This window comes from Ruegeria sp. YTSC325 (assembly GCF_059609525.1).
Genome location: NZ_JBXWLY010000004.1, coordinates 224101 through 337532 on the forward strand (window position 1 = coordinate 224101; position 113432 = coordinate 337532).

The 113432-nt window shown below is 58.7% G+C and carries 107 protein-coding genes, 3 tRNA genes and 1 pseudogene (2 of these 111 only partly in view); 70 read left to right on the forward strand and 41 right to left on the reverse strand.

Features of this window, described 5'->3' with window-relative positions:
• A protein-coding gene (locus tag AC2FF7_RS08485) for a putative hemolysin (protein ID WP_170352464.1) crosses the window boundary here: on the reverse strand, window positions 1-150 show its 5' portion. 78 nt of this gene lie to the left of the window's left edge; 150 of the gene's 228 nt are visible here — the first part of the coding sequence; its start codon is at window positions 148-150; its stop codon lies beyond the left edge, outside the window.
• A gap of 89 nt (window positions 151-239) precedes the next feature.
• Here AC2FF7_RS08485 and AC2FF7_RS08490 point away from each other — a divergent pair, with 89 nt between their 5' ends.
• The 3 genes from AC2FF7_RS08490 to AC2FF7_RS08500 all read left to right on the forward strand — a co-directional run bounded on the left by AC2FF7_RS08490 (window position 240) and on the right by AC2FF7_RS08500 (window position 3741).
• Window positions 240-1055 (forward strand): TIGR00282 family metallophosphoesterase, encoded by an 816-nt coding sequence (locus tag AC2FF7_RS08490; protein WP_480867715.1) that lies wholly within the window; start codon window positions 240-242, stop codon window positions 1053-1055.
• A 64-nt stretch (window positions 1056-1119) separates the two neighbouring features.
• Window positions 1120-2898 carry an SLC13 family permease gene (locus AC2FF7_RS08495; protein ID WP_353393728.1) on the forward strand — a complete coding sequence of 593 codons (1779 nt, stop codon included), beginning with the start codon at window positions 1120-1122 and terminating at the stop codon, window positions 2896-2898.
• Window positions 2899-2994: 96 nt separating this feature from the next.
• Window positions 2995-3741 carry an META domain-containing protein gene (locus AC2FF7_RS08500; RefSeq protein WP_480867713.1) on the forward strand — a complete coding sequence of 249 codons (747 nt, stop codon included), beginning with the start codon at window positions 2995-2997 and terminating at the stop codon, window positions 3739-3741.
• Here the strand turns inward: AC2FF7_RS08500 and AC2FF7_RS08505 are convergent, their stop codons facing one another.
• From AC2FF7_RS08505 to AC2FF7_RS08520, 4 genes are all read right to left on the reverse strand, one after another.
• Complete coding sequence (locus AC2FF7_RS08505) at window positions 3742-5403, reverse strand: FAD-binding dehydrogenase (protein WP_496905494.1); 1662 nt, start codon at window positions 5401-5403, stop codon at window positions 3742-3744.
• Window positions 5400-6266 carry a bile acid:sodium symporter family protein gene (locus tag AC2FF7_RS08510; RefSeq protein WP_170753192.1) on the reverse strand — a complete coding sequence of 289 codons (867 nt, stop codon included), beginning with the start codon at window positions 6264-6266 and terminating at the stop codon, window positions 5400-5402. Before AC2FF7_RS08510 ends, AC2FF7_RS08505 begins: the two co-directional genes overlap by 4 nt.
• Window positions 6267-6338: 72 nt before the next feature.
• Complete coding sequence (locus AC2FF7_RS08515; protein WP_496905495.1) at window positions 6339-7073, reverse strand: glutamine amidotransferase; 735 nt, start codon at window positions 7071-7073, stop codon at window positions 6339-6341.
• A gap of 16 nt (window positions 7074-7089) precedes the next feature.
• Window positions 7090-8862 (reverse strand): SLC13 family permease, encoded by a 1773-nt coding sequence (locus tag AC2FF7_RS08520; RefSeq protein ID WP_480867708.1) that lies wholly within the window; start codon window positions 8860-8862, stop codon window positions 7090-7092.
• A 110-nt stretch (window positions 8863-8972) separates the two neighbouring features.
• Between AC2FF7_RS08520 and AC2FF7_RS08525 the strand changes: the two genes are divergently transcribed.
• Both AC2FF7_RS08525 and AC2FF7_RS08530 read left to right on the forward strand, forming a co-directional pair.
• Window positions 8973-9713: a YebC/PmpR family DNA-binding transcriptional regulator gene (locus tag AC2FF7_RS08525; RefSeq protein WP_170352472.1), complete on the forward strand. Its 741-nt coding sequence runs from the start codon at window positions 8973-8975 to the stop codon at window positions 9711-9713.
• Between the two features lie 120 nt (window positions 9714-9833).
• Complete coding sequence (locus tag AC2FF7_RS08530; RefSeq protein WP_480867705.1) at window positions 9834-11108, forward strand: MFS transporter; 1275 nt, start codon at window positions 9834-9836, stop codon at window positions 11106-11108.
• Between the two features lies 1 nt (window position 11109).
• Here AC2FF7_RS08530 and AC2FF7_RS08535 read toward each other — a convergent pair whose 3' ends face one another.
• On the reverse strand, window positions 11110-11994 hold the full coding sequence (locus AC2FF7_RS08535) for a LysR family transcriptional regulator ArgP (protein WP_480867703.1): 885 nt from the start codon (window positions 11992-11994) through the stop codon (window positions 11110-11112).
• Between the two features lie 88 nt (window positions 11995-12082).
• On the opposite strand from AC2FF7_RS08535, the gene AC2FF7_RS08540 reads away from it, so the two are divergent.
• The 6 genes from AC2FF7_RS08540 to AC2FF7_RS08565 all read left to right on the forward strand — a co-directional run bounded on the left by AC2FF7_RS08540 (window position 12083) and on the right by AC2FF7_RS08565 (window position 17862).
• A complete protein-coding gene (locus tag AC2FF7_RS08540) occupies window positions 12083-12682 on the forward strand; it encodes a LysE/ArgO family amino acid transporter (protein WP_496905496.1) in 600 nt (199 codons plus the stop codon).
• A gap of 40 nt (window positions 12683-12722) precedes the next feature.
• Window positions 12723-13631 carry a DMT family transporter gene (locus AC2FF7_RS08545; RefSeq protein ID WP_496851343.1) on the forward strand — a complete coding sequence of 303 codons (909 nt, stop codon included), beginning with the start codon at window positions 12723-12725 and terminating at the stop codon, window positions 13629-13631.
• An 88-nt stretch (window positions 13632-13719) separates the two neighbouring features.
• Window positions 13720-14292: a choline-binding transcriptional repressor BetI gene (betI, locus tag AC2FF7_RS08550; RefSeq protein ID WP_480867698.1), complete on the forward strand. Its 573-nt coding sequence runs from the start codon at window positions 13720-13722 to the stop codon at window positions 14290-14292.
• Window positions 14289-15797 (forward strand): choline-sulfatase, encoded by a 1509-nt coding sequence (betC, locus tag AC2FF7_RS08555; protein ID WP_496905497.1) that lies wholly within the window; start codon window positions 14289-14291, stop codon window positions 15795-15797. Before betI ends, betC begins: the two co-directional genes overlap by 4 nt.
• A gap of 88 nt (window positions 15798-15885) precedes the next feature.
• Window positions 15886-17544, forward strand: coding sequence for a choline dehydrogenase (gene betA, locus AC2FF7_RS08560; RefSeq protein WP_480867695.1), 1659 nt, complete (start codon window positions 15886-15888; stop codon window positions 17542-17544).
• 78 nt (window positions 17545-17622) lie between these two features.
• Entirely contained in the window at window positions 17623-17862 is a 240-nt protein-coding gene (locus AC2FF7_RS08565) for an HP1242/YdcH family protein (RefSeq protein WP_496905498.1), read from the forward strand.
• Between the two features lie 74 nt (window positions 17863-17936).
• On the opposite strand, the gene AC2FF7_RS08570 is transcribed toward AC2FF7_RS08565, so the two are convergent.
• Window positions 17937-19337 carry a helix-turn-helix domain-containing protein gene (locus AC2FF7_RS08570; protein ID WP_480496876.1) on the reverse strand — a complete coding sequence of 467 codons (1401 nt, stop codon included), beginning with the start codon at window positions 19335-19337 and terminating at the stop codon, window positions 17937-17939.
• Between the two features lie 65 nt (window positions 19338-19402).
• Window positions 19403-20608 (reverse strand): multidrug effflux MFS transporter, encoded by a 1206-nt coding sequence (locus AC2FF7_RS08575; protein ID WP_480867692.1) that lies wholly within the window; start codon window positions 20606-20608, stop codon window positions 19403-19405.
• Between the two features lie 184 nt (window positions 20609-20792).
• Here AC2FF7_RS08575 and AC2FF7_RS08580 point away from each other — a divergent pair, with 184 nt between their 5' ends.
• From AC2FF7_RS08580 to AC2FF7_RS08595, 4 genes are all read left to right on the forward strand, one after another.
• Complete coding sequence (locus tag AC2FF7_RS08580; RefSeq protein ID WP_209195042.1) at window positions 20793-22325, forward strand: acyl-CoA carboxylase subunit beta; 1533 nt, start codon at window positions 20793-20795, stop codon at window positions 22323-22325.
• Between the two features lie 262 nt (window positions 22326-22587).
• A complete protein-coding gene (locus AC2FF7_RS08585; protein ID WP_353393756.1) occupies window positions 22588-22917 on the forward strand; it encodes a DUF6497 family protein in 330 nt (109 codons plus the stop codon).
• A 2-nt stretch (window positions 22918-22919) separates the two neighbouring features.
• The gene (locus tag AC2FF7_RS08590; RefSeq protein WP_214648750.1) at window positions 22920-23060 is read left to right on the forward strand and encodes a hypothetical protein; all 141 of its coding nucleotides are present in this window, start codon (window positions 22920-22922) and stop codon (window positions 23058-23060) included.
• A complete protein-coding gene (locus tag AC2FF7_RS08595) occupies window positions 23054-23407 on the forward strand; it encodes a hypothetical protein (RefSeq protein ID WP_480496880.1) in 354 nt (117 codons plus the stop codon). The genes AC2FF7_RS08590 and AC2FF7_RS08595 overlap by 7 nt, the downstream gene beginning before the upstream one ends.
• An 86-nt stretch (window positions 23408-23493) precedes the next feature.
• Here the strand turns inward: AC2FF7_RS08595 and AC2FF7_RS08600 are convergent, their stop codons facing one another.
• Window positions 23494-24651: a DcaP family trimeric outer membrane transporter gene (locus AC2FF7_RS08600; protein ID WP_480867687.1), complete on the reverse strand. Its 1158-nt coding sequence runs from the start codon at window positions 24649-24651 to the stop codon at window positions 23494-23496.
• A 650-nt stretch (window positions 24652-25301) separates the two neighbouring features.
• Between AC2FF7_RS08600 and AC2FF7_RS08605 the strand changes: the two genes are divergently transcribed.
• Window positions 25302-25505, forward strand: a complete 204-nt coding sequence (locus AC2FF7_RS08605) for a hypothetical protein (RefSeq protein ID WP_480867685.1) — start codon at window positions 25302-25304, stop codon at window positions 25503-25505.
• Window positions 25506-25619: 114 nt separating this feature from the next.
• Window positions 25620-27665: an acetyl-CoA carboxylase biotin carboxylase subunit gene (locus tag AC2FF7_RS08610; RefSeq protein ID WP_496905499.1), complete on the forward strand. Its 2046-nt coding sequence runs from the start codon at window positions 25620-25622 to the stop codon at window positions 27663-27665.
• A 76-nt stretch (window positions 27666-27741) separates the two neighbouring features.
• On the opposite strand, the gene AC2FF7_RS08615 is transcribed toward AC2FF7_RS08610, so the two are convergent.
• Window positions 27742-28188 carry a DUF4174 domain-containing protein gene (locus AC2FF7_RS08615; protein ID WP_170352489.1) on the reverse strand — a complete coding sequence of 149 codons (447 nt, stop codon included), beginning with the start codon at window positions 28186-28188 and terminating at the stop codon, window positions 27742-27744.
• 169 nt (window positions 28189-28357) lie between these two features.
• On the opposite strand from AC2FF7_RS08615, the gene scpA reads away from it, so the two are divergent.
• From scpA to AC2FF7_RS08645, 6 genes are all read left to right on the forward strand, one after another.
• Complete coding sequence (gene scpA, locus AC2FF7_RS08620; RefSeq protein ID WP_480867682.1) at window positions 28358-30484, forward strand: methylmalonyl-CoA mutase; 2127 nt, start codon at window positions 28358-28360, stop codon at window positions 30482-30484.
• Window positions 30485-30584: 100 nt separating this feature from the next.
• Entirely contained in the window at window positions 30585-31187 is a 603-nt protein-coding gene (locus AC2FF7_RS08625; protein WP_170753154.1) for a VOC family protein, read from the forward strand.
• Complete coding sequence (locus AC2FF7_RS08630) at window positions 31184-31708, forward strand: GNAT family N-acetyltransferase (protein WP_496905500.1); 525 nt, start codon at window positions 31184-31186, stop codon at window positions 31706-31708. Before AC2FF7_RS08625 ends, AC2FF7_RS08630 begins: the two co-directional genes overlap by 4 nt.
• A gap of 9 nt (window positions 31709-31717) precedes the next feature.
• Window positions 31718-32398, forward strand: coding sequence for a molecular chaperone DjiA (locus AC2FF7_RS08635; RefSeq protein ID WP_170352493.1), 681 nt, complete (start codon window positions 31718-31720; stop codon window positions 32396-32398).
• Window positions 32399-32403: 5 nt separating this feature from the next.
• Window positions 32404-33402 (forward strand): endonuclease/exonuclease/phosphatase family protein, encoded by a 999-nt coding sequence (locus AC2FF7_RS08640; protein ID WP_496905501.1) that lies wholly within the window; start codon window positions 32404-32406, stop codon window positions 33400-33402.
• Between the two features lie 37 nt (window positions 33403-33439).
• Window positions 33440-33811, forward strand: coding sequence for a hypothetical protein (locus AC2FF7_RS08645; RefSeq protein WP_480867676.1), 372 nt, complete (start codon window positions 33440-33442; stop codon window positions 33809-33811).
• A gap of 3 nt (window positions 33812-33814) precedes the next feature.
• Here the strand turns inward: AC2FF7_RS08645 and AC2FF7_RS08650 are convergent, their stop codons facing one another.
• The 5 genes from AC2FF7_RS08650 to AC2FF7_RS08670 form a co-directional block, all read right to left on the reverse strand.
• Window positions 33815-35359, reverse strand: coding sequence for a Ppx/GppA family phosphatase (locus AC2FF7_RS08650; protein ID WP_170753146.1), 1545 nt, complete (start codon window positions 35357-35359; stop codon window positions 33815-33817).
• 49 nt (window positions 35360-35408) lie between these two features.
• A complete protein-coding gene (locus AC2FF7_RS08655; protein ID WP_480867674.1) occupies window positions 35409-36098 on the reverse strand; it encodes a P-loop NTPase family protein in 690 nt (229 codons plus the stop codon).
• Entirely contained in the window at window positions 36099-37172 is a 1074-nt protein-coding gene (locus AC2FF7_RS08660) for an AI-2E family transporter (RefSeq protein WP_170352498.1), read from the reverse strand.
• A gap of 91 nt (window positions 37173-37263) precedes the next feature.
• Window positions 37264-38238, reverse strand: a complete 975-nt coding sequence (locus tag AC2FF7_RS08665) for an isopenicillin N synthase family dioxygenase (protein WP_496905502.1) — start codon at window positions 38236-38238, stop codon at window positions 37264-37266.
• Window positions 38238-39602, reverse strand: coding sequence for an FAD-dependent oxidoreductase (locus tag AC2FF7_RS08670; RefSeq protein ID WP_170753141.1), 1365 nt, complete (start codon window positions 39600-39602; stop codon window positions 38238-38240). Before AC2FF7_RS08670 ends, AC2FF7_RS08665 begins: the two co-directional genes overlap by 1 nt.
• 167 nt (window positions 39603-39769) lie before the next feature.
• Between AC2FF7_RS08670 and proS the strand changes: the two genes are divergently transcribed.
• Together proS and AC2FF7_RS08680 are read left to right on the forward strand one after the other, a co-directional pair.
• On the forward strand, window positions 39770-41110 hold the full coding sequence (gene proS, locus AC2FF7_RS08675) for a proline--tRNA ligase (protein ID WP_170753139.1): 1341 nt from the start codon (window positions 39770-39772) through the stop codon (window positions 41108-41110).
• Entirely contained in the window at window positions 41094-41984 is an 891-nt protein-coding gene (locus AC2FF7_RS08680; protein ID WP_480867670.1) for a glycosyltransferase family 2 protein, read from the forward strand. The genes proS and AC2FF7_RS08680 overlap by 17 nt, the downstream gene beginning before the upstream one ends.
• Here AC2FF7_RS08680 and AC2FF7_RS08685 read toward each other — a convergent pair.
• The gene (locus AC2FF7_RS08685; protein WP_480867668.1) at window positions 41981-42337 is read right to left on the reverse strand and encodes a hypothetical protein; all 357 of its coding nucleotides are present in this window, start codon (window positions 42335-42337) and stop codon (window positions 41981-41983) included. The genes AC2FF7_RS08680 and AC2FF7_RS08685 overlap by 4 nt on opposite strands.
• A gap of 324 nt (window positions 42338-42661) precedes the next feature.
• On the opposite strand from AC2FF7_RS08685, the pseudogene AC2FF7_RS08690 reads away from it, so the two are divergent.
• From AC2FF7_RS08690 to AC2FF7_RS08700, 3 genes and pseudogenes are all read left to right on the forward strand, one after another.
• Window positions 42662-43651, forward strand: a pseudogene (locus AC2FF7_RS08690) (DUF6492 family protein); the annotation flags it as partial.
• A gap of 65 nt (window positions 43652-43716) precedes the next feature.
• The gene (locus AC2FF7_RS08695; RefSeq protein ID WP_496905503.1) at window positions 43717-45012 is read left to right on the forward strand and encodes a lipoprotein-releasing ABC transporter permease subunit; all 1296 of its coding nucleotides are present in this window, start codon (window positions 43717-43719) and stop codon (window positions 45010-45012) included.
• Window positions 45005-45691, forward strand: coding sequence for an ABC transporter ATP-binding protein (locus AC2FF7_RS08700; protein WP_170753129.1), 687 nt, complete (start codon window positions 45005-45007; stop codon window positions 45689-45691). The genes AC2FF7_RS08695 and AC2FF7_RS08700 overlap by 8 nt, the downstream gene beginning before the upstream one ends.
• Here AC2FF7_RS08700 and AC2FF7_RS08705 read toward each other — a convergent pair.
• A complete protein-coding gene (locus AC2FF7_RS08705; protein ID WP_170352507.1) occupies window positions 45675-46112 on the reverse strand; it encodes a DMT family transporter in 438 nt (145 codons plus the stop codon). The genes AC2FF7_RS08700 and AC2FF7_RS08705 overlap by 17 nt on opposite strands.
• 92 nt (window positions 46113-46204) lie before the next feature.
• On the opposite strand from AC2FF7_RS08705, the gene AC2FF7_RS08710 reads away from it, so the two are divergent.
• Window positions 46205-46606, forward strand: a complete 402-nt coding sequence (locus AC2FF7_RS08710) for a c-type cytochrome (protein ID WP_170753127.1) — start codon at window positions 46205-46207, stop codon at window positions 46604-46606.
• Window positions 46607-46608: 2 nt separating this feature from the next.
• On the opposite strand, the gene AC2FF7_RS08715 is transcribed toward AC2FF7_RS08710, so the two are convergent.
• Complete coding sequence (locus AC2FF7_RS08715; RefSeq protein ID WP_170352509.1) at window positions 46609-47295, reverse strand: hypothetical protein; 687 nt, start codon at window positions 47293-47295, stop codon at window positions 46609-46611.
• Between the two features lie 41 nt (window positions 47296-47336).
• Window positions 47337-47999: a DNA-3-methyladenine glycosylase I gene (locus tag AC2FF7_RS08720; RefSeq protein WP_480867663.1), complete on the reverse strand. Its 663-nt coding sequence runs from the start codon at window positions 47997-47999 to the stop codon at window positions 47337-47339.
• 391 nt (window positions 48000-48390) lie between these two features.
• Between AC2FF7_RS08720 and AC2FF7_RS08725 the strand changes: the two genes are divergently transcribed.
• The 5 genes from AC2FF7_RS08725 (at window position 48391) to AC2FF7_RS08745 (ending at window position 53819) form a co-directional block, all read left to right on the forward strand.
• Entirely contained in the window at window positions 48391-49341 is a 951-nt protein-coding gene (locus AC2FF7_RS08725; protein ID WP_480867661.1) for an ABC transporter substrate-binding protein, read from the forward strand.
• A gap of 10 nt (window positions 49342-49351) precedes the next feature.
• Window positions 49352-50401, forward strand: coding sequence for a quaternary amine ABC transporter ATP-binding protein (locus AC2FF7_RS08730; protein WP_480867659.1), 1050 nt, complete (start codon window positions 49352-49354; stop codon window positions 50399-50401).
• Window positions 50398-52458, forward strand: a complete 2061-nt coding sequence (locus tag AC2FF7_RS08735; RefSeq protein ID WP_480867657.1) for an ABC transporter permease — start codon at window positions 50398-50400, stop codon at window positions 52456-52458. The genes AC2FF7_RS08730 and AC2FF7_RS08735 overlap by 4 nt, the downstream gene beginning before the upstream one ends.
• 102 nt (window positions 52459-52560) lie before the next feature.
• Entirely contained in the window at window positions 52561-53226 is a 666-nt protein-coding gene (locus AC2FF7_RS08740; RefSeq protein WP_496905504.1) for an NnrU family protein, read from the forward strand.
• A 71-nt stretch (window positions 53227-53297) separates the two neighbouring features.
• Window positions 53298-53819: a DUF2478 domain-containing protein gene (locus AC2FF7_RS08745; RefSeq protein WP_480867654.1), complete on the forward strand. Its 522-nt coding sequence runs from the start codon at window positions 53298-53300 to the stop codon at window positions 53817-53819.
• 158 nt (window positions 53820-53977) lie between these two features.
• Here AC2FF7_RS08745 and AC2FF7_RS08750 read toward each other — a convergent pair.
• Window positions 53978-54061: transfer RNA gene (locus AC2FF7_RS08750), tRNA-Tyr, on the reverse strand.
• Between the two features lie 116 nt (window positions 54062-54177).
• Here AC2FF7_RS08750 and rlmB point away from each other — a divergent pair.
• From rlmB to AC2FF7_RS08770, 4 genes are all read left to right on the forward strand, one after another.
• Window positions 54178-54951 carry a 23S rRNA (guanosine(2251)-2'-O)-methyltransferase RlmB gene (gene rlmB / locus AC2FF7_RS08755; RefSeq protein ID WP_170753113.1) on the forward strand — a complete coding sequence of 258 codons (774 nt, stop codon included), beginning with the start codon at window positions 54178-54180 and terminating at the stop codon, window positions 54949-54951.
• Entirely contained in the window at window positions 54932-55234 is a 303-nt protein-coding gene (locus AC2FF7_RS08760; RefSeq protein WP_480496961.1) for a hypothetical protein, read from the forward strand. The genes rlmB and AC2FF7_RS08760 overlap by 20 nt, the downstream gene beginning before the upstream one ends.
• Before the next feature lie 100 nt (window positions 55235-55334).
• Window positions 55335-55790 carry a YHS domain-containing (seleno)protein gene (locus AC2FF7_RS08765; RefSeq protein WP_234899415.1) on the forward strand — a complete coding sequence of 152 codons (456 nt, stop codon included), beginning with the start codon at window positions 55335-55337 and terminating at the stop codon, window positions 55788-55790.
• A 199-nt stretch (window positions 55791-55989) separates the two neighbouring features.
• Window positions 55990-56460 carry a CoA-binding protein gene (locus AC2FF7_RS08770; RefSeq protein WP_480867651.1) on the forward strand — a complete coding sequence of 157 codons (471 nt, stop codon included), beginning with the start codon at window positions 55990-55992 and terminating at the stop codon, window positions 56458-56460.
• A gap of 1 nt (window position 56461) precedes the next feature.
• Here the strand turns inward: AC2FF7_RS08770 and AC2FF7_RS08775 are convergent, their stop codons facing one another.
• The 3 genes from AC2FF7_RS08775 to hisF all read right to left on the reverse strand — a co-directional run bounded on the left by AC2FF7_RS08775 (window position 56462) and on the right by hisF (window position 58165).
• Window positions 56462-57028 carry a hypothetical protein gene (locus tag AC2FF7_RS08775; RefSeq protein WP_496905505.1) on the reverse strand — a complete coding sequence of 189 codons (567 nt, stop codon included), beginning with the start codon at window positions 57026-57028 and terminating at the stop codon, window positions 56462-56464.
• A 61-nt stretch (window positions 57029-57089) separates the two neighbouring features.
• Entirely contained in the window at window positions 57090-57407 is a 318-nt protein-coding gene (locus AC2FF7_RS08780) for a phosphoribosyl-ATP diphosphatase (RefSeq protein ID WP_170352529.1), read from the reverse strand.
• Window positions 57404-58165, reverse strand: a complete 762-nt coding sequence (gene hisF, locus AC2FF7_RS08785) for an imidazole glycerol phosphate synthase subunit HisF (RefSeq protein WP_170756401.1) — start codon at window positions 58163-58165, stop codon at window positions 57404-57406. The genes AC2FF7_RS08780 and hisF overlap by 4 nt, the downstream gene beginning before the upstream one ends.
• A 174-nt stretch (window positions 58166-58339) precedes the next feature.
• Here hisF and AC2FF7_RS08790 point away from each other — a divergent pair, with 174 nt between their 5' ends.
• Window positions 58340-58732 carry a DUF302 domain-containing protein gene (locus tag AC2FF7_RS08790; RefSeq protein WP_170753524.1) on the forward strand — a complete coding sequence of 131 codons (393 nt, stop codon included), beginning with the start codon at window positions 58340-58342 and terminating at the stop codon, window positions 58730-58732.
• Window positions 58733-58838: 106 nt separating this feature from the next.
• Window positions 58839-59213, forward strand: coding sequence for a hypothetical protein (locus tag AC2FF7_RS08795; RefSeq protein ID WP_480867649.1), 375 nt, complete (start codon window positions 58839-58841; stop codon window positions 59211-59213).
• A 16-nt stretch (window positions 59214-59229) separates the two neighbouring features.
• Here the strand turns inward: AC2FF7_RS08795 and hisA are convergent, their stop codons facing one another.
• The gene (gene hisA / locus AC2FF7_RS08800; RefSeq protein WP_480867647.1) at window positions 59230-59952 is read right to left on the reverse strand and encodes a 1-(5-phosphoribosyl)-5-[(5-phosphoribosylamino)methylideneamino]imidazole-4-carboxamide isomerase; all 723 of its coding nucleotides are present in this window, start codon (window positions 59950-59952) and stop codon (window positions 59230-59232) included.
• 134 nt (window positions 59953-60086) lie between these two features.
• Here hisA and AC2FF7_RS08805 point away from each other — a divergent pair, with 134 nt between their 5' ends.
• Entirely contained in the window at window positions 60087-60488 is a 402-nt protein-coding gene (locus AC2FF7_RS08805) for a DUF2147 domain-containing protein (protein WP_496905506.1), read from the forward strand.
• Between the two features lie 4 nt (window positions 60489-60492).
• On the opposite strand, the gene hisH is transcribed toward AC2FF7_RS08805, so the two are convergent.
• Together hisH and hisB are read right to left on the reverse strand one after the other, a co-directional pair.
• Window positions 60493-61131: an imidazole glycerol phosphate synthase subunit HisH gene (gene hisH, locus AC2FF7_RS08810; RefSeq protein WP_480867645.1), complete on the reverse strand. Its 639-nt coding sequence runs from the start codon at window positions 61129-61131 to the stop codon at window positions 60493-60495.
• Complete coding sequence (hisB, locus tag AC2FF7_RS08815; protein ID WP_170352535.1) at window positions 61132-61719, reverse strand: imidazoleglycerol-phosphate dehydratase HisB; 588 nt, start codon at window positions 61717-61719, stop codon at window positions 61132-61134.
• 156 nt (window positions 61720-61875) lie between these two features.
• Between hisB and AC2FF7_RS08820 the strand changes: the two genes are divergently transcribed.
• Window positions 61876-62115, forward strand: coding sequence for an Lrp/AsnC family transcriptional regulator (locus AC2FF7_RS08820; RefSeq protein ID WP_170753098.1), 240 nt, complete (start codon window positions 61876-61878; stop codon window positions 62113-62115).
• On the opposite strand, the gene AC2FF7_RS08825 is transcribed toward AC2FF7_RS08820, so the two are convergent.
• The 7 genes from AC2FF7_RS08825 to AC2FF7_RS08855 form a co-directional block, all read right to left on the reverse strand.
• Complete coding sequence (locus AC2FF7_RS08825) at window positions 62112-62978, reverse strand: GNAT family N-acetyltransferase (protein ID WP_170753097.1); 867 nt, start codon at window positions 62976-62978, stop codon at window positions 62112-62114. The two genes, AC2FF7_RS08820 and AC2FF7_RS08825, sit on opposite strands and share 4 nt — an antisense overlap.
• Before the next feature lie 97 nt (window positions 62979-63075).
• Window positions 63076-63150 (reverse strand) — tRNA-Gly (locus AC2FF7_RS08830).
• Between the two features lie 33 nt (window positions 63151-63183).
• Window positions 63184-63258: transfer RNA gene (locus tag AC2FF7_RS08835), tRNA-Gly, on the reverse strand.
• 316 nt (window positions 63259-63574) lie between these two features.
• Entirely contained in the window at window positions 63575-63958 is a 384-nt protein-coding gene (locus AC2FF7_RS08840; protein WP_480867644.1) for an MAPEG family protein, read from the reverse strand.
• A 78-nt stretch (window positions 63959-64036) separates the two neighbouring features.
• Window positions 64037-67474, reverse strand: a complete 3438-nt coding sequence (locus AC2FF7_RS08845; protein WP_496905507.1) for a pyruvate carboxylase — start codon at window positions 67472-67474, stop codon at window positions 64037-64039.
• 124 nt (window positions 67475-67598) lie between these two features.
• Window positions 67599-68756, reverse strand: coding sequence for an alpha-hydroxy acid oxidase (locus AC2FF7_RS08850; protein WP_496905508.1), 1158 nt, complete (start codon window positions 68754-68756; stop codon window positions 67599-67601).
• A 39-nt stretch (window positions 68757-68795) separates the two neighbouring features.
• Window positions 68796-70586, reverse strand: coding sequence for a sensor domain-containing diguanylate cyclase (locus AC2FF7_RS08855; RefSeq protein ID WP_496905509.1), 1791 nt, complete (start codon window positions 70584-70586; stop codon window positions 68796-68798).
• A 180-nt stretch (window positions 70587-70766) separates the two neighbouring features.
• Here AC2FF7_RS08855 and AC2FF7_RS08860 point away from each other — a divergent pair, with 180 nt between their 5' ends.
• Window positions 70767-73373, forward strand: coding sequence for an ATP-dependent helicase (locus tag AC2FF7_RS08860; protein ID WP_480867636.1), 2607 nt, complete (start codon window positions 70767-70769; stop codon window positions 73371-73373).
• Between the two features lie 519 nt (window positions 73374-73892).
• On the opposite strand, the gene AC2FF7_RS08865 is transcribed toward AC2FF7_RS08860, so the two are convergent.
• Entirely contained in the window at window positions 73893-74117 is a 225-nt protein-coding gene (locus AC2FF7_RS08865; protein ID WP_170753086.1) for a DUF1127 domain-containing protein, read from the reverse strand.
• Window positions 74118-75020: 903 nt separating this feature from the next.
• On the opposite strand from AC2FF7_RS08865, the gene mraZ reads away from it, so the two are divergent.
• The 9 genes from mraZ (at window position 75021) to AC2FF7_RS08910 (ending at window position 84703) form a co-directional block, all read left to right on the forward strand.
• On the forward strand, window positions 75021-75524 hold the full coding sequence (gene mraZ / locus AC2FF7_RS08870; protein WP_170352544.1) for a division/cell wall cluster transcriptional repressor MraZ: 504 nt from the start codon (window positions 75021-75023) through the stop codon (window positions 75522-75524).
• Window positions 75525-75528: 4 nt separating this feature from the next.
• Entirely contained in the window at window positions 75529-76521 is a 993-nt protein-coding gene (gene rsmH, locus AC2FF7_RS08875; protein WP_480867634.1) for a 16S rRNA (cytosine(1402)-N(4))-methyltransferase RsmH, read from the forward strand.
• Window positions 76518-76886, forward strand: a complete 369-nt coding sequence (gene ftsL / locus AC2FF7_RS08880) for a cell division protein FtsL (protein ID WP_170352546.1) — start codon at window positions 76518-76520, stop codon at window positions 76884-76886. The genes rsmH and ftsL overlap by 4 nt, the downstream gene beginning before the upstream one ends.
• A complete protein-coding gene (locus AC2FF7_RS08885; RefSeq protein ID WP_496905510.1) occupies window positions 76883-78670 on the forward strand; it encodes a peptidoglycan D,D-transpeptidase FtsI family protein in 1788 nt (595 codons plus the stop codon). Before ftsL ends, AC2FF7_RS08885 begins: the two co-directional genes overlap by 4 nt.
• Before the next feature lie 22 nt (window positions 78671-78692).
• Entirely contained in the window at window positions 78693-80174 is a 1482-nt protein-coding gene (locus AC2FF7_RS08890) for a UDP-N-acetylmuramoyl-L-alanyl-D-glutamate--2,6-diaminopimelate ligase (RefSeq protein WP_480867630.1), read from the forward strand.
• Window positions 80171-81565 (forward strand): UDP-N-acetylmuramoyl-tripeptide--D-alanyl-D-alanine ligase, encoded by a 1395-nt coding sequence (locus tag AC2FF7_RS08895; protein ID WP_480867629.1) that lies wholly within the window; start codon window positions 80171-80173, stop codon window positions 81563-81565. The genes AC2FF7_RS08890 and AC2FF7_RS08895 overlap by 4 nt, the downstream gene beginning before the upstream one ends.
• 24 nt (window positions 81566-81589) lie before the next feature.
• Window positions 81590-82672: a phospho-N-acetylmuramoyl-pentapeptide-transferase gene (mraY, locus tag AC2FF7_RS08900; protein WP_170352550.1), complete on the forward strand. Its 1083-nt coding sequence runs from the start codon at window positions 81590-81592 to the stop codon at window positions 82670-82672.
• A 150-nt stretch (window positions 82673-82822) separates the two neighbouring features.
• Window positions 82823-84223 (forward strand): UDP-N-acetylmuramoyl-L-alanine--D-glutamate ligase, encoded by a 1401-nt coding sequence (gene murD / locus AC2FF7_RS08905; RefSeq protein ID WP_480867626.1) that lies wholly within the window; start codon window positions 82823-82825, stop codon window positions 84221-84223.
• Window positions 84224-84328: 105 nt separating this feature from the next.
• Window positions 84329-84703 carry a glycine zipper family protein gene (locus AC2FF7_RS08910; protein WP_170753070.1) on the forward strand — a complete coding sequence of 125 codons (375 nt, stop codon included), beginning with the start codon at window positions 84329-84331 and terminating at the stop codon, window positions 84701-84703.
• On the opposite strand, the gene AC2FF7_RS08915 is transcribed toward AC2FF7_RS08910, so the two are convergent.
• A complete protein-coding gene (locus AC2FF7_RS08915; RefSeq protein ID WP_496905527.1) occupies window positions 84700-85878 on the reverse strand; it encodes a BaiN/RdsA family NAD(P)/FAD-dependent oxidoreductase in 1179 nt (392 codons plus the stop codon). The two genes, AC2FF7_RS08910 and AC2FF7_RS08915, sit on opposite strands and share 4 nt — an antisense overlap.
• A 150-nt stretch (window positions 85879-86028) precedes the next feature.
• Between AC2FF7_RS08915 and AC2FF7_RS08920 the strand changes: the two genes are divergently transcribed.
• The 16 genes from AC2FF7_RS08920 (at window position 86029) to AC2FF7_RS08995 (ending at window position 102977) form a co-directional block, all read left to right on the forward strand.
• Window positions 86029-86364 carry a cupin domain-containing protein gene (locus AC2FF7_RS08920; protein WP_170352553.1) on the forward strand — a complete coding sequence of 112 codons (336 nt, stop codon included), beginning with the start codon at window positions 86029-86031 and terminating at the stop codon, window positions 86362-86364.
• Window positions 86365-86501: 137 nt separating this feature from the next.
• A complete protein-coding gene (gene ftsW, locus AC2FF7_RS08925; protein ID WP_480867625.1) occupies window positions 86502-87665 on the forward strand; it encodes a putative lipid II flippase FtsW in 1164 nt (387 codons plus the stop codon).
• Window positions 87665-88762: a UDP-N-acetylglucosamine--N-acetylmuramyl-(pentapeptide) pyrophosphoryl-undecaprenol N-acetylglucosamine transferase gene (locus AC2FF7_RS08930; protein WP_480867624.1), complete on the forward strand. Its 1098-nt coding sequence runs from the start codon at window positions 87665-87667 to the stop codon at window positions 88760-88762. The genes ftsW and AC2FF7_RS08930 overlap by 1 nt, the downstream gene beginning before the upstream one ends.
• On the forward strand, window positions 88759-90168 hold the full coding sequence (gene murC, locus AC2FF7_RS08935) for a UDP-N-acetylmuramate--L-alanine ligase (protein ID WP_353393839.1): 1410 nt from the start codon (window positions 88759-88761) through the stop codon (window positions 90166-90168). The genes AC2FF7_RS08930 and murC overlap by 4 nt, the downstream gene beginning before the upstream one ends.
• A gap of 72 nt (window positions 90169-90240) precedes the next feature.
• The gene (locus AC2FF7_RS08940) at window positions 90241-90489 is read left to right on the forward strand and encodes a DUF2484 family protein (protein WP_170352557.1); all 249 of its coding nucleotides are present in this window, start codon (window positions 90241-90243) and stop codon (window positions 90487-90489) included.
• Window positions 90486-90740: a DUF2484 family protein gene (locus AC2FF7_RS08945; protein WP_170352558.1), complete on the forward strand. Its 255-nt coding sequence runs from the start codon at window positions 90486-90488 to the stop codon at window positions 90738-90740. The genes AC2FF7_RS08940 and AC2FF7_RS08945 overlap by 4 nt, the downstream gene beginning before the upstream one ends.
• 45 nt (window positions 90741-90785) lie before the next feature.
• Window positions 90786-91712, forward strand: coding sequence for a UDP-N-acetylmuramate dehydrogenase (gene murB, locus AC2FF7_RS08950; protein WP_496905511.1), 927 nt, complete (start codon window positions 90786-90788; stop codon window positions 91710-91712).
• 102 nt (window positions 91713-91814) lie between these two features.
• A complete protein-coding gene (locus AC2FF7_RS08955) occupies window positions 91815-92738 on the forward strand; it encodes a D-alanine--D-alanine ligase (RefSeq protein WP_480867620.1) in 924 nt (307 codons plus the stop codon).
• The gene (locus AC2FF7_RS08960; RefSeq protein ID WP_496905512.1) at window positions 92726-93727 is read left to right on the forward strand and encodes a cell division protein FtsQ/DivIB; all 1002 of its coding nucleotides are present in this window, start codon (window positions 92726-92728) and stop codon (window positions 93725-93727) included. The genes AC2FF7_RS08955 and AC2FF7_RS08960 overlap by 13 nt, the downstream gene beginning before the upstream one ends.
• A gap of 8 nt (window positions 93728-93735) precedes the next feature.
• Window positions 93736-95070 carry a cell division protein FtsA gene (gene ftsA / locus AC2FF7_RS08965; RefSeq protein ID WP_496905528.1) on the forward strand — a complete coding sequence of 445 codons (1335 nt, stop codon included), beginning with the start codon at window positions 93736-93738 and terminating at the stop codon, window positions 95068-95070.
• Window positions 95057-95470 carry a hypothetical protein gene (locus AC2FF7_RS08970; protein ID WP_480867619.1) on the forward strand — a complete coding sequence of 138 codons (414 nt, stop codon included), beginning with the start codon at window positions 95057-95059 and terminating at the stop codon, window positions 95468-95470. The genes ftsA and AC2FF7_RS08970 overlap by 14 nt, the downstream gene beginning before the upstream one ends.
• A 350-nt stretch (window positions 95471-95820) precedes the next feature.
• Complete coding sequence (ftsZ, locus tag AC2FF7_RS08975) at window positions 95821-97422, forward strand: cell division protein FtsZ (RefSeq protein ID WP_480867617.1); 1602 nt, start codon at window positions 95821-95823, stop codon at window positions 97420-97422.
• A 213-nt stretch (window positions 97423-97635) separates the two neighbouring features.
• Entirely contained in the window at window positions 97636-98556 is a 921-nt protein-coding gene (lpxC, locus tag AC2FF7_RS08980; RefSeq protein WP_170352563.1) for a UDP-3-O-acyl-N-acetylglucosamine deacetylase, read from the forward strand.
• Window positions 98557-98683: 127 nt separating this feature from the next.
• The gene (locus tag AC2FF7_RS08985; RefSeq protein ID WP_209195103.1) at window positions 98684-99526 is read left to right on the forward strand and encodes an outer membrane protein assembly factor BamD; all 843 of its coding nucleotides are present in this window, start codon (window positions 98684-98686) and stop codon (window positions 99524-99526) included.
• Between the two features lie 35 nt (window positions 99527-99561).
• Window positions 99562-101211 (forward strand): DNA repair protein RecN, encoded by a 1650-nt coding sequence (gene recN, locus AC2FF7_RS08990; protein ID WP_496905513.1) that lies wholly within the window; start codon window positions 99562-99564, stop codon window positions 101209-101211.
• Between the two features lie 80 nt (window positions 101212-101291).
• Window positions 101292-102977 carry a chloride channel protein gene (locus AC2FF7_RS08995; protein ID WP_496905514.1) on the forward strand — a complete coding sequence of 562 codons (1686 nt, stop codon included), beginning with the start codon at window positions 101292-101294 and terminating at the stop codon, window positions 102975-102977.
• Here AC2FF7_RS08995 and AC2FF7_RS09000 read toward each other — a convergent pair.
• On the reverse strand, window positions 102974-104341 hold the full coding sequence (locus AC2FF7_RS09000; protein WP_496905515.1) for a DUF3179 domain-containing protein: 1368 nt from the start codon (window positions 104339-104341) through the stop codon (window positions 102974-102976). The two genes, AC2FF7_RS08995 and AC2FF7_RS09000, sit on opposite strands and share 4 nt — an antisense overlap.
• Before the next feature lie 222 nt (window positions 104342-104563).
• Here AC2FF7_RS09000 and AC2FF7_RS09005 point away from each other — a divergent pair, with 222 nt between their 5' ends.
• Together AC2FF7_RS09005 and AC2FF7_RS09010 are read left to right on the forward strand one after the other, a co-directional pair.
• Window positions 104564-106201: a PQQ-dependent sugar dehydrogenase gene (locus tag AC2FF7_RS09005; RefSeq protein ID WP_480867611.1), complete on the forward strand. Its 1638-nt coding sequence runs from the start codon at window positions 104564-104566 to the stop codon at window positions 106199-106201.
• Window positions 106202-106816: 615 nt separating this feature from the next.
• A complete protein-coding gene (locus tag AC2FF7_RS09010; RefSeq protein ID WP_480867610.1) occupies window positions 106817-108142 on the forward strand; it encodes a Rossmann-fold NAD(P)-binding domain-containing protein in 1326 nt (441 codons plus the stop codon).
• 7 nt (window positions 108143-108149) lie between these two features.
• Here AC2FF7_RS09010 and AC2FF7_RS09015 read toward each other — a convergent pair whose 3' ends face one another.
• The 5 genes from AC2FF7_RS09015 to cobS form a co-directional block, all read right to left on the reverse strand.
• The gene (locus AC2FF7_RS09015) at window positions 108150-108491 is read right to left on the reverse strand and encodes a DUF427 domain-containing protein (protein ID WP_480867608.1); all 342 of its coding nucleotides are present in this window, start codon (window positions 108489-108491) and stop codon (window positions 108150-108152) included.
• 65 nt (window positions 108492-108556) lie between these two features.
• Window positions 108557-110338, reverse strand: coding sequence for an aminopeptidase P family protein (locus tag AC2FF7_RS09020; RefSeq protein ID WP_480867606.1), 1782 nt, complete (start codon window positions 110336-110338; stop codon window positions 108557-108559).
• Window positions 110339-110402: 64 nt separating this feature from the next.
• Window positions 110403-112280, reverse strand: a complete 1878-nt coding sequence (gene cobT, locus AC2FF7_RS09025; protein WP_496905516.1) for a cobaltochelatase subunit CobT — start codon at window positions 112278-112280, stop codon at window positions 110403-110405.
• Window positions 112281-112372: 92 nt separating this feature from the next.
• Entirely contained in the window at window positions 112373-112777 is a 405-nt protein-coding gene (locus AC2FF7_RS09030; RefSeq protein ID WP_496905517.1) for a hypothetical protein, read from the reverse strand.
• Between the two features lie 384 nt (window positions 112778-113161).
• Window positions 113162-113432 carry the 3' end of a cobaltochelatase subunit CobS gene (gene cobS / locus AC2FF7_RS09035; protein ID WP_170352574.1) on the reverse strand. It continues 713 nt past the right edge of the window, so only the last 271 of its 984 coding nucleotides appear in the window; its start codon lies off the right edge, out of view; its stop codon occupies window positions 113162-113164.

Below are 113432 nucleotides of genomic sequence, written 5' to 3' on the forward strand. Positions count from 1 at the left end.
TCCCTCGGCGCCGTCCACGATATCATATGTGCCGCCTTTTTCGACGCAGAACGTAGCCGCAGGATTGGCCAGTCCGACCTCAGGCCCGGGGGTGGGGTCACAGGCAGCCAATGGGGTCAGTAAAGCGGCCGAGAGGATGTAGCGGGTCATGAATGTCTCCTGATGCAATATGTTTCCCTGCGTTATGGCGGCAGTTTAACCACTTGTGCTTGGCCGAGGCCACACTTAGGACGGTTCGTATGAGAATATTGTTTCTGGGTGACGTTATGGGCCGTGCAGGACGCGCGGCCATTCAACAACATTTGCCACGTCTGCGCGATGAATGGCGGCTGGATTTTGTTGTGGTCAATGGCGAGAACGCTTCGAACGGGATGGGGCTAACCGGCGATCACGCCAAGCTGCTGCTGGATGCGGGGGCCGATTGCCTGACGCTGGGCGATCATGCGTTCGACCAGAAAGACATGCTGCAATTCATCGAGAAAGAGCCACGCGTCGTGCGCCCCGTAAACTTCGCCAAGGGGGCGCCCGGGCGGGGGCATCGTTTGTTCAACGCGCCGGGGGGGCGCAAGGTGCTGGTGGTGCAGGTGCTGGGGCAAGTCTTTATGAAGCGGCCCTTTGACGATCCGTTCTCGGGTGTTGAGCCGATCCTGAAGTCCCACCCGCGCGGCGGGCAGGCGAATGCGATCATTGTCGATATGCATTGCGAGGCGACGTCGGAAAAGATGGCGATGGGCCATTATTGCGACAAGCGCGCCAGCCTTGTGGTCGGCACGCACACCCATGTGCCTACAAGTGACGCGCAGATTCTGCCCGGCGGGACGGCCTATCTGACCGATGCGGGGATGTGCGGCGACTACGACTCGGTCATAGGTATGGATAAGGTCGAGCCGATGCGCCGCTTTATCACCGGGATGCCCAAGGCGCGGTTCACCCCCGCCAATGGCGAGGCCACCTTAAGCGGCGTGTTTGTCGAGACTGATGATCGCGACGGGCAGGCAAAATCTGTGCATATGGTGCGTGTTGGCGGGCGATTGCAGCAGGCGGGGCCGCAGTAAGGCTTGCTCTGTCTCGCGCAATGCGTGAAACTGACCGCCGGGCCAGAGGTCGGACACACCAGGAATGCAATTCATCCAACTGACAGAGACGGGCAGCGCGATACTGGCGCTGATGGTTGTCGCGGGCATGTTCATCATGTTCCTGCGCGAGATCTACCCAACTGAAGTGGTGGCTATTGGCGGCGTGGCCGTCATGCTGCTGACCGGTATCTTGCCTTACCAAAGCGCGCTGGCCGTGCTGTCCAACCCCGCGCCGTGGACCATTGCAGCGATGTTCATCATCATGGGGGCGCTTGTGCGTACCGGCGCGCTGGATGCGTTTACCTCCACCGCGCAAAAGCAGGCGCAGGTGAACCCGCGCTTTGCTATCGGTCTTCTGATGGCTTTTGTCGTTTTGGCCTCGGCCGTGGTGTCGAATACGCCCGTGGTCGTGGTGATGATCCCGGTCTTTGTGCAGATTGCGCGGACGCTGAACGTGCCGGCCTCAAAGCTGCTGATCCCGCTTAGCTATGCGGCGATTCTGGGCGGGACGCTGACCTTGATCGGCACGTCGACCAACCTGTTGGTGGATGGTGTGGCCCGGTCGCAGGGCATGGCCCCGTTTACCATCTTCGAGGTCACGCCATTGGGCATCGCACTAGTGATCTACGGCATGGTCTATCTGCGGTTCATTGCGCCGCGCCTGCTACCGGATCGCGACAGCATGGCTTCACTTCTAAGCGACCGCTCGAAGATGAAGTTCTTTACCGAGGCAGTTATTCCCCCAGAAAGCAACCTGATCGGGCGCGAAGTGACAGGCGTGCAGCTGTTCAAACGTCCCGGCGTGCGTCTGATCGACGTGGTTAGGGGCGATGAATCGTTGCGTCGCAACCTCAAGGGCGTTGAGCTTAAGCTGGGTGACCGCGTGGTTTTGCGCACCGAGATGACCGAGTTGCTGAGCCTTCAGAGCAACAAGGAATTGAAGCGCGTCGATCAGGTTTCGGCGGTCGAAACCAAGACGGTCGAAGTTTTGATCACCCCCGGTTGCCGAATGGTGGGCAGAACTCTGGGCGCGATGCGTCTGCGTCGGCGCTATGGTGTGTATGTGCTGGCTGTGCATCGCCGGAACCAGAATATCGGACGGCAGTTGGATGATCTAGTTGTGCGCGTGGGGGATACGCTGCTGTTGGAAGGCTCGCCTGAGGATGTTCAGAAACTGGCCGCAGATATGGATATGGTAGACGTGTCGCAGCCTTCGGCTCGGGCTTTCCGTCGCAGTCACGCGCCTATTGCGATCGGGTCACTTGTTGGCATCGTCGTGCTGGCGGCGCTTGGCGTTGCTCCGATCCTGCTGTTGTCGATCATCGCGGTTGCGGCGGTGTTGCTGACGCGCTGCATCGACGCCGATGAGGCGTTTTCCTTTGTCGAAGGCCGTCTGCTGGCGCTGATTTTCTCGATGCTAGCGATTGGCGCAGCGCTGGATAAATCTGGTGCGGTGTCCCTGATTGTCGAAGCGGTTGCGCCCGGCTTAAGCTCTCTACCGCCCTTCCTGATCATTTGGGCCGTGTACCTGCTGACCTCGGTGTTGACCGAGCTTGTGTCAAATAACGCGGTGGCCGTGGTCGTGACGCCGATTGCTATCGGTCTGGCGCAGGCGGTGGGCATTGATGCGCGCCCGCTCGTGGTGGCGGTTATGGTCGCGGCCTCAGCCTCGTTTGCGACGCCAATCGGGTATCAGACCAACATGATGGTCTACGGCCCCGGCGGGTATCGGTTCACCGATTTTCTGAAGGTGGGTGTGCCGTTGAACCTGACCGTGGGGCTTCTGGCGTCGCTACTGATTCCGCTGATCTGGCCGCTGTAGCGACGGCACGTAATTGCCGAATAAAATGCCGGGGGCTTGTAAACGCTGATCAAGTCACGATCTTTTTATCAAATACGAATGTGAAAGGATTGGAACATGCCTTTTCCGAAGCTCGGCCAGGCCATCGTCGTTGGCGCAGTTGCGCTGACCATTCTGGGAAGTCAAAGCCATGCGGGCACCGTTACCGGGACCGCTACATATCGCGAGCGGATCGCAGTGCTTCCGGACGCCACTCTTTACGTCGAACTGCAGGATATTTCTCTGGCTGATGCGCCTGCAGTGACGCTTGCGTCTCAGCGCTATGCGTTGGCCAGTGTCCCTGCCGACTACCAGCTGACCTATGATGACGCGCTGATTCAAGATGGCCGGACATATGCCGTCCGAGGCTCAATCTACCATGGCAACAAACTGCTGTTCACAACAGATACGGTGAACCCAGTGCTGACGCGAGGAGCCGGGGATACGGCAGATCTTTTGTTGGTGAAGGTTCCTTCGCAACCAGCCGCAAGTCTGGATGGCACCAACTGGACAGCAATCGGCATTAACGGAGAAGTGGTGGACGCGAAACGCCCGCCTCAGATTACCTTTGCGCAGGGCGGCGCGTTCGGCGGTACCGGCGGGTGCAACAGGTTCTCGGGCCAGGCCGAAATCAGTGGTGACAGCCTGAATTTCCCCGACAACATGGCTGCGACCCTGATGGCATGCCCGCCCGAGCTTGAAGAGGTCGAAGATCAATTCCTTGCCGCGCTCCAGACTGTGACCCGCTATGCAATGGCCGGAGACAGCCTTGTGCTGTTGGACGCGGCAGGAGAGCCCGTTCTGAAATTCGTCCGCGCGCAGTAATCAGGCCACAGCGCGCGAGCGTCCCGCATTGCGGCCCGAGAAGATGCAACCGCCCAGAAACGTGCCCTCCAGCGCGTTGTATCCGTGGTATCCACCGCCGCCAAAGCCCGCGACTTCTCCGGCCGCGAACAGGCCGGGGACGACCTGACCATCCGTACCGATCATTTGGCTGTCGAGGTTGGTCTGCAGCCCGCCCAACGTCTTGCGCGTCAGAACGTGCAGTTTGACCGCGATCAGCGGACCGTTGTTCGGATCAAGGAACTTATGCGGCTTGGCGGTGCGGATCAGCCGGTCGCCACGATAGTTGCGCGCGGCCAGAATGGCAGCCATCTGGGCATCTTTGGTGAAGGGGTTATCAACCTGTGAATCCCGCGCTTCGATCTGGGCGCGCAGATGGTCCTCGTCGATTGGGGCCTCCCCCATCTGGTTCATGCCACGCACCAACTCGCTGAGCGTATTGGCGACAATGAAATCCTCGCCATGCTGTTTGAACGCCTCGACCGGGGCAGTGGCTTTTGATCCGGTCAGTATCCGCTGCAACAGCACTTCGCGCCAACCGCCTTCGGTCATGTCGGGGTTCTGTTCGGACCCTGACAGGGCGAATTCCTTCTTTATCACCTTCTGGGTCAGCACGAACCAGCTGTATTCATAGCCGGTTTTCAGGATTTCCTTTAGCGTACCTAGCGTGTCAAACCCCGGCAGGCAGGGCGGCTTCATCCGGTTGCCGGTCGCGTCAAACCACATGGAGCTTGGTCCGGGGAGGATGCGGATGCCATGCGATGGCCAGATCGGATCCCAGTTCCGCACGCCTTCGGTGTAGTGCCACATCCTATCGCCATTGATCACGTGACCGCCTGCTTTCTCGCTGATGGCAATCATACGGCCATCAACGTGAAAGGGGACACCTGCGACCATGTCCTTTGGCGGCTCTCCCAGCCGTTCACGGGGCCAGTTCTTACGTACCATCTCGAAATTGCCGCCAATCCCGCCGGAACTTACGATGATCGAGGGCGCGTAGACCTCGAACTCACCCACTTCGTCGCGGTTGGTCTTGGCCCCGTGCTGGGCGGTGTCATCGGCCAGAACCTCGCCCGAGACACCCTTGGCGCAGCCGTTCTGCATAATGATATGGCTGACCTGATGGCGGAACTTCATCTGGATCAGCCCGTTATCCACATGTTCGCGCACGCGGCGGATGAAATGTTCCAGCACACCCGGCCCGGTGCCCCATGTGATGTGGAACCGCGGGACCGAGTTGCCATGCCCATCCGCATAAGACCCGCCGCGCTCGGCCCAGCCGACCACGGGGAACCAGCGCAGGCCCATATCGTGCAGCCAAGGGCGCATCTCACCTGCGGCGAATTCCACATAAGCCTCGGCCCATTTGCGCGGCCACGCGTCCTCATCCCGGTGGAACTGCGCGCTGCCCATCCAATCGCGCAAGGCCAGGTCGTGGCTGTCGCGAATGCCCATGCGGCGCTGTTCCGGGGTGTCGATCATGAACAGCCCGCCAAGGCTCCAGAATGCTTGCCCGCCCAGAAAATGCTCCGGTTCCTGATCGACGATGATGACCTTTTTACCCCGGTCGCCCAGCTCGGCAGCGGCAGCCAGCCCCGCCAGACCGGCCCCAACGACGATGGCATCTGCTGTGTTATTGGTCATGCGACGTCCTTTCGGCGGAACCATAGGAGGAAGGGCACGGCCACGACATACATCGTGATCCCGTAAACGGCCGACGGAAGGGCCAGCGGGCTAAATCCGCTTTCGGTGCCAGTGATCAGCGCGGCCAGCGTGATGCCAAGGGTCGAGTTCTGAATGCCGGTTTCGATTGAGACGGTCTTAGCCTCATCCCATGACAAGTTCGCGGCTTTGGCAATCCCCAGACCGATCAGCAGTAGTGCAATGTTCAGGGTGATCAGGCTGCCGCCCATGATCCCGAGATTTTCGGTGAATGTCTGCCAATTGGCGGCCAATGCAGCCAGAACCACGAGCACGAACAAGACCGTTGCCAACTTGGACAAGCCGCTCTCGATCCGGTTTGCAAATCCAGTTGCGAAATGGCGGATGCCAATACCGATTGCGACGGGCAGGGTGGTGATCAGGAACATGGCGATTGCCAGTCCGGTGATCGAGACCTCGGGGGCGTCGGCCCCCATGAAATGCGCGATCGACCACGCAGCCAGAAACGGCACTGTCAGCATCGACAACAGGCTGATCACTGCCGTCAGGCTGACCGACAGGGCCACGTCCCCCTTGGCCAGTTTGGAAAGGATATTGCTAGTCACACCGCCGGGGCAGAAGCTGAGGATCATAAACCCCACCGCAATTTCGGGCGGCAGCGCGAACAGTTTGACTGTGGCAAAGGCCGCTATTGGCAGCAGCACGACCTGACACAGCGCGCCGATAGCAAAGGGGTAGCCGCGTGTCAGGACGCGGCGAAAATCTGCAATCTCAAGTCCTACGCCCAGCGATAGCATGATAATGGCCAGCGACAGGGGCAGGCCGACAGAAATGAGTAGATCCAAGAACAACTCCTCCCAAAGCCGTTCCGGTCAGCCTATGCGAGCGGTCGGCAATTGCGCAACCGCGCCGTTGGGTCAGCCATAGCGTTCCGCAAAACGGCGCAGGATCAGTGCCGGCTGGGTGACGTCGGCCGCGTGGCAGATGTCGATCAGGCGCTGGGCATCCTCTGGTGGAAAATAGCCGTGATGCTTGTAGATATTGATGCGTTCCTCAAAGTCCTTTGCCTCGGCCTCGGGATGGAACTGCGTCGCATAGACGTTCTGGCCGAAACGGATCATCTGAAACGGGCAGGGGTCAGAAGCTAGCAAGTGCACGCATCCTTCGGGCAGTGCCTGAACCGCCTCTTTGTGGCCGACAAACGCGTCGAAAGTTACGGGCAGCCCTACTGTTAGCTGGTCCTGCATACCGTCCTCGGTCACGTGGCAGGTCGAAGGCCCGACGGGTTCACCGTATTTTTCTTTACTGACCGCCCCGCCAAGGTGGGCGGCCAGAATGCCTAAGCCATAGCAACACCCCATGAAGGGATGGTCCTGCGCAGTAATCTGCGGCATCAATCCCATGATCGACGCCTCGACGCGGGCATCTACGTCAGATTTCGTTGCGGGATCATCGCTGACGCAGCCGGGGCCTCCGCCGACGATCACGCCTGCGTAATCGGTTACGTCGAGCCCCTCAGGCAGAGTTTCGCAATCCAGACGGATGCGATGCGTTCGCTCGGGCGTTAGCCCGGTTTTGTCCAGGATCGAGGCATACTCAGCGTCCGAGGCGTCTGTCTCAGTTCGCAATTGCAGGATCAGAAATCGTTTCATACGCAGCCTTTACCCGTCACAGCGGCCAGAACACAAGGATCGAGGGGACTGAAACGGCGATGATCAAAGCCTCCAACGGCAGTCCCATGCGCCAGTAATCGCCAAAGCGATAGCCGCCGGGGCCAAGCACCAGCGTATTGTTCTTGTGCCCTATGGGGGTCAGGAACGCCGCCGAAGCCGCCACGGCAACCGTCATCAGGAACGGATCGGGCGAGACCTCCAGCGTGCGGGCCATTTGGATGCCCACGGGTGCGGCGACAATGGCGGTGGCGGTATTGTTCAACACATCCGACAGTGTCATCGTGACCACCATCAGCACCGTCAGAATGGCCCATGCAGGCAGGCCGTTGGTCAGCTGGATCAGAGCATTCGCAATCAGTTCTGTCCCGCCCGAGGTCTCAAGCGCGCTGCCCAGCGGGATCATCGAGCCCAGCAGTACCACGACGGGCCATTCGATATGGTTGTAGATCTCGGCAATAGGCATGATCTTGGTCAGTACATAGGCCACCACGACCAGACCCAGCGCAATCGGCAGGTAGATCAGCCCGATACTGGCCGCCAGCACGGCCGCCCCGAACAGACCGATCGCCAGCCACGCCTTGTCATTGGCGGTCACGTTCAGGCCGCGCCCAGCCAACGGTAGGCAGCCCAGCCACTCGGTCACGTCCGCACTGCGGTCACGAGGGCAGAGCAGCAGCAGGATATCGCCCGCCTCCACCTCGGTCTTGCGGACTTGTTCGGTGATTTGACGACCCTGGCGCGAGATGCCCATCAGCACTGTGCTTTGTCGCCATGCCAGCCCCAACCCTTGGGCGGTGCGCCCGGTGATGCGGGCGTTCTCGGTGGCGACGACCTCGATCACTTCTAGTCCGTCACCCTCGGCAGTCAGCAATTCCTGCCGTCGCGTGTCCGAGAAATCCAGGTTCAGCGCCGCGCGGAATTCGTCCAGCGCCTCGGGTCTGGCCTCCAGCACCAGCGCATCGCCCGCGTGCAGGGTGGCATGGGCTGAGCGCCCGTAGCGACGCTTGCCGTCGCGGATCAGGCCGATGATGGCGACGTCGGATTTCTCGGCCACCTCGTACAACTCGCTGACGCGTTTGCCGATCTGAGGGGATTCCGGCGGGATGGTCAGCTCGGCGATGTATTCGGCCAGCGCCTCAGAGCTTTCGGTTTGCGGCCCGCGATCGGGGATGAACCGCCATCCGATCAGCGCGACAAAAGCCAGACCGGCAATGGCTGCGATCCCGCCCACGGGGGCGAAATCGAACATATGGAACGGCTCACCCAGAGTTTCGGCTCGGATCGAGGCGATGATGATGTTGGGTGGCGTACCGATCAGCGTGACCATGCCACCCAGAATGGTAGCGAAACTCAACGGCATGAGTGACAGGCCCACAGACCGTCCGGCCTTGCGTGCGGTCTGGATATCGACCGGCATCAAAAGCGCAAGCGCCGCCACGTTGTTCATGAAGGCCGACAGGACCGCTCCGATCCCGCCCATCAGCGCAATGTGCGCGCCCAGCCCGCGCGAGGCATCGACCAGCGAGCGCGTAATCAGGAATACCGCGCCCGAGCGCACCAGCCCGGCAGACACAACCAGAACCAGCGCCACGATGATGGTTGCGGGATGGCCGAACCCGGCGAATGCGTTGTCCACGGGCACAACGCCCAGCACAACACCAATCATCAACGCCGAAAAGGCAACAAGATCATATCGGAATCGCCCCCATAGCAGCATTCCAAAAACTGTGGCGAAAAGGGCAAAAAGAATAATTTGATCACTTGTCATGTCGCCACCATACCCGCGACGGGATATCGGGCAAGCCGCTCTCTTGATCCTGCCCCCCGCAAACGTCTATATGAGCGCCGAACACGCAAACATGATGACGAGGACGCACTATGGCAGGCCACTCCAAATGGGCCAACATCCAGCACCGCAAGGGACGTCAGGACGCCGCGCGGTCCAAACTGTTTTCCAAACTGTCGAAAGAGATAACCGTGGCCGCCAAAATGGGCGATCCCGATCCCGACAAGAACCCGCGCCTGCGTCTGGCGGTGAAAGAGGCCAAGTCGAATTCGGTCCCCAAGGACGTGATCGACCGCGCTATCAAGAAATCGGTGGCCGGTGAAGGCGACGAATACGAAGAAATCCGGTACGAGGGCTATGGCCCGAACGGTGTCGCCGTGATCGTCGAGACGATGACCGACAACCGCAACCGGACCGCCTCAACCGTGCGCTCGACCTTTTCGAAGAACGGCGGCAATCTGGGCGAGACCGGTTCGGTCGGGTTCATGTTCGACCGCAAGGGAGAGGTTGTCTATCAGGCGGACGCTGGCGATGCAGACACGATCTTCGAGGCCGCGATCGAGGCGGGTGCCGAAGATGTCGAAAGCTCGGAAGACGGTCACATCATCTGGTGCGCCGATACCGATCTGAACGACGTATCCAACGCGCTGGAAGAGGCCTTGGGCGAATCCGAATCCACCAAGCTGGTCTGGAAACCCACGACCACGACCGAGCTGGGTCTGGAAGATATGCAAAAGCTGATGAAGCTGGTCGATGCGCTGGAAGACGATGACGACGTACAGCGCGTAACGACCAATTTCGAAGCGACGGATGAGGTCATGGCTCAGCTGTGATCCTGTCGTTAATCGATCAGGAAAACCCGGCCTCTGGTCGGGTTTTTTTATGCGCCTTTTCAGTGTGCTTGGCGGAATGCGTTAAACTCGGTAAGCTGTTCGTAAAACAGCAATGAGAGCATGACGGACAGTCCCCCGATCCCTGCGAAACGAAACCTGCCTGTGTTGACCGGGCAAAGCATCCTGTCGCAAATCGCTTGGACGCTTGGCAGCCCCTCTATCGTGCTGCCGTTTCTTGCTGTCTCGCTGGAATTGCCGATGTTCATAGCGGGCGCGCTGGTCTCGGTTCGCATGGTGGGCAGCGTGATTGCGGATGTGTTCCTAGCGCGTTCGATTTCGGCTCACGACCGCAAGAAACGCGGCATTGCGCTGACCGAAGTCGCGGTTGGCCTCTGCCTGCTGATCGCACTGGGGGTAGCGACGACGGGTTATGTGCCACTGATCGCGGCGGCGTTTGTCCTTGTTTTCTTCATCATCGGGTTGGTCGATGAGACGCAGATGCTCATGTATACCGATCTTCTAGGCGATCACGTTCAATCCAAATCCCGCATGATCATGCGCTATCTGCAACTAGGGGTCGGAGGGCTTGGCGCCATCGGTCTGGCGCTTTTAGTGCATGAGATCGTTAAAGAAAACCCACCTTTCTCGCGCCATTCAGCAATCATCTTCGTGTCCGTGGGCTTTTTTGTCCTGTCGGGCCTGGCCATTCTGGCGATGTTCGAAGGCGCGAGCGGTGATGAAAGCACCCGCGATGCCGCGCCCGGGCCGAAACGCAAATTCATCACGTATTTCACCGACATCACCGCGATGTTCAATGAGCCGTGGTTCCGGCGTTACATGATCATGCGCTTGCCTCTGGTCGCGGCCACGCTTTCAGTGCCCTTTTTCGCCCTGATCGCGGCTGAGGCGCACCATGCCTCGGCCAAGGGTCTGACAGCAATGATCGTTTCCTCGGCGTCTGGATATCTGGTTTCCGCTCCGTTGTGGCAGGTGGTGAACATGAAGTCTCATAGGGCGGTCATGGTGACGGGGAACCTTATGGTCGTCATCACTGGGACGGTGCTTTTGACCTTTCATTTCTTGCACTTGGATCATGATGTTCATCTTCACGCCATCGCGCTGTTTATCGTGACGGTGGCCGTGACCGGCATCAGCAGCGCACGAAAACTGTACTACCTGGACGTGGCCCCAAAGGATCAGCGGGTCAAAGGTGCGGCAGCGATTAAGAGCGTCAGCCGCCTGGTCGCGGTTATTCTTTCCGCCGCGCTGGCCGCGGTGGCGCATATGCACGAGGTCGCCTGGGCCATTGCCTTTATCGTTGTGGTGGCCGTATTCGCGGCCTTTGCCTGCTATCGCCTGGTTTTGCCGGTGGCGGAAAGCTCGGCTTCGGCTTGACCTATGCCGGCTGCAAGGCACTGTTTGCGCTGCGTTTCACCGCTTGGGTCAACGGGTCCAGGGCCGGGGCCAGAATGCGCCCGACTTGCCATGTCAGGGGGACATCGTAAGGCGCATCCGGAAGCACCAGGGACAGGCTGCCATCGCGCAACGCTGGCTTCACAAGGCTTTCGGGGTTCATCCCCCATCCCAGCCCGGCGATCGCGGCTTCGACAAATCCATGCGAAGAAGCCAGATAGTGAGAGGGTGGCGAAAGGCGCCGCCCGGTTTGTTGAGTGATCCAGGCCCTTTGCAGGCCGTCTTTACGGTTAAATGTCAGGTTTGGCGCTTGGCCAAGACTGTCGATGTTTACCCCTTTTGGAAACCACCTTTGCATGAATGCCGGACTTGCTGTCGCCAAGTACCTTAACGACCCGAGCGCGATTGCATCACAGCCCGCGACAGGTTGACCTCCGATAGTGACGGCTGCGCTGACCTCTCCGCGCTTTAACCAGTCAGCGGAATAATCCTGATCGTCGATCACAAGATCAAACAGCATGTCGTCCACCTGCGCCATGGCGTCGATAAACCATGTTGCCAGCACGTCGGCAGGCACTGCGATCCGAACGCGCGTAGGGTTCGTGTTTTGGTCCAGCGTCAATTCACGTGCCAGTTGGGCCTCTAGCAATCCGATGTCCTCGGCGTGTTGGGCGATGCGCAGACCCGCCGGGGTGGCAGTGCAGGGTGTGCCGCGAAGGATCAAGGCGGCACCGACCCGGTCCTCTAACGCTTTAATTCGCTGGGAAATAGCGGAAGGTGTGACCGATAGCTCGGACGCGGCGGCCTCAAAGCTGCCATGACGCAGAATGGCAGACAAAGCGGACAGGTGATTGGGGTCGAGCAGCATTAGTAAAACTTAATCGGGATAAACATCATTAATTTGATAGGCGGCCTTGGGCATCGTAGTCAACTGGCCAACAGCTTAAGGAGTTCTCATGCCCACGTCTCTGATTGCCGGTTTTGCGCTCGGCTTTAGCCTGATCCTTGCTATTGGGGCGCAGAATGCTTTTGTTTTGAGACAGGGCATGCGGCGCGAGCATGTATTTACCCTGTGTCTAACCTGCGCGGTGTCGGATGCGATCCTGATCGCAGCGGGTGTGGCCGGTTTCGGATCGCTGGCGCAGATGGTTCCTTGGTTCGAAACCGCGATGCGGTACGGGGGCGCGATTTTTCTGACCTGGTACGGGTTGCGAAGCCTGAATTCCGCGTGGCGCGGGGGCGCAGTGATGGAGGTAGAGGGCGGTCAGCGATCTGGCTTGCGGTCTGTGCTGCTGACGGTGCTGGCTTTCACCTGGCTGAACCCGCACGTTTATCTGGATACGGTTGTGCTAATCGGGTCGATTTCAGCCCAATACGAGGACCGTTTGGCTTTTGCTGTTGGTGCGATGACCGCAAGCTTTGTCTTCTTTTTCTCGCTCGGCTACGGGGCAGGGTTTTTGTCTCCGATATTCGCCCGTGCTAGGTCGTGGCAGGTCTTGGATATGATTATCGGTGTGGTGATGTTGGCGATCGCGGCCAAACTTGTCGTGATCTGAGGGCTTGTCCCCAAGCGGTATTCAGTGTTGAACCGTTAACATGACAACTCTTACCGCCCCCGCTCGGCCTGTTGCTGGCATGTTCTGGATGTTCTCGGCCGGGTTGTCTTTTGTGGTCATGACAGCGTTGGTCAAGTCGTTGGGGTCCAGCATGGATCCGATACAGGCTGCTTTTCTGCGGTTCGTTTTTGGGTTGGTCTTCCTCTTGCCCGCACTGCGCCTGGTCGTCTCGACACGGTTGTCGCGCAGGCACTTAACCCTGTTCGGCATACGCGGGATCGTTCACGCGGTGTCGGTGATGTTGTGGTTCTATTCCATGACCCAGATACCCTTGGCCGAAGTCACAGCGATGAACTACATGACCCCGGTCTACGTGACACTTGGTGCGGCGCTGTTTCTGGGCGAGCCATTGGCGTTTCGCCGCATCGCTGCCATTGGAGTAGCCCTGATTGGGGTTGCCATCATCCTCAGGCCCGGCTTTCGAGAGGTTTCGCCGGGACATATCGCTATGCTGATGACCTCGCTGACGTTAGGGGCGTCATATTTGCTGGCCAAACGGCTAGTGCAGGACCTGCCGCCCTCAGTCGTAGTGGCGCATATGTCGATCTGGGTGACACTCGCGCTGATCCCCTTTGCGGCGGCCGTCTGGACGCCGCCTAGTCTGTATGACCTCGGCGTGTTGTTTCTGGTCGCCAGTTTTGCCACTCTGGGCCATTACTTCATGACGCTGGCACTGCAGGCGGCACCCGTGGCGGTGACGCAGCCGGTCACGTTTCTGCAGCTGATCTGGGCGACCCTCATGGGTGCGCTGGTGTTTCACGAAAGCGTCGACATCTGGGTCGTTGCCGGAGGCACTCTGATTCTGTCCGCCGTCAGCTTTATTGCCTGGCGCGAAGCCGTTCTGAACCGCAGCAGCCTGACGACACCCAGTATCGCTCCGAAACTGTAGCTGTTTCCGAAGGAATAAGGCGTTATTGATTGACGGGTCAATAAAAACCTCTTAGCGTTTTTTCATCTTGCGCAGTGGAGGGGTAACGATGCCAAAACTCGGAATGGAGCCGATCCGTCGGGATGCGATCGTCAAAGCCACGATTGCCGAACTGGGGGCGAAGAAATCCCTTGATGTCACTGTTAGCCAGATTGCCAAACGGGCCGGTATGTCCAGCGCGCTGGCGCATCACTATTTCGGGGGCAAGGACCAGATTTTTCTGGCCGCCATGCGCCGCATCCTTTCGGATTTCGGGGCCGAGGCCCGGCAGGAGTTGAAAGGCGCCGCACCCAATCAGCGTGCTCAGGCGATTATCCGGTCCTGTTTTGCCCCGTCCTGCTTTACGCCTGACGTGATCGCAGCTTGGATGACCTTTTACGTGCTGGCACAAACCAATGATGAGGCGCTGCGTCTGTGGCAAATCTATCAGGCGCGTATTCGGTCGAACTTGATTTATGCGTTGCGCCCTTTGCTGTCCGATCCGATTGAGGCGGCAGAGGATATGGTCGCTCTGATCGACGGCCTGTATATCCACGCCGCCCTTAACGCGCCTGAAAAGCCGGAACGTGCGGTCAACCACGCGATGCGTGTGCTCGATACTTTTCTTGAGGCTGAAACATGACACAACCTAACATTCTGATCCTGATGGTGGATCAGTTGAACGGGACCCTTTTTCCGGATGGTCCCGCAGACTGGCTGCATGCACCGAACCTCAAGAAACTGGCAGCGCGGTCCACGCGGTTTGCCAATGCCTACACAGCTTCACCTTTGTGCGCGCCGGGCCGGGCCAGTCTCATGTCCGGGCAGTTGCCTTCGCGCACCGGCGTCTATGACAACGCGGCCGAGTTCCGCAGCGACATCCCCACCTATGCGCACCACTTGCGCCGGGCTGGGTACTTTACCTGCTTGTCAGGCAAGATGCATTTCGTCGGTCCCGATCAATTGCACGGGTTCGAGGACCGCCTGACCACTGACATCTACCCCGCCGATTTCGGCTGGACGCCCGATTATCGCAAACCGGGCGAGCGGATCGACTGGTGGTATCACAACATGGGTTCGGTGACGGGTGCCGGCGTGGCCGAGATTTCCAACCAGATGGAATATGACGACGAGGTCGCATATAACGCCAAGGCCAAGCTCTATGATCTGGCGCGCGGCAAGGACGATCGCCCATGGTGCGTGACCGTCAGCTTTACCCATCCGCATGATCCTTATGTGGCTCGTCGGAAATATTGGGATCTGTACGAGGATTGCGAGCATCTGCTGCCCGAAGTTTCGGACCTTGGCTATGACAATCAGGACGCGCATTCCAAACGGATTTTCGACGCGAATGACTGGCGTAGCTTTGACATCTCTGAGGACGATATCCGCAAGTCCCGCCGGGCCTATTTCGCAAATATCTCGTATCTGGACGATAAGATCGGCGAAATCCTCGAAGTGTTGGAAACCACGCGGCAAGAGGCAACGATCCTGTTTGTCTCGGACCACGGCGACATGCTGGGAGAGCGGGGCCTGTGGTTCAAGATGACCTTCTTCGAGGGCTCGTCGCGGGTGCCGCTGATGATCTCTTCGCCCGATTTACCAGCAGGTCGGATTGAGGCACCGGTCTCGACCATCGACGTCACGCCGACTCTTGGCGCGCTTGCAGGTGTCGACATGGCCGAAATCGCACCATGGACCGATGGCGAAGACCTCGTGCCGCTGGCTAAAGGCGCCGAGCGTACTGCGCCCGTGGCGATGGAATATGCGGCCGAGGCGTCATACGCGCCGCTGGTTTCGCTGCGGTATGGCAAGTGGAAATACAACCGTTGCGCGTTGGACCCCGACCAGTTGTTCGACCTTGAGGCCGATCCGCATGAGTTGGAAAATCTCGCCGAAAAACCTGAACATGCAGGCACCTTGCAAACCCTGCGTGCCAAGTCCGAGGCGCGTTGGGATCTAAACCGGTTCGACGAAGATGTACGTGCCAGTCAAGCCCGCAGATGGGTGGTGTATGAGGCGCTGCGGCAGGGGGGGTACTACCCTTGGGATTATCAGCCCCTGCAAAAGGCATCCGAGCGTTACATGCGCAACCACATGGACTTGAATGTCGTCGAGGAAAGCCAACGCTTTCCCCGCGGAGAATAACAGACTGATTTAGTAATACCCCCTTCGGTTCGGCCAAGGTTTTTCGATGGAAAATCTTGGTGCACCGGTGGGAAACGGAGACTCGAAAATGGAAGCAGATTTCGTCATCGTCGGCGCAGGTTCCGCAGGCTGCGCGATGGCATACCGGCTAAGCGAGGCAGGGGCCTCGGTTCTGGTGATCGAGCATGGCGGAACGGATGCTGGACCGTTCATCCAGATGCCGGCTGCACTAAGCTATCCGATGAATATGTCGCGCTACGACTGGGGCTATCAGTCCGAGCCCGAGCCGCATCTGAACAACCGTCGTTTGGCCTGTCCACGCGGCAAGGTGATCGGAGGGTCTTCCTCGATCAACGGCATGGTCTATGTGCGCGGCCACGCGCGGGACTTTGATACCTGGGCCGAGATGGGGGCGGATGGGTGGTCCTATTCGGATGTGCTGCCCTATTACAAACGCATGGAGACCTGGCACGACGGTGGGCACGGGGGCGACACGGCGTGGCGCGGCACCGATGGTCCGCTGCATGTGTCGCGTGGGCCGCGCGAGAATCCGCTGTTCAAGGCGTTCGTCGATGCGGGCCAGCAAGCAGGGTACGAGGTCACGGGCGACTATAACGGCGAAAAGCAGGAAGGCTTTGGCCCAATGGAGCAAACCGTCTGGAAGGGGCGGCGCTGGTCGGCGGCGAACGCGTATCTGAAGCCTGCGCTCAAGCGTGACAATTGCGATATTGTGCGGGGTCTGGCGTCGAAGGTCGTAATCGAGAATGGCCGTGCGACCGGAGTTGAACTTGTGCGCGGTGGCAAGACTGAAGTCATCCGTGCCCGGCGCGAGGTGGTGCTGGCGGCGTCGTCCATCAACTCGCCCAAACTGTTGATGTTGTCAGGGATTGGCCCGTCCGCGCATCTGGCCGAGCATGGGATTGAGGTTGTTGCGGATCGCCCCGGTGTGGGCGCAAACCTGCAGGATCATCTGGAGCTTTATATCCAGCAGGCGTCGCTTCAGCCGATCACGCTGTATAAACACTGGAACCTGATCAGCAAGGGCTTGATCGGCGCGCAGTGGCTGTTTACCAAAACCGGGCTTGGCGCATCGAACCAGTTTGAAAGCGCGGCGTTCATTCGCTCGCAGCCGGGTGTCGAATATCCTGACATTCAGTACCACTTCCTGCCGATTGCCGTACGCTATGACGGGCAGGCGGCGGCCGAGGGGCATGGGTTCCAGGCGCATGTTGGTCCGATGCGGTCGCCGTCGCGAGGTGCTGTGACATTGCGATCCAAAAGGGCCGAGGATGCCCCTGTGATCCAGTTCAACTACATGAGTCATGAGACGGATTGGGAAGACTTCCGCACCTGTATCCGCCTGACCCGCGAGATTTTCGGGCAGGAGGCGTTCAAACCTTATGCCGGCAAGGAAATCCAGCCCGGTGCTGACGCTCAAACAGATGATGAATTGAACGCTTTCATCGCGGAACATGCCGAGAGCGCTTATCACCCATGCGGAACTTGTCGGATGGGGCGTGCGGATGATCCAAACGCGGTTGTCGATCCTGAAGGCCGCGTGATCGGTGTGGATGGGCTGCGGGTGGCCGATAGTTCGGTTTTCCCTCAGATTACCAATGGCAACCTCAATGCGCCTTCCATCATGGTCGGGGAGAAGGTCTCGGATCATGTGTTGGGGCGCAACCCGTTGCCCAAGGCCAATGACCGACCATGGATTCATCCTCAATGGGCGACATCACAGCGGTGATTTGATCCGCGTCAAAGCGGGGTAGCGCAGACATCTATAAACCTGAATCGCAACGACTAATCTAAGGAGCGAACAGAAATGTCCAACACCCCGCATGAACTGGCCGATGAGTTTCCGGACAAAGTTGAGGTGATGAGCCAGCTCAAGCAATCAGACGCTCACTTTGCGCGGCTGGCAGAGGAGTACCATGAGATCAACCGCGTGGTGCACCGAGCCGAAACCAATGTCGAGCCCATGGAGGATTTGGCCGAAGGTGAATTGCGCAAGAAGCGCGCGGTTCTAAAAGATGAGATCTGGGCGATTTTGTCCAAAGCATAAGCCAAAAGGGCGGGGGCTCTGCCCCTGTCGCGGCACGTCGCGCTTCCCCCGGGATATTTCAGGCCACGTAAAGTTCAGGTGACTTCGTACGGCAAGGTATTGCGGGTATGGGCGTCGATGGTCAGGCGACGTTCGAGTGGTGGAACCGAACGCTGATGGCAGTTCTGCCTTTCACAGATACGGCAGGATATTCCGATAGGTTCGTAGGCGCTGGCGTTGTTGATATCCAAATTATCTGCATAGACGAGCGCTTCGGCGTGCCGGACTTCACATCCAAGCGCGATGGCGTACCGACGCACAGGCGCACCGAAGGATCCCCCGGATTTCGAAACGTCCCGCGCCAACGAGATGTATTGAACGCCATCGGGGGTTTCCGCCAGTTGCCGCAGGAAATGGCCCGGTGTTTCAAAGGCGCGGTGCACGTTCCAAAGGGGGCAGGCGCCGCCAAAGCGGGCGAATTGCAGGCGTGTAGCCGAGTGGCGTTTGGTGATTGTACCGGCCTGATCGACACGGACAAAGAAAAACGGAATTCCCTTGGCACCGGGACGTTGCAGTGTCGATAGGCGGTGAGCGACCTGTTCGATTGAAGCCCCAAAGCGGTTGCTGAGCAGTTCCAGATCATGGCGGTAGTCTTGCGCGGCCCCAAGGAATGCGCTGTAGGGCATTAGGGATGCGCCTGCGAAGTAGTTGGCGAGGCCGATCTTGGCGATGGCGCGGGCTTCATCTGTTTGGAATTTGGCAAAGTCCAAAGTCGCTTCGAGCAGCTTGTCCTGGTTTATCAGGGCGACTTGCAGCAAAAGCTGGAACACCTGCGTTTGAGGCGCGCTGCGCGAGGACAGAGACAGGGTTTTGCTGTCAGCGTCATACCGTCGGGTTTCTTTGATATCAGCAATGTGTACCCGAATATCCCTTTCTCGCAGGCTGCTGATCGCCGCATCGCGAATGCCGCCGGTTTCCTGTGCGATTGACGCAAAACGCTCGGCCGCCCGATCCACGGCGTCAATGTAGTTGTCGCAATAGTGGAAGAAATCCCGGACCTCTTCCCAGGGGCTGGCTTGAATTTGCGCATCTTCACGCCCCAATGCTTCGTCCAGCGATGCAAGCCGTTCGTGGGTCTGCCGATAAGTGCGGTGCAAAGCGATAAACGCGCGGGCCAACGCAGGCGCATTTGATGCCGCCAGTCGCAGATCGGCCAACGGGGGCATTGCATCGTCAAAAACCGGATCGGCGAGTGCTTCGCGCATGTCTGACACAAGGCGTTCGCTGTCGCCGGTGCTTAACTCGGTCACATCCATGCCGAATTCCTGCGCCAATGCCAGAACAACCGTGGTCGAGATGGGACGGTTGTTGTTCTCCATCTGATTAAGATAAGGGAGCGAAACCCCCAGCTTGGCGGCGAATTCCTTTTGGGTCAGGGTCAGGCGCGTACGCATCTCGCGCAGTTTCGCGCCTGCATAGAGTTTCTGGGTCGCCATGGCGCGCCTTTGCAACTATTCCGTTGTGGGAAATTAACTTTGCAAATCCCGGGGCGCAAGCATTGCTAGAGTCCCAGGCGACGCTCCCGCCGGATTACAGATGTAATTGCAAAGACAGCCAGCAAGGCGGTTATCAGCATCAGCCACAGCAAGGGCATCGCCCCTGTTTCGCGGGTCAGCAACGACCCGGCCAGTGCGCTGAGACCAGCCCCACCCGCCAGCATGATAGCGCCGCTCAGGCCCGCGGCCGTTGCCGCCAGATGTGGGCGCACTGACAGAGCGCCCGAAGTGGCGTTCGGGATCGTCATGCCATTTCCAAGGCCGACGAATGTCATAAGCCCAAAGAAACTAAGGGGTGTGCCTAGCCCAAACAGGAACAAAAGCGCCGACAGAAAAACGCCAGCGGCATTCAGGATGCAGCCCCGCAGGACCATTCGGTTGACACCAAATCGGACGGAATACCGACCGCTTAGGAAATTACCGGCAAAATACCCAATCGCAGGCGCGCCAAAATATACGCCAACTTCTGCGGCTGACATTCCGAATATCTCGGTCCCGATAAATGGAGCTCCACCGAGATAGGCGAAAAAGGCACCTGACGACAACGCAGAGGATAGCGAATACCCCCAAAAGCGAGGGGACGTCAGCAGTTCAGGATACTCTCGAAACTGTTGCAGCAGGGTCTTCCCGCTTTTGGCTGAGGTTTCACCGAAGTCTTTGAAGCACAGGATTAGCGTCAATGCGCCTAAAACGAAAGGCAGCCAGAAATTAGCCTTCCATCCGAGGGATTCTTCCAGCAGCCCTCCGATCGCGGGGGCAATCATCGGGACGACCGCCATCCCCATAGTCACGTAGCCAATCATCGAGGCAGCCTGATCCTGATCGTAAAGATCCCGCACGGCAGCCCGGCTAAGCACCATGCCGACGACTATTGTCGCCTGAGACATCCGAAACGCCAGAAAGACCGTGGCGTTCGGCGCGTAGATGCAGCCCAATGTCACCACCAGGAACAGGGCAAGGCCGTACAGCAAGACTGGCCTGCGGCCGGCCTTGTCTGCGATCGGTCCGATAAGAATCTGCAGCACCGCGCTGACCATAAGGTACAGGGCGATCGAAAGCTGCATGACCTTATAGTCTGTCTGGAAATAAACAGCCATGTTTGGAAGGCTGGGAAGATAGAGATTCAGACTAAGTGCCGACAGCCCTGACAATAGAACAAGCGTGGCAATAGATGGGGGTGAGCGTCGAGCGGAAGATGATCTGAACTGCATAGTTCAATTGTATAGTCCGCGATTTTGGGATTGGCATCAGCATTGTGATCTCAGCGTTGAAATTTGCTGATTTGCATTATTCTATCGATAAATGTTCAAAGGTTTGCAAATTTGCCGAAAGTTGCTTTGGGCTGGCAAGTATAAGGTATAGTGTCCCGCCAGATTACATTAGGGGATCACTGTCATGAAAGACATCCTGACCGAGCTTGAAGGCCGCCGTAACAATGCCCGTTTGGGTGGTGGTCAAAAACGGATTGACGCTCAGCATGCGCGGGGAAAGCTGACTGCGCGGGAACGTATCGAACTGCTGTTGGATGAAGACAGCTTTGAAGAGTTTGACATGTTCGTCAGTCATCGCTGCACCGATTTTGGTATGGAAAACCAGAAACCTGCGGGCGATGGCGTGGTCACCGGCTGGGGCACGATCAACGGTCGGATGGTTTATGTGTTCAGCCAGGACTTTACCGTATTTGGCGGGTCTCTTTCGGAAACGCATGCCCAGAAGATTTGCAAGATCATGGATATGGCGATCCAGAATGGCGCGCCAGTGATCGGCATCAACGACTCGGGCGGCGCGCGGATTCAAGAAGGCGTCGCCTCGTTGGCGGGCTATGCCGAGGTGTTCCAGCGCAACATCATGGCTTCGGGCGTGGTGCCGCAGATCAGCGTGATCATGGGACCCTGTGCAGGTGGCGCAGTGTACAGCCCGGCGATGACCGACTTTATCTTTATGGTCAAAGACACCTCTTACATGTTTGTGACCGGTCCCGATGTGGTGAAAACTGTCACCAATGAGGTTGTCACGGCCGAAGAACTGGGCGGCGCATCGACCCACACCAAGAAATCCTCGGTCGCGGATGGCGCCTTTGAAAACGACGTTGAAGCGCTGGCCGAAGTACGCCGTCTGGTCGATTTCCTGCCGCTCAACAACCAAGAGAAACCCCCTGTCCGTCCGTTCTTTGATGAACCCGACCGGATTGAAACCTCGTTGGATACCTTGATCCCGGACAATCCGAACACGCCTTACGACATGAAAGAACTGATCACTAAGGTGGCGGATGAAGGCGACTTCTACGAGATTCAGGAAGACTACGCCAAAAACATCATCACCGGTTTCATTCGCCTCGAAGGGCAGACTGTCGGTGTTGTCGCCAACCAGCCGATGGTTCTGGCCGGGTGCTTGGACATCGACAGCTCGCGCAAGGCGGCCCGTTTCGTGCGGTTCTGTGACTGCTTTGAAATTCCGATCCTGACCCTTGTGGATGTTCCGGGCTTTTTGCCGGGTACGTCGCAGGAATATGGCGGTGTCATCAAGCACGGTGCAAAGCTGCTGTTTGCCTATGGTGAGGCGACTGTCCCTAAAGTCACCGTGATTACCCGCAAAGCCTATGGCGGGGCTTATGACGTTATGGCGTCGAAGCACCTGCGCGGCGATTTCAACTATGCGTGGCCGACAGCCGAGATCGCGGTGATGGGCGCCAAGGGCGCGACCGAAATCATCCACCGCGCCGATCTGGGCGATGCCGAGAAAATCGCGCAGCACACACAGGATTACGAAGACCGTTTCGCCAATCCATTCGTTGCTGCGGAACGTGGCTTCATCGACGAGGTGATCATGCCACAATCGACGCGGCGTCGCGTTTCGCGCGCTTTCGCAAGCCTGCGCAACAAAAAGCTGAAAAACCCCTGGAAAAAGCACGACAACATCCCGTTGTAAGTGCTTGGGCGGGGTCGGTTTCTAGTCAACTCGCCCCCGATTTCCTTTTACAGTCCAAGGTAACGAAGACCTGACGGGGACTTGAGTTTGACATTGAGGGCAAAGCTGATAAATGAGTGCTCTTACCAGATATAGAAAAGCGCGGGCCAAAAGCCATGCGCGCGCGATCCCGGAGAGAGGAGCTCACCTTTGGTGGGTCCGGGGTCGCGCCTTTTGTCTAGGTTTTCTGACCCTGTCATCCCCTGTAGTTGCGGAAACCAATTTGGCTGTCCCTTCGGGTCAGCCCGTGCATCTGAGCGATGTTCTGTTGGACAACAACCCCGGCGAACTTTGGGTCCGTTTCCGCTTTGTCGCTCCGAAGATCGGTTCCGACGTAGGCCGTATCGGTTATGACGTCGCCTCGGTCGATATGGAGCACCTGTGCCATACGCTGGCCGTTGCTTATGTCGCTGAATACGATTTGGAACCGGCACGCGTAGTGATCTCGCTGTCTGATAGGCCAACGGAATTTGGACAAGCCGCACCTGACGCCACGCAGTATTTCGAAGCCTACCGATTGGAGCAGGCGCAGTGTATCTGGGAGGGGCTCTGATCATGAGACCCGGTTTTCAGATCGTCAGAGCGTTTCTGACCAGCAATGCGGCTTTGGAGGTGCGCAAGATGAACTCATCCATCACAGGATGCGATTTCGATGTTTTTGGGGACATTTACGTCAGCGGAGGAGCAACATGCTGAAGCACCGCGGATTTCCCGGTCGTTTGGCCGGAACAGATTTCCAATTCACAATCCGCCGGGCCAATCCCAAGGGCGTGACGCCGCTAACCAGACGAGAACGGTTCCGTGATCGCAAACCGGCCGACCGCCGGGCGGATGCGGGCTTTATGGAGGCGCTCTGGCAACATTTCGGCGACCAGCCTTTTGAGAGGGGTAATCTGGATGCCGGTCGTCTTAGCTGGTTGTTTGAGCGTGAAGTCATTCCAGCCGAGGATCCTTTTGATCCGGCCAGCTATGACGCATTGCTGGTGATCGATCCTGACGCTGCAAGGCTGTCGTTTCCGGATATTTTCGACGGACTGCGCTGATTGTGACCTATCAGGCCGTATATCCTCACGCGGGCAATGCTCCGTGGAAAACCCTGCCCCGATGGGGGCAGGGTCGTGATATGCGATCAGAAGTTCAACTGCGCCGCAACTTGAACGCGGCTGCCGTCAAAGTCATCGCCCGAGTTCACGTCGTTCCGCTCACCATAGATGTATTCGGCGCTCAGTGTCAGAGTCTCGGTCGCCTGATAGAAGGCGTTTACGTGGATCGTCTCAAGCTCGGTAAAGGCCAGGTCACCAGTCGAGGTTGCCAAGTCATAGTCCTCGTAACCGTAGGCGATACCGACGTTCCATTTCGGACCGATGTCCTGACGCAGTTCGACGGTGAAGCCGTCAACATCGTTGGCTTCGCCATTGACCACCGCATCACCCAAGCCGATCAGCCACGGTCCAAGCGCCTGACCGGTCACGTAGTTGACCTGGAACAGGCCACCCTGCCAAAGCCGCGCCGATCCGGACAGAGTCACACCCCATTGGTCGACTTCATTGATGCCGGCGTCGTCCTGGGCTCGACCGTAAAGACCGGCAATTCGGGCGACGTAAGTGCCATCATTGTATTCGGCCGACGCGGTGAAAACCGGATCATCCGAGTTGGAGCTACCGACGTTTTCCTCGATGGAGAGTGCAAATTCGGCATTTTCAGAGAATGCGTTAGTGTAACGGATCTGCGGAACACGGGCGAAGGCGATACCAACGGGACCGTTGAATTCAACCGAGGTCGGATACGTGTCCAAAGGCTGGAAGTTGGTCCAGAACTGGCCGATCAACCACTGGTCGCCGATACGGATATTGGCGTGACGCAAACGCAGTTCAGCAGCGCCGCCGCCTGCAAACAGGTCAAGCTCCAACTGACCGCCGATATCGCCAATGGCGCTAGGCGTACTGGTGAGCAAGCCGATCCGCGACTGACGGACGGTTGCGCCAAAGGTACCGCTGGTCTCAGCAGAAGGTTCACCAATTACGTTGACGAACGCTGTATCGCCTTGGTCGAAGTCGAAATCGTAGAAGAAGTCGGCTTTGACATAGCCATAGACGTCCAGTGTCGTATTCCCGATCCTAAACTCACCGGGTGTCGCGTTCGGTCCCTGAGATTCCAAGGCTTCGATCCGGAGGCGAAGTTTCTCCAGTTCGGCCTGCGTATTCGCATCCTGGGCATAAGCAAGCGTGCCAGTCACACTAAGCGCAGTGGCAGCGAGCAGAGATGCCGTTTTTCTCTTTGTAATCATTTGGATGTTTCCTTGTGTGCGAGTGTGCACGCGCAACGTTCCACGCCGACGATTTTCAGGGAAATCACGAGATTGGGACAATTAAACGCAAAAATCTCAAGAAAATTTGTGGGAAAAGCGGACCTGGATCACAGCAAGGTGAACAGATCTGTTAACCTTATGAGTGCAGTGTTTTTTTTCGTCGCTATCGCGTGCGCAAAACGTGATGCTGCAAGTGCAAAGCTTGTTTTTCGGGTCAACGTTTGTAACGGGATTGTGACGAACATTCACGTGAGTCCCCGTGAATATGCGCGAAACAGCGTCGGCGCAAAATTGCGCGGCTTTTCCTTGAATGGGCAGATTCCAGCCGGAAAAATTGCAACTCGTGAATCACAGTTTGCAGGTGCAACCACACCGTGCATGGTGTCCAAGCCGTGCGGCTCTACTTTGCCTGCGCCGCACATGCACCTACTATTCCGTACCCCTTCCTTCCGCGGGCAGGCTTGTGAGTTTCACAAATCCCTGCCCGCGTTTTTCTTTGCGCACACGGAGGGGGATCGACGGCATAAAGCTGCGCATATTTGGCCTAATACCTGTCTGTTATTGAATAGCGGTACACGAACCGCGCATCTGGCTTCGACTGATTCAAACCAACAGATGAGGCAGAAATCATGCGACTCTCGAAACTTGCGATTGCATTGGCGACCTGCGCCGGGCTTGCAGCCTGTGGCGACACCACGGGCGAACAGGCGATCTTGGGCGGCGGCGCCGGCGCGGTCGGCGCGGCGGTGCTGCAATCGGACCCGCTCTTTGGGGCCGTGGTCGGCGCGGCCGGCAACGTGCTGTATTGCAAGACGCAAAACAACTGTAGCTAACGAAGTCATCGGGGCTTACTCGGCCCCGACCGTCATCGCTGATCACGCCGTCGTGGGGTTAAGTCCTCGCGGCGGCGTGTTACGTTTTTCGAACACCAAGACAAAGGACGTTCCATGTTCAACAAGATACTGATTGCCAACCGGGGCGAAATCGCCTGCCGGGTCATCAAGACTGCGCGCAAGATGGGTATCGGCACCGTTGCCATTTATTCGGACGCGGACCGCAACGCGCTGCACGTATCAATGGCCGATGAGGCCGTTCATATCGGCCCGCCCCCTGCGAACCAGTCCTATATCGTGATTGACAAGGTCATGGACGCGATCCGTCAAAGCGGCGCTCAGGCGGTACATCCCGGTTACGGCTTCCTGTCGGAAAACTCCAAGTTCGCCGAAGCGCTTGAGGCCGAAGGCGTGGCTTTTGTCGGTCCCCCGGTCGGCGCGATCGAAAGCATGGGCGACAAGATCACCTCGAAGAAAATTGCGCAGGACGCAGGCGTGTCGACCGTGCCCGGTTACATGGGGCTGATCGAAGACGCGGAAGAGGCAGTGAAGATTTCGAACGAGATCGGCTACCCGGTCATGATCAAGGCCAGCGCCGGTGGCGGCGGCAAAGGCATGCGGATCGCATGGAATGACGACGAGGCGCGCGAGGGTTTCCAGTCGTCCAAGAACGAGGCCGCGAATTCCTTTGGCGATGACCGGATCTTCATCGAGAAATTCGTGACACAACCCCGCCATATCGAAATTCAGGTTCTCTGCGACAGCCACGGCAACGGTATTTATCTGGGCGAGCGTGAATGCTCGATCCAGCGTCGGAACCAGAAGGTTGTGGAAGAGGCCCCGTCGCCCTTCCTCGACCCCGAGACACGCAAGGCAATGGGTGAACAGGCTGTCGCGCTGGCCAAAGCTGTAAACTATGCCAGCGCCGGGACGGTCGAGTTCATCGTGGATGGGGATAAGAACTTCTATTTCCTGGAAATGAACACCCGCCTGCAGGTGGAACACCCTGTGACCGAGCTGATCACCGGTGTCGATCTGGTGGAACAGATGATCCGCGTAGCCGCAGGTGAGAAACTGACCATCACCCAAGATGACGTCACCCTGACTGGCTGGGCGATTGAAAACCGTCTGTATGCCGAAGACCCGTATCGCAACTTCCTGCCCTCGATTGGCCGTTTAACCCGCTATCGCCCGCCGATGGAAACGGCGGCTGGTCCGATGTTGGTGAATGGCAAATGGCAGGGTGACGCGCCCGAAGGCGAGGCCGCAGTGCGTAACGATACCGGCGTCTATGAGGGCGGCGAGATCAGCATGTACTATGACCCGATGATCGCCAAGCTCTGCACCTGGGCGCCGACCCGGGAAGCCGCGATCGAGGCGATGCGTGTGGCGCTGGACAGCTTTGAGGTCGAAGGTATCGGTCACAACCTGCCGTTCCTGTCCGCCGTGATGGATCACCCGAAATTTGTCAGCGGTGACATGACCACCGCTTTCATCGCCGAAGAGTATCCCGACGGTTTTGAAGGCGTCACCCTGCCAGAAGAAGACCTGCGCCGTATCGCCGCGTCTTGCGCGGCGATGTACCGTGTCGCTGAAATTCGTCGCACCCGCGTCTCGGGCCGTATGGACAACCACGAGCGCAAGGTCGGCGCGCATTGGAATGTTGCGCTGCAGGGTCAGGAGTTCGACGTCAAGATCGAAGCGGATAAAGAGGGCGCGACGGTGGCCTTCTCGGATGGCACAAGCCTGCGGGTTGCCTCGGATTGGACGCCGGGCGACCAACTGGCTGTTTTGGATGTCGACGGAGAGGCGCTGGTCATGAAGGTCGGCAAAATCTCGGGTGGGTTCCGTATCCGCAACCGGGGTGCAGACCTGAAAGTGCATGTGCGCCGTCCGCGTCAGGCGGAGCTGGCCAAACTGATGCCCGAGAAACTGCCGCCCGATACCTCGAAAATGCTGCTCTGCCCGATGCCCGGCCTGATCGTGAAGATCGACGTTGAACTGGGCCAAGAGGTGCAGGAAGGTCAGGCGCTATGCACTGTCGAGGCGATGAAGATGGAAAACATCCTACGCGCCGAGAAGAAAGGTGTGGTCGCCAAGATCAACGCAGGCCCCGGCGACAGTCTTGCCGTGGACGATGTGATCATCGAGTTCGAGTGATCATGACGGCGCTTTTGTCATACCCCATAGCTCTCCCGGCGTTCTGCGCCGGGGGCTTGGGGCGTGGCGAAGGCTATCAACCGCCCTCGCGCCGTTCGCGAATCTCGCGTTCGCGGAGGGGGGTCTTGTCGATGGATCGACCGATCTCACGCACGCTCCACGGGGACGGCTTGCGCAGTTTGACCACGCCGTCCTTGTCGACGAACACCATCTGGAAACCACGCGGGCGCAATTGCGACCGTATCGGGGATTTGGCCGCCGGGTCCGTGTCGGTGATGACAATCACATCGCGGTCACGCATCGCGGCTTCGCCTTCGATCAGCATGTCGATTTGTTGTTGGAAGCGGGGGTCTGCGGGCGTGTCGGCAAAGACGACAATGGGTCTGTTGACCCATAAAAACTCGCTCAACTCGCTGTCACCTGCGGGTCGGACAAATTCATCCTCATCCGGCGCAGACCCATCGGCAGCCATCGCGGCCAGCGGGATTAGTGCCGAGAAAACAAGGGCAAGCGTTCGTGTCATGGGGCCTCCTGTTCCATCGAATATAGCCCCTGTTCAGATGAATGCGACCAGTGAAATGCAATGCGCGCTCAATTTGTCGCGCGCAGCCCGGATTGGCCGGGCACTTCGAAACATAACTGCGTGCGGGTTCCTCTTCGCGCGCAACCCGAAATAGGAAAAGGAAATCGCCATGACCGATACCAAAGACTGGCAGGCGCTGGCCGAAAAAGAGCTGCGCGGGCGTCCGCTGGAAGATCTGACCAAAGAGACGCTGGAAGGCATCGACGTCAAGCCGCTCTATACAGCCGAAGATACGGCGGATCTGCCGCACATGGGTACGCTGCCGGGGTTCGGCCCGTTCACGCGCGGGGTGAAGGCTACGATGTATGCAGGCCGCCCATGGACGATCCGTCAATATGCGGGTTTTTCGACCGCCGAGGAATCGAATGCCTTCTACCGCCGCAATCTGGCCGCGGGTCAACAGGGCGTGTCGGTAGCCTTCGATCTGGCCACGCATCGCGGCTATGACAGCGACCACCCGCGCGTTGTGGGCGATGTGGGTAAGGCGGGTGTAGCAATCGATTCTGTCGAGGACATGAAGATCCTGTTCGATGGCATTCCACTGGACAAGGTTTCGGTCTCGATGACCATGAACGGTGCTGTGGTCCCAATTTTGGCGAGTTTCATCGTGGCAGGCGAAGAGCAGGGGCACGACAAATCTGTGCTGTCCGGCACCATTCAGAATGACATTCTGAAAGAGTTCATGGTGCGGAATACCTATATTTACCCGCCCGAGCCGTCGATGAAGATCATTTCGGACATCATCGATTATACGTCGAATGAGATGCCCAAGTTCAACTCGATCTCGATCTCGGGCTACCATATGCAAGAGGCCGGCGCGAACCTGGTGCAGGAGCTGGCCTATACGCTGGCGGACGGGCGCGAGTACGTGCGCGCTGCGACGCAGGCCGGGATGGACGTGGACAAGTTCGCGGGACGTCTGTCGTTCTTCTTTGCGATTGGTATGAACTTCTTCATGGAGATCGCAAAACTGCGCGCCGCCCGCACCCTGTGGCACCGCGTGATGACCGATTTCGGGGCGAAATCAGAGCGGTCCAAGATGTTGCGCACTCACTGTCAGACCTCTGGCGTTTCGCTGCAGGAACAAGACCCATACAACAACGTGATCCGCACGGCCTATGAGGCGATGAGCGCGGTTCTGGGAGGCACGCAAAGCTTGCACACCAACGCGCTGGACGAGGCAATCGCGTTGCCCACTGATTTCTCAGCCCGCATCGCCCGCAACACACAGTTGGTGCTGCAGGAAGAGACCGGTGTAACCGATGTGGTCGATCCTCTGGCGGGCTCATATTACATCGAAAGCCTGACCAATGAGCTGGTCGAAAAAGCCTGGGCCCTGATGGAAGAGGTCGAAGAGATGGGCGGGATGACCAAGGCTGTTGCCTCGGGCATGCCCAAGCTGCGAATCGAGGAAAGCGCCGCGCGCCGTCAAGCGATGATCGACCGGGGCGAAGAGGTTATCGTAGGCGTCAACAAATACCGCAAGGAACAGGAAGACCCGATCGACATTCTGGACGTCGACAACGTCGCCGTGCGCGAGGCGCAGGTCGCGCGCTTGGAACGTATCCGCGCCACCCGTGATGAGGCGGCATGTAAAGACGCGCTGGACGCCCTGACCAAAGCCGCCCAGGAGGGCGGAAACCTGCTGGCTGCTGCGGTCGAAGCCGCCCGCGCCCGCGCATCCGTAGGAGAGATCAGCATGGCAATGGAGAAAGAGTTCGGCCGCCACCGCGCCGAGGTGAAAACACTGGCCGGTGTCTATGGTGCCGCCTATGAGGGCGACGAAGGCTTTGCCGCGATCCAGAAATCCATCGACGAATTCGCCGAGGCAGAGGGCCGCCGCCCGCGCCTGTTGGTGGTCAAGATGGGTCAGGACGGGCATGACCGGGGTGCCAAGGTGATCGCGACCGCCTTTGCCGATATCGGCTTTGACGTGGATGTTGGCCCACTGTTCCAGACACCTGCTGAGGCGGCGCAGGATGCGGTCGACAATGACGTTCATGTGGTCGGGATTTCGTCTCAGGCCGCGGGACACAAAACGCTGGCCCCGCAACTGGTCGAAGAACTGAAAAAGGCCGGAGCTGAAGATATTATCGTCATTTGCGGCGGTGTGATCCCGCAGCAGGATTATCAGTTCCTCTATGATCACGGCGTCAAGGCGATCTTTGGACCGGGCACGAACATTCCCGAGGCTGCACAAGACATCTTGCGCCTGATCCGAGAAGCCAAAGGGTAAGGCTAAAGATTTTTCGACGAAAAATCTTGTGATCCCGGCGCTTTGACGGAAACATGCGACCAGACCCAAAAGGTCTGGTCGCACTACGTTGGAGGCACTCATGTTACTGGATCATCTGGCCGTCTCAGGCGAAACCGTTGAGGAGGCTGCAGCCCATATCGAAGACGCGCTGGGTGTGACCCTGCAAGAGGGTGGCAAACACGAAGCCTTCGGAACACATAATCGTCTACTAGGGTTGGCCGATGGATTGTATCTCGAAGCCATTGCAATCGACCCGGCCGCACCCAATCCCGAGCGAACACGCTGGTTCGATCTGGATCGGTTCGAGGGCCCTCCGCGTTTGACCAATTGGATTTGCCAGGTGCCGAGTATTGACGCGGCGCTGGATGTGTTCCCCGATGGTGTTGGACATCCAATCGACTTGGCCCGGGGTGCGTTGCGGTGGCAGATGGCGGTCCCACCGAGTGGTCGTTTGCCTTTCGACAACCTGTTTCCGGCTCTTATTCAATGGCATGGCGATCTGCACCCGGCGCGGATGTTAACGCAAAGCGGTTGCCGATTGCGCCGCTTGGTGGTCTCGCATCCGGAAGGTCTGGAGCTTGCGAAACTGTTGGGCCAGATGGAGGGCGTGGTTTTCGACAGCGGTGCTGCGGCATTGCGGGCGGAGTTTGAGACACCGCATGGACCGCGCGTGTTGGAATGAAAATTCGTCAGGCTCAGGTGGCGGATGCCAAGGCAATCGCGGACATTGCGAATACTATCATTCGGGACACACTGATCACCTTTACGACGGCGGAACGCAACACCGACAGCATTGCAGAGGATATCCGACAACGGGACCGCGCCTATCTGGTGGTTGAAGACGCCGCTTTGGTTCAGGGATTTGCCACCTATGGCCCGTTCCGATCCGGCCCCGGATATGCCCAATGCCGCGAGCATTCTGTTCAGTTATCAGAGCAAGCACGCGGCAAAGGCGCGGGGAGGGCCCTGATGGCTGCACTGGAAGAAGTCGCGCGGCATGAGGACGTTCATGTGTTGGTCGCCGGCATCTCATCGGCCAATCCGGGGGCTGAGGCGTTCCATGCAGCGCTTGGGTTCCAACATGTCGGACGGATGCCCGAGGTAGGATACAAATGGGGCAAACGGCTGGATCTTGTGCTAATGCAGAAAATTCTTGGCCCCAAGCCACTAGTCGCACCTGACACCGGCGTTTTCAAAGGCTAGGGTGCGCTCATGTCGATCTGGACTCGCATATCCGATGCGCTAAGCGCGCTTGCCAAGGGCGAAAGCCTGACTGCTGTTTTCGAAAAGCTGCGTACGCCGCCTGAACGGTCGGTGGCCTTTACGATCGCAGTGATCGCGCTGGGCGCCAAGATGGCCAAGGCCGATGGGCAAGTAACCCGAGATGAAGTCACCGCATTTCGTGATGTCTTTCAGATCGCGCGCGAAGATGAGGCAGACGCCGCACGTGTGTTCGACATGGCCCGAACCGACGTTGCGGGGTATCAGGAATATGCCCGCAAGATCGCGGGGATGTTTGCCGATGACAGCACCACCTTCTGCGATTTGATGGAGGGGCTGTTCCACATCGCCATGGCGGATGGGTTCTACCACCCCAACGAAAACGAGTTTCTGGAAGAGGTCAGCCGCATCTTTGGCCAGACCGAGGCGCAATTTCTGGCCTTGCGCGCGCGGTTTGTCCCGGATGCGCCTAATGATCCGTACATTGTGTTGGGTGTTCCGCGAGATATGCCATTACTTGATATCCGAAAGGTCTGGCGGCAATTGGTGCGCGAAACCCATCCCGACGCGATGATGGCACGTGGCGTCCCCGAAGAGGCGATCCGACTGGCCGAGAAAAAGATGATCGACATCAACCGCGCATGGGATGAGATCAACGGCGCTCGGGCCTGACCGCAATGCGGTTGGCGACCTACAATATCGAGTGGTTCGCCAATCTTTTTGATCGTCAGGACAAGCTGATTGTCGACGACAGTTGGTCCGGCAGGCACAACATCACCAAGGCGGAACAGGTTGAGGCGATTGCCAAAGTTTTGACGGCCGTAGATGCGGACGCGATGCTCATAGTCGAAGCGCCTAACACTGGTAAGACCCAGAACACTGTGCGCGCGTTGCAGCGCTTTGCCGAAGCATTTGATCTGCGCACCAGTCACGCGGTGATGGGTTTTGCCAACGACACGCATCAGGAACTGTCGCTGATGTATGACCCGATGGCCATGGCAGTAAATCACGACCCGAAGGGGACGGGTGACAAGAACGCCCCGCGGTTTGACGGCGTGTTTCATATTGACCTCGACATCGACGCGACCGAAGACCGCGTTCGGTTTTCAAAGCCTCCGATGGAGCTATTGGTGCGGACACCGGCGGGTGGGCGCTTTCGTCTGATCGGCGCGCACCTGAAGTCAAAAGCCCCTCATGGGGCCGAAAGCCGGGATGAGGCTATACGAATCTCGATCGCCAATCGACGCAAGCAATTGGCTCAGGCGGTGTGGCTGTCGCGGCGGGTAGGGGCCCATTTAGACGCGGCAGAACCCGTGATCCTGATGGGCGATCTGAACGATGGACCGGGGCTGGATGAGTTTGAAAACCTGTTCGGCCGATCCTCGGTCGAGATTTTGTTGCAAGCGGGCCTGTTCGACCCTCACGCGGTCGAGGCCTATGCGGATCAACCGGGTAGTTTGTTTTCGACGGCGCGCTTTGCGCGCCCGACCGAAGGTGAGTATCTTGAGGCTCTACTGGACTACATCATGATCAGCGAGGAATTGCGGGCGTGCAGTCCGAAATGGCGCATCTGGCATCCTTTTCATGATCCCGCCTGCCTGGCTGTGAAGGACTTGCATCAAGCGCTTTTGACCGCATCCGATCATTTCCCCGTCACACTGGATATTGATCTGTGACCTTACATGACCGGCCTGATGGCTCTATATTGCCAGTATGAGACATTTCATCACGATCTGCGCGATTTCCGTAGCCTTGACCCACCCGGCCCACGCTGAAGATGACAGCGGCCCGTCGCTGATGGAGCAAGGCGCCGAACTGTTCTTTGAAGGGCTGCGAAAGGAAATGGAACCAGCGTTCGATGAATTGCTGGGGCTGGCTGATCAGTTTGGACCAGCGATGCAGTCTTTCATGGCCGAGATGGGTCCAGCGCTTGCGGATCTGGCTGCCGAGATCGAGGACTGGAGCACCTATGAGGTCCCGGAAATCCTGCCCAATGGCGATATCATTATCCGCAAAAAGCCTGAAACACCCGAAATCGAACCGGTACAGCCGCAGGACGCGCCGGAAGGTGAGATTGATATCTAAGGCTCAGCCTTTGATCACAACGCGGGTTTCCGACCTCAGTGCAGACGCCAGTGAATTCAGGCGCGCTTGGGCCACTTCGCTGAAGAGCGAGGCAGCGGTTTCAGGCAAAAACAGTTCAAGCTGTCGCTTTTTTGGATAAAAGCGCAACTTACCCATCGTGGCGTCGTTCTGCATCCAAAGCATCGCGCCGAACCGCATGGCTTTGCCCAGAATCTCGGCCTGTTTCTGGCCGCTTTCATCTAACAGGTCATAAAGCGGTGCAAACCGATTATCTTCGCGCTTGTTGCGGTATCGGTGCTGCAGGGCAAGCCCGATGAATACCCGCTCGGAGTGTTTTAGGCCCCCCAAATTGGCGCGTGTGACATAGTCAAAGCAGGTCTCGGCCCGGTAGTCGGGATGCGCGCGCCAACTTACATCATGCAGCAGGCAAGCCGCCTTGATCAGACGCACCCGTGCGTCGGGGGCGGATTTGAACAAGGGCATCACGAAGTCAAACAAGTGTTTGCTGAACCCGGGCAAGCGAGCATCTTTCGCCTCATAAAATCGACTGGCTTCGATCAATGGATCGCGGTCGCGCAGGATTTGCGGCATCTGTTCGTATAGCAAGCCTTCACGGATGCCATAGCTTGAGATCGCGATATCCTTAGGTTTGAACGTCCGCACCAACCGGGCCAGTACATCCATCGCAAAGGGCATCAACGCCATACGAGAGCCAGACACACCAGCAAGGCTTCGCAGCTTGTCCGGGTCGCCCTTTTCAATGAATTTTATTGTCTCGTGAACCTGTTTGGTGGTCATGCGGTATTCATGCAGCACGTTCAGCGGATAGCCCCGGCGCAACATGTCCAACCGTGCAAAAGCACGCCAACTGCCACCGACCAGAAACAGCCGGTCACGCTGCGGCCCCATTTGATCGCGCAGCTCTTCCATCGTGGCTTTGATATGTGCTTTGCGCGCCCGTCGCCCACCTTTGATATCGCGCAGCTTGAGCGGACCAAGGGCCGATGTCACGCGGCGGCCCACATCGCCGCCTCCGATCTCGGCCAGTTCCATCGAAGACCCGCCGATGTCGCAGATCAAGCCATAGGCTCCGGGCCAGCCCAACAGGACGCCTTGCGCAGACAGGCGCGCCTCTTCACCGCCGTCGATAACCGAGACGGTCAGGCCAGTTTCGGCAAACACCTCTTTGCAGAAGGCAGGCCCATCTGTGGCTTCGCGCACCGCAGCCGTCGCGACAACATGCAGGCCCGGCAGCCCCAAATCCTGGGCCAGTTGTGCAAACCGACGCAGGGCAGCCAATGCGCGTTCCCGTCCGCGTGGGTTCAGACGCCCGGTCTCGGACAGGCCTGCGCCCAGTTCGCACATAACTTTTTCGTTGTAGAAATAGGCTGGCGACCGTGCTGCACCGTCAAAGATAACCATTCGGACCGAGTTCGATCCAACGTCGACCACTCCGACACGCGACAGGGCGCGGGCCTCGGGGTTGTCGAATAGCGGTTTTCCGAAAGGCCCCCAGTCGGGGATGTCTGTGTCGACGGTCTGATCCATGTCTCTTCCAGATATTCCGTGCTTAGAATGCGAAATCGTCGGGTTTGGGTCAATCGTCAGATGCGACATCACCTACGTCCGAGTTCAAAACACGCACAGCCAGCGAGCGGGTGATGTCACGTTTTTCAGTCAAAGCCACCAAATCCAACTGCGCGACAACATTTGCGGCTGTCTCGAACCTACGATCCATGTGTTTCACAAGGTAGGATATCACCTCGGGGCCCGGGTTAAGCTGTCGGTCCAGAAACAGTTTAGCCAGAACCGCCCCCAAAAGGGCGTCGTCTGGCGGGTCCAGTGCTACGTGGTGTGCCCCCTCGATCCGGCTTTGAAGGTCAGGCAGCGGCAGTTCCCAGAACTTCGGAGCCATGCGCCCTGTCATCAACAGAGCGTTGCCTTCCGCCAACGTCAAGTTGTGCAAATGGAACAACGTCTTTTGGAGGTCGGGATCACCGGCGATCATCGGCACGTCTTCCACAGCAATCGGCGTGCTGGCCAGTGCGGGTACATCGTCATAGCGCAGATCACGGGCCTGAATAATCCGGCCTCCGGTCTCAGCCGCCCAGACATGGGCCAGGTGAGTCTTTCCCGCGCCCGCCGGGCCGCTTAGCACCAGCTTGTTGCCGGGCCACGAGGTCGCAGAAATCATCGCCACCGCCAGCGCATTGGCAGGCGAGACAAAGAAATCCTCGCGGCCCAAGGCGGTTTTGGCCGGCAGGTCAAAGCTCAGTTGGCGGGGCATTTATTCGTCGTCCTGTTGAAGCCCTTCAAGGCCCGTATACAAGCGGCTGTCCAGATAAAGAGAGGTCATGAACCGGGCCACAACACCCAGTGCCGCCGCGACCGGAACCGCCACCAGCATCCCGACAAATCCGAACATGGCGCCAAACACCGATAAAGCCAGCAAAAGCCAGACAGGGTGCAAACCTACCGAACTGCCCACCAGCTTGGGGGTCAGGAAATTGCCCTCGGTCACTTGTCCCAGCGCGAAGATCCCGGCGACCAGCCCGATCTGCGCCCAGTCGCCCCAGAACTGAAACAGGGCCAGCCCGATTGCCAGCGATCCGCCGATCAGTGCGCCCAGATAGGGGATGAAGGTTACGAGCCCGGCGATAAAGCCCACGATCAGGCCAAACTGCAGGCCCACCGCCATCAGCGCCACGGCATAATAGGTGCCAAGGATCAGGCAGACCGTACCCATACCGCGCACGAACGAGGCCAAAACGGCGTCAATCTCGCTGGCCAGGCGCTTTATGGTGGGGGCGTGGTCGCGGGGCAACAGCTCTCCGACACGGGCGATCATACGGTCCCAGTCCAACAGCAGATAGACAGCGACAACGGGGACGATCACCAGCAGCACCACCACATTGATCGCGGATCCCAGCGACGCCGCCACCGATTGCAGCACATCCCCGGTTTTGGATTGCAGCGTCTCGCCCAGCGAGACAAGGAATTGGTGCGAGCTGGATTCGCGGTCCAGCAGCGAGGGGAATTGTTGCTCGACAAACCCGCGCAGCTGTTTGATCAGGCTGGGCATGAACTCGACAAGGTCGATCAGCTGCGTGACCAGCGCGGGCACGACCATCAGGATCATCAGGACAAAGCCCAGAACTCCGACAACGGTTATAATCGCGGTTGCCGCCATGCGTGACAGCCCCAGATTTTCCAGCCGGTCGGCAACCGGGTCAAGAAAATAGGCAATCGCACCGCCAATTACGAAAGGCAAAAGCACATCGCCCAGCGCCCACATCAGGAACACGAAGACAACAGCGGCAATGCCCCAGTATCTGAGTTGGTCCTTCACTGGCAGCGCCATGCCCGTCCCCTTGTTGCCGGTTCTTGCATATGTTCTTGGCGTATGCGGCGCGGCGATGCAAGCGGTTCATGGGGCTGTGGATTTCTGCCCCTCAATCGGCAAGCGTTCCCAGTTCCGGCGTCGCCTCATCGGCATGTTCATCTGGCCAGTTGGTGCGCCATATCTCGGCCGACCAATGGCCGCAATGGACCGAAGGGCGGTCGAATCCGTCCAAAGGCTCCAGCAGCGGACGCACAACAACATCATGACGAGGTACAGCGAAATATGGGAAGGAATAGCGTTCTTGCCCAGATCGGTTGACAACCCGGTGTGGCGTGGATTTCAGGCGTCCACCGGACCAAAGCTCTAGCATGTCACCGATATTCACGACAAACCCGCCAGGAGGGCAGTCCGGCGTGATCCAGCCGCCTTCGCGGGTCTGAACCTCCAGCCCGCCGACGGGGTCGGGGGCGATGATGGTCAGGGCGTCGGTATCCTTGTGCGGGTGGATACCATATCCACCCTCATCCGGTGCCTGCGGCGGGTAATGCAGCAGGGTCATGTTGGTCATTGGATCGACAAAGGCATCGCGCAGGGCGCGCGCAGGCAGGGCCAGGCCGACCTCTAGCGCGCCCAGCAGGTGATCGGCCACCGTGTCCAGTTGCGACCAATAGCCCAGTATCGTGTCGCGCGCGCCGTCCACGCCCTTTGGCCAGAGGTTCGGGCCATACAGCGCGCAGTCCTGCCGGATCGGTGCATCGAGGGCCACGTCATAGTGCAGCTTGTAGCCCTCGTATTTGTCGGCCTTTCCCGATCCGTCATTCGGGGTAAAGAACCCCATCGGGATGTATCCGCGGTAATTCTCGCGCGTGATGGCCTGATCCCATTTGGCGCTTTCCTCGACCGCAAAGATATCGCGCACGCAGGCGCGCACGGCGTCTGCCGTATCGGGGGAAATGCCCGTGCCGGTGATCGACAGAAAGCCGATACCGGTGCAGGCGTCCATGATTTGCTGAACGATGCTAGCGTAGTCCGAGTGCGCCGAGTCGCGCAGGGGGGTGATGTCGATGGTTGGGATATGCTGCATCAGTGAATCCGCACGCCCTGACGATCGAGTTCTTTGTGGACGGGGGCGAGGTTCATCGTGTCGACCTCCTGATTGCTTTTCAACGATAGCGCAGCGGCGATGCCTGCGCCTTGGCCCATGACAGCGCAGCAGGCCATGTTGCGTGTGGCGGCATGGGCCACTTTGTCGGCTCCGTGGGAGCGGCCCGCGACCAGCAACCCTTTGATTCCCTTGGGGAGCATCGAACGATAGGGCACCTGCATATACCGCCCCGTGGTGGGTAGGATCAGGATGCCATAGCCGTCAATGAATTCGGGGTAGATGCCGATCGTATCTTCGAACCGGCCCTGATGGCGGGCGTCATCCTCGGTCATGTTGTAGACCGCGTCGATCTTGCGTGTGTCACGGATACCGATGGTCATGCCGAAATTTCGCAGCCGCGCGTTTTCGCAGCCCGGCATGAAACGGCGCAGCGCCTCAATGGCCAGCATCGACTGACGGCGGCCCTCGATCTCGCCCCGCGTCAAGCTGTCGGGATCGGTGCCGTCAATCTCGGCCAGATGGATGAGGTTCATATAGGTCAGCTCACCCGTATCATGCATCGCACCCCACGTGCCTGCGATGGTGTTCAGGTGCGGCGGGATCATCCCTGCATCAATCGCCTGTTGGAAGGGCTTGTGAACGAAGGGCGAGAACATGTCATCCTCTTTCCCCGAGGTCTCGATATTCCACTCACCGCCGCCGCCCCAGTCCTTGTAGGTCTGCGGATCGGCCTTGACGCCCTCCATAAACGCGCGCTTGTCGACACCGGCCAGATGAAACATGACCGAGGCCGCCATCATATCCTCGCGCGCGGTTTTATGGGTCGGGGCACCGGCGCGGTGGGCGACATCTGCGTCGCCGGTAGCGTCGATTACAACGCGGGCCAGAATCGCCTCGCGCCCCGCTTTGGATTCGGTGATGATGCCGGTGATCCGGTTGCCGTCCATGATCGGGGCCACGAACTGACGGTGCAGCATCGGATGCACACCCGCCTCTTCGACCAGTTTGTCGGCGACCAGCTTGAACCCCTCGCTGTCCAGCTCATAACTCAGCGACTGGCTTTCCGGCACCGCCGCGCCCATGTCCTTGGCGCGGGTCTCAAACTCCATGCCGATGCCGCCTGCCTCGACCGTTTGTTCGTGGCGATACCATGCGAACCCCTCTACCCCCACGGCGGTGATATTGCCGCCCATGCAGCCAAAGCGGTCAACCAGTGACACTTCGGCCCCGGCGCGCGCGGCGGCCAAAGCGGCGGCCAACCCGGCGGGGCCAGAGCCCACGACCAGAACATCCGTCTGGTGAACAACAGGAATTTGACGGGCGGGTTCCGAGATTGTCTGCATCGGGGCCTCACATTTTTACATTCCTGTCACATTTGAGGTTCCTGACTGGCGGGTCAATAAAAAATGCGACGGGCCGGGGGTCGCAAAAACGCCATTGCGTGATTGCCCCCGGCGAGGCTTTGGCATAATCACCTTGCAGCGAAATTTTCACCTTTGAAGGTCCTCCCATGCGCCTGAGCCGTTACTTTCTGCCCGTTCTCAAGGAAAACCCCTCCGAGGCTCAAATCGTCAGTCACCGGCTGATGCTGCGCGCGGGCATGATCAAGCAGGCTTCGGCCGGGATTTACTCGTGGCTACCGATGGGCTTCAAAGTGCTGCGCAAGCTGGAAAACATCATCCACGAAGAGCAGGCGCGCGCAGGCCATATCGCGATTCAGATGCCGATCATCCAATCGGCGGACCTGTGGCGCGAATCCGGGCGTTACGACGACTATGGTCAGGAAATGCTGCGGATGAAGGACCGGCATGACCGGGATATGTTGTTTACGCCGACTGCCGAGGAACTGGTGACGGATATCTTCCGTGGCCACGTCAACAGCTACAAAGACCTGCCGCTGACCCTGTACCAGATCCAGTGGAAGTTCCGCGATGAAATCCGCCCGCGTTTCGGCGTGATGCGGGGGCGTGAGTTCTATATGAAGGACGGCTACAACTTCGACCTGACCAAAGAGGATGCGCTGCACGCTTATAACCGCCATCTGGTCAGCTATCTGCGCACCTATGAACGTATGGGCCTGCAAGCCATCCCGATGCGCGCCGATTCCGGCCCGATCGGTGGCGACGACACGCATGAATTCCTTGTGCTGGCCGATACGGGTGAATCCGAGGTCTTCTATGACAGCGCTGTCACCGATCTGAGTTTTGGTGATCGTCAGATCGACTATGACGACCGCGCGCAATGTCAGGCGATCTTGGAAGAGTTCACCTCGAAATATGCGCGCACCGATGAAACCCATGACGAGGCGCTGTTCAATCAGGTGCCCGAGGATCGCCGCCGTGTGGCGCGTGGGATCGAAGTAGGGCAGATCTTCTATTTCGGCACCAAGTATTCCGAGGCGATGGGCGCAACCGTTCAAGGCCCGGATGGCAAGCCGACGCCCGTTCACATGGGCAGCCACGGCATCGGCGTCAGCCGCCTGATCGGCGCCATCATAGAAGCCAGCCATGACGATAAGGGCATCATCTGGCCCGAAGGCGTAACCCCGTTCCATTGCGGCATCGTGAACCTGAAGCAGGGCGATGAAGAGGCAGATGCGGCCTGTGACAAGCTCTACGGTGCGCTGACCGCGCTGGGGCTGGAGCCGCTCTATGATGACCGCAACGAGCGGGCAGGTGGCAAATTCGCCACCATGGACCTGATCGGCCTGCCATGGCGCATCACCGTTGGTCCGCGCGGGTTGAAAAACGGTGTGGTTGAACTGACCTGCCGCCGCACTGGCGAGAGCGAGGAACTCAGCCCCGAGGCCGCCGTCACTAAGATCGCCGAGATCTATGAGCAAATCGGCTGACACAGACGCGCCGCTGATCTCGGTTGTCACGGCGACGCATAACCTGCTGTCCCAAGGGCGGCAGGATAGCTTTCGCGAGGTAATCGCGTGCATGGCCCGCCAGAACTGCTTGAGGGCCGAGCATATTATTCAGGACGGTGCCTCAACGGATGGCACCGTCCCGTTTCTTCAGGACGTCACTGCCAATGCAGAACGGACCCGCGTGATCAGCGAACCGGACCGCAACCTCTATGATGCGATGAACAAGGGGGCAGGGGCCGCGCGTGGTCAATACCTTTTGTTCCTGAACTCGGATGACTCACTCGCTTCGGATGACATCCTGAACATAGCCGCTGAACGTTTGACCGCGACCCGGCCCGACTTCCTGTACGGGTCCACCTTGCGCCGGTTCAAGGACGGGACGGAAAGCCGCGAAAAGCGCATGTCGCTGACTGCGATCCTGCAACGGATGCCGTTCTGCCATAACTCAGTCCTGATCCGGCGCGACGTGTTTGCGGCGCTGGGCGGCCATGATCCGCAATTCCGCGTGGCGGCCGACTATGACCTGATGCTGCGCATGATCACGGCCGGGTATCAGGGCGAACGGATGGATGAGCCGATCTCGATGTTTTGGGGACGTGGGGCCAGCAGTGACCCGGATGTGACGGCCCGAGACTATGCGCGGGTCTGGATGAAGTATTACGACGGGCGTAAAGCTGCGCGTGACTTGACCGAGGATGATTTCTGCCGGTTCTACCATCGCGGCCATATGCCCGCGAAACTGGTCCTTGGGCGGTTGATCGAACCGGGAACATGCGCCGGTATCAAAGCGGCGGCGCGCCACAGCCTGTGGAAGGCCACGCGGCGTTCAGTCCAGTTCTGGCGCAGCTTTTAAGCGCCGTTCACCGAAGGTCGGGCGGCCAGCAGGTCTCCGGTTTCACTGTCGCGTGCAACAACGATGGGGCGTCCCATCCGCTGCACCAGATCGCGAAACTCCAACCCCAGAAACCGCAGCCCGCAAATCCGTTTTGCCGTGGCGATTTCGGTGACACACAGCCGACCCTGCCGGAAGGCCAGTTGATACCCCTTGTCTTTGAGAATATCGGTGAGGCTGTTCCAACTTGCAGCACTTGCAAACAAAGGGCGGATCGCGGCCCTCAGCAATGCCGCTGTTTCGCAATCCAGTTCTGTTGATGCCTGCCGGGCCGAAATCGCGCCCGCTTTTTCTTTGTTTAGTCGAATACTCATGAGCGACCCCCGCTCTAAAAATTGTATTCCCCCAAAGTCAGGGTGACAAAGTTTCGAAAAATAATCAAAAAGCGAAATATTATTCCAACGAAAATGTTGCATTTTGAGTTCAGTCAATCACGCGAGCCCGGCATTGACTACATAGCTGAAACAGTCGCCGCTGGTCTGTGAACGGTATCACAACCTTTGGTTTTTAGAGGTTCGACTAAATCATCCTTACCTCGAATAGCGGTTTGCCGGAACCGACGACTGATTCGTGGTGTGGTTCGCTTGGACAGGTCGGCAAATGCTGCTAGATGAGCGGAAAAACGCAAAAAGGTCCGCGCGGTGCTGAGTTTCGCAACGGTTGTATATTCCAGGGACTTTCCTTTGCTGGAACTTCAGGCCCTTTCCTTCGCCCGGTTTGTTGATCCGGCGCAGGTCGGGTCGATCCATGTGATCATGAACGACGTTGATGAGGGTGCGTTGGGGCAGCGGATCGAGCCGATTCTACCTGCCTACGGAGCACTGCAAGACAAGGTGCGCGTCCTCAGTGGGGACGATGTTCTACTGGGGGAGGGTCATTGTGCGCGACGCCCGGCGCTGGATCGTGTGCTGATCGAGAACCGCTTTCGCATTCCGCTGATCCGCAAGGGCGGGTGGCGTGGCAACAATGGCTACCGCAATCAACAGATTCTGAAACTGGGCGCGGCGCAGGTCGCGGCCTCCGAGAATATGGTCATTCTGGACACCAAGAACCTGTTTCTGCGCCAGTTTGATGAGGCAGAGTTCTTTACGCCCGGTGGCGCGGCGCGCATCCCGTTCATTGACATTGAAAGTGATTTTCACCGCAACTGGCTGCTGCAAAGTTTGGATGCCCTAGGTGCGCCACGGTCTGATCCAGGGCAGATCAAGACGACAACCTTTGCCACGCCGTACCCTGTGCGCCGGTCGCTTGTCCTGTCTCTGCTGGATGAAATCAACGCGCGCTACGGCTCGGTTCAGGCCTTGTTCGCGTCGCGCAGGCGGCCCTCAGAGTTCATGCTGATGAACGCGTTTTGCCTGAAATCCCACGACGGTTACGCCCCATGGTTCGAAGAGGCGGAGTCTACAGCCATCGGGCTCTGGCCTACATATTCGACCGAGGCGCTGACGCAGTTGCTGGGACGGCTGGATGACCCGCGCAGTTTGACGCTTGGGTTGCACAACCGCGCCATCGCAAACCTGCCCCAGGATTTGCGCGACCGTGTCTTTCACGAGCTTGAGGCGCGCGGCATTTGCGACCGGAACCGGGCCGAGGCCGTTTTGCAGCAAACCGCAGCCCTGTCGGGATAACGCGCGGCTTGACCATTTGGCCAAATGCCGAAAGGGTCACGTCCAACAAAAACACCGGAGCAGGCATGGCCAAGACACCCCCGCCCTTTGCACCTTTTGAATGGAAAATCGCCTGGCGATACCTACGCGCGCGCCGCGCCGAGGGGGGCGTCAGCGTGATGACCTGGATCTCGCTGATCGGGATCACCTTGGCCGTGTTCGCTCTGATCGCCACGTTGGCTGTTCGATCGGGTTTCCGTGCCGAGTTTGTCGGCACCATTCTGGGGGCCAACGCGCATGTGACGGTTTATTCGGCTGGGAATTTTGATGCCCAGGGGCGCGTAGATCGGACCATTGAAAACTACGATCAGGTGGCTGACAGGATCGGGCAGGTGCCGGGCGTTCAACGGGCGGCACCTTTGGTCAAGGGGCAAGTGCTGATCACCAACCGCGACCGCAGCAGCGGTGTCGAAGTTTTTGGGATACAGCCGGACGACTTGTTGGACCTGCCGGGCATCGCCGAAAGCGATCAGGCGGTTGGCGATCTGTTGGAATTCCAGAACGAGGAATTCGTTATTGCGATCGGTTCGGGCGTGGCGCGCAGTATCGGCGCGACAGTAGGGGATACAGTCAAGCTGACCTCGCCTAACGGGGTAAAGACTGCTTTTGGCACCTCGCCCCGCGTCAGCGCCTATCGGGTGGTTTATGTGTTTTCGGCCGGGCGCTATGACATCGACCGCACCCGTGTTTACATGCCGTTCGAACAGGCGCAGACCTTCTTTAACCGGGAAGGTGTGGCCGACGAGATCGAAGTTATGGTGGATGATCCGGAGAATCTGACACCCATTCTGATCCCCATCCTGGAAGCAGCAGGCGAACGCAGTCAGATATGGACATGGCAGGACGCCTCGGGCGGGTTCCTGCGCGCGCTTGAGGTCGAGGACAATGTGATGTTCATCATCCTGTCGATCCTTGTACTAATTGCGGCGATGAACATCGTCTCGGGTCTGATCATGCTGGTCAAGAACAAGGGGCGAGATATCGGCATCCTACGCACCATTGGCCTCAGCGAGGGGTCTGTCCTGCGCGTGTTCTTCATCTGCGGGTCATTTACGGGCATTATCGGCACCACGATGGGTGTGGTGTTGGGCTGTCTGTTTGCCATTTATATCGACCCGATCTTCAGCTTTGTGAATTTTGTCATGGGCGGCGGGGTCTGGGATCCTTCGATCCGGGGCATCTATGCGTTGCCGGCCGAGTTGCACTTGTCCGATGTGCTTAAGGCCGTGGGGCTGTCGCTTGGCTTGTCCTTCTTCGTCACCTATTTTCCGGCCCGTCGCGCGGCGCGGCTGAACCCGGTTGAGGCGCTGCGCTATGAGTGATGTGACATTGCGGCTGAACGGCCTGACCAAAACCTATCTGCAGGGCACACCGGGCGAGGTGCAGGTGCTGCGCGGCGTCGATCTGGACCTACGCGCGGGCGAGGCAGTTGCACTAGTGGCGCCCTCTGGGGCGGGCAAGTCGACGCTGCTGCATATTGCCGGGCTGCTGGACACGCCCGATAGCGGCACCGTTGAGATCGCGGGGCAGAGCATCGCAGGCAAAGGCGACCGCACCCGCACCGCGCTGCGGCGGCAGGATGTAGGCTTTGTCTATCAGTTCCACCATCTACTGCCCGAGTTCACAGCGCTGGAGAACATCACCCTGCCGCAACTGGCCAATGGTGTCTCCGAGAAGGCCGCACAGGACAGGGCGATGGCGCTGCTGGATCGCGTCGGTGTTGCGGCGCGCGCGGATCACCGCCCGGCGGCCCTGTCTGGGGGCGAGCAACAGCGGGTCGCCTTTTGCCGCGCGCTGGCCAACGCGCCGCGCGTATTGTTGGCGGATGAACCGACGGGCAATCTCGACCCCGAGACCTCGGATCAGGTGTTCGATGCGCTAATGGCATTGGTGCGGGACGAGGGGCTCTCGGCCCTGATCGCCACGCACAATATGGATCTGGCCGCGCGGATGGATCGCAAGCTGCGGTTGGATGGGGGCGTTCTTAAGCCAGTTGAGTGATCGCCACCCCGGCGGCCATCACGGCAATACCGCCCGCGCGTATCCATGTCAGCGGCGTGACTTGCGCACCGAACAGGCCGAAATGGTCTATGGCAGCGGCGCTGATCAACTGTCCGATCAACACGAAGAACACCGCGTTGCCCACACCGAAATGCGGGGCGACGTGGGTGATAGACAGAACGTAGAAGGCGATAAGCACACCCGCAAGCAGCAGGTGTCTTGGTGCCCCGGCGATTTTCGATAAGGCACCGAACCCCGGAAATAGCACCATGACGACCGCCGAAGATGCAAAGGCGATGGCGAACAGAACCACTGCGGCGGTCGTGGGGGAACCGATCATCTTGCCCAAAGCCGCGTTCAATGCGGCGAGGATGGGAACTCCGATTCCGGCGGCCAGCATGATGGCTGCGTATTGTGTCATGGCCCGTGTCCTATGGTTTCGTTGATCTGGATCATTGCGCCAAGCTGCCCAACGAGCAAGTCTGCAAATGTCAGTCGTGACAGGAGGATGCGATGATCAGACGGGTACTCGGGCTTGTTTCGATAGGGTTAGCAATGGGGTCTCAGGCCATAGCGCAGGATGTGCAAGAGGGTGCGAAACTGTACCAGCACTATTGCGCGACGTGCCACGGCATTGATGCTACCGGGCAGGGTCCTATGGCCGGGGTGCTGGTGATCCAGCCGACGGATTTGACCACATTGGCCAGCGCGGATGGTACTTTCCCGGTCGCACGTGTTGTCGCGCGGATTGACGGGCGCGATCCCTTGATCAGTCACGGCAGCCCTATGCCGGTCTACGGGCCATATTTCGATGGTCAGGATACTTCGATGAAAACACCTCAAGGGCAGCCAATTCTAACAAGCCAGCCAATCGTGGACTTAGTGGCGTACCTGCAAACGTTGCAAGCAAAATAGCCTTAACGGCAAATTCCCTCGACCTCAGCATCGGCCCAAGGGATCACCACGTCCCGTTCGCGGCGTTCGCCGGGCAGCGCCGCTAGGTCAAAGTGCTGTCCCAGCATTTCATGCAGCCGTTGCGTGCGCGGTGCTGTAGGGTCCAGTGCACGGCAGCAGATGTATTCCTCGACAATAGCGCCCTGCTGCTCGAACCCGTAGGACAGGAAATCGGGCGAGGTCGTCAGATCAAATTGATAAGGATCCGTATTGCCCCCATGCTCGGCCGCTGCACGCAATGGGTGATAGCCCGTGGTTTCCCGGTTCTGCCACTGCCACACGTGGGTCAATTCATGGGCCAGCAACATGGCGGCGATCAGGTCCATCTGTTCCGGAAACTCGGACATATAATCCTCGAGGTACCAGTCTTTCGTGAAGTAGACTTTGTTAAACAACGCGACGGCGGCAGGTTTTGCAGTGACCACGCCTTCCTTGGTTGGCGGCAGGATACGCTCTCGGCAGGCCAGGCGCGGACGGTCTTTGCGATAAAAGGTGATCGGCACGACCGGGGCGCCTTCGACCAAACGTACGTTCTTTAGGTCCAGCGTGTTGCCCTGAACAGCGCTTGCAAAGGCGACCTCGTTTTCCGTTAGGGGACGGCCGCACGAGTAAAGAAACAACAAAGACGTCATCAAAATGAGGCGCAACATGTTCCGACCTTAATCCCTGACCTTCAACCTGCAACCTGTTTTCAAACGCTCATAGCCAGAACGCGGCTGATTTCCGTGAGCGAACGCCCGGATTGATCCATCCACGTATTAAAAGCAGCCTGCACAGCGTTCATGGCTTTCTTCGAGGTCGGCGCTTTGTCTACGACGCCTTCGGCAATCAACCGTGCGGTGACGTCCTGCGAGAGAATGAAGCTGTCACGGCCTGCAAAGCGCATTGCGATCTGCGCCGAGGTTCCCCCCAAGCGCGCACCACGCTTACGCAGCATCTCAAGCAGACCGACGAAGTCGGTCGAAGGCCAGCCACCCAACACCCGGCCTGCACCACCTTCTTCACGCAGTTCCAGCAGAAAGGCTGCGTTGTCACGCACGGCGGCGATCTTGGTGCCGTTGCGCACGATTCGGGTATCTTGCAAGAGGGAGTCGAACTTTTCGTCGTTCATGAAGGCGCATCGGCCCACGTCAAAACCGTCGAACGCAGCCTCGAACCCGTCCCATTTGGACTCGATCACTTTCCAGCTGAAACCGGCCTGAAATATGCATTTGGTCATCACCGATAGCCAGCGGTCTTCTGGCAGATCCGCCAGTTCTTCAGGAGATTTGGGTGTCTCGAGCTGCGAATTCAGGGCGTCGGCGCCGCCATGTCGGTCGGCGGCCATCCGAAAGATATCGTCAAAATGGTGCATAGCGGTGTCCTTTCTGATCAGCGTTGCTTGTCAGGCCCGGGGTTTCAAGGCCCCGGATACTGGGCAAGGCCTAAGCGTTTCGGGAAAAAAGTTGGAAAATTGGAAAGAAACACTCGACAAATCAGGTGATTCTGGTTTGTGATTGACTGGTCAATCAATGTCCGTGCCCAGCGAAATGTGAAAACACGTGGGGGCGGGCTTTCGGTGCATGCCGGCAGGCGGGGGACATTTAGGTCGGTCGAGCGTATGATTTCCGCGCTAGACCCAACTGTTTGCTTTCCCTTTCCGGCTTTAATTGTGCATGTTGCGGCATGGTAATGTTGTGAGACAGCCCCCAAGGCGCGTGCTTGTGCCGGGGCGGGCGAAGCAAAAAAAGACAGGGAGAATGTCGATGAAAAAACTCAGTGTAAGCCTTTTGGCGATGACCGTTGCGGGCTCGGCTTTTGCGGCCGATATGGGCGCCGTGGATGAACCTATCAAATTGGCGATCAACGAGTGGACTGGTCAGCATGTGACCACCCATGTGGCCGGTGAGATGCTGAAAGCCGCAGGGTACAACGTGGAATATGTCACGGCTGGCATGATGAACCAGTTCCAGGCACTGGCCGATGGTGATATCGATGCGACGCTTGAAATCTGGTCGTCGAACGTTTCCGACGAATATGCCAAGAAGGTCGACGAAGGCACCGTTGTGGAAATCGGTGATCTGGGCCTGAACGCCAAGGAAGGCATCGCCTATCCTGCCCACGTGGCCGAACTGTGCCCGGGTCTGCCCGCATGGGAAGCTCTGAAAGACTGCGCGCAGGTTTTCGCAACGGCTGAAACGCTGCCCGGTGGTCGTTTGGTCGATTACCCGGCGGATTGGGGGACTCCTGGCGCGGACCGTATGACCGGTCTGGAACTGCCGTTCAAAGCCGTGCCCGCTGGTTCGGAAGGCGCTTTGATTGCCGAACTGCGTGCCTCGACCGAGCGGAAATCACCATTGCTGATCACCTTCTGGCAACCGCATTGGGCGATGTCCGCATATGACGTGCAATTCGTTGAGCTGCCTGCCGGTGAAGAAGCCTGTTTCAACGATCCCGCATGGGGTCCAAACCCCAACGCGGTGAATGATTGTGACTTCTCGCCCTCGCGCATCTTCAAGGCCAGCTGGAGCGGCATGGAAGACAAGTGGCCCGCAGCTTATGAAATTCTGACCAACTATCAGTTGGCAGTCGAAGATCAGCAGCCGATGATGGGCGCGATTGACGTCGACGGCGGTAAGGTCGAGGAAGTCGTCGCCGCATGGATGGCAGAAAACGAAGGCAAGTGGCGTCCGGTTGTTGACGCGGCAACTCAGTGAGTCTGCCTAAGTGACTGACGCACAAACACCAGCCATTGCCTGCCAGAATCTCTGGCAGGTCTTTGGCCCCGGTGCAGACAAGGCCCTGACCGACGCGCTGTCTCGGTCAGGGAGTGACTCCGACAAAGCCGCCTCCGATCTGCGCGAACGCGGGTTCATCCCTGCCGTGCAGGACGCCAATTTCGAGGTAAAAGAGGGCGAGCTTTTCGTTATCATGGGCCTGTCGGGCTCGGGCAAATCGACGCTGATCCGCTGCATCTCGCAACTGCTGCCCGGTACGGGCGGTGAAATCCGCGTGGATGGCGAGAACGTCATCGGAGCCTCCAAGAAGGTACTGACCGACCTGCGCCGTAAGAAGCTGGGCATGGTGTTCCAGCATTTCGGTCTTTTCCCCCATATGACCGTCGCCGAAAACGTGGCCTATCCGCTGCGTGTTCAAGGCGTTGGTAAAAAGGAACGTCTGGCCCGCGCGCAAGAGGTGATCTCATTGGTCGGCCTTGAGGGGCGCGAAGACAGCTTCCCACGGCAGCTATCGGGCGGTCAGAGGCAACGTGTGGGCATCGCCCGCAGTCTTGCCGTGAACCCCGACATTTGGTTTTTGGATGAGCCGTTCTCGGCCCTCGATCCCCTGATCCGTCGTCAGTTGCAGGACGAATTCCTGCGCATTCAGGCGACGTTGAAGAAATCCATCGTCTTTATCACTCACGATATCCAAGAGGCGCTGAAACTGGCCGACCGCATCGCGATCATGCGCGATGGCAAGATCGTGCAGATCGGCACGCCCACCGATATCGTGCTGCGCCCGGTCGATGACTATGTACGCGAATTCTCGAAAGACGTCGCCAAGGGCCAACACGCCAAGGTCGCCTCGGTCATGCGCGACGATTCCGAACGTGGCCCGGACGATCCCGGTCTGACAACCAGTATGACATTGGACGCCGCGCTGGCGCATTGCATGGAGCTGTACGAACCGGTGCCCGTGCGGGATGAGGCGGGCAAAATCGTCGGCACGGTTCACCCGTCCGATCTGGCTGCGGCGCTTCAGGTGGATGAGACATGACGGCGATCACGGACATCCCTGCACAGGCGCGCCTGACGATCGGAGCCAAGGCGGCACTGATTACTGTTGTCGTTGGCGCGCTGTGTCTGGCGCTTGAAGGTATTGCCCCGTGGTTGGTCAAATGGCCCGCCGCATGGGAGTTGCCTGCGACGCAATGGGTCGGAGCCTTCCTCGACTGGTTCCTGAACGGGATCAAACCCGCGATGCGGTTGTTTTCAGACCTGATGACCTATCCGATGGATGCGGCCAATTTCGTGCTGGCGAACACGCCATGGCCAATCCTGATTGGGCTTGTCACCGCGCTGGGCTGGTATCTGGGCGGGCTGCCAATGGCCGCTCTGGGATTCTTTGGCCTCAGCTTCGTGCTGGCCTCGGGTTATTGGGCTGAAAGCATGAATACGCTGGCGCTGGTGGCTGTCTCAGTCCCTGTGGCGCTGGTTGTGGGTGGAGGGATCGGCATTCTGGCCAATGAGATCCCCCGCGTGAAAAACTTTGTTCAAGCCGTGCTGGACGTCATGCAGACCGTGCCGACCTTCGCTTATCTGACGCCTTTGCTGCTGCTCTTTGGTTTTGGCCCGGTGGTGGGTCTTATCGCCTCGGCCATCTATGCTGCGCCGCCCATGGCGCGCAACGTGATGCTGGGGCTGGAACGGGTCGAACCCGAGATCAAAGAGGCCGCCATCATGTCCGGCGGTACCCGGTTTCAGCAACTGTTTCAGGTGGAAATTCCGGCAGCGGCAACGCAGATCATGGTCGGTGTGAACCAATGCCTGATGGCGGCCTTGTCGATGGTGATCATCGCGGCTGTGATCGGTGGCTTCAACGATATCGGATGGGAGGTTCTGCTGACCATGCGCAAGGCGCAGTTCGGCGAATCCCTGATGGCCGGTCTTGTGATCGTGGTGTTTGCCGTCGTCATCGACCGCATGAGCGGCACGCTCGCCACCGAACGCAAACGCTATGACCAGCGAGTCGTCTGGGCGGTTCTGGGCTTTACCGTTCTGTTCACTGCGGCCTTCTGGCTGTGGCTGCCGAACCCGTCCGAGCTGACTCTGCTGGACCCGGTGGCCGGGGCCATCGACAGCGGCCTGACCGCCTTTACGCAGGCTAACGGCCCGTGGCTGGATGCGCTCAAGAACAACTCGCTGTTCTACGTGCTGCTGCCACTGCGGATTGGTCTCGACCAAGCGGTGCTGCCCTTCACTTGGGGCTTTCAATGGACGTCCGGTATGAGCTTCGGTCTCTTTGCCGTGGCCGCTGTGATCGCTGCGCTGATGGCATGGCGCGGGCATCTGACCGGAGGGCTGGTTGTACTGATCCTGATCGGCATGTTGGAAACCGGCATTGCGAACCTGCCATGGCCCTTTGTCCTGACGGGGGCTGCTGCCCTCAGCTATGTGGCGGGCGGTTGGCGACTGGCGGCGCTGTCCGTGGGGCTGCTGTGCACCATCCTTGTCTCGGGCCTGTGGGAGCGCGCCTTGCTGTCGCTCTACCTTAGCGGTGCGGCGGTGTTTTCCTGTGCTGTGGTCGGCGGGCTGATCGGTCTGGCCAGCGCGGTTTGGACGCCCGTCTGGAAAATCGTCCGCCCGATCTGTGACATGCTGCAAACGATCCCTCTATTCGTGTTCCTGATCCCGGTGCTGATGGTGTTCCAGATTGGCGAGTTCTCGGCGTTTCTGGCGATCTGCGCCTATGCGATCGTGCCGATGATCCGGTACACCCGCCATGGTCTGGTAAACACACCCGAGGAAATGATGGAGGCTGCAATCTCCAGCGGCGCGACCGAGTGGCAGATCATGCGAGACGTGCGCGCGCCCTATGCCGCGCCGACCATCCTGCTGGGGCTGAACCAAACCATCCTCTATGCATTTGCGATGCTGGTGATCGCGGCACTGATCGGCACCACCGGTCTGGGCCAGTCGATCTATCTGGCGTTGGGGCAGGCGGATGTGGGGCTTGGCATCTCGGCCGGGGCGGCGATGGCCATTCTGGCGCTGATCGCCGACCGTATGGTGCAGGGCTTTGCCGAGGAACGCCGCAAGGCACTGGGCCTATAACTCAGGGCAGGGGCGGCGCGACCGCCCCGCCTGGCTTGATTTCGAACAAAGACGGTCCCAACCTATAGGGCTAAACCGGGCGCAACACGTTCGGAGACTCTGATGACTGGTTGGGTCCTATTCCTTGCAGCGCTGATCACATTCATGCTGACGCACGCTATTCCGGCGCGTCCCGCCTTGCGTGGGCAGTTGATCACAGCGTTGGGGCGCAAGGGATATTTCGCCGCTTATTCGGCTTTGTCACTGCTGGTTCTGGGCTGGCTGATTGTCGCAGCCAGTCGTGCGCCCTATGTCGAGGTCATCCCACCTTGGCCTGTTTTCCGCTGGTTACCATTGTTGGTCATGCCCATCGCCTTGTGGCTGGCCGCCGCCGGTGTGGCGATACAGAATCCGTTCTCATTCGGCGGATTGGGTCGACGCCCGTTCGATCCGGAAAAGCCGGGCGTTCTGCGCGCCACTCGACATCCGGTGCTGGCGGCGCTGATGCTTTGGGCACTGGCGCATCTGCTGGCCAATGGCAGCCTTTCGCACGTGATCCTGTTTGGCCTGTTCGCGGGGTTCGCGGCGATGGGAATGGCCTTGATTGACCAGCGCAAATCCCGCGAGATGGGCATCGAATGGATTCGCCTGTCCCGTAACACCGCGCGCTTTTCCCTGCGCGCCCCGCATCCCTGGCCACCCCTTTGGGTCTGGCTGGTTTCACTTGCCGCATATGCGGTTCTGCTTCACCTGCACGCAGCTGTGATCGGACTTTCTCCTTTACCTTAGGGTAAAGGAGTGGCCGGAGTGTATCTTGCGTGCTATCTGGAATGTCACAGTTTTACGACGAGGGTCTCTGAATGTACCTGGGCTATGTAACCACCACCGACCGTGGCGCGACCGATCTTTTGCTGGCCGCAGCTGCTGAACAACTGTCGAAATCTGGCGCTCGGCTTGCAGGCGTTGTGCAAACCAACACTGAATGCGTCGACAGCACTAAATGCGATATGGACGTGCGCGTCCTACCCGAAGGTGACACCATCCGCATCTCGCAGTCACTGGGCACGCAATCTCGAGGATGCCGTTTGGACCCCGCCGCGCTGGAACAGGCTGTGGGGTATGTGACCGCGTCGCTTGCCGACAAGCCGCAATTGTTGATCGTCAATAAGTTCGGCAAACATGAGGCTGACGGGCGCGGGTTTCGTCCTTTGATTGCCGAGGCATTGGCGCAGGACATCCCTGTTTTGGTTGGCGTGAACGGTCTTAACATGGAAAAGTTCCAAGAGTTCACGGGCGGCGGAGCAGAAGAAATCACGCCGAAACGCGATGCCATTCTGGAATGGTTTGACCGTATCACAGCGCAACGAGCAGCCGCTGCTTAACGCGGGTTCTTTCATCGTACAAAAACAACGCCTTTGGTATGCCAAGGGCGTTTTTTTTGAAAACTCGCAACGTCACTCAGAGATTCAATTTCGCGAACGGAGATGATGCGCGCTGCACATTACGCAACCCGTTGCGCTTTTTTACCATCTGAGGAAGATGGTGGGCGACCCTGGAATCGAACCAGGCGTGCGTCTCCGCGAGGGAGTTACAGTCCCCTGCCACACCTTGCGGCCTGTCGCCCACTGTCAGGCGTTGCACCTGACGTGGAGGCGTGATTACTAGCGCCTTAAACGAGCGTCAACAGGAAAATACTGCTTTGGCGCAGGAAACCGAATTCCCGGCCAGGAGGCCTAAGAAATGAAGAAACCCAAGTGGGTCGTTGAAAAGGAACAGGCGCGCAAGGCGGCCGCTTCTGAAACTGTATGGCTGTTCGGCTTGCACGCTGTGCGCGATGCCCTGATGAACCCCAAACGGCAGAAATTGCGCCTAATCGTGACCCGGAATGCCCGCGACAAGCTGAACGAAGCCATTGAATTTGCAGGGATCGAGGCTGAAATGGTTGATCCGCGCAAGTTTACTGCTCCGATTGACCCCGGCTCGGTGCATCAGGGGGCCGCGCTTGAGGTAAAGCCGTTGGATTGGGGCGGGCTGGCCGAAAACTGTATCGGGCGTGAACATCCGCGTGTCATTCTGCTGGACCGTGTGACCGACCCGCATAACGTCGGGGCGATTCTCCGCTCGGCCGAGGTTCTGGGGGCCAGTGCGGTTATCGGCACCCGTCACCACTCGGCGCCGGAAACCGGTGCCTTGGCCAAAACGGCCAGTGGAGCGCTAGAGCGGCAACCTTACCTGCGCATGCGCAACTTGGCCGATACAATCGTTGAGCTGCAGAATATGGGTTTTCTGGTCCTGGGTCTGGACGGTGAGGCCGAGCAGACGATTGAGGCGACGCTGGATAGTAAGTTCGACCAACCGGTCGCCTTGGTGCTTGGGGCCGAGGGGCCGGGGTTGAGGCAGAAAACCAAGGAAACCGTTGACCACTTGGTGAAAATTGACGCGGCAGGCGGCTTTGGATCGCTGAATGTCTCAAATGCGGCCGCAATTGCCCTATATGCTTCAAGGCATAGATAGACAGGAGAGCGCCATTTCCACCCCTTCGAAAATTGTCACCTGCTGCTATTGCGGCACCCGAGCTGCGCTGGTCCTGAAAGGTAAGCAACGCCACGAGCTAAGCTGTTCAAGCTGCGGCGCACCGTTGCACGACCTCAAAATGGTGCCGAAGCGCAAGCTGTCCGACATAAAGCCGGACCGCCGAATCGAAAAACAGCGAAAGACCAAAAAGAAGAAGAAAAAGAGCGTCTTTTCACGCGTGTTCGACGAAGCATGGGATGTGATCGAGGATATTTTCGACTAGGGCGTTTATTCACCCACGCGCGATCACATCCGCGTTAATTGGGGTTTCAGCGGCGTTAATCAATTGCATCTTGATACCCTGACTTCCTAATGAAGACCTTATGAAGATGTACCGACGTTTCCTATTGGGCGCGATAACCGCCTCTATGCTTGCTCCTGCTGCGTTCGCGCAGCATTTACCCGTGTTTTACAAGACGGATGGCGCAGCCATGGCTGGGTATGATGCGGTGTCGTATTTCAACGGCGATGCCCCTGTTCGCGGCCGCCCAGAGTATTCTGTGGTGTGGAAAGGGGCCGAGTGGCACTTTGCGACACCTGAAAACCGTGATGCGTTCGAAATGAACCCGCGTGCGTACGCGCCTCAGTTCGGAGGATACTGCGCTTATGCAATGGCTCAGGGGGAATTGGTCAGTACAGACCCGAACCTGTGGCAGGTGATCGATGGACGCCTTTACCTGACGCATTCGCCAGCGATCGAGCGTATGTGGGAACAGGATACAAGCGGATTTATTCGAATGGCCGAGGCAAACTGGCCTGTTATCCTCTACGAGAACTAGGCGAATTTCCGCTTTTCGTGATCTGTCATCACAAAAATGCGCTCCCCCTCTTTTTTTTAGCCAGGACATGCTTAAATGTCACAGTGACCGCGGAACGGAACTGCCGCGGGTCATTTCACTGTCCCTCGTTCCAACACCTTGCGCCCGGGTTATTACCTGGGCGCTTTTTTCTTTGATGGACTGCGCATAGGGTGGCGGCATGACTAAATACACAGACGCATTTCTGTCGAACATACTTAAGCGCACGAAAACTGTGGCCGTGCTTGGTGTTTCGATGAACCCGGTCCGGCCCAGCTATTATGTTGCTCGCTACTTATCGCTCAAGGGGTACACGGTTATCCCGGTCAATCCTGGGCATGCGGGAAAAGAGCTGTTTGGCACCAAGGTTCGGGCGTCTTTGTCAGATGTTCGGGAATCGGTCGATATGGTTGATATTTTTCGACGGTCCGAGGCTGTCCCTCCGATCGTTGATCAAGCACTGGATGCGTTTCCGGAATTGGGAACCATTTGGATGCAGATCGGTGTAGAACATGCCGACGCTGCAGCAAAGGCGCAGACGCGCGGTGTTGATGTGGTGATGAATCGCTGTCCCAAGATCGAATATCAGCGCCTTTTCGGCGAGCTGCGGATGGGTGGGTTCGCGACCGGGGTGATCTCGTCCAAGCTATAAGCTATTCGCCTGTATAGGCGAGGAGCTCGCCGTATTGTTCGATACGCCTTTGTGCCATCACAACCTCGCGCGGGACCCAGTCATATCGGGTGTCCTCGCTGAAGGGTGACCAAAAAAGAGTTCCGCCGTACCGCCAGGGGTCCAGAATGATTCCGTCCTGCATCCCATCCTCTGAACGACTGATAATCGCGGTGCTGTGGTCAATTCGCAGCGGGTTATCAGCATTGGCGATGGCCCGGTGCATCTTCAGGGTTTTGAAACCCTCTTGGTTCAGACGCTGCTCGATATCCTCGGCCCAGTGCCAGCACAGTCCGCGCGGCTTTAGGCCCTTGTTGACCTTGGCATTGTGGATCAGCGGGGGATCGGTGATCTGGTATTCCTGCGCAAGCTGCGCGGTATAGGCATAGGTGATACGTGCGGCGCGGTCGGCCTCGGATGGATCAATGCCAGGCCCCAGATTGCGGATTTCGGTGGCCAGACGTTGCACCTCGTCCCCGGTCTGGGGCGGAAGGCTGGCACAAGCAGTCAACGCCACAAGGGCCAATAGGGTGGCCAAGGTTTTGATCATCTGCGGGCCCTTTGATCCGTTCGGTGTTGAAACCCGATCATAAAGGCACGTCGGCGAAAGCCTAGCCCTTTGGCCTTGCAGCTTTTTCGGAGATGCCGCTGATACCTTGACGGCGGGCCAGTTCGGCCAACACATCATCCAGCGCCACATCGCGCGCGGCCAACATGACCAGCAGGTGATACAGCACATCCGCTGCCTCGGCTGTCAGCCCGGCTTTGTCGTTCTTGACCGCTTCGATGATGGCCTCGACGGCCTCTTCGCCGAATTTCTCGGCGCATTTCTCGGGGCCTTTGGACAACAGCTTGGCCGTCCAACTGCTGTCGGGGTCCGCCCCCTTGCGCGAGTCGATCGTGGCGGCCAGATCGTGCAGGATACTCATGTCAGCCTCATGGGGATGCCGGCGGCGGCCATATGCTCTTTGGCCTCGCGGATAGTGTATTCGCCGAAATGGAAGATCGAGGCCGCAAGAACCGCACTGGCCCCACCTTCGGTGACGCCTTCGACCAGATGATCCAGATTGCCGACCCCGCCCGAGGCGATCACCGGCACGTCCACAGCATCAGAAATGGCGCGGGTCAGCGGCAGGTTGAACCCCGCCTTGGTGCCGTCGCGATCCATTGATGTCAGCAGGATTTCACCCGCACCCTTGGCAACGACGGTTTTGGCGAACTCGACCGCGTCGATACCGGTGGGCTTGCGGCCGCCATGGGTGAAAATCTCCCACTTGCCGGGGCTGACGGTTTTGGCGTCAATGGCGCACACGATGCACTGACTGCCGAACTGATCGGCGGATTCGGCGATCACATCGGGGTTGGCCACGGCGGCCGAGTTGAAGCTGACCTTATCCGCCCCGGCCAATAGCAGGGCACGAACATCGTCCTTGGTGCGTACGCCGCCACCAACGGTCAGGGGGACAAAGCACTGCTCGGCCGTGCGTTGAACCACGTCGAACATGGTACCGCGGTTTTCATGGGTGGCGTGAATGTCCAGAAAACAGATCTCATCCGCGCCAGCCTCATCATAGGCCTTGGCCGATTCCACCGGATCGCCCGCATCGCGCAGGCCAACAAAATTGACGCCCTTGACCACGCGGCCATCAGCGACGTCCAGGCAGGGAATGATGCGTGTTTTCAGCATGTCGAAGTCCTTTGTTGGCGCACCTCTAACGGCAAAGCCCCGCCGATGCCAGACTTGTGATTGTGATCTCCCGCGAAGCCGTGGAAATTAGGGATGAAATTCATGAAAAGGATTATCGAGATGCGACATCTTATTCTGGCTTCAATACTCACATTCGGAGGGGCACTGTCCGCCATGGCAGACGACATCATCAAAGTTGAGACAAATAAATCCGTGGCCGAGGCGCTGGACGCGCTTGAGGCTGCTGTCGGCAATGCAGGCGCAACCGTCTTTGCCCGTGTCGACCATGCCGCCGGCGCCGAGAAGGTGGGTACACCGATCCCGGCCAATCAGGTGCTGATCTTCGGCAACCCTGCACTTGGTACACCCGCCATGCAGATCGACCCGCGCGCCGGGCTGTTCCTGCCGCTGAAGGTTCAGGCTTATGAGGACGCCAACGGGCAGGTTTGGTTGGCCTATGAAGACCCGAAAGAGACCTTGGAGGATCTCAATGGTGTCTCTGATGCCCCAGTCATCGAAAAGATGCGCGGCGCACTGGCCAAACTGACTGCAGCGGCCGCGCAATAAGGTTCTGCCACGCCGGCGGGTGCGTGGCGATACCTCTCAAGTTTTGGGATGGCGGCGATTTGTGATAGAATTGCCGCATTTCAAAGCACATATTGGGAGGTTTTTTATGAAAATTGCCTTACAAACAATCAGCGCAGCAGTGATGTGTGTCGGGGTGTTTACCACCGGAGCGTTTGCGCAAGATTTCATGTCCAAGTCAGAACTTTTGGCAACCCTACCCGGGTCAACAGTCCGGTCTATTTCTAATCAGGATGACAAGACGCAGTGGGCACAGGCATACAGCACTGGTCGCAAAAAAGGTAAACTTGCCGGTAATTTCGGGGGAAACTCCTACGACGGCGAGTGGTATGTTGATGGCGATAAGTGGTGCGAAAAGACCGGAGACTGGACGGGTTGTTTTCAATTCATAAAAATCAGTGAAACGGAGCTGCAGCCATACAAAGATGGGCAGCCCCGGAAACACACATGGAAGCTGGAATAACCGCCGGTCGGCTTGATTACGCGCCGAGCGTGGCAAGCGCTTCTTTCAGATCAAGCGCCCCGTCGTACAGCGCACGGCCCGAAATGGCACCATTCAATTCCACGCCACAATCGCGCAGGGCGATCAGATCATCCAGCGAGCTCACTCCGCCCGACGCGATCACCGGAATGGACACGGCGCGGGCGAGGGCGGCTGTGGCTTCAATATTCGGGCCCTGCATCGCGCCGTCGCGGTTGATATCGGTGTAGATGATGGCCGCGACGCCCGCATCCTCGAAGCTGCGGGCAAGTTCGGTGACCTCGACATCGGTTTCCTCGGCCCAGCCTTTGGTGGCGACCATGCCGTTGCGGGCGTCGATACCCACGGCGACCTTGCCGGGAAACTCACGCGCGGCTTCGCGGACCAGATCGGGATTTTCGACCGCAACGGTACCAAGAATGACGCGGGCGAGCCCTTTGTCGATCCAGGTTTCGATTGTTGTCATATCGCGGATGCCTCCACCTAGCTGGGCGGGGACTTTGCATGCCGACAGGATCGCCTCGACCGGGGCGGCATTGACCGGCTCGCCGGCGAAGGCACCGTTCAGGTCGACCAGATGCAGCCACTCGCAGCCGGCTTCGACAAATGCTTTCGCCTGGGCGGCCGGGTCGTCATTGAACACAGTCGCCTTGTCCATTTCGCCACGCAACAGGCGCACGGCCTGGCCGTCTTTGAGGTCGATGGCGGGGTAGAGGATCATGATCGGCGGCCCTATATCAGTGTTACACGCGGGGGATATCGCACAAGCGGGGCAGGGGATGCAACGCGACGCGGGGTCATTCTTGCCCGACGACATAAGGCGCGACAAAGTGGCCTCATAAAAGGGAGAAGATCATGAAATCTACATTCATTGCAGCAGCGGCCTTTTCTGTTCTTTCTACGGCAGCGCTGGCAGACCCGGTCGACGGTCTTTGGAAAACCGAGCCCGGAGATGAAGGCAACTATCTGCAAGTTTCGATCCAGCCCTGCGGCAGTGCCATCTGTGGAATCATCGATAGCGCGTTTGACGCCTCGGGCAATCAATCGTTGAACTATGAGAATTTGGGTAAACAGATGATCTGGGATATGCAGGCGCAAGGGGATGGCGCTTATGGTGGTGGCAAAATCTGGGCCCCGGACCGCGATAAGACCTACAGTTCAAAGATGCAACTGGACAGCCAGAACAAGCTGACCGTCAAAGGCTGTGCTGCGGGTGGTCTGATCTGCCGCGGCCAGACTTGGACCCGCGTTCAGTAAAGGATCAGGGCTTCCACGTCAGGAAGTTGCCGATCATGCGCAGCCCCACATCCTGGCTTTTCTCAGGGTGAAACTGCATTCCAACCATCGTGTCACGGCCAATCACGGCCGTGACGTCCCGCCCATAGTCCACATAGGCCAGACGCTGTGCTGGGTCCGCGACCCGCAAGTGGTAGGAGTGGACGAAATAGGTGTGATCGCCGGATTTTATCCCGTCAAACACAGGGTGATCGCTTTCCAGAACCAGATCGTTCCAGCCCATGTGCGGGACTTTCAGCGCGCTGTCTGACGGTTCAATCCGCACCACATCGCCCGCAACCCAGCCCAGACCATCAGTATCGGTGTATTCATGACCTGTAGAGGCCATCAGCTGCATCCCGACGCAGATGCCAAGAAACGGACGGCCTTTTTGCTCCACCGCCTCAACCATGGCGTCGTGGATGCCCTTATGGCCGCGCAGTTCGGCGGCGCAGGCCGGGAAAGCCCCGTCGCCAGGCAGAACCAGCCGGTCGGCGCGCGCGACAACATCTGCGTCCGCGGTCACGACGACCTCGCCCGCATCCAATTCCCGCGCCATCCGCTGAAACGCCTTTTCCGCCGAGTGCAGGTTGCCGCTTTCGTAGTCAATGATCGCTGTCAGCATCTACAGCGCGCCTTTCGTGGATGGAATCGCATCCGCCTTGCGCGGGTCGGTTTCGACCGCGAGTCGCAGGGCGCGGGCGACGGCCTTAAAGGCAGCTTCGGCAATGTGGTGGCTGTTGAAGCCGTGCAACTGGTCGATATGCAGGGTGATGCCGCCATGGGTGGACAGCGCCTGAAAGAACTCACGTACCAACTCGGTGTCGAACGTGCCGATCTTGTGCGTCGGCAGGTCCACGTTCCAGATCAGGAACGGACGGCCCGACAGGTCAAGCGCACAGCGCACCTGCGCGTCATCCATCGGCAAGTGGCATTCGCCATAGCGCCGGATGCCCTTCTTGTCGCCCAATGCCTGCGTCAGCGCCTGACCCAGCGCGATGCCGGTGTCTTCGACCGTGTGGTGGTCGTCGATGTGGTAATCGCCCTTGGCGCGGATCGTCATGTCGATCAGCGAATGACGCGCCAGCTGGTCCAGCATATGATCGAAGAACCCGACGCCGGTCTGGTTGTCATAGGTGCCGGTGCCGTCCAGATTGACCTCGACCGAGATTTCGGTTTCGGCGGTCTGACGGCTGATCTTTGCGCTGCGCATGGGCGAATTCCTTTTGCTACAGGCGCGCTTATAGACGGGGAAGGGCGCGCATATCCAGACCGCAAAGGCGCATTCGCCATAAACTGTTGCAGGGGATTGCACCCTGGCGCGCCTCGTGCCAGCTTGCGACCAACACGAACCAATAAGGCCCGGCCCATGTCCACCTGCGTTTTCATCCAGATCCGCTGCAAACCCGGCACCACCTATAAGGTGGCCGAAGACATCGCCCTGCGCGAAATTCATTCCGAGCTTTATTCGACCAGTGGTGAATACGACCTGCTGCTAAAGCTCTATATTCCGGAAACTGAAGATGTGGGTCATTTCATCAACGAAAACTTGCTGGTGATTCCTGATATCGAAAGATCGCTGACCACGATGACGTTCAAGGCGTTCTAACCCAACTCAAACGTAGTTACCCCGAAAACCCGACTCAGGTCGATGTCCGGTTCATGATCGGAATACATGCGCGCTGTTTCGAACACTTTCTTTAACTCCAACTGCTGCGCCATCGCGATGGCGGCATCGTTGGGCTGGGGCATGTCGACAAAGACATCGTGATCGCGATGATCTACGGGAATAGCGGCGAGCAAACTGGCCAAAAGCGCCTGAGCAATTGCGGCGTCATCGGCAAAAAGCGGGCCGACTTTGTACCCCGTTTTGCAGGGGCGAAGGGTGGCATATCCTCTGATCTGACCATTTTCGGTGTAGACGCGTGAGATGTGGGAGTAGGCGCTTAGCCAGCTTTGCAAAAATGCGTCCCGCGCTGCCGGGAATAGCTGTCGGTCGTAGGCTTTAAGGGCGTCGGTGGCTGTCTTTATGGGCGCAACCCCATTGCCCAGAACTTGACCCAGTTTGGGCAAGACCTGTCGAACGGGGGCGCCGAAGCGGAAATTGTTGTAGGCAAAGGTGAACCCTGATTTCCGGTAATTATCCTGTTGCTCGACCACGCCATCCAGCCCCATGTTGCGGCCTTCACAATGGGCAAGTGCGTGTCTGGCTATCTCGAGACCGTGGCCGTGATGTCGAAATTCGGGCCGAACAATGTAAAAGCCAAGGAACGAAAAAGCGTCGTCATAGTTCACGGCCGAGACCGACGCGATCATCTCACCATCCAGAAAGCCGCCCAGAAATCCACTTGGGTCTGTTGGGCGAAAACACTGAGCGTCGTGCACGCCGGGGTTCCACCCTTCGCGGCCGGCCCAGTCAACGGCGTGTTGCAATTCATCGGCGGTCAGTGACCTGATACTATATCCTGACATGTTAAAATCCTGAAACTTGTAACGATAACACCTACAACGCCAACAGAATGGCGTAACAATCGGCAGGTGGCCAGAAAAGTTTCAAGAATTTGGTATCTGGAGCGGGCGAGGCGATTCGAACGCCCGACCCTAACCTTGGCAAGGTTATGCTCTACCCCTGAGCTACGCCCGCATCAGATACTATGTTGGTCCGAAGACCTCTCAATGGAGCGGGCGAGGCGATTCGAACGCCCGACCCTAACCTTGGCAAGGTTATGCTCTACCCCTGAGCTACGCCCGCGCCGTTGAGTGAGGAGGGATGTATAAATTCCCGCGCAGGGCTGCAAGCGGAAAAGCACAAAAAGGTGCAAAAATATTTCGACGGAAATGCGCTGCTGAAGTGTTCAAGACATAGAGCAACGCAAAACAACAAAGATGGAAACGAGGAAATGAAGCGGGTAGCAGACATAAAGACGGCTCTATTGGCCGGTTTGATCGTTTTAAGCTGTGCACTGAGTGTGCGGGACGAGGACAGGCTTGGAAAGGCCGAGCCTGACCTCGGGCAATTGCCTAGGGTTGAAACACGTGTTTTGACCGGCTGACCCGTGTTGCGGTGATCAAAAGGCCAATATCAGATTCGAGATAGCCGCCACCAGAAGGGCTGTAAACGTCAAAACCATACCGAGTTGGCGTAGGATAACGATCTGAGGCGTCTTACCGAATCCGTAGGCATGCAGCATGCGTCCGGACAGCAAACACAGCCCCAACAGATTGACCATCAGGCCGCTCGCCCCCTGAAGCTCGACCATGGCGATCAGCAGCAACCCAAACGGAGCATATTCTGCAAAGTTGGAATGGGTTCGTACCGCTTTAAGCATCTCGCCGTTGCCCGAGTCGCCATACGAGATCTTTTGGCTCCGGCGGGTACTAATGACCCAGCCGCTGAGAGCGACGTAGATGATCGCCAGCAGCGCAGCGTAGATAGGTGTGATAGACAGCATGTTTTCCCTCCCGTTTGCAAAGCGACGGGCCGCCCGGATGTCCGAGCGGCCCGAAGGTTGGGAATTAAACTAGATCGTTCACTCAAGTTCGACCAGTAGGTCCTTAGCGTCAATCTGGCCGCCGGGCTGCACGTGGATCGCCTTAACGGTCGCGTCACGCTCTGCGTGGATGCCAGTTTCCATCTTCATGGCTTCGATGGTCAGCAACAGGTCGCCTTCCTTCACCTCTTGTCCGGCAGTAACGGAAACGGTTGCGACGACGCCGGGCATTGGTGCGCCGATGTGGCTGGGGTTGCCGGTTTCAGCCTTGGGGCGCGTCTGTGTCGACGACGTGACAAGACGGTTCGGCACTCGAATTACACGCGGTTGGCCGTTGAGTTCAAAAAAGACCTTCACTTCACCTTTTTCGTCGGTCTCACCAATGGCCTGACACCGAATTTCCAACGTCTTGCCGGGGTCGATCTCGGCCGTGATTTCTTCGCCCGGTTCCATTCCATAGAAAAAGGTGCGCGTGGGCAGGGTGCGAACCGGACCATAGGTACGGTGGCGGCCCATATAGTCCAGGAAGACCTTGGGATACATCAGATACCCGTTCAGATCCTCGTCATCGACCTCTTTGCCTTCCAGTTGCTTCGACAGCTCGGCGCGGGTGGCTTCAAGATCGACGGCAGGTACATCCTTGCCGGGGCGGTCCGTGTTGGGGGCCTCGTCCTTGAGGACCTTGTGGATGATGGTGTCGGGGAACCCGCCCGGAGGTTGGCCCAGGTTGCCGCGCATCATGTCCACGACTGAATCAGGGAAGGCCACATCCGTATCCGGGCTTTCAACGTCAGCACGGGTCAGGCCCTGGCTGACCATCATTAGCGCCATGTCACCAACCACCTTGGACGATGGTGTCACCTTGACGATATCGCCGAACATCTGGTTCACGTCGGCATACATCTGAGCGACCTCATGCCAGCGTTCCTCCAGCCCCAAGCTGCGCGCCTGCGCCTTGAGGTTGGTGAACTGACCGCCGGGCATTTCGTGCAGATAAACCTCGGAGGCCGGAGCCTGCAGGCTGGACTCAAACGCCGCGTATTGGCCACGAACTGCTTCGAAGTAGTCACTGATCTCGCGGATGGCCTTGATGTCCAACCCGGTGTCACGATCCGTGTGGCGCAGCGCCTCGACCACGGTGCCCAGCGTCGCCTGAGAAGTGTTGCCCGAGAAGCTGTCCATCGCGCAATCCACCGCGTCCACGCCCGCCTCGGACGCGGCCAGAATGGTGGCGCTGGCGATGCCCGCGGTGTCGTGCGTGTGGAAGTGGATCGGCAGTCCGACCTCTTCCTTCAACGCGCGGATCAAGATCTTGGCCGAGGCCGGTTTCAGCAGACCCGCCATGTCTTTCAGGCCCAGAACATGCGCGCCCGCGTCGCGCAGCTCTTTCGCCATGCCGACATAGTATTTCAGGTCATATTTGGCGCGATCCGGGTCCAGAATATCACCGGTATAACAAACGGTGCCCTCACAGATTTTGCCGTTCTCAACCACCGCATCCATGGCAACGCGCATGTTCTCGACCCAGTTCAGCGAGTCGAACACGCGGAACACGTCGATATTCTGCGACGCCTGACGGACGAATTCCTGCACCACGTTGTCGGGGTAGTTGGTGTAGCCAACCCCGTTTGCGCCACGCAGCAGCATCTGGGTCATCAGGTTCGGCATCGCTTCGCGCAGGTCACGCAGACGCTGCCACGGGCATTCCTGCAAGAAGCGGTAGGCCACATCGAATGTCGCTCCGCCCCAGCATTCGACCGAGAACAACTGCGGCAGGTTGGCCGCGTAGGTCGGTGCCACCTTGATCATGTCGATTGAGCGCATCCGCGTGGCCAACAGCGACTGGTGCCCGTCGCGCATGGTGGTGTCGGTGATCAGCAACTGGCGCTGCGCCTTCATCCAGTCTGCGACCGCCTGCGGGCCTTTCTGTTCCAGCAGGTTGCGGGTGCCCATTTGGGGTTCCCCCTTCAACGCGGGGGGCTTGGCCTCTTTCAGGTCGGCGCGGGGTTCGGGACGGTCCTTGGTCTCGGGGTGCCCGTTCACGGTAATATCCGCGATATAGGTCAGAACTTTGGTGCCCCGGTCGCGGCGCCGCTTGAAGGCAAACAGGTCCGGCGTCGTGTCGATGAACTTGGTGGTGTATTCGTTCGACAGGAAGGTCGGGTGCTTCAGCAGGTTGATAACAAAGTCGATATTGGTGCTGACACCGCGAATACGGAACTCGCGCAGCGCCCGGTCCATCCGCGCAATCGCAGCCTCAGGCGTGGGCGCCTTGGCCGTGACCTTGGTCAGCAACGAGTCGTAATAACGCGTGATCACCCCGCCCGCATAGGCCGTGCCGCCATCCAGACGAATGCCCATTCCGGTGGCCGAGCGATAGGCGGTGATGCGGCCATAATCGGGGATAAAATTGTTCTGCGGATCTTCGGTCGTGATCCGCGTCTGCAGCGCGTGACCGTTCAGACGCACGTCGGACTGGCTGGCAGCGCCGGTTGCTTCGGCCAGAGTTTTACCCTCGGCGATCAGGATTTGCGCCTGCACGATGTCGATGCCCGTGACCTCTTCGGTGACGGTATGTTCGACCTGTACGCGGGGGTTCACTTCGATGAAGTAGAACTTGCCGGTTTCCATATCCATCAGGAATTCGACCGTGCCCGCGCATTCATAATTCACATGGGCGCAGATTTTGCGGCCGAGTTCACAGATTTCCGCGCGCTGTTCGTCAGACAGATACGGGGCAGGGGCGCGTTCCACGACCTTCTGGTTCCGGCGCTGAACCGAGCAGTCGCGTTCGTACAGGTGGTAAATCTCACCGTGCTTGTCGCCCAGAATCTGCACCTCGACATGGCGGGCACGGGTGATCATCTTTTCCAGATAGCCTTCTCCATTGCCAAAAGCGGCCTCGGCCTCGCGGCGGCCTTCCAGTACCTTTTCTTCCAGCTCTGCCTCGGATTCGATCGGGCGCATCCCGCGTCCGCCTCCGCCCCAGCTGGCCTTCAGCATCAGCGGGTAACCGATCTCGGCGGCCTCCGCGCGGATCGCGTCCATGTCATCGCCCAGAACCTCGGTTGCCGGAATGACCGGAACGCCAGCTGCAATCGCAACGCGGCGGGCGCTGGCCTTGTCGCCAAGGGCGCGCATGGTTTCAGCTTTCGGTCCGATGAAGGTTATGCCGTTCTGCACACAGGCATCCACGAAATCGGGGTTTTCCGACAGCAGGCCGTAACCCGGGTGGATCGCGTCTGCGCCGCATTCCTTGGCGACGCGGATGATTTCATCAATCGAAAGATATGCAGCCACCGGGCCCATGCCTTCGCCAATGCGATACGCCTCATCCGCCTTAAAACGGTGCAGGCCCAGCTTGTCCTCTTCGGCGAAGACAGCGACGGTGCGTTTGCCCATCTCATTGGCTGCGCGCATCACGCGAATGGCAATCTCGCCGCGGTTGGCGATCAGGATCTTGTTGAAGTCGGTCATTTGCGGTCCCGGTCTTTATGGTTTGGCCGTGTTCATAAGCGGACAATACGCGCACGTATATCAGTCGTTCTGGGTAGAACCGGCATGTTAACGCTCGCAAACGCCCTATGTTGGCGCTAACGTATTACACGTGCCGCGCCGCAGCATCAATCTGAGATATTGCAGGTGGCAAGTGATCTAGAGATTCTGCCCCCAGCTGACCCATATTCGCCAGCAGATCTTGCCGCAGAATGTCTATCGCATGGTCAGGGCCATCGACGCCTAGGGCTGCGAGAGCATACATGAACCCACGCCCAAGCATGACCAAATCTGCGCCCAGTGCTTTCGCGCGCAGAATATCCAGCCCCCCTTCGATGCCGCTATCGAGTATCAGTGGCAGATCTGTCGCGGCACGAATGGCTGGTAGCGCCTCGATACTTGCGGGGGCGGCGTCGAACTGTCGACCACCGTGATTGGATATCCACAAGGCGTCGACACCCGCCTGTTTCAGCGGTTCAGCATCCACGGCACGCATAACCCCTTTAACTATGAAAGGACCATCCCACGCATCGCGCAGCCATCTGACATAGTCCATGTCCGGCGACGTGCGCAGTAGATACCCAACATGCGCTGTCGGAGGGAGATTGCTTGAATCGTCGGTGTACTTGTCCAATGTGCGCATCCGCGGTGGCCCGCTACGCGCCATGGCAAGGGCCCATGCAGGCCGTTGAATGATTTGTGCCAGCAAGCGGGGGGTCAGCCTGGGCGGGTTCGTAAGCCCCGAACGGATTTGTCTTTCCCGTCGAGACGCCACCGGCACGTCCGCAGTCATTACCAGCGTTGAGAATCCGGCAGCTTTGACCCGGTTGAGCAAATCCATGCGGATGTCTGGGTCCTTTGGGGGGTAGAGTTGAAACCACGCGTCATCCCCGATGTGGCCGTCCAGGTCTTCGGGGCTTTGGGTCGCAACGTTTGAGAGGGTAAAAGGCAGGCTTGCCGCCGCGCAGGCCCGCGCCAAAACCCCCTCGGCGTCGGGCCAGATCAAGCCCGCCATTCCGATCGGAGCTACACCAAACGGGAGCGGGTAACGTTTCCCCAAAAAATCGGTGCCGGTGTCACAAGATATCGTTCCGTGCAGGATTGAGGGCAAAAAGCCAATACGATCCAGGGCGGCGCGGTTTCGGTTCAGTGTTGCTTCGACTCCGGTACCGCTGTCCAGGTATTCCCACACGAAATGGGGGATTCTGGTTTTGGCCCGACGCTTCAGATCTTCGATGCTGGGATATCTGCTGTGCAAATCCATACGGATTGATCGTGGTTGGCGTCTGATTCGGCAAGAAATTTAGGACTTTGCGCTAATTTTGGCGATGGAAGGTGTTGTAACGCCAGTCTGATCCCCGCGCCCAGAGCTCGGATCAATCTTTCCGGCAACCTGAACCTGATTGCGGCCTTTGTCCTTGGCCTCATACAGCGCATCATCCGCCGAGCGCATAAGATCCTGCGGCATGGTTCCATGCGCCGGGTAATTGGCGACACCCACAGAAATCGTTATGCGGGGTAGCGATTTTTCACCGTACCGCACGGTAATACCTTCAACCGCCTGGCGCAGCTGTTCAGCGCGGGTCATGGCATCTTCCTGAGTATTGTCGGGCAGGATCAGCATGAACTCTTCCCCACCGATCCTGCAGGCGATCTCATCCCGGTCACACTCTTGTTCCATTGCCGATCCAACAGCGCGCAAAACCATATCTCCGGCGTCGTGCCCATGAGTGTCGTTGAACTTTTTGAAGTGATCCACGTCCACAGCAATCAGGCTGAGCGGAGCGCCTGTTTGCTGGCTGCGGCTAATGGACTTGCGCAACGTCTCGGTCATGTGCCGCCGGTTGAACAAGCCGGTCAGCGGGTCCCGCACTGACTGGTCATGCAACTGGTCGCGCATCCGAACGTTGGCGATTGCCATGCTGATTTGCTCTGCACATAGCTGCGCCAGTTTGCGGCTTTTGTGAAAGCACTTGTCGCGACCTTCCAGCGCCCGCAGATGCAGCAGACCAACCGTTTCGCCGTGGGCCAGAATCGGGAAGCAGAAGTAAGGACGGCCATCATGGGGCTCGGCATGTTCACATACAAAGTCAATCTCGGACGCACCGAATTCATAGGTTCGCCCCCGACGCAGGCCCCAGCATCCTTCGGGGTGGATGTGAGACTTATGCGTGCCACCATTCCAACTGGCACACCCATCCAGCACATCGCGTGAGTTCGAGTATACATACACACTGCCCTCTGCCTCGGGCAGGATGTGGGTCATGAAACGCGAGACCATGTCGAACAGCTCGTCCAGAGACCGGCTGGATTGCAGCCATTCATTCAACTCGCCCAGCAAACGGACTTCTCGGGCCAAACGCAATTGTTCGTCCATAAGCTCACGTTCCTTGGCTGCGCGCCCGCGAAGGCTTTGAACCTGACGGCGGTTAGAGCGGAACACGACCAATGTCACGACACTGAACGCAAGAAGGGCAACAGTGCTGAGAATAAACAGAGACAACCGCACGCGATCGATGAACAGGTTCCTGACATCCGTAATGTCCGAATAGAACTCAATCGCGCCCAGAAAACGACCGTCTCGAATGATCGGAGTGTAGATTTCCGCAACGTGGCGTGTTTGCGGGCCCGAGGCGTGAATAGCGTCGCCATCGAAATCCTCGACCTCGGATAAAGGTTTTTCTTCGTGTTTATAGTAGATATTGCCCTGTTTGATTACGGTGTCAAAGTACGGTTTGGAGTTCACTGACCCTAGGTCGGAGGACCGTGAAGACCAGAAGACGCGACCATCTGCGTTGAACAGTTTGAAACGATAGATGTCGGATGTTGCGGGCAAAAGCTCAAGAAACTCCTGATCATGGCCGCCGACGAATCCTGTTTGGAACGTGGCTTGAACATCCTTCAGGTGCGATGTCACTTGTTTGCCGAGCTGCGTGGCTTCTTTTCTCAGGTCCGCTTCAAGCATACGGTCCACGACCGGAGCAGGCACCGCGTATATTCCCCAGCCAGAAAACGCGGTCAGGGACAAAAGCGTCAGCACAATGGCCGCCAATTTCAGCCGATATGACCAGCCTGGTTTAAGTTTTTGTTCCATGATCGCGCTCCCACAGCTTTGAATTCACTATCGAGTGCGCTTTTTTGAGCAAAGGTTAACGCGGGCCGGCAAAATGCACAGCTGTTGAATAGAATTGCTTATAGTTCAAACGGCAAATCTTGGCGAACAAGGGGTGAACAAACCCTTTCCCTCGGGCCTTATTCGGCGTAGCTTGGCACGATGAGCAGTTTCGATGAAATGGACGCCTTTGAAGGCGCATCCCTGTCCCAGCGCGCCATGGTTGCGCGCCCCGCACCTTATCTTGATGAACTGAACCCGGCGCAGCGCGAAGCGGTTGAGCGTCTGGATGGGCCGGTTCTGATGTTGGCCGGGGCGGGGACCGGCAAAACCAAAGCACTCACGGCGCGGATTGCGCATCTTCTGACCAAGGGGCAGGCGCGGCCGAATGAGATTCTGGCCGTGACATTCACCAACAAAGCCGCGCGCGAGATGCGTGATCGCGTGGGTCGCCTGTTGGGCCAACCGGCCGAGGGGATGCCGTGGCTGGGCACATTTCATTCGATCTGCGTCAAGCTGCTGCGCCGCCATGCGGAACTGGTGGGTTTGAAATCGAACTTCACCATTCTGGACACGGATGAACAGCTGCGCCTGCTCAAGCAGTTGATCAAGCTGGCGAATATTGACGAGAAACGCTGGCCCCCGCGAATGTTGGCCGGGATCATCGACGACTGGAAGAACCGCGCGCTGACGCCCGACAAGGTGCCCGCTGCCGATGCGGGGGCGTATAACAGCAAGGGTATTGAGCTTTATGCCCAATACCAGACCCGCCTGCGCGAGCTGAACGCCGTCGATTTCGGCGATCTGTTGTTGCACATGGTCTCGATCTTTCAGCAGCACGAGGATGTGTTGCAGCAATATCAGCGCTGGTTCCGCTATATTTTGGTGGACGAGTATCAGGATACCAACGTTGCCCAATACCTGTGGCTGCGGCTGCTGGCCGGGGCGCATAAAAACATCTGTTGCGTGGGCGATGATGACCAGTCGATCTATGGCTGGCGCGGGGCCGAGGTTGGCAATATCCTGCGGTTCGAAAAGGATTTCCCCGGCGCGTTTGTGGTGCGGCTTGAGCAGAACTACCGATCGACTCCGCATATTCTGGCTGCCGCCTCGAATGTCATTAGGGGCAACGAAAACCGTCTGGGTAAGGAACTGTGGACGGCCGCAGAAAATGGCGAAAATGTTCGCTTGATCGGCCATTGGGATGGCGAGGAAGAAGCGCGCTGGATCGGCGAGCAAATCGACGACCTTGTTAACGGGAGTTCTCCTGTTGCTAAACGAAGACAAAACTCTCGATCAGATCAGATGATGAGGGAGGTTGAGCGTCTCGATGAACTGGGTGCATTGAAGGGGCTCAATAGAAGAGAGGATGTCCTCGATAGGTTGAAGCAGAATAAGAGCTTTTTGGCAGACGATCATCGGAAAAGTCTTATCTGGGAATTGACGATGAGGCAGCAAGAAGGTCGATCACTGGAAGCGGCTTTCCCGAGATTCTATCTGGATGAGATCGCCATCCTTGTCCGTGCCTCGCACCAGATGCGCGCGTTCGAGGATCGGTTTCTGACCATCGGTTTGCCTTATAAGGTGATCGGCGGCCCTCGGTTCTATGAGCGGATGGAGATCCGCGATGCCATGGCCTATTTCCGGCTGGTGGTCAGCCCCGGTGACGATCTGGCGTTCGAGCGGATTGTGAATACGCCCAAGCGCGGTTTGGGCGACAAGGCGCAACAGACGATCCAAATGACCGCGCGCGAAAATGGCGTGTCGCTGGTCGATGGGGCACGGATTGCGGTCGACAATGGGCTGATCAAGGGCAAAGGCGGCAAGGCTTTGCGAGAGCTGATCGAGGGGCTGGCGCGCTGGAATGCGATGACGCGCGGGCCGCGAATCGAGGTCGAGGATGATACGGTCATCGACGACGGCGCGCCGCTGCGGTTTGGTGAGCCTGAAGTGTCGCATATCGAACTGGCGCAGATCATTCTGGATGAATCCGGCTATACGGCCCACTGGCAGAATGAAAAGACGCCCGAGGCGCCGGGGCGGTTGGAAAACCTCAAGGAACTGGTCAACCAGTTGGATAATTTCGAGAACCTGCAGGGGTTCTTGGAACATGTCAGTCTGGTCATGGACAATGAGCAGGACGGCGACGGGGCCAAAGTCTCGATCATGACGCTGCACGCGGCCAAGGGGTTGGAGTTTCCTGCCGTGTTCCTGCCGGGGTGGGAGGATGGGTTGTTCCCCTCGCAACGCTCGATGGACGAATCCGGCCTGAAGGGTTTGGAGGAGGAGCGACGGCTGGCCTATGTCGGTATCACCCGCGCTGAAGAGGTCTGCACGATTTCCTTCGCGGCCAATCGGCGGGTGTTCGGGCAGTGGCAAAACGCGATGCCATCGCGATTCATCGACGAGTTACCCGAGAACCATGTAGAGGTGCTGACGCCTCCGGGCCTGTACGGCGGCGGGCAGGCTACGGCCAGCATCGAAACCCGCGCGGCCGAAGCAAATGTCTATAACTCGCCGGGCTGGAAACGGATGCAGGCGCGGCAGGGGCAGTATGGGATGTCTCAGCCCAAAGAAAGCCGCAATACGGTGATCGATGCGACGGCACTGGTGAGTTTCACGCTGGGTGAGCGGGTATTTCACCAGAAATTCGGCTATGGCGCGGTGATCGACATCGAAGGCGACAAGGTCGAGGTCGATTTCGACAAGGCCGGGGTGAAGAAGGTCGTATCGCGATTCCTGTCGGCTAAGGACGACGTACCGTTTTAATCAAATGGAATGTGCCTGACGGCACATGCTCGATTCTGCGAAGGCGCCCGGTTCTGACCGCGGCGCCTTTTTTGCGTTCAGAAAAAGAAAAACGGCGGTTTCCAGGGAGGAGGAGAGGAAACCGCCGTTCTTTGCAACATCGAGACAGGGAGGAGGAGAGTCCCGATGTATCCGAATCCGGGTTTGATCCCGGTATGTGTAAGTCGCGACGACACCAGGGAGGAGGAGAGGTGTCGTCGCGCTCTTTCAACATCAGGGCAGGGAGGAGGAGAGCCCCGATGTATCTGTTTCCGAGTCTGATCCCGGTATCTGTAAGACGCGGCGACGTCAGGGAGGAGGAGAGACGTCGCCGCGCGCTTTCAACACCGGGAAAGGGAGGAGGAGAACCCGGTGTGTCACGTTCCGGCATTCAGGGCCGGTATAATCTGCGGCGACACCAGGGAGGAGGAGAGGTGCCGCCGCTGAAATACAGGCCCTAAAGGGAGGAGGAAGGACCTGATCTCGGTTATGTCGGTGCGCTTAGCGTGCGCAGTATTCTTCTGCCGCCTGCATCGCGAGGCGACGGATCATCGACCGGTGTAGGCCAAGATCAGCCAGTTCGCGGTTCGACAGCTCGGACAGCTCGTTGACCGTCTGGCGATAGATGCGATAACGGGCGTACCGGGTTTTTGCGGCTTCAATCAGAGAAGCCAGGCCGGTTGCCGGTGCGCCTTTGAGCGCTGTCTGATGTGTTACTGCTGCCATTTGCTTAACCCGATATGTCTCTTTGCTGCCGGATCGTTCCGGCGTTTGCTTGAGACTGAAGATAGGCGAATGCTGCGATTGCACAATAGCTCACGTCGTCAATGCTGCTATGCGGCAAGTGCATAGATATCAAAGCGTTGTAAGATATCTGCCAAAAGTGCCTTAAAAATAAGGGTTTTCACGATTTACAGTTTTCGCCACAAGTGTCACCTTGATTGCTTGCGCATAAAGTTTGCCCCAACTTTCATCGCCATTTCCTGAAATTTGTGCGCTTTGAGAGCGCCCTCGCTCGTTGAAAAAGAGAAGAATCTTTTGGGGGAGGGGTAAATGGGAAACCATGGGTCTTTCTGCAGACGATGATAATCAGCTCGTTTTCAGACGCTGATTCGCGGTTTCTAGGGCGTGTTTGAATGGCGATCACCCAAGAATCCGCACATTTTGGAAAAAAGTTGGGAAATCGTGGGACATAGTGGGTTCAGCTTATATTTATCTATATATCGTAGCTAGTCGCGATATGGATACTTTTTCTGGTATGCTTTTCCTGTTTGCGTCTATTGAATTCCTCCTTATAGTGGGCCTTCCGTGATGACATGCCTGAATTTTTTATTTGATTTCCATGAATTCCCATGGCATCCCTTATACATCCGATGAGGACGAGGCACATGGGGCACCAAACGACCCCGAACCAATAAAATTCAGGTTTCATACAGGCATCTCGCTTTCATCAATCAAGAGATCCGGCGCGCGGGCGAGCAGACATCCCCCCAGGTGGCGCGCGCAGCTGGACTTCCCGCTCAGCGGGCCAATGCGGCGGGTTGATCAGTGGCAGCAGATCAACCCGCCGTTTTTCATCCGGGGGAAACGTGAAGTTCAAGTGGGGCGCAAGCGAAAGGGACAGTCGTCTTGGCGCGCAGGTTCAGAGGTGAAAGCCACCACAAGGTGGATACGAAGGGCAGGGTGTCGATCCCGGCCTCATTTCGCCGTGTGCTTGAAACTTCGGACCCGAACTGGCAACCCGGTGATAACCCTGAGCTTGTGATAGTCTACGGCGATCATCGTCGAAAATACCTTGAATGCTACACAATGGAAGCGATCGACGAGGTCGACGCCAAGATTGATGCTTTGCCGCGCGGATCTATGCAGCGCCGGATGCTGCAACGCATGTTCCACGGTCAGTCCCATCCGACCAACGTTGATGAAACGGGTCGTCTGGTACTGCCCGCCAAGCTGCGCAACAAGATCGATCTGGAAGGCGAGGCTTTCTTTATAGCCGCCGGCGATACCTTCCAGATTTGGAAGCCCGAGACCTATGAGGCTGAAGAGCTGGCAAAGGCGGAAGAGTGGTTGGACGATCTGCCCGATGACTTCGACCCGATGGTCTATCTTGATGGCGTCGAGGGGGCGTAGCGGCATGGCCGACGCTCTGACCCCTTCGGACAAACCTCATATCCCTGTTTTGTTGCGCCCATTGCTGGCGGCTGTGGCTCCGGTCTCGGGCGTGTGGTTGGATGGTACGTTCGGCGCCGGTGGGTACACAAAAGGTTTGCTGGAGGCGGGGGCTGAGAAGGTTATCGGTGTGGACCGCGATCCGTTGGCCTTTGAAATGGTCGCGGATTGGGTTGGTGACTACGGCGACCGATTGGTGATGCAACCCGGTGTGTTCTCACGCATGGATGAGTATGCACAGGATTTGGACGGAGTTGTGTTGGACCTGGGCGTGTCTTCGATGCAGTTGGACCAGGCCGAGCGTGGGTTTTCCTTCATGAAGAACGGCCCGCTGGATATGCGGATGAGCCAGGAAGGCGAAAGCGCTGCAGATCTGGTCAATGCCGCGTCCGAGGCGCAGTTGGCTGATATCCTGTTTCACTTTGGAGAAGAGCGCGCCAGCCGCCGCATTGCCAAGGCCATCGTCAAGGCGCGTGCGGAGGAGGCGATCACGACGACCCTGCGTTTGGCCGAGATCATCGAATCCTGCCTGCCGCGCCCGAAGCCGGGTCAATCGCACCCGGCAACGCGAAGCTTTCAGGGCCTGCGAATTGCAGTAAATGCGGAATATGAGGAACTGTTTCAGGGTCTTATGGCCGCCGAGCGGGCTTTGAAGCCCGGAGGACAACTGGCAGTGGTGACGTTTCATTCCATCGAAGACCGTATGGTCAAACGGTTCTTTCAATCGCGCGCGGGAAAGACCGGGCGCGCCAATCGTTACGCGCCTGAAATCACGCAGGACTTGCCGCAATTCACGTTGAAAACGCGCAAGGCGGTGGGGCCAGACGAGCAGGAATTGCAGGAGAATCCGCGTGCGCGCTCGGCCAAGTTGCGTGTTGCTGTGCGGACTGAGGCTCCGGCGGGGGAAATTGAGGCCCGCGCCATTGGGATGCCGCAAATCGGGGGAAGGGCAAAATGAAGAGTGTATTATATGTGATGACTGCGCTTTCGGTATTTGGGTTGGCTTTGTGGGCCTATCAGGAAAACTACCGCACGCAGCAGGTTGTCAAAGAGACACAGAAGCTGCAGCGTGAGATCGGCATGGCGCAAGTTCGGCTGGCGGTTCTGAATGCAGAATGGGCCTATCTGAACCGCCCGGACCGGTTGCGTGAACTCGCCGACCTGAATTTCGAACGTTTGGGCCTGCTGCCTCTGCGAGCAGAACAGTTTGGGCGGGCTGACCAGGTCTCTTATGCCGAAGATCCCGATCTGCCGATCGTTGATCCGATCGAACTGCAGGCGATCACGAACATTCAGGCGTTTGGCGAGGTGCAAATCCCATGACCCGGACACCGCTACGCCCCTTAGCCCGTATCCTTGACGCCCGCGCCCGCGGCGAAAACCCCAAAGCCATCGAGCGCGAAAATATCCGCCAGCGTCACGAAGACATGAAAGACCGCGCCCGCGCCCGCGCCGAGGGGCGTCTTTTGGTTTTGGGCCTGTTCTTTTTCTGTGCGTTTTCGGTAGTGGGTTTTCGCATGGGTATGCTCGCCACCTCCGAGGCGCAAGAGCCGCTGGCCAGCACGCCCGGTGCCGCCATCGCCATGCAGCGCGCCAATATCGTCGACCGTGAAGGACGCATTCTGGCGACCAATCTGGATACATACTCGGTCTATGCGCAGCCGCCATTGATGATCGACCCCGAAGCCGCCGCTGATCAATTGGTGGCGATCTTCCCCGATCTTGAAAAAGAACGTCTGGTCAAGGATTTCACCGGCAATCGTAAATTTCTGTGGATCAAGAAACGCATCTCGCCCGAGCAGAAGCAGGCTGTCCATGACATCGGCGACCCCGGCATCCTTTTCGGCCCGCGTGAGATGCGGCTTTATCCCAACGGCAAACTGGCCGCGCATATTCTGGGCGGCTCGGGCTTTGGTCGCGAAGGCGTCAGCGCCGCCGAGGTAATCGGTGTCGCGGGCGTTGAAAAGCAATTCGACGATTATCTGCGTGATCCGGCCAACGGCAACAAACCTCTTCAACTGTCTTTGGACCTGACTGTTCAGGCGGCGGTCGAACAGGTTCTGTATGGCGGCATGAAAATCATGAACGCCAAGGGGGCCTCGGCCGTTCTTATGAACGCCCATACGGGTGAGGTCGTTTCGGCAGCCTCGTTGCCGTCTTTTGACCCCAATGACCGCCCCCGCCCGCCAACTTCGGGGTTTGATCCCTCGGACAGCCCATTGTTCAACCGCTACGTGCAGGGCGTGTACGAGCTGGGCTCGGTCTTCAAGATTTTCACGGCGGCGCAGGCGGTTCAGCTTGGGCTGGTGAATTCCGAGACGATCATCGACACGTCGGGCCCGATGCGGATCGGTCGCTTCCCGATTGGCGAGTTCAACGGCAAAAACTACGGCAAGATCAGCGTGGCGGATGTGATCGTCCACAGCTCGAACCGGGGAACGGGGCGGCTGGCGCTGCAGATCGGCGCAAAACGGCAGCAGAATTTTCTGCGTTCGCTGGGTATGTTCGATCCGACCCCGTTTGAAATTGTCGAGGCCAAGGGCGGCGAGCCTTTGAAGCCCAAGAAATGGGGCGAACTCAGCACGGTTACGATCTCTTATGGCCATGGTCTGTCGACAAGCCCGATGCATCTGGCGGCGGGCTATGCGACGATTGCCAATGGCGGGCACTATGTCAGCCCGACGATCCTGCGCAAAAATGGGCCTCAATACGGGCCGCGCGTGATGTCTGACAGTGCAGCGCAACAGGCGCAGCGGATGTTGCGCAAGGTTGTCACCGACGGCACCGCCAGCTTCGGCGATGTTGCAGGCTATGACGTGGCGGGTAAGACCGGCACGGCTGATAAGCCCAAACCACGTGGCGGCTATTATGATGACAAGGTGATTTCCACCTTCGCGACAATCTTCCCGGCCTATGATCCAAAATACGTGCTGATCGTCACGCTGGATGAGCCATCGATCGTCGCCTACGGCGAAAAGCGCCGCACGGCTGGCTGGACAGCCGTGCCCGTTGCTGCCGAGCTGATCGGGCGCATTGCCCCGTTGCTGGGGTTGCGACCTCGGCTTGAGCCTGAAGCGCGCGCTGCTATAACGCTCACCTCAAATTAGACCGTCCGACAGAGGGTAGGGCATGGGCACAAGACCAAAAACACTCAGCCAACTGGCCCTGACCGCACGCGGAGGCGCGAATCCCGAAATCACCGGTCTGGCCGTAGACAGTCGCGAGGTGCAGGAGGGCTTTCTGTTCGCTGCCTTGCCCGGCACGCGGGTTCATGGCGGCGCGTTCATCCAATACGCCCTGCGCATGGGCGCGGCGGCGATCATGACGGACGCCGAAGGGGCCGAGATTGCAGCCGATGAACTGGCCGCATCAGACGCGGCCTTGGTCGTCGTCGAAGACCCGCGTCAGGCGCTGGCCGGTTGTGCCGCACTATGGTTTGGCGCGCAGCCACAGACCATTGTGGCCGTGACCGGGACCAATGGAAAAACCTCGGTCGCCACATTCGTGCGCCAAATCTGGATGGAGCTGGGCCACGCCGCCGTTAACCTTGGCACCACCGGGGTCGAAGGCGCATGGACTGCCCCTCTGGCCCACACCACGCCCGAGCCGATCACGCTGCATCGCTGTTTGTCCGAAGCTGCCGCAAATGGCGTGACCCATGCGGCGATGGAAGCTTCCTCGCACGGGTTGGAACAGCGCCGTCTGGACGGGGTCCATCTGGCGGCTGCGGGATTTTCGAATTTCACGCAGGACCATCTGGACTATCACGAGACGTTCGAAGCGTATTTCGCCGCCAAAGCTGGTCTCTTCGACCGGGTTCTGCCCCAGGACGGCACAGTCGTGATCAATATGAGCGACCCCAAAGGAGCCGAGGTCCGCAAGATCGCCAAGGCTCGTGGACAGGAGGTTCTGACCGTTGGTCTGGGCGATGCCGATCTGTGCCTGATGAACCAGCGTTTTGACGCGACCGGTCAGGATTTGCGGTTCTCGTGGAAGGGCAAGGTGTTCCAAACCCGCCTGAACCTGATCGGAGGGTTCCAGGCCGAAAACATCCTTCTGGCCTGTGGTTTGGTGATCGCGGGCGGGGAAGAGCCTGAACGCGTGATTGAAACTCTGCCGCATCTGACAACCGTGCGCGGTCGAATGCAGCTGGCCGCCACGCGCCAAAACGGTGCGGCGGTGTTCGTCGACTATGCCCATACGCCGGATGCTGTGGCCACTGCCCTCAAGGCGTTGCGCCCGCATGTGATGGGCCGCCTGATTGCCATTGTTGGCGCAGGCGGCGACCGCGATGCAACCAAGCGGCCTTTGATGGGGCAAGCGGCAGCAAACCATGCCGACGTGGTTTTTGTCACCGACGACAACCCGCGTAGCGAAGACCCCGCCACCATCCGCGCCGCTGTTCTGCTTGGCGCGCCCGAGGCGACTGAAGTTGGCGACCGGGCCGAAGCGATCCTGCGCGGCGTCGATGCGCTGCAACCGGGCGATGCTCTGTTGATCGCGGGCAAGGGGCATGAGACCGGCCAGATCGTTGGCGATCAGGTTCTGCCCTTTGATGATGTGGAACAGGCCAGCATCAGCGTGGCCGCGCTGGACGGGAGGGTAGCATGACGCTCTGGACTGCGGCTGAGGCGGCCGAGGCTACCGACGGGCGTGTGACCGCCGACTGGGTGGTGAATGGCGTGTCGATTGACACGCGCACTTTGCAACCGGGCGATCTGTTTGTGGCGCTGAAAGCGGCGCGAGACGGGCATGATTTCGTGGCGCAGGCGTTGGAGAAGGGGGCAGGGGCCGCTTTGGTCTCGCGCATCCCCGAAGGCGTGGCCGAGGATGCGCCGTTGCTGATCGTCGACGATGTGCAAGCGGGGCTGGAGGCGTTGGGCCGAGCCGGTCGAGCCCGCACGGATGCGCGTGTGGTTGGTGTGACAGGAAGTGTCGGCAAGACTTCGACCAAGGAAATGCTGGCCAATATTTTGGAAACGCAAGGAAAAACCCACGCCAGCGTCGCCAGCTACAACAACCATTGGGGCGTGCCGCTGACCTTGGCGCGGATGCCACGCGACACCGAATTCGCCGTGATCGAGATTGGCATGAACCACCCGGGAGAGATCGCTCCGCTGGCTCAGCAAGCCCGCCCGCATGTGGCGCTGGTGACGACCGTGGCGGCCGTGCATCTTGAGGCGTTCGAATCGGTCACAGGTATCGCCCATGAAAAGGCTGCGATTTTCGAGGGGTTGGAGCCCGGAGGCACAGCCATCGTGAACGCCGACATTGACGACGCGAATGTGTTGCGCAGTTGTGCGCAGGCTCAAGGGGCGGGAATCGTCGAATTTGGGCGGAACGCTGCGGATTATGTTGTGACGGATGTGGCGCAGACCGCCGACTCGGTCCATGCCTCTGCGGCGCTGGACGGGGCGCCATTCGGTTTTGACGTAAGGTCGGCCGGTACGCATTTCGCCATGAACGGGCTGGGTGCTTTGGCGACATGCGTTGAGCTGGGCGTTGATCTGGAACAAGCCATTGCCGGGCTGCGCCGGTGGTTTCCGGTCGCGGGGCGCGGCGTGCGCGAGACGCTGCCGCTGGCGAGCGGTGGGCAGATTGAGCTTCTGGACGACAGCTATAACGCCAATCCAACCTCGATGGAGGCGGCCTTGGACGTTCTGGCCGCGGCGCAAGGTCCCCGTCGGATTGCATTTTTGGGCGATATGAAAGAGCTGGGCGCGCGGGAAAGCGCCATGCACGCGGCCATGGCCGATGTTGCGGCGATGGCGCATGTGGATCAGGTGCATTGCATCGGTCCGTTGATGCAGGCGCTGCATGATGCGTTGCCCGAGGGGAAACGCGGGATTTGGACGGAAACCAGCGCCGAAATGGCCTCGCATCTGCCGGATCTGATCCGCGCGGACGATATCGTGCTGGCCAAAGGATCTTTGAGTATGGCGCTGGCGCGGATTGTTGACGGTTTACGGAAAATGGGGCAAGGGGGCGCGCTTGAGCCATGATCGCCGCACGAGAAAGGTGTTAGAATGCTTTATTGGTTGACCAATCTGTCCGATGGCGGGGATTTCTTTAACCTCTTTCGCTATATCACCTTCCGCGCGGGCGGTGCCTTTATGACGGCGCTGATTTTCGGGTTCCTGTTTGGCAAACCGCTGATCAACGTGCTGCGCCGCAAGCAGGGCAAAGGTCAGCCGATCCGAGATGACGGCCCCGAGGGGCATTTTTCCAAGGCAGGTACACCGACAATGGGCGGGTTGCTGATCGTGGGGGCGTTGGTGACGTCAACGCTGGTCTGGGCACGGTGGGACAACCCCTATGTCTGGATGGTCTTGTTCGTGACGCTGGGCTATGCGGCGATTGGCTTTGCGGATGACTACGCAAAAGTGTCCAAACAGAACACTAAGGGCGTGTCGGGCAAGATGCGTTTGGCTTTGGGCGTGTTGATCGCAGTGCTCGCTTCGGTCTGGGCAACCCTGCACCACCCCGAGGCGTTGCAGAACCAACTGGCGGTGCCTGTGTTCAAGGATACGCTGGTCAATTTGGGTATTTTCTATATCCCGTTCGCGATTGTTGTAATTGTTGGCGCTGCGAACGCTGTGAATCTGACCGATGGGCTGGACGGTTTGGCGATCATGCCTGCGATGATTGCGGCCTCGACTTTAGGTGTGATTGCCTATGCGGTTGGGCGGGTTGACTTTACCGAGTATCTGGATGTGCATTACGTGCCGGGTACAGGCGAGATTTTCATCTTTACCTCGGCCTTGTTCGGCGCAGGGCTTGGGTTCCTGTGGTACAATGCACCCCCGGCTGCGGTGTTCATGGGCGATACTGGATCATTGGCTTTGGGCGGTGCTTTGGGAGCCATCGCGGTAGCGACCAAGCACGAGCTGGTGCTAGCCGTGGTCGGCGGCCTGTTCGTCGTTGAAGCCCTGAGTGTTATCATTCAAGTTCTGTATTTCAAACGCACCGGACGACGGGTGTTTCTGATGGCGCCAATCCACCATCACTATGAGAAAAAGGGCTGGGCTGAGCCCACCATCGTGATCCGGTTTTGGATCATTTCGCTGATCCTAGCGATGATCGGGCTCGCGACGCTTAAGGTCCGGTAACGCTCCCGCCAGGTTCGAAGGGCCTGCGGCCCGCCTGCCACCTGTTGGGCCCGGCTCGCGCTGACGCGCGAGCCTTTTGCGTCTCTTGCCAAGGCTTGTGTCTTCTGCGCAGGGTGGCCGCGACATGTACGACAGAACAAGGTGGGCAGGATGATCCCGGTCAAAGGGTTTTCGGGGCAGAAAGTAGCGGTGCTTGGGCTTGGTCGCTCGGGTCTGACCACGGCGCGTGCGCTTAGGGCAGGCAAGGCAGAAGCCGTCTGTTGGGATGACAATCCCGCTGCTCGCGAAAAAGCCGAGGCCGAGGGGTTTGCCTGTGCCGATTTGCGCCGCCAAGGGGCGTTCGATCAGATCGCTGCGCTGATCGTCTCGCCCGGTATCCCTCATCTCTACCCTGTACCAAATCCCGTCGTCGCGGCCGCACTTGGTGCCGGCGTGCCGATCGACAATGATATCGGGTTGTTTTTTCGATCGTTTGCGGGCCCGGAATGGGATAATTTCGACACGCCCCCACGTGTTATTGCGGTCACGGGCTCTAATGGCAAATCAACCACGGCGGCATTGATCCATCACATTCTGACCGAGGCAGGCCGAGAGGCCCAGTTGGCCGGAAACATTGGGCGTGGGGTTCTCGATATTGAACCCGGTCGGGATGCTTCAGTCGTCGTGCTGGAGCTGTCGAGCTATCAAACCGAACTGGCGCGAGCGTTAACGCCGGATATCGCGGTGTTTACCAATCTGTCTCCGGATCATCTGGATCGGCACGGGGGTATGGGTGGCTACTTTGCCGCCAAACGTCGCCTGTTTGCCGAAGGTGGCCCGGACCGGGCAGTGATTGGCGTCGACGAAAATGAAGGCGCGTTTTTGGCCGGGCAATTGGCCGAAGGCCCAACGGATGACCGGGTGATCCGGATCTCGGTTGCCCGAAAACTGACGGGGCCCGGGTGGCAGGTTTTTGCCCGCAAAGGGTTCTTGTCCGAATACCGCAAAGGTCGACAGGCAGGCGCGATTGACTTGCGTAACATTAAAGGGCTGCCGGGCGCGCATAACCATCAAAACGCCTGTGCTGCTTACGCGGCATGTCGCGCGCTTGGGCTGGCCCCGCGCGTGATTGAGGATGCGTTGCACAGCTATCCCGGTCTGCCGCACCGCAGTCAGATCATCGCCGAAGCGAATGGCGTGACCTTTGTGAATGATTCGAAGGCCACCAATGTAGACAGCGCGCTCAAGGCGCTAAGTGCGTTTAAGAACGTCCGGTGGATCTGCGGCGGTCTTGAGAAGGAAGGCGGTTTGTCTGCCTTGAACACAGCCTGCGATCAAGTCGTCAAAGCCTACGTCATTGGGCGGGAGGCCGCCGGTTTCGCCATGCAGCTCGAGGTGGAGGCGCAGGTCTGTACCACAATGGCCGAGGCCGTCGCGCAGGCTGTGGCGGATGCGGCGCCGGGGGACACAGTATTGCTAGCCCCAGCTGCGGCCAGTTTCGATCAATATGACAATTTCGAGCAACGCGGAGAGGATTTCGCAGCACAGGTTCGATTGAACCTTTCACTTTAGAAATTTGCAATAGATTGCCGGTTGGGCCAAGCTGCGGTGCTATGTGCTTGACGCCCATTACTAATTGGTCTTGCTTGCCTGTAAATTCAACACGAGGTTATCATTATGACTTACCGTAAGTTTTCTCTGGTCCTGCCTGCGCTTTTGGTGGCCGGAGCCTGTACAAACACTGGTGCGAATTATCAGCCCGTCATCGATGGGCCGGTCGGCCCGAATTACAACGTCGACCTACAGCAATGCCAACAGCTGGCAGCTTCGCAGGCTTCGGTTGATGGGACTACGGCCGGTAACGCGGCAATCGGGGCTGCGGGTGCCGCGGCAGTTACCGGGATCGTTCAGGACAGCAGCGACAATCTGGGGCGCGCCGCAGTCGCAGGTGCGCTGGTAGGTGCCGGTGCCGACGTGATAAACAAGAACCAGAACAAGGAAGTTCTCGTGCGCAACTGTATGCGCGGCCGTGGCTATAACGTCGTAGGCTAACCTGCAGCTATGGCGGTTCCGGCGGCGTGACCCGAAGACCACGCCCACTGGAAATTGTAACCGCCCAGCCAGCCGGTAACATCCACCGCTTCGCCAATCGCATAGAGGCCGGGGACATCCCTGGCCTCCATCGTTTTGGACGACAATTCATCCGTATTGATCCCGCCCAAAGTAACCTCGGCGGTGCGATACCCTTCGGTGCCAGAGGGGGTGAGGGACCAGTTGGACAGCGCCGTCACCAGATCGTTCAGGGCGGCGTCGGACTGGTCGGCCAGATTACCGCGCATTGGTATTTGGTGTTTCAGATAGTCGACCAGCCGTGCGGGCAGGTGCCGTGCCAGTTCGGTGGTCAGGGCCTTGCGCCCTCCGGTCTGGCGCTGATCGCGCAGCAGGTCAAACAGAGGTAGGTCGGGGATCAGGTTCGCACGGATCGCCTCACCTTCATGCCAGTATGACGACAGTTGCAGCACCGATGGCCCGCTAAGTCCGCGATGGGTGAACAATAGCGCTTCGTCAAAGTTGGTGCGATCGTTTGACAGGCGGGCGGGCAGGGACACACCCGAAAGCTCCTTGAACCGGCCATCCGAAAAGGTGAAGGGCACCAGCGCCGCCCGCGTGTCTGTAACGCGCAGGTCGAATTGATGGGCGATGTCATAGGCTAACCCCGTTGCGCCCATCTTGGGGATCGACTTGCCGCCTGTCGCTAGCACCAGATTTCGGCAAATCAGGTTTCGGCGCTGGCCTTCGCGCTCGACCTCGATCGCAAAGCCGTATTCGGTTTTGCGCAGATCACGTACCGAGGTTTGCAGCCAGAGTTCAGCCCTGGCGCGGGTCATCTCGTCCAACAGCATCTGGACAATCTGCTTCGAAGACCCGTCGCAGAACAATTGCCCCAGAGTTTTCTCATGCCACGCGATTCCGTGATGCCCGACCAGATCGATAAAATCCCATTGCGTGTATCGCGCCAGTGCGGATTTGCAGAAATGTGGGTTTTGCGACAGGAAATTTCCAGGGCCCGCATACATATTGGTGAAATTGCAGCGCCCTCCGCCTGAGATGCGGATTTTCTCTCCGGCCGCTTTGGCATGGTCGATCACCAGAACGCGCCCGCCGCAGTGGGAGGCACACATCATACCGGCTGCACCGGCACCAAGGATGATCGTGTCAAAGGTCATGGCCGAGGGGATGGCGCGGATCGCGTCGGAACGCAAGAGCATGCCGTCGTCTCGCTCAAGGTGTGCTGGTAAGTGGGCAATCCCGATTGCCAGCCGCTGAAAGCACTGTCATCCTGTGGCGACAGTTCACCCGAGGAGAAGGAACAATTCATGCATTACCCAGACTTCATAACGGTCTTTCCGAAACTGGACGTTCCTTTCCCTGAAGATGTGGTGCAGACGGCTGTCATTCGCTCGGAAGCAGGTCTGGTAGCGTTCTTCACTTTTCTGAAGGATATGGAGCTTCCGCTTCATTCGCATGGTGCGCAATGGGGCACGGTCGTTGAAGGTGAGATTGCACTGACGATCGGAGACCAGACGAAAACTTACCGTCCGGGCGACAGCTACTCGATCCCGGCGGGCGTCGAACACGGAGGCCAGATCAAGGCCGGTACACGCGTGATTGATGTCTTTGAGGAACCGGACCGGTACCCAATTAAAGCGTGACGCGTTATTTCAACTCTGGGGCTGATCGAATTCCGCTTATGCCCCTCATTTCCCTAGCCCCAAAGCCAAAATCGCTGTAGAGTCTCAATCAGACCCCGAAAACGGGGCGTGAACGAGGCAGATAGTGGCGGTATCTCATGACTGAGATGGTGTATGGCGCGGTCCGGGACACGCGCGGCGAACCGATTCTACCAAAGTGGTGGCGCACGATTGATCGCTGGGCCATGTCCTGCGTGCTGATCCTGTTTGTCATCGGCTTGCTACTGGGGCTGGCTTCATCGCCGCCTTTGGCCGGGCGCAACGGGTTTGATCCCTTCCACTATGTCGAGCGACAGGCGCTGTTTGGCGGGCTGGCGCTGGTGGCAATGCTGCTGACCTCAATGATGTCGCCCACATTGGTGCGGCGTTTGGCGGTGCTGGGCTTTCTGGGCGCGTTTGTGGCGCTGGCCTTTCTGCCGGTCTTCGGCACCGATTTCGGCAAGGGTGCGGTGCGGTGGTACTCCTTGGGATTTGCCTCGCTGCAACCCTCAGAGTTTCTAAAACCCGGCTTTATCGTTGTCGCTGCGTGGCTGCTGGCGGCCTCGCAAGAGATCAACGGCCCTCCGGGGCGATTGTGGTCCTTTGCGCTGTGCATGGCGATTGTGGCGATGCTGGTGCTGCAACCTGATTTTGGGCAGGCCTGTCTGATCCTGTTTGGCTGGGGCGTGATGTATTTCGTGGCCGGTGCGCCGATGCTTTTGCTGGTCGGCATGGCCGGGGCCGTCGTGCTGGGCGGGATGTTCGCCTATTCCAATTCCGAACACTTTGCTCGTCGCATTGACGGATTCCTCAACCAAGAGGTCGATCCGACCACGCAGCTGGGCTATGCCACTAACGCCATCCGTGAAGGCGGGCTGTTCGGCGTCGGAGTAGGTGAAGGGCAGGTGAAGTGGTCTTTGCCCGATGCTCATACCGATTTCATCATCGCCGTCGCGGCCGAGGAATACGGGCTGATTCTGGTGCTGATCATAATCGCGCTCTACTCGCTGATCGTGGTGCGTTCGCTGCTGCGGCTGATGAAGGAACGGGACATGTTCATCCGTCTGGCCGGAACCGGTCTTGCCTGTATGTTCGGCGTTCAGGCGATGATCAACATGGGCGTCGCGGTGCGCCTGCTGCCCGCCAAGGGTATGACGCTGCCTTTCGTCAGCTATGGCGGCTCGTCGCTTATAGCGGGCGGTATCGCAGTTGGCATGTTGCTGGCGTTCACCCGCACCCGACCACAGGGCGAGCTGGGTGATATTCTGCGCGGACGGGGTTGATGAGCAAACCGTACCTATTGATTGCGGCGGGCGGCACCGGGGGCCACATGTTCCCGGCGCAGGCGCTGGCCGAGGCGATGCTGCAAAAAGGCTGGCGCGTACGCCTGTCCACCGATGCGCGCGGTGCGCGCTATACCGGTGGCTTTCCCCCTTCGACCGAGATTGTCGAGGCGACATCGGCCACTTTCGCGCGTGGCGGGCTGGCGGCCAAGGCGATGGTCGGCCCCAAGATCGCGGGTGGCGTGACAAGTATGGCAATGCAGATGATGCGCGACCGGCCCAATGTGGTGGTTGGGTTCGGAGGCTACCCTTCGATCCCGGCGCTGGGTGCGGCGACGCTGTTGAACATTCCACGGATGATCCATGAACAGAACGGTGTGCTGGGCCGCGTGAACCAACTGTTTGCCAAGCGCGTAGCGCAGGTGGCTTGTGGCGTCTGGCCCACGGATTTGCCCGACGGCGCAAAGGGTGTCCATACTGGCAACCCGGTGCGCGGTGCGGTGTTGGAACGTGCCGCGGCAGGCTATATCCCGCCCGGAGACTACCCAATGTCGGTTCTGGTGATGGGTGGTAGTCAGGGTGCACGCATCCTCAGTGATGTGGTGCCCGGTGCGCTTGCGGCCTTGCCCGATGGTCTGCGCGACCATATCCGCGTGGCCCATCAGGCCCGCGATGAAGATGGTGAACGTGTCACCGCCTTTTACGCCGACCATGGCATCCGGGCCGAAGTTCTGCCCTTTTTCGATGATGTCCCCCGGCGCATGTCCGATGCGCAGCTGGTGATCAGCCGCTCGGGCGCGTCTAGTGTGGCCGATATCTCGGTCATCGGGAGGCCCTCGATCCTTGTCCCCTTTGCCGCCGCTGCGGGCGACCATCAAACCGCCAATGCGCGCGGGCTGGTGCAGGCGGGTGGCGCGATCATGATCCCCGAAAACCTGCTTGACGTTGCCGCGCTGACCGAGCAAATCACCGCCGTTCTGACAAACCCCGAGGCCGCACAAAAGATGGCCCGTGCCGCCCTATCGACCGGAGCCCCGGACGCGACCGAGCGTCTAGTTCACCTTGTCGAAGAGCTGGCGCAGAAGGAGACCCCATGAATCCAGCCACCAAACTGCCGCAAGACGTAGGGCCGATCCATTTCGTTGGTATCGGCGGGATCGGGATGTCGGGGATTGCCGAGGTGCTGCTGAACCTGGGCTACCGGGTGCAGGGCTCGGACCTCAAAGCGTCCAAGATCACGGACCGTCTGGCCGGGCTGGGGGCCGAGATTTTCGTAGGCCAACGCGCCGAAAACCTTGAAAACGCAGCCGTTGTTGTTGTGTCTACCGCGATCAAGCCGGGCAACCCCGAGCTGGACGGCGCCCGCGCGCAAGGCCTGCCGGTGGTGCGCCGCGCCGATATGCTGGCCGAGCTGATGCGCCTGAAATCAAACATCGCCATTGCCGGAACTCATGGCAAGACCACCACGACCACCATGATGGCCGAGCTTATGGTGGCGGGCGATTTCGACCCCACCGTGATCAATGGCGGCATCATCCATGCCTACGGGTCCAACGCGCGGATGGGGCAGGGTGAATGGATGGTGGTCGAGGCCGACGAATCCGACGGTTCGTTCAACCGCCTGCCTGCGACGATTGCCATCGTCACCAATATCGACCCAGAGCATATGGAGCATTGGGGTGATTTCGACCGGCTGCGGGATGGGTTTTATGAGTTCGTCTCGAACCTGCCCTTCTACGGTCTGGCTGTGTGCTGCACCGACCATGCCGAGGTGCAGACGCTGGTGGGCCGCATCAGCGACCGCCGGGTGCGCACCTACGGGTTCAACGCGCAGGCCGATGTGCGGGCCGTGAACTTGACTTATAAGGGCGGCGTCGCGCATTTCGATATCCACCTGCAATACGAAGACACGGTGATCGAGGGCTGCACCCTGCCTATGCCCGGCGACCACAACGTCTCGAACGCTTTGTCCGCCGTGGCTGTGGCCCGCCATCTGGGCATGAAAACCGCTGAAATCCGCGAGGCTCTGGCCAATTTCGGTGGCGTAAACCGCCGCTTTACCAAGGTCGGAGAGGTTGATGGCGTTACCATCATCGACGACTACGGCCACCACCCGGTTGAGATTGCCGCCGTGCTGAAAGCCGCACGCCAAGCCAGTGATGGGCGTGTGATCGCCGTTCACCAGCCGCACCGTTATTCGCGCCTGTCGAATCTGTTTGACGATTTTTGCACCTGTTTCAACGATGCCGACGTGGTCGCAATCGCTGATATTTTTGCTGCGGGTGAAGACCCGATCGAAGGTGCATCGCGTGATGATCTGGTGCAGGGCCTGATTCGCCACGGTCACCGTCACGCCCGCGCGCTGCTGGATGAAAACGATCTGGAGCGTCTGGTCCGCGAACAAGCCCGTCCTGGTGACATGGTTGTTTGCCTCGGCGCCGGGACAATCAGCGCCTGGGCCAACGGTTTGCCCGACCGGTTGCAACGTAAACAAGCTGTGTGACGCAGGGAACCAACTTGACGCTCGACTGATTTGAGCGTTTGCAGCCGCGAAACAACGTCCTCGGAGGGGCGCATGGTAAATTCAGTGGTGTTTGCGGGGCTGTGGGTCATTGCCTCGACCATCGTGGCGATGTTGCCGATGCGTCTGCAGTTTCCGCCAGGCGTGGTGCTGTTTGTCAGTGCACCCGCGCTGATCGTCTGGTTGGGTCATGACTTCGGCTGGTTCATTTCGGTGCTGGCCTTTGCCGCTTTTGCATCGATGTTCCGCAACCCGATCCGCCACTACTGGCGCCGTTGGACCGGGCAGGAGGTTCAGGAATGAATTGGTCAATCGCTCTGGCTGCGTTGTGGGGGATCGCCGCAAATGTGCTGGCGATGATCCCAAGTAAGGACAACCACTGGACCCGCGCCTATGTCCTGATCGCGGTGGGGATTCCGATATTGGGCTATGTCACCCTGCAGAACGGCCCGTGGATCGGACTGTTGGTGCTGGCGATGGGTATGTCCGTGCTGCGCTGGCCAGTGATTTATCTGGGGCGGTGGGTGCGTCGGATGCTTGGTTCGGCTCAGTGACAGTTACGGCTTGCGCGGAGGAAATAAATCCGCGAAGGAACCGGAATGACATCTCTTCCTGAACCCCGTGGCAAACTGACCCAGAACCGAGCGTTGAACGACCTGACATGGCTTCGTGTCGGCGGTCCGGCGGATTATTTGTTCCAACCTACGGATATTGACGATCTGAAAGCGTTTCTGCACGACCTGCCCGAAGATTTCGACGTGTTCCCCATGGGTGTCGGATCAAACCTGATTGTTCGTGATGGTGGCTTGCGCGCCGTGGTGATCCGGCTGGGGCGCGGGTTCAACGGGATCGAGGTCGCAGGCAAAACCGTCACGGCGGGCGCGGCGGCGCTGGATGCGCATGTGGCGCGCAAAGCGGCAGATGCAGGAGTAGATCTTACGTTTTTGCGAACCATTCCGGGCTCGGTTGGTGGGGCGGTGCGGATGAACGCAGGTTGCTATGGCAGCTACACGGCGGATGTGTTGCGCAAGGCCACGATAGTGACGCGCCAGGGGGAGGTCGTGGACCTGACACCGCAGGACCTGAACTTCCGCTATCGTCAATCGGATTTGCCCGATGGGGCGGTGCTGATTTCGGCCACGTTCGAGGGGCCCGCGGGTGATCCACAAGCGCTGCATGACCGGATGGCGGCGCAGTTGCAAAAACGCGATGAGACCCAACCCACAAAAGACCACAGCGCAGGTTCGACCTTCCGCAACCCGGCAGGGTTTTCCTCGACGGGCAGGGCGGATGACGTGCATGATCTGAAGGCGTGGAAAGTGATCGACGATGCCGGGATGCGCGGGGCCACCAAGGGTGGTGCGCAGATGAGCGAGAAGCACTCGAATTTCCTGATCAACACTGGCGGTGCCACTGCCGCTGACCTCGAAGGTCTGGGCGAAGAGGTGCGAAAAAAGGTTTACGAAACAAGCGGCATCACGCTAGAGTGGGAAATCATGCGGGTCGGTGACCCGTTGAAGGAATAAAGCCCCAACCGTCAGACCAAAACAGGCAAATTCAGGCGGCGGATCAAAGGCATAAACGCAGTACGGACCACCGCATAAGGTCCGGGGACATTGAGGCGCTAAGTGGGTAAGTCGAGCAGGACACACCCCAAAGTGGCGGTATTGATGGGCGGCCCCTCGGCGGAACGCGAGGTGTCACTCAGCTCTGGGCGCGAATGCGCAGCCGCCCTTAGGGGAGAAGGCTTTGAAGTGGTCGAACTGGACGCAGGTCCCGACCTCTATGCGCGTCTTTTGGACATCAAGCCGGATGTGGTTTTCAACGCTCTGCATGGACGCTGGGGTGAAGATGGCTGTGTGCAGGGCCTGCTGGAGTGGATGCGCATTCCGTACACGCATTCCGGCGTGCTGGCCTCGGCGCTCGCGATGGACAAACAGCGCAGCAAAGAGGTGTTTTCCGCAGAAGGTTTGCCTGTTGTTCCCAGCGTGATCGTGCCCAAGCCCGATGTGTCCGCCGCACATGTGATGGATCCGCCCTATGTGGCCAAGCCCAACAACGAAGGGTCCAGCGTCGGGATCTATATCGTCCACGAAGGCTCGAACGGGCCACCGCAACTGTCCGACGACATGCCAGATTACGTGATGGTCGAGAAATACGTGGCCGGGCGCGAGTTGACTGTGACCGTGATGGGCGATCGCGCTCTGACCGTGACCGAGATCATGACTGATGGCGGATGGTATGACTATGATGCCAAATACAAGCCCGGCGGCTCGTGGCATGTGCTGCCTGCCGACATCCCGCAGGATATTTTCGACCGTTGCATGAATCATGCGCTGAAAGCCCATAACGCACTGGGCTGTCGCGGTGTGACCCGTACTGATTATCGTTGGGATGACAGCATGGGCGCAGATGGTCTGTTTCTGTTGGAGACCAATACCCAGCCCGGAATGACACCGACCTCATTGGTGCCCGAGCAAGCCGAACATTGCGGTATGACCTTTGGTCAGCTGTGTGCCTGGATGGTGGAGGACGCCTCATGCGACCGTTAAAAGCCACGCGCGCACCTGTCATTCATCGGTCCAAGCCATTGGCGGGTCCGGATGCCGATTTCGCTTCAGGCGAACGCCACGAAACAGAACCAAAACTGCGGTTAGGCGGCGTGAAACTGTTCGGGCGCAAATCGCAACGGTTCGACCCGGCTCCGTCTCGCCTCAGCTACCGACTACAGCGTTGGATGCTTACGCCGGGCATACGCCGCGGTCTGAAGTATGGGTTGCCCATCCTGGCCATTTGCGCGGCTACGGGGCTTTATTTTAGTGCAGAGGACCGGCGAGAGGCGGTTGTGGCTTATGTCAATGACATCAAGACCTCGATCCAGCAAAGACCAGAATTCATGGTCAACTTGATGGCCATTGATGGCGCTGGGCCGAATCTCTCCGAAGACATTCGCGAGGTTGTGCCACTGGATTTCCCGATCAGTTCCTGGGATCTGGACGCCGAACAAATCCGCGACACGATTACCGGTCTTGATCCTGTCAAATCTGCGGCGGTTCGCATTCGCCCCGGCGGAATTCTTCAGGTTGATGTTGTTGAACGCCAACCCGTGGTGGTTTGGCGCACGCGCAGCGGAACCGAGTTATTGGACGAAACCGGCGCGCATGTTGAGCGTGTCGCCTCCCGCAAGGACCACGCGACCCTGCCGCTTATTGCAGGAAAGGGCGCGGACGAACATGTCGCTGAGGCACTGCAACTGCTGACAACAGCGCGCAGCCTTGGGGCGCGTGTGCGGGGTCTTGTTCGAATTGGCGAACGCCGCTGGGATCTGGTTCTTGACCGAGGTCAGCGCATCATGCTGCCAACCGATCGGCCCGTGCGCGCACTGGAACGCGTCTTGGCGGTTAATGAGGTGCAGGACCTGTTGGAACGTGACGTGGCCGTTGTGGATATGCGGCTCGGACAACGTCCAACCATAAGAATGACCGAAGCTGCCAGCGAAGACTGGTGGAGTACAAAAACAGACGTGAGTAGCAGGCAGTAACGACCATGATGACCGATCTCTATCAGTCCCAACGGGCCATGCGGCAGATGCGCAGACAGGCGATGCAACGCGGTGTTGTTGCGATTCTGGATGTAGGAAGTTCCAAGATTTCATGCTTGGTGCTGCGTTTCGACGGAACAGGGCAGTTAAGTGAGGACAACAGCATCGGGTCTCTGGCCGGTCAGACCGGGTTCCGGGTTATCGGCGCTGCGACCACACGTTCGCGCGGGGTACAGTTTGGCGAAGTCACTGCGATGCAGGAAACCGAACGCGCCATCCGCACCGCTCTTCAAGCTGCGCAGAAGATGGCCGATATTCGGGTCGATCACGTGATCGCCTGCTTCTCGGGCGCGAACCCCCGGTCTTATGGGTTGGATGCGCAGGTCGATCTGGAAGGGCAGGTGGTCAGCGAAGCCGAGGTCGGACGTGTGTTGAACGCCTGCGACGTGCCGGACTATGGAGCGGGTCGCGAGGTACTGCACGCACAGCCGGTGAACTTTGCGTTAGACAATCGCTCGGGCCTTATCGACCCTCGGGGGCAGATGGGTCAGACCCTTGCGGTCGATATGCACATGCTGACGGTTGATGCGGTCGCCATTCAGAATATCGTGCGCTGCATCAAGCGCTGTGATCTGGAATTGGCCGGGATCGCGAATTCGGCCTATGTTTCGGGCATTTCCGCACTGGTTGAAGATGAGCAAGAGTTGGGCGCGGCCTGTGTCGACATGGGTGGCGGCACGACAAGTGTGTCTATCTTTATGAAAAAACACATGATTTATGCCGATTGCGTACGCATGGGCGGCGATCATGTGACGTCGGACATTTCGATGGGGCTTGGCGTTCCTGCGAATGTGGCCGAACGTATTAAGACCTTCAACGGCGGCGTGCATGCCACCGGAGCGGATGATCGCGACCTGATCGACATCGGCGGCGATACCGGAGATTGGGAACATGACCGGCGCACCGTCAGCCGCGCCGAGTTGATCGGCATCATGCGTCCTCGTGTAGAAGAGATTTTGGAAGAGGTCCGCATTCGACTGGATGCTGCCGGGTTCGATCATCTGCCCAGCCAGCAGATCGTTCTGACCGGTGGAGGAAGCCAGATTATGGGTTTGGACGGTTTGGCGACTCGTATTCTGGGGCAGCGCGTTCGTCTTGGCCGTCCCCTGCGTGTTCACGGGTTGCCGCAATCGGCGACTGGTCCGGGATTTTCTTCGGTGGTGGGGCTCAGCTTGTTTGCGGCGCATCCGCAGGATGAATGGTGGGACTTCGAGATCCCTGTCGACACCTATGCTGCACGCCCGTTCAAGCGGGCTGTCCGTTGGTTCCGTGATAATTGGTAAGACACTGGTCGCGGCACTGTTTGTCGCGATTCCCGCCTCGGTTCAGGGTCAGACCCTGATCACGCCCGAGGCTTTTCTGGGGGCTGTTGTAGGCAAGACCGTCAAATTCTACGATTTCCATAACGGTGGCTTGGTTGGCACCGAAGAGTTCCTGAGCCCGAGTCTCTCGGTCTGGCGCATGGAGGGTAGGGGTTGCGTTTACGGAAAAATTACAACCCCCGATGGCCAGCTTTGTTTCCTGTACGACGACGATGCCGATGGGTTACCTGTGTGCTGGTGGCCTTTCGTGCACAATGGTAGTTTCATGGTTCGCCTGGCGACATTGGCGAATACCGAAATCCAGATTGTGAGAGAGATTTCTGATGAGGGACTGAACTGTCCAAGTACTTCTATTGGTTGAAGAATTCCCTTGCGGATGAACGTCGAATCCAGCAAGATATCCACAAGGCCCGACAGAGGTCAAGCGTGAGGACCCGAGCAGTTTTCCGCGCCTTGTAAAGACAAGAAATCCGTACGTGACATGCCCGTAATCTACGGCGCGGCGGTCGCATCTGTTGTCCTGGATTGAGTTCGTTCCGCAACATCTGGCAAACAATACGAAATACTGGCGTGGAACGCCTTATTTCCTCCATATTTTGTGGATTCTGGCGATTTTTGGCGTGACGTTTGCGGTTTCGGTCGGTAGAATTGTAGCAGGATAGGTAAGAAAAACACCGCGTTGGCGGAGCATATAAACAGGCGGACAGAAGCATGACATTGAATCTTTCGATGCCCGGGCACGATGAATTGAAGCCTCGGATTACGGTATTTGGCGTAGGCGGGGCAGGCGGCAATGCCGTCAATAACATGATTGAAAAACAGTTGGATGGCGTGGATTTCGTGGTCGCCAACACAGACGCTCAGGCGTTGCAGCAGAGCCAGTCGTCGGCTCGTGTGCAATTGGGCGTGAAAGTCACCGAAGGTCTGGGCGCCGGGGCGCGTCCGACCGTGGGTGCCGCAGCCGCCGAGGAAAGCATCGAGCAGATCGTGGATCATCTGGCTGGCGCGCACATGTGCTTCATCACCGCCGGAATGGGCGGTGGCACCGGAACGGGTGCGGCTCCGATTATCGCGCAAGCCGCGCGCGAATTGGGCGTGCTGACCGTGGGCGTTGTGACCAAGCCCTTCCAGTTCGAAGGCGCCAAACGGATGCGTCAGGCCGAAGACGGCGTTGAATCGCTGCAAAAGGTCGTCGATACACTGATCATTATCCCGAACCAGAACCTGTTCCGCCTGGCCAACGAAAAGACCACGTTTACCGAGGCGTTCTCGATGGCGGATGATGTTCTGTATCAGGGCGTCAAGGGCGTGACTGATCTGATGGTGCGTCCGGGCCTGATCAACCTCGACTTTGCGGATGTTCGTGCCGTGATGGACGAGATGGGCAAAGCCATGATGGGAACGGGCGAGGCCACTGGCGAGGATCGTGCGGTTCAGGCTGCCGAGAAGGCGATTGCCAACCCGCTGCTGGACGAAATCAGCCTGAAAGGTGCCAAGGGTGTCCTGATCAACATCACCGGTTCGCATGATCTTACCCTGTTCGAGTTGGACGAGGCGGCCAACCGTATCCGCGAAGAAGTCGACCCCGAGGCGAACATTATCGTTGGTTCGACCCTGGACACGGCCATGGAAGGCGGAATGCGGGTTTCGGTCGTTGCCACTGGCATTGACGCGACCGAGAAGTCCGAGGATGTGCCGGTCGCGCGTCGCTCGATGTCAGCCCCGTTGACGCGCACTGTGTCGGCGGAAGAGCCTGCGCAGGAAGACACATATGTTTCCGCGCCCGAACCTGCAGAGGCCGAACCGGCTCGTGAGCCTTCGCTATTCGAAGCGGCCGAAGAGCCTCAGTTCCAGCCGCGCGCCGAACAGGATGACGATGACCTGCCTCCTCCGGCTTATCAGCCACGTGTAGCTGAATTCGAGCCGACGCCTGATCCGGTTGAAACTGCGACCGACAGCTATGTAGCGCCTCAACCGCAGCCAGCTGCTGGGACACCATCACCGGAAGCGCTGCAGCGTTTGCAGGCAGCGGTTCAGAATGTTCCACCGTCTGATCGTGGGTATGTGGCGCCGCGGCCTCAGCCAACGGCTGCGCCGGCGCCTGCAGCTCAATCCGATGCGGATCGCCCTCGGTTCGGGTTTAACCGGCTGATCGACAGAATGACCGGCCACGCGGCCGATACGCCGGCACAGCCCCAGCGCCAACAGCCCGTGATGCGCCAATCTGACGCTACGGCGCCAGCGCATGATGAGGCAGACCCCGAGCAAGATCGGATTGAAATTCCGGCCTTCTTGCGGCGTCAAGCCAACTGATCGCGGTAACAAATTGATTTAGAAGGGTCGCTGTTTGGCGGCCCTTTTCCGTTTTGAAACAATTACGTAACCGGGTGTAAGCAGGCTTTTGCCGATCTGTTACATTCATGTTTCATTCGGTTACAAAGAGTGAGTTGAGCCTTTTGCCCGCGTTCCTTAACTGAGATGCCAACACGGCCAAACTAGGTCGGACACCACTCACCGAGGCCCAAATTGCAACATACGCTCAAATCTCCGATCACGTTTACCGGTGTAGGGCTGCATAGCGGCAAGCCTGCGAATATGGTGCTGAAACCGGCGGCAGCTGGCCATGGCATCTGGTTTAAACGTACGGATATTGAACTGGGCAATGCACTGGTCCCTGCGATCTATGATGTGGTCGAGCGGACTCCGCTCTGCACCCGGCTGATAAACGATGCGGGCGCTTCGGTTTCGACGGTTGAACATATAATGGCTGCGCTGGCAGGATGTGGTGTCCACAACGCACTGATCGAGATTGATGGCCCCGAAGTTCCGATCATGGATGGATCGTCAATCGAATTTGTGCGTGGGATCATGGCAAAGGGCGTGCGCCGTCAGGCCAGCCCGGTTCTGGCCTACGAAGTATTAAAGCCTGTGACTGCTTCACGGGAAGGAGCGAGCGCTTCGATTGCGCCTGCCGACGGTCTGATTATCGACTTCCACATTGATTTTGAGGACGGCGCCATCGGACGCCAGACCAAAACTCTGGACATGCGTAACGGCTCATTTGCGCGGGAACTCAGCGATTGCCGCACTTTCTGCCGCCGCACAGATGTTGAAGCGATGCGCGAAAACGGTTTGGCCCTTGGTGGAACGCTGGAAAACGCGGTCGTCGTGCAAGGGAACGAAGTTCTGACACCCGGCGGGTTCCGTCATGCCGACGAAGCCGTGCGCCACAAAATGCTGGACGCACTAGGCGACCTGTATCTGGCCGGTGGTCCAATTCTTGGCCACTTTACCGGGGATAAGTCGGGACATGCGATGACGAACACTCTGCTGCGCAAGTTGTTTGAGACCCCCGGAGCAGTTCGCCCGATCCTGTGCACGCCGGAACAGGCTGCCCGTCTGCCAGGGCAAGGGCTAGTTTGGAACGAAATTCCCGAAGTCGCTTGATTGGATCAACTCTGTCGACAATTCCGACAGTAGGCAGACTAAGGCGTTTTGCCCCGGAATTATATGTGCTAAACCAAGCCTCAAACCGGGGCGTGCCTCGACAAGCAAGACGACAAGGATAGGCGGAATGGGTGGCACCAAGGCGGCAGTCAGATTCGCGGGCGCGTTACTTCTGACAGCAGTTTTGACAGCATGCGGAGGCCAGGGGGCTGACCGCAACCAGAATCTTGAGGGGTTCACTCCTGAACAGATATTCACGCGTGGCGAGTTCGAGCTGTCGCAGAATCGGCAGGACGACGCGGCTTGGTACTTCTCTGAAGTAGAGCGCTTGTACCCTTATTCCGATTGGGCCAAGCGAGCGTTGATCATGCAGGCCTTCTCGTATCATTCCGACAAGAATTATGAAGAAAGCCGTGCTGCGGCACAGCGGTTCATAGATTTTTATCCGGCGGATGAGGATGCAGCTTATGCCCAGTATCTTCTGGCGCTTAGCTATTATGACCAAATCGACGAGGTTGGACGAGATCAGGGGCTGACGTTCCAGGCGTTGCAATCGTTGCGGACCGTGATCGAAGTCTATCCTGACAGCGAATATGCAACTTCTGCCGTTCTGAAGTTCGATCTGGCCTTCGACCATCTGGCCGGCAAGGAGATGGAGATCGGGCGCTATTACTTGCGTCAGGATCACTACACTGCGGCGATCAACCGCTTCCGCGTCGTGGTTGAGGATTTTCAAACCACCTCACACACCGCCGAAGCGCTCTATCGTCTGATCGAAGCGTATCTGTCGCTGGGTCTGGTGGATGAGGCACAGTCGGCAGGGGCAATTTTGGGATTCAATTACCAATCTTCCGAGTGGTATGACGCGGGCTACAAGTTGCTGACGTCGCGCGGGCTTGACCTTAAGAGCCGTGGCAACAACTGGCTTAGCACAATTTACCGCCAGACCGTCAAAGGTGAGTGGTTGTAATCGTCATGGCCAAAGCTCCGGGACGCTAGGATCCGATGCTTCGCGCCCTTGATATCCGCGACATGCTGATCATCGACCGGCTGGAACTGACGTTCCAACCGGGTTTGAACGCGTTGACAGGCGAAACCGGCGCAGGCAAGTCGATCTTGTTGGATTCCCTGGGCTTTGTGCTGGGCTGGCGTGGACGGGCCGAACTGGTCCGTCAGGGGGCCGCGCAGGGCGAGGTGGTGGCCGAGTTCGAGCTGTCCGAAGATCACCCCGCCCATGCGATTCTGGCCGAGGCCGGGCTGCCGGGCGGCGAGGAACTGATCCTGCGTCGTGTCAATACCGCCGAGGGGCGCAAAACTGCGTGGGTCAATGACCGGCGCTGCTCGGGCGAGGTGTTGCGGGCGTTGTCCGAGACCCTGGTGGAGCTGCATGGCCAGCATGATGACCGGGGTTTGCTTAACCCGCGCGGGCATCGGGCGATGCTGGACGAGTATGCCGGCGTTTCGGATGATCTGGCTGCGGTACGCACCGCTTGGTCTGATATGTCGCGGCTGCGCAAGGCGCTGGCTGAGACCGAAGCAGCGCTGGCCGCTATGCGCGCAGAAGAGGAATTCTTGCGCCACGCTGTGGCTGAGCTGGACAAGCTGGACCCACAAACGGGCGAGGATGCCGATCTGGACGCGCGCCGCCGCATGATGCAGGGCGCCGAGCGCATTCGCGATGACGTGGCCCGCGCGTATGATCTGTTGGGCGGGAACGGGGCCGAAACGGCCATGTCCGATGCCGTGCGCTGGCTGGAGGGCGTGTCTGACAGCGCCGGTGGTCAGTTGGAGGAGCCGATCGCCGCCTTGGGCCGGGCTCTGATTGAGTTGGGCGAGGCGCAGGACGGTGTGCATGCTTGCCTGCAGGCGTTGGAGTTCAATCCGGCGGAGCTGGAACAGGCCGAAGAACGCTTGTTTGCAATCCGCGCTCTGGCCCGCAAACATGACGTGGCCCCGGACGATCTAGGCGCCTTCGCTGATACGCTGCGCGACCGTCTGAACAAGCTGGACGCAGGCGATGCCGATCTGGCCGACCAGCGCGCAGCGGTTGCGGCTGCGCAGGATGCCTATGATCAGGCGGCAGCCGAACTTAGCACTGCACGCCAGCAGGCGGCAGGGCAGTTGGATGCGGCTGTGATGGCTGAACTGGCACCGCTCAAGATGGAACGCGCGGTGTTTCAGACCGAACTCACCGCCGCCGATCCGGGCCCCGAGGGCATTGACGCGGTGGCCTTCACGGTCGCCACCAACCCCGGCGCGCCGTCCGGGCCGCTGAACAAGATCGCCTCGGGTGGGGAACTCAGCCGGTTCCTGCTGGCGCTCAAGGTCTGTCTGACCGGCGATGACAGCGCCCGCACGATGATCTTTGATGAGATTGACCGCGGCGTCGGTGGCGCGACTGCGGATGCGGTGGGGCGGCGTCTGGCGTCTTTGGCACAGGGTGGGCAGGTGCTGGTCGTCACACACTCGCCGCAGGTCGCGGCCCGCGCGGCGCATCACTGGCGGGTGCAGAAACAAGTGACCGACGGGCTGACCCTGTCCACCGTCATCCCGCTGGCCGAGCCGGACCGCGTGGATGAGATCGCGCGCATGGTCGCGGGCGACACGATCACGGATCAGGCCCGCGCCGCCGCCCGTGCTCTGTTGGACGCATAGCGCCTCACAGACGCGCGATCCGGCTTTTATCTGTGCCCTCCGTGGCTTAGTAAGGGATATCTTCTGATCCCCGAGGGCACATGACCCAGTCAACCCGCACCGTTCTGCGCAACCAACTGCATCAGGCTTTGGCCGCGATGAAGGATGGCTGGCGGGTAATGCGACGGCGGGGGCCAAGCCAGATCCAGTTCTGGTTCATCGCTCTGGCCATCGGCATCGCCGCCGGGTTCATGGCGCTGGGGTTCCGCAAGGGGATCCGGGCGCTGCAGGCGTGGGTCTATGACACCGAAGATATTCTGCTGCTGCATTCCCATGTCGAGAAACTGCCCTGGTTCATCGTGCTGATAACGCCGATCATCGGAGGTCTGATTGTGGGTATCATCCTACACAGGTTCACCGATGACGGGCGCGTGCGTTCGGTCGCGGATGTGATCGAAGGCGCGGCGCTGACTGATGGCCGGGTCGAAGGCAAGGCGGGGATCGCATCCTTGTTTGCCTCGCTGATCACGCTTAGCACTGGCGGGTCCACGGGGCGCGAGGGGCCGGTGGTGCATATGGCCGGGGTGATCTCGACCTGGGTGTCGAACCGTATCCACGCCGATGGGATAACGGGCCGCGACTTGTTGGGTTGCGCAGTGGCGGCGGCGGTTTCGGCCAGCTTTAACTCGCCCATAGCAGGCGCGCTATTCGCGCTCGAGGTGGTGCTGCGTCATTTCGCGGTTCATGCATTTGCGCCGATCGTGATCGCCTCGGTTGCGGGAACAGTGATCAACCGGCTCGAGTATGGCGACGTGACCGAGTTTACCCTGGATACCCCCGGATCGTTGCAGTTCTATGTCGAGTTGCCGGCCTTTCTGATCCTTGGCCTGATCTGCGGCCTGGTGGCGCTATTGCTAATGCGTTCGATTTTCTTTGCCGAGGACATCGGCAATCACATCCAGACTCGCCTGTCCTTGCCGGGTTGGCTGCGCCCGGCCGTGTCTGGGGCGATGCTTGGTCTGATCGCCATCTGGTTTCCCCATATCATCGGTGTGGGCTACGAAACTACGATCCGTGCCCTGACCGGAGATTTGGTTCTATCGGCAGCCATCATGTTTGCCGTGATTAAGACCGTGGCTGTAGCGATCACCATGGGTGGGCGTATGGGGGGCGGGGTGTTTTCGCCGTCGCTGATGGTGGGGGCGCTGACTGGATTGGCCTTTGGCCTGATCGCCACTGGGTTGCTGCCGGATGTGTCGGGGACGCATACGTTGTATGCTTTCGCCGGAATGGGGGCGGTGGCCGCTGCCGTTCTGGGTGCACCGATCTCGACTACAATGATCGTTTTTGAGCTGACCGGAGACTGGCAGATCGGGTTGGCCGTGATGGTCTCGGTCTCGATGTCGACCGCGCTTGCCTCGCGATTGGTGGACCGGTCGTTCTTTTTAACCCAGCTAGAGCGCCGTGATGTGCATCTCGCCGCCGGGCCGCAAGCGTATCTGCTGGCGATGCTGCGTGCTGGGACGGTGATGCGGCCCTTGGGGGATGCCCGATCGATCAGCCGCGATGAGGCACAGGCGCTGATCGAGCAGGGCTTGTGTGTGCAGGCCAGCGTGACGCTTGAGGCCGCGATGCCTTATTTCGACCGCGAGGATATCCCTTGTATCCCGGTCGTAGTGATAGACGATGACGGGTGCGAAAACCCGGTCGGCGCACTTTATCACATAGATGCGCTTAAGGCTTATAACCGCGCGCTGGCGGCCACGGCCGCCGAAGAGCATTCCTAGCCGCGATAAACTGTTGCCGTGTCGCCCAGATAGTTGTCCCATGCGAACCAGTACGAGATATGCCCGGCCACGCGCGGCAATTCCGTACCGTCCGGTCCGATCAGTTTTTCCTCGGTCAGGCGCCATTTGCGACCCTGCTGATCAACCAGTCCGCCCTCTGACGCGGTAAAACGGTTTGATCCGCGCTCATAAGCGCGCACGGCGCGTTTTTCGGGACTACCAATCAGAACCAGCGGGCGGTTGGCAATCGCGTCGTTGATCACGCGCGTGTTGTTGAACGCATCCAGCGGCCAGGCCCGTGCCGCGCCGAACTGTCGGATTGCAAAGACATAATCCTTTTGCCGGTGCTGCGATTGATCCACCAGTGCCGGGAACATCAGCTCGGGCGACGCAAAATACTCGCGATAAACCACGCCCGAGCCATAATTCCGACGATGCCCGGTGTTCAGCGACAGGATTCTGGTATCGGGGTGCGACCCTTTCCAGCTTTCCCAAGTGGTGATCACCACGGGGCGCTGTTTCAGCTCGATCCCGCTATCGACCAGCGGGCCGACGACGGGTTTGCCGGTGTATTGGTTCCACAGCGAATGGGTCTCGCGATCGAACATCAGCTTGTTGGACCGATAGAGGAACCCCGACGAGCCAAAGACCAGGGGTTTGCTGCGCCCCGACACTTGCGTTTCAAACAAAATGCCCGATCCGCAGAGCGTGCAATAAGCCAACGCCAGAGGCACCCCACCGATTACATCGTTGAACATCTCGTGCCAGCCCATGATCCGCAACGGATAGGCGCGCGAATCCCCGTTGATCGAGACGCCAAAGACCAGGTCATCGTTCTTCATGTAGTCCGCGCGCGCGGCCGGGATCAGCGTCGGATTGTCCAGCGAGGGGATGCCGTCCTTTTGAACACCGCCCCATGTGATCTCTTCCAGCCGGATCTTCATTTTGCCGGGTTGCAGGTATTCTGGGCGCAGGAAATCGTCAAAATTCGAGTCTATCCCTAACAGCACCTCGCGCTTGAACGGGATCAGCGATGGGTGCGGTACGATCTGTGGATTGCGTTCTTGCCAGATCATCCAGTCGAACCAATCCACACCGATATTCTCACCAGCCAGGGTTTGCATGACTTCCGTGATCTCATCACTGCGCCGACGTCCATAGCGCATCGCCGTCAGCAGCGCCGGAATGACATCTGGCTTTCCGCGTTTGACAAGAAACGCCATGCCCTCTTCGAATTCAGAACTGCTTCCGTAAAGTGTCGTGCGGATGGCATCCAGGACAGGATCGCTCTGAGCCCAAAGCGGGGCGGGCAGCATTGCAGCGGCCCCCAGAATTCCAGTGAAACTACGGCGAGTGATCGGCATTGCGTCCTCCGGCTATGGTCACATGTATTTTGCACGGGATCGTACCAGAAATCATTCAACAGCCGCGTGAACTCATCGTGAGGGCTGCAAGGGTGCAACGCGAGCGATCTTGTTGTGCGCGGCACGGTCTGGTCGGGTTGATACCGGTTGTGTTTCAGGGTTCTATGTGGCCGAGCAGCGCCAGAATGCACGGTGAAAACAAAAACATTTTGAGGTCAGGGAATGAATTTTCTTAAATGGGTACTGGCGAGCCCGGTCATCGTACCCGTTACCCTAATAACACTTGTTGTTTCCGTCGTGCTTTTGATGCTTGAGGTGCATGAATTGCGCGGCCGCCCCGTGGCTGCGCCGCACTCTGCGCCTGTTGTTGCGCTGGATGGGGCCGCACAGATCGAGACAATCTTCACTGCCTTGAATATGAAAGAGACCGAAATCCCCGTCGAACGTGTCGGTAGCGGTGGCGCGTTAGCCAGCTTGGGCAACGACCTCATCGTTATGACCCACGAGGGAGGTTTTTTTGAAGCGGGCGGAGCAGAGGCCAAACAACTGCAAATTGCCCCACCCCCGAACGGTTGGAGTGCAATGTTGGCGTTTGCTGAGGCGAACCCCGACTATGAATTCGCGCATTTCTTTTTTCGATACAATGATGTGGATGTTGTAGACGATCAACTGATCGTTTCTTTCACAGAATGGGTCGAGGGCGAGAACTGTTATCGCACGGCAATCTCGACCGCGTCATTGCAAGGCGCGTCTGCTGAAACTGCCGTAATCAAAGCCGAAGACTGGACGGTGCTGTTCGGGACAGAACCCTGCCTTGCGCCCAACCCCGAAGGTCGCGCGATTCAGGGCCATATGGCGGGCGGACGGTTTCGTGTAGACGCGAATGGCACATTGTACTTGGCTGCAGGTGACTATGCGCAAGACGGAATTTATGCTCCGGTGCCATTGTCGCAAATCCCGGACCAGATGTACGGCAAGGTGATCGCAGTGGATTTGGCCACCGGCGATAGCCGTGTTGTCAGTCAGGGTCATTCGAACATGCAGGGAATAGCGCTGGACCAGGACGGGAAACTGTGGACGGTCGAACATGGCCGGCGCGGAGGGGATGAGCTGAACCTTATCCGCGAAGGCGAGGACTATGGTTGGCCACAAGTCTCGCTTGGAACGAGGTACAACAAACTGCCGTTACCCGATACGCTGGACTATGGTCGCCATCCCGACTTCCAGCTGCCGGCGTATTCCTGGCTGCCCTCGGTGGCTGTTAGTTCATTGATGTACGTTGATGACTTTCATCCTGCCTGGGATGGGGATTTGATTGCCGGATCGCTGGCCGGGAACAGCCTGTTTCGAATTCGTACCAACGGAGAGAGCATTCTGTTCGCAGAACGTATCCCATTGGGGCTGCGGATACGATATGTCCATCAACATGGGGACGAGCTCGCCTTGTGGACCGATCAGCGAAAAGTGGTTCGGTTGACAGTTGGCGAGTTCGATCCCAGCTTTCAGTTTGCGGTTTCAAAGATCACTGATCTGGAACTGCCGGAACGCAAGGCAAGTGCAGTAGAAACGGCCCTGGATGGCTGTGCGGAGTGTCACGGATTCGGCGTGTTACCCAGCACCAGTGCCCCGTCTTTGGGCGAAGTCTTCGGTCGTCAGATCGCGGGCCTGACCGATTTCGACTACTCGCAGTCATTGTCTGAAGTGGGTGGTAAGTGGACCCGGGACCAGCTTGTCGCGTTCCTTGATAATCCGCAATCCATCGCTGCCGAAACGTCGATGCCTGATCCGTCTCTGGACGACCCCGAAGTGGTAAATGCTATCGTGGATATCCTTGTCTCGCTGAGGGAGCAGGCCGAGTGACTTGATACTCTCGCATTTTGGTTTCAACCGCTGAGTGTCGCACCCTGGCCATGTTTACAGAACGCCATGGCCCAGTGTTTTCATTGATTGCCCGGTGAAAATCGGCGTTTCACGGGCTGAAACACACTTTGGCTCAACTTTTCTTGATCTAGCTGTTAACTTTCGGTTAATATTAGCCAAGAGCATTCCGCCCGAGTTCCGCGCTGACCACCTATTGCAACTCTGATTTTGTGCATGGCGTAAGGCTACTCGGCTTTCATATTTTTGAACGACCAAACGAATAACGAGCTGTTTTAGAACCAGAACTCATGTGAATGGGAGTGGTTGGTAATGTATTTAAAGAGTTTCGTTCAGCGTCTCTGGCTAGGTTCGAGGGGCGCGGGTTACGCGCTGCCAGTGCTGGGGTCTGACGCAGATTTGCATGTTGCCAGAAAAGAGTTGGCACCATGACCTTTGCTGAGACTACAACCTCGATGGGCGAGTATCCGCCTGCGGTCCGAATAGCGCTACGCCTGCCTGTCATGGTGAGCCGGTCTGTAAAAACGTTTTCAGGTTCTGACCGTCTCTTAAATGGCGATGTGCAACGTGCGGCTGTGCTGGAGACGGGGCTGAGTCATGCAAAGCGTTGATATTGCATTAGTCGGAGCAGGGCCCGCTGCATACGCAGCGCTTACAGCTATGCGGGGCTTCTCTGGGTCTGTGGCTGTCGTGACGGGGGCCACCTCCAAGCCTTCTCAGGGTGGGCCGGTCAAGATTGTCTCGGTTGCGTATGAAAGACAACAGCCCGCGTGTCTGGCCGACCGCACCGAAGTATCAGGAGACGCACCGCCGATGTTTGCTGCCGCCGAAGTCGGTGGGCTGGCCAATTACTGGGGTAAACAGCTTCAGGTTTACGACTGCGATGACCCTTGGGGAAGGGGACAGTTTTTGGAAACATGGTGGGACTATTGTGCCGCGTGCGAAGCTGTGCAGCGCGATCTGAAAGTGGTCGGCGGTGCCCGGCACGAGCTTTTAGAGAACGGACTGGAAAAAAGTGTCCCACGTTTGCTGACCGGAACTTCTGAAACTCCCAATGCCGGGCTTCGGACCATGGCCCGCGCGGTCGAGGCGCGCCTCAAAGAGATGTCGAATGTCTCGGTCCGAGCGGGGCGTGTTAGCCGGATCTTGTCGGGGCAGGGGATGGTACGCTTGGACCTGGATGATGGAACTCAACTGCGAGCGCGGCACGTGTTTCTGGCTTCAGGAGTTTTAGGTACAGCGAACTTGCTAGCGCGCAGCCTGCCACAAGCATCGCAGATCGGCTTTCGCGACCATGCCCCGTACATCATGAATTGCCTTTGGTTAAGCCGTGCTTTGGGATCGCCGCGCGCTTATGCTGAGGCAGGACATTTTAATGCCCTGACGCTGAAACATAAGGTAGGTGGGCGGTGCGATCTTTTCGCCTCTGTCTATGCCGTCTCACAGGCTCCGATCAGCTTGATAACTGCCACATTTGGTTTGGGCCCCCACTTGCGCGGGCGTCGTATCGGGCGACTTGTAGATTTTGTGCAGCCCATTCGGATCTGGACGCCGTCAACTATGGTGCAGCTCAGGCATTTGCCGCGCGAGGGCCGTATCAAAGCAAATAAAGTGCCGGACGTGGGTCAGGACGTTGGCCTGCGCAATTTGTTGGACTGGTTAGCATCGCATGGAGTGCGGCACACGCTGGGCGTCACCGCCCCAGGTCAGGGCTTTCATTATCACAAACTTACAGTCGGGGATCGAGATGAGCCAGTAGATCAGGTCGTCGAGTCGGCTTTCGATGGTCGAGTCCGCGTGATTGATGCCTCTTGCCTTCAAGAAATTGGTTGCCCGCCGCACACATTGACAGCGATGGCGCAGGCTTACGGTCGGGTCAGTCAAGATCTGGCGATGGTCGACTTGATGAAAGAGGCGATGTGAGTCCCGCTCAGATTTGTTCAACTTTGACTGAATCGAGCCGATAAAACGCGATATAGCCTTTGATATCGGCGACTTCGGAGATCGGGTTTTCATAGCTCCACGCCGCGTTTTCAGTCACAGAAGATTTATTGACGATCGAGAAATGCGCGGCGTCACCCTTATGGGGGCAATGCGTGACTTTGTCGGTCTGGTCCAGAAACGCCATCGCAATATCACTGCGGGGGAAATAGATCACCGGGTCCAGATCACCTTCAAGCAGTTCAAGCGCATTTGTGCTTTCGCCCAAAATGGCGCCACCGGAACGGACGCTCCATTTACCCGGTGCTTTGCGAATAGTGATCTTGGTCATCTTGCCTCCTTAACCCTTACTGATGTCGGGCTTTTCCTCTGCCTCCGGAATGTAACAGCTGGGTGTCAGATCGGAGCGCTTGCGGCATCCAACCACACTTGCGCGTCCGCGCCCAGCCTTGGTCGTATTTTTTCCGCAACGTCGCGGTGATACGCATTCAGCCAATCACGTTGAGCGTGGGCCAGCATATCGGGAGCAATCAATCGACGGTCAATTGGAACGTAGGTCAAAGTGCGCCAGTTCAGCATTGCGCGTTCGGCATCGCCACCGGGCAAGGTAGGGGCCTGCTGCACCACCACCAGGTTTTCGATACGAATGCCAAAAGCACCTTCACGGTAATAGCCGGGCTCGTTTGAAAGGATCATACCGGGTTGAAGGGGGACATGGCTGACCTTCGACAGACGCTGAGGGCCTTCGTGCACGCTCAGGTACGCGCCGACGCCGTGACCGACGCCATGGTTGAAATCCTGCCCTGCCGCCCACAGCGGGGCCCGAGCCACTCCTTCGATATCGCGCCCAGCCAAGCCTACGGGCCAACGCAGCATCGACATGTCGATCATACCCTTTAGGACACGGGTGAAACAGGTTTTTTCTTCGTCACCTACCTCACCAATAGCGATTGTACGGGTAATATCTGTGGTGCCATCAAGGTATTGACCACCGCTGTCGAGAACCAGAATGTGCCCGTCTTCCAGAAGGCTGTCGGTCTCTTCGGTGACGCGGTAATGCATGATAGCACCGTTAGGACCGGTGCCTGCGATTGTATCAAACGAGATGTCCTGCAGCGCGCTGTCCTTGCGCCGGTTCTCTTCCAACCTTGTGACAACCTGCGTTTCAGTGACACTGCCGGGGCTTTGGTCATCCAGCCAGCAAAGCGTCTCGATCACCGCCACTGCGTCGCGCAGGTGTGCCTCGGCGCTGCCATCGATTTCAGCAGGATTTTTGCAGGCTTTCGGCAGGGCGCACGGGTCGCCGGCATCGACAATCTTGTCCTGCAAAACGTCAGCTACGATTTGGGGCAGGGTTCCAAGATCAACCTGAATTGCCCCCTGTAACGCGGCAACAGCATCAAGGAACGTTTCAGGCGCGTGAACGCGAACTTGATCACCCAACGACACGCCCAGCTTTTCTTGTGCCATGAACAAGTCAACCTTGGCATCCGCGTGCAAAATGGCAAAACCGTGCGCCACTGGGTTGTACCCGATATCCGAGCCCCGAATGTTCAACAGCCACATGATCGAGTCCGGCAAGGTGATCACGGCAGCCGAGTTGCCAGCAGCAGCCAAAGCATCGGCCAGACGGTCGATTTTGCTGGCGGCGCTTTCACCGGCGAATTTCAGAGGGTGCGCTTTAACCGGGTTCATCGGTGGAGCAGGTTGATCGGGCCATATGCGGTCAACCAGATTGGGGCTGCGAACAAGGTCTATACCGCTGCCTGCGAGGTCTTTGCGTGCGTTGGTGATCTGGCCAGCAGCGTGCAACCAGGGATCAAAACCGACCTTGCCGCCATCGGGCAGATTGTCCTTCAACCACGCGCCCAAACTGACCTCGGGCCACGGCACAGGGGTAAAGTCCTGGGCGACCTGAGCTTTGACCTGCGTTCGATATCGCCCGTCGACAAACACACCGGCCACGTCGGGCAACACGGCACAAAAACCTGCCGACCCGGTAAAGCCTGTTAGCCAAGACAAACGTTCGTCCCGCGGGGCGACATATTCGCCCTGATACGCGTCTGAGCGCGGAATAAGAAACCCGTCCAATCCAGCCTGCGCCATCTCGGTGCGCAAAGCGGCCAACCGGGGCGGCCCCTGTTCGGGGCGCGCGGTTACGGCAAAGGATTGGAACATTTATTACCTCATCACTTCAGGGCTGCGCCCTTCTATTTATGACAACGATAGGCCAAAGCCGCGTTCAACCGACCTTGCGCATGCCCATGACACGGGCGCGCGCCCTTGGGTCATTGTCGAACAGGGCGGCAAGCTGTTCGGTCATTGCACCGGCAAGCTGCTCGACATCGGTAATCGTGACGGCGCGGTCGTAATACCGCGTCACGTCATGGCCGATCCCGATGGCCAGCAGCTCGACCATATTGCGCTTTTCCACCATGGCGATGACGTCGCGCAGGTGCTTTTCCAGATAGTTCGCCGGGTTCACGCTGAGCGTTGAATCATCAACCGGCGCCCCGTCCGAGATCACCATCAGAATCTTGCGCTGTTCGCGCCGCATCATCATCCGGCGATGGGCCCATTCCAGTGCCTCACCGTCGATGTTTTCCTTCAGTAGGCCTTCTTTCATCATCAGGCCCAGATTTGGGCGTGCCCGCCGCCAGGGCGCATCGGCCCCCTTGTAGATGATGTGGCGCAAATCGTTCAAACGCCCCGGCTGCTGCGGGCGGCCGTCGTTCAACCACGCCTCGCGTGCCTGCCCACCCTTCCAAGCACGGGTGGTAAAGCCCAGAATCTCGACCTTGACGTTGCAGCGTTCCAGCGTCCGCGCCAGAACATCGGCACAGATCGCAGCGATTGAGATTGGACGCCCGCGCATCGAGCCGGAATTATCCAGCAGCAACGTCACCACAGTGTCTCGGAACTCGGTATCCTTTTCCATCTTGAAGCTCAGCGGCGTGGTCGGATTCGCCACCACGCGGGCCAAACGACTGGCGTCTAGAATTCCTTCTTCCAGATCGAATTCCCAACTGCGGTTTTGCTGTGCCTGAAGACGGCGCTGCAGTTTATTGGCCAAGCGGCTCACAGCGCCTTTCAGCGGCTCCAACTGCTGGTCCAGATAGGCCCGCAGGCGTTCCAGTTCGGCCGGTTCCGCCAAGTCTTCGGCTGCTATTTCTTCATCATGCGTGTTCAGATACACTTTGTAATCAGGATCCGCATCCGAGGCAGGTGGCGGGGCCGGTGGTTCAAGCGGAGCCTCACCTTCCGGCATTTCGGCTTCGTCGCCCATCTCGTCATCGGCCATCTCGTCCATCGAGACCTGAGCCTGAGACTGGTCCTGCTGTTCTTCCTGCGACTGTTCAGGCGTGGCGTCGGCGTCCTGCTCTTGCTGGTCGTCGTCGCCTGTGCTGTCCGGATCGGGTTGCTCTTCGGCGTCTTCTTCGGCCTGATCTTCCTGCTCGTCGTCCAGCTCGTCGGGGTCGTCACCCAGCTGGTCGCCATATCCCAGATCCTTGATCACCTGCCGCGAGAATTTGGCAAATTCAGCCTGGTCCGAAAGGATATCGTTGAGGTTTTCCAGCGATCCCCCTGCCTGTTCCTCGATAAAACCACGCCACAGATTCATGATGTTGGCGGCGGCGGGGGGTAGGTCACGACCGGTCGCCAAGTGGCGGATCAGATATCCGGCGGCAACAGACAGAGGCGCGTCTGCGGGTTGTTTACACTGGTCATAACCGCGGCGTATCGCTTCGTGGCTGATCTTGACGTCGATGTTGCTGGCCGTGCCTGGCATGTCTCGCGCGCCCATCGCCTCGCAGCGGGCGGTCTCCATCGCTTCGTACAGGTCCCGCGCCATATCGCCCGGAGGCGCATAGCGCGCATGCGTCACGTCATCGTGGTATCGGCGTTGCAGGGCCAGAGCATCTGCTGTTCCGCGCGCCAGCAAAACCTCTTCTCGTGTCATTCGGCGGCTGACCTGGGGCAAACGCATCGACTCGCCCGACATGCCTGACGGATCAACGGTGTACGAGACGTTCAGCTCGGGGTCGTCGGCCATGACCCGCGTGGCCTCGGCCAGGGCTTTCTTGAACGGATCAGCGGGGTTGTCGTTTGGTTTGCTCATCGGCGGCGGGTCCGGTCTTGTTCTGCCCCGGCAACCTAGAGCCATTCCGGGGGCTTGACCATAGGGGCGATCCGCTTTTCAACATCGCGATCCTAAAGCAATACGGCCCGACACTCCGAGATTCTGCGCGCCAACTGCTGTTCGGCCCCTTCGGCGATGCGCGCGTCGAAGCTATAGTCCATATCGGCCAGCAGGTAGGCGACTTCAACCCAGCCGCGCACACGCCACCGTTTGGGCTGGTGTTCTTCGATACCCTCGGACAGCGCCCACGGCAGAACCGCTTCCAGCATTTGGTCGAACTGTTGCTGCAGATTTGCGGCAGGCGCATCTTCGTCCCCGATGCGGGCCCGTTGGCGGGCCGCTAGCGCTTCCAACCGGCCAGAGCAGACAGCAAACAGTTCAGCCCTGTCAGACGTTGTTGTCGGCAATGCGGTAACAGGAGAGGCGAATGCCCAGACAGTTGTTGTTACAATAAGAGGTGTTTTCCAATGTGCCATGCATTGGATATGATATAGATGTAATTTGTATAATCAAGGTATATACAAATCACGGTTTCGCCAGTGACCCATCCGCTACAATCGATGCTCATTGATCTCTTTTGGTACAGCATTTATCGAGCGAGGCTACTTGCCTTTCAGTCCTAGGTGTCCTCGGCGCGTTTTGCGGCCGGTTGATTGCTGCAAGTCTCAGCTGAGTTTGGCAAGTTCGGTCCTGAATCGGGGCCGGGTGGTACCTGCAAAAAGCCAGTAAGGACAGGTTTGGGCATTTCCAAACAACACTTGTGGCATCATATCGACCATTTTCGTGGGCGACGGAAGCACAACGGCCAGCCTGAGATTTCAGGCCGGCCGTGTGTAAATCGTTTGTTCTTTTGTGGGGTGTTAGCCCAAGCTCGCGCTTGCCGCGCTCTCTGGAAGTTCTTCATCAAAGCAGCGCTGATAGAACTCGGCCACGGTCTGGCGTTCCAATTCATCGCATTTGTTCAGGAAGGACAGGCGGAACGCGTAACCAACATCACGGAAAATCTCGGCGTTCTGGGCCCAGTTGATCACTGTTCGGGGGCTCATCACCGTGGACAGGTCGCCGTTCATGAAGGCGGTTCGGGTCAGGTCGGCGACGCTGACCATCTGGCTGACGATCTTGCGACCTTCA

Excerpts from the sequence above, each read along its gene's own strand:
- AC2FF7_RS08490 (WP_480867715.1), top strand. The coding sequence starts at position 240 with ATGAGAATATTGTTTCTGGGTGACGTTATGGGCCGTGCAGGACGCGCG.
- AC2FF7_RS08495 (WP_353393728.1), top strand. The coding sequence starts at position 1,120 with ATGCAATTCATCCAACTGACAGAGACGGGCAGCGCGATACTGGCGCTG.
- AC2FF7_RS08500 (WP_480867713.1), top strand. The coding sequence starts at position 2,995 with ATGCCTTTTCCGAAGCTCGGCCAGGCCATCGTCGTTGGCGCAGTTGCG.
- AC2FF7_RS08505 (WP_496905494.1), bottom strand. The coding sequence starts at position 5,403 with ATGACCAATAACACAGCAGATGCCATCGTCGTTGGGGCCGGTCTGGCG.
- AC2FF7_RS08515 (WP_496905495.1), bottom strand. The coding sequence starts at position 7,073 with ATGAAACGATTTCTGATCCTGCAATTGCGAACTGAGACAGACGCCTCG.
- AC2FF7_RS08520 (WP_480867708.1), bottom strand. The coding sequence starts at position 8,862 with ATGACAAGTGATCAAATTATTCTTTTTGCCCTTTTCGCCACAGTTTTT.
- AC2FF7_RS08525 (WP_170352472.1), top strand. The coding sequence starts at position 8,973 with ATGGCAGGCCACTCCAAATGGGCCAACATCCAGCACCGCAAGGGACGT.
- AC2FF7_RS08530 (WP_480867705.1), top strand. The coding sequence starts at position 9,834 with ATGACGGACAGTCCCCCGATCCCTGCGAAACGAAACCTGCCTGTGTTG.
- AC2FF7_RS08535 (WP_480867703.1), bottom strand. The coding sequence starts at position 11,994 with ATGCTGCTCGACCCCAATCACCTGTCCGCTTTGTCTGCCATTCTGCGT.
- AC2FF7_RS08540 (WP_496905496.1), top strand. The coding sequence starts at position 12,083 with ATGCCCACGTCTCTGATTGCCGGTTTTGCGCTCGGCTTTAGCCTGATC.
- AC2FF7_RS08545 (WP_496851343.1), top strand. The coding sequence starts at position 12,723 with ATGACAACTCTTACCGCCCCCGCTCGGCCTGTTGCTGGCATGTTCTGG.
- betI (WP_480867698.1), top strand. The coding sequence starts at position 13,720 with ATGCCAAAACTCGGAATGGAGCCGATCCGTCGGGATGCGATCGTCAAA.
- betC (WP_496905497.1), top strand. The coding sequence starts at position 14,289 with ATGACACAACCTAACATTCTGATCCTGATGGTGGATCAGTTGAACGGG.
- betA (WP_480867695.1), top strand. The coding sequence starts at position 15,886 with ATGGAAGCAGATTTCGTCATCGTCGGCGCAGGTTCCGCAGGCTGCGCG.
- AC2FF7_RS08565 (WP_496905498.1), top strand. The coding sequence starts at position 17,623 with ATGTCCAACACCCCGCATGAACTGGCCGATGAGTTTCCGGACAAAGTT.
- AC2FF7_RS08570 (WP_480496876.1), bottom strand. The coding sequence starts at position 19,337 with ATGGCGACCCAGAAACTCTATGCAGGCGCGAAACTGCGCGAGATGCGT.
- AC2FF7_RS08575 (WP_480867692.1), bottom strand. The coding sequence starts at position 20,608 with ATGCAGTTCAGATCATCTTCCGCTCGACGCTCACCCCCATCTATTGCC.
- AC2FF7_RS08580 (WP_209195042.1), top strand. The coding sequence starts at position 20,793 with ATGAAAGACATCCTGACCGAGCTTGAAGGCCGCCGTAACAATGCCCGT.
- AC2FF7_RS08590 (WP_214648750.1), top strand. The coding sequence starts at position 22,920 with ATGAGACCCGGTTTTCAGATCGTCAGAGCGTTTCTGACCAGCAATGCG.
- AC2FF7_RS08595 (WP_480496880.1), top strand. The coding sequence starts at position 23,054 with ATGCTGAAGCACCGCGGATTTCCCGGTCGTTTGGCCGGAACAGATTTC.
- AC2FF7_RS08600 (WP_480867687.1), bottom strand. The coding sequence starts at position 24,651 with ATGATTACAAAGAGAAAAACGGCATCTCTGCTCGCTGCCACTGCGCTT.
- AC2FF7_RS08605 (WP_480867685.1), top strand. The coding sequence starts at position 25,302 with ATGCGACTCTCGAAACTTGCGATTGCATTGGCGACCTGCGCCGGGCTT.
- AC2FF7_RS08610 (WP_496905499.1), top strand. The coding sequence starts at position 25,620 with ATGTTCAACAAGATACTGATTGCCAACCGGGGCGAAATCGCCTGCCGG.
- AC2FF7_RS08615 (WP_170352489.1), bottom strand. The coding sequence starts at position 28,188 with ATGACACGAACGCTTGCCCTTGTTTTCTCGGCACTAATCCCGCTGGCC.
- scpA (WP_480867682.1), top strand. The coding sequence starts at position 28,358 with ATGACCGATACCAAAGACTGGCAGGCGCTGGCCGAAAAAGAGCTGCGC.
- AC2FF7_RS08625 (WP_170753154.1), top strand. The coding sequence starts at position 30,585 with ATGTTACTGGATCATCTGGCCGTCTCAGGCGAAACCGTTGAGGAGGCT.
- AC2FF7_RS08630 (WP_496905500.1), top strand. The coding sequence starts at position 31,184 with ATGAAAATTCGTCAGGCTCAGGTGGCGGATGCCAAGGCAATCGCGGAC.
- AC2FF7_RS08635 (WP_170352493.1), top strand. The coding sequence starts at position 31,718 with ATGTCGATCTGGACTCGCATATCCGATGCGCTAAGCGCGCTTGCCAAG.
- AC2FF7_RS08640 (WP_496905501.1), top strand. The coding sequence starts at position 32,404 with ATGCGGTTGGCGACCTACAATATCGAGTGGTTCGCCAATCTTTTTGAT.
- AC2FF7_RS08645 (WP_480867676.1), top strand. The coding sequence starts at position 33,440 with ATGAGACATTTCATCACGATCTGCGCGATTTCCGTAGCCTTGACCCAC.
- AC2FF7_RS08650 (WP_170753146.1), bottom strand. The coding sequence starts at position 35,359 with ATGGATCAGACCGTCGACACAGACATCCCCGACTGGGGGCCTTTCGGA.
- AC2FF7_RS08655 (WP_480867674.1), bottom strand. The coding sequence starts at position 36,098 with ATGCCCCGCCAACTGAGCTTTGACCTGCCGGCCAAAACCGCCTTGGGC.
- AC2FF7_RS08660 (WP_170352498.1), bottom strand. The coding sequence starts at position 37,172 with ATGGCGCTGCCAGTGAAGGACCAACTCAGATACTGGGGCATTGCCGCT.
- AC2FF7_RS08665 (WP_496905502.1), bottom strand. The coding sequence starts at position 38,238 with ATGCAGCATATCCCAACCATCGACATCACCCCCCTGCGCGACTCGGCG.
- AC2FF7_RS08670 (WP_170753141.1), bottom strand. The coding sequence starts at position 39,602 with ATGCAGACAATCTCGGAACCCGCCCGTCAAATTCCTGTTGTTCACCAG.
- proS (WP_170753139.1), top strand. The coding sequence starts at position 39,770 with ATGCGCCTGAGCCGTTACTTTCTGCCCGTTCTCAAGGAAAACCCCTCC.
- AC2FF7_RS08680 (WP_480867670.1), top strand. The coding sequence starts at position 41,094 with ATGAGCAAATCGGCTGACACAGACGCGCCGCTGATCTCGGTTGTCACG.
- AC2FF7_RS08685 (WP_480867668.1), bottom strand. The coding sequence starts at position 42,337 with ATGAGTATTCGACTAAACAAAGAAAAAGCGGGCGCGATTTCGGCCCGG.
- AC2FF7_RS08695 (WP_496905503.1), top strand. The coding sequence starts at position 43,717 with ATGGCCAAGACACCCCCGCCCTTTGCACCTTTTGAATGGAAAATCGCC.
- AC2FF7_RS08700 (WP_170753129.1), top strand. The coding sequence starts at position 45,005 with ATGAGTGATGTGACATTGCGGCTGAACGGCCTGACCAAAACCTATCTG.
- AC2FF7_RS08705 (WP_170352507.1), bottom strand. The coding sequence starts at position 46,112 with ATGACACAATACGCAGCCATCATGCTGGCCGCCGGAATCGGAGTTCCC.
- AC2FF7_RS08710 (WP_170753127.1), top strand. The coding sequence starts at position 46,205 with ATGATCAGACGGGTACTCGGGCTTGTTTCGATAGGGTTAGCAATGGGG.
- AC2FF7_RS08715 (WP_170352509.1), bottom strand. The coding sequence starts at position 47,295 with ATGTTGCGCCTCATTTTGATGACGTCTTTGTTGTTTCTTTACTCGTGC.
- AC2FF7_RS08720 (WP_480867663.1), bottom strand. The coding sequence starts at position 47,999 with ATGCACCATTTTGACGATATCTTTCGGATGGCCGCCGACCGACATGGC.
- AC2FF7_RS08725 (WP_480867661.1), top strand. The coding sequence starts at position 48,391 with ATGAAAAAACTCAGTGTAAGCCTTTTGGCGATGACCGTTGCGGGCTCG.
- AC2FF7_RS08735 (WP_480867657.1), top strand. The coding sequence starts at position 50,398 with ATGACGGCGATCACGGACATCCCTGCACAGGCGCGCCTGACGATCGGA.
- AC2FF7_RS08740 (WP_496905504.1), top strand. The coding sequence starts at position 52,561 with ATGACTGGTTGGGTCCTATTCCTTGCAGCGCTGATCACATTCATGCTG.
- AC2FF7_RS08745 (WP_480867654.1), top strand. The coding sequence starts at position 53,298 with ATGTACCTGGGCTATGTAACCACCACCGACCGTGGCGCGACCGATCTT.
- rlmB (WP_170753113.1), top strand. The coding sequence starts at position 54,178 with ATGAAGAAACCCAAGTGGGTCGTTGAAAAGGAACAGGCGCGCAAGGCG.
- AC2FF7_RS08760 (WP_480496961.1), top strand. The coding sequence starts at position 54,932 with ATGCTTCAAGGCATAGATAGACAGGAGAGCGCCATTTCCACCCCTTCG.
- AC2FF7_RS08765 (WP_234899415.1), top strand. The coding sequence starts at position 55,335 with ATGAAGATGTACCGACGTTTCCTATTGGGCGCGATAACCGCCTCTATG.
- AC2FF7_RS08770 (WP_480867651.1), top strand. The coding sequence starts at position 55,990 with ATGACTAAATACACAGACGCATTTCTGTCGAACATACTTAAGCGCACG.
- AC2FF7_RS08775 (WP_496905505.1), bottom strand. The coding sequence starts at position 57,028 with ATGATCAAAACCTTGGCCACCCTATTGGCCCTTGTGGCGTTGACTGCT.
- AC2FF7_RS08780 (WP_170352529.1), bottom strand. The coding sequence starts at position 57,407 with ATGAGTATCCTGCACGATCTGGCCGCCACGATCGACTCGCGCAAGGGG.
- hisF (WP_170756401.1), bottom strand. The coding sequence starts at position 58,165 with ATGCTGAAAACACGCATCATTCCCTGCCTGGACGTCGCTGATGGCCGC.
- AC2FF7_RS08790 (WP_170753524.1), top strand. The coding sequence starts at position 58,340 with ATGGCAGACGACATCATCAAAGTTGAGACAAATAAATCCGTGGCCGAG.
- AC2FF7_RS08795 (WP_480867649.1), top strand. The coding sequence starts at position 58,839 with ATGAAAATTGCCTTACAAACAATCAGCGCAGCAGTGATGTGTGTCGGG.
- hisA (WP_480867647.1), bottom strand. The coding sequence starts at position 59,952 with ATGATCCTCTACCCCGCCATCGACCTCAAAGACGGCCAGGCCGTGCGC.
- AC2FF7_RS08805 (WP_496905506.1), top strand. The coding sequence starts at position 60,087 with ATGAAATCTACATTCATTGCAGCAGCGGCCTTTTCTGTTCTTTCTACG.
- hisH (WP_480867645.1), bottom strand. The coding sequence starts at position 61,131 with ATGCTGACAGCGATCATTGACTACGAAAGCGGCAACCTGCACTCGGCG.
- hisB (WP_170352535.1), bottom strand. The coding sequence starts at position 61,719 with ATGCGCAGCGCAAAGATCAGCCGTCAGACCGCCGAAACCGAAATCTCG.
- AC2FF7_RS08820 (WP_170753098.1), top strand. The coding sequence starts at position 61,876 with ATGTCCACCTGCGTTTTCATCCAGATCCGCTGCAAACCCGGCACCACC.
- AC2FF7_RS08825 (WP_170753097.1), bottom strand. The coding sequence starts at position 62,978 with ATGTCAGGATATAGTATCAGGTCACTGACCGCCGATGAATTGCAACAC.
- AC2FF7_RS08840 (WP_480867644.1), bottom strand. The coding sequence starts at position 63,958 with ATGCTGTCTATCACACCTATCTACGCTGCGCTGCTGGCGATCATCTAC.
- AC2FF7_RS08845 (WP_496905507.1), bottom strand. The coding sequence starts at position 67,474 with ATGACCGACTTCAACAAGATCCTGATCGCCAACCGCGGCGAGATTGCC.
- AC2FF7_RS08850 (WP_496905508.1), bottom strand. The coding sequence starts at position 68,756 with ATGGATTTGCACAGCAGATATCCCAGCATCGAAGATCTGAAGCGTCGG.
- AC2FF7_RS08855 (WP_496905509.1), bottom strand. The coding sequence starts at position 70,586 with ATGGAACAAAAACTTAAACCAGGCTGGTCATATCGGCTGAAATTGGCG.
- AC2FF7_RS08860 (WP_480867636.1), top strand. The coding sequence starts at position 70,767 with ATGAGCAGTTTCGATGAAATGGACGCCTTTGAAGGCGCATCCCTGTCC.
- AC2FF7_RS08865 (WP_170753086.1), bottom strand. The coding sequence starts at position 74,117 with ATGGCAGCAGTAACACATCAGACAGCGCTCAAAGGCGCACCGGCAACC.
- rsmH (WP_480867634.1), top strand. The coding sequence starts at position 75,529 with ATGGCCGACGCTCTGACCCCTTCGGACAAACCTCATATCCCTGTTTTG.
- ftsL (WP_170352546.1), top strand. The coding sequence starts at position 76,518 with ATGAAGAGTGTATTATATGTGATGACTGCGCTTTCGGTATTTGGGTTG.
- AC2FF7_RS08885 (WP_496905510.1), top strand. The coding sequence starts at position 76,883 with ATGACCCGGACACCGCTACGCCCCTTAGCCCGTATCCTTGACGCCCGC.
- AC2FF7_RS08890 (WP_480867630.1), top strand. The coding sequence starts at position 78,693 with ATGGGCACAAGACCAAAAACACTCAGCCAACTGGCCCTGACCGCACGC.
- AC2FF7_RS08895 (WP_480867629.1), top strand. The coding sequence starts at position 80,171 with ATGACGCTCTGGACTGCGGCTGAGGCGGCCGAGGCTACCGACGGGCGT.
- mraY (WP_170352550.1), top strand. The coding sequence starts at position 81,590 with ATGCTTTATTGGTTGACCAATCTGTCCGATGGCGGGGATTTCTTTAAC.
- murD (WP_480867626.1), top strand. The coding sequence starts at position 82,823 with ATGATCCCGGTCAAAGGGTTTTCGGGGCAGAAAGTAGCGGTGCTTGGG.
- AC2FF7_RS08910 (WP_170753070.1), top strand. The coding sequence starts at position 84,329 with ATGACTTACCGTAAGTTTTCTCTGGTCCTGCCTGCGCTTTTGGTGGCC.
- AC2FF7_RS08915 (WP_496905527.1), bottom strand. The coding sequence starts at position 85,878 with ATGACCTTTGACACGATCATCCTTGGTGCCGGTGCAGCCGGTATGATG.
- AC2FF7_RS08920 (WP_170352553.1), top strand. The coding sequence starts at position 86,029 with ATGCATTACCCAGACTTCATAACGGTCTTTCCGAAACTGGACGTTCCT.
- ftsW (WP_480867625.1), top strand. The coding sequence starts at position 86,502 with ATGACTGAGATGGTGTATGGCGCGGTCCGGGACACGCGCGGCGAACCG.
- AC2FF7_RS08930 (WP_480867624.1), top strand. The coding sequence starts at position 87,665 with ATGAGCAAACCGTACCTATTGATTGCGGCGGGCGGCACCGGGGGCCAC.
- murC (WP_353393839.1), top strand. The coding sequence starts at position 88,759 with ATGAATCCAGCCACCAAACTGCCGCAAGACGTAGGGCCGATCCATTTC.
- AC2FF7_RS08940 (WP_170352557.1), top strand. The coding sequence starts at position 90,241 with ATGGTAAATTCAGTGGTGTTTGCGGGGCTGTGGGTCATTGCCTCGACC.
- AC2FF7_RS08945 (WP_170352558.1), top strand. The coding sequence starts at position 90,486 with ATGAATTGGTCAATCGCTCTGGCTGCGTTGTGGGGGATCGCCGCAAAT.
- murB (WP_496905511.1), top strand. The coding sequence starts at position 90,786 with ATGACATCTCTTCCTGAACCCCGTGGCAAACTGACCCAGAACCGAGCG.
- AC2FF7_RS08960 (WP_496905512.1), top strand. The coding sequence starts at position 92,726 with ATGCGACCGTTAAAAGCCACGCGCGCACCTGTCATTCATCGGTCCAAG.
- ftsA (WP_496905528.1), top strand. The coding sequence starts at position 93,736 with ATGACCGATCTCTATCAGTCCCAACGGGCCATGCGGCAGATGCGCAGA.
- ftsZ (WP_480867617.1), top strand. The coding sequence starts at position 95,821 with ATGACATTGAATCTTTCGATGCCCGGGCACGATGAATTGAAGCCTCGG.
- AC2FF7_RS08985 (WP_209195103.1), top strand. The coding sequence starts at position 98,684 with ATGGGTGGCACCAAGGCGGCAGTCAGATTCGCGGGCGCGTTACTTCTG.
- recN (WP_496905513.1), top strand. The coding sequence starts at position 99,562 with ATGCTTCGCGCCCTTGATATCCGCGACATGCTGATCATCGACCGGCTG.
- AC2FF7_RS08995 (WP_496905514.1), top strand. The coding sequence starts at position 101,292 with ATGACCCAGTCAACCCGCACCGTTCTGCGCAACCAACTGCATCAGGCT.
- AC2FF7_RS09000 (WP_496905515.1), bottom strand. The coding sequence starts at position 104,341 with ATGCCGATCACTCGCCGTAGTTTCACTGGAATTCTGGGGGCCGCTGCA.
- AC2FF7_RS09005 (WP_480867611.1), top strand. The coding sequence starts at position 104,564 with ATGAATTTTCTTAAATGGGTACTGGCGAGCCCGGTCATCGTACCCGTT.
- AC2FF7_RS09010 (WP_480867610.1), top strand. The coding sequence starts at position 106,817 with ATGCAAAGCGTTGATATTGCATTAGTCGGAGCAGGGCCCGCTGCATAC.
- AC2FF7_RS09015 (WP_480867608.1), bottom strand. The coding sequence starts at position 108,491 with ATGACCAAGATCACTATTCGCAAAGCACCGGGTAAATGGAGCGTCCGT.
- AC2FF7_RS09020 (WP_480867606.1), bottom strand. The coding sequence starts at position 110,338 with ATGTTCCAATCCTTTGCCGTAACCGCGCGCCCCGAACAGGGGCCGCCC.
- cobT (WP_496905516.1), bottom strand. The coding sequence starts at position 112,280 with ATGAGCAAACCAAACGACAACCCCGCTGATCCGTTCAAGAAAGCCCTG.
- AC2FF7_RS09030 (WP_496905517.1), bottom strand. The coding sequence starts at position 112,777 with ATGGCACATTGGAAAACACCTCTTATTGTAACAACAACTGTCTGGGCA.